Source organism: Diaphorobacter ruginosibacter (assembly GCF_014395975.1).
Classification (GTDB): domain Bacteria; phylum Pseudomonadota; class Gammaproteobacteria; order Burkholderiales; family Burkholderiaceae_C; genus Diaphorobacter_A; species Diaphorobacter_A ruginosibacter.
In genome coordinates this window covers 2044847-2160189 of the sequence record NZ_CP060714.1, presented here as the reverse complement: position 1 = coordinate 2160189, position 115343 = coordinate 2044847, and the positions used below count along the sequence as shown (strand labels likewise).

Annotated in this window: 91 protein-coding genes, 2 tRNA genes and 3 pseudogenes (2 of these 96 running past the window's edge); 37 read left to right on the top strand and 59 right to left on the bottom strand. The window is 63.7% G+C overall.

Going from position 1 to position 115343, the window contains the following annotated elements; translation table 11 throughout:
• The 4 genes in view from H9K76_RS09815 to H9K76_RS09800 are tightly spaced (each overlapping or abutting the next) and all read right to left on the bottom strand, a layout consistent with a single transcriptional unit that may run on beyond the window.
• Window positions 1-450: the 5' end (the start) of an iron chelate uptake ABC transporter family permease subunit gene (locus H9K76_RS09815; RefSeq protein WP_246475432.1), read on the bottom strand. The gene continues 510 nt to the left of window position 1, outside the view; only the first 450 of its 960 coding nucleotides appear in the window; its start codon is at window positions 448-450; its stop codon lies off the left edge, out of view.
• A complete protein-coding gene (locus H9K76_RS09810; RefSeq protein ID WP_187599937.1) occupies window positions 450-1391 on the bottom strand; it encodes an ABC transporter permease in 942 nt (313 codons plus the stop codon). The genes H9K76_RS09815 and H9K76_RS09810 overlap by 1 nt, the downstream gene beginning before the upstream one ends.
• A complete protein-coding gene (locus tag H9K76_RS09805; RefSeq protein ID WP_187599935.1) occupies window positions 1391-3160 on the bottom strand; it encodes an ABC transporter ATP-binding protein in 1770 nt (589 codons plus the stop codon). The genes H9K76_RS09810 and H9K76_RS09805 overlap by 1 nt, the downstream gene beginning before the upstream one ends.
• Window positions 3154-4953 (bottom strand): ABC transporter ATP-binding protein, encoded by a 1800-nt coding sequence (locus tag H9K76_RS09800; protein WP_187599933.1) that lies wholly within the window; start codon window positions 4951-4953, stop codon window positions 3154-3156. Before H9K76_RS09800 ends, H9K76_RS09805 begins: the two co-directional genes overlap by 7 nt.
• A gap of 230 nt (window positions 4954-5183) precedes the next feature.
• Between H9K76_RS09800 and H9K76_RS09795 the strand changes: the two genes are divergently transcribed.
• Entirely contained in the window at window positions 5184-5792 is a 609-nt protein-coding gene (locus H9K76_RS09795) for a TetR/AcrR family transcriptional regulator (protein ID WP_187599931.1), read from the top strand.
• A gap of 74 nt (window positions 5793-5866) precedes the next feature.
• Here the strand turns inward: H9K76_RS09795 and H9K76_RS09790 are convergent, their stop codons facing one another.
• Window positions 5867-6292: a GNAT family N-acetyltransferase gene (locus H9K76_RS09790; RefSeq protein WP_187599930.1), complete on the bottom strand. Its 426-nt coding sequence runs from the start codon at window positions 6290-6292 to the stop codon at window positions 5867-5869.
• A 180-nt stretch (window positions 6293-6472) separates the two neighbouring features.
• The gene (locus H9K76_RS09785) at window positions 6473-7168 is read right to left on the bottom strand and encodes an RNA polymerase sigma factor (protein ID WP_187599928.1); all 696 of its coding nucleotides are present in this window, start codon (window positions 7166-7168) and stop codon (window positions 6473-6475) included.
• Between the two features lie 189 nt (window positions 7169-7357).
• Here H9K76_RS09785 and H9K76_RS09780 point away from each other — a divergent pair, with 189 nt between their 5' ends.
• Window positions 7358-7927, top strand: a complete 570-nt coding sequence (locus tag H9K76_RS09780) for a ferritin-like domain-containing protein (RefSeq protein WP_187599926.1) — start codon at window positions 7358-7360, stop codon at window positions 7925-7927.
• The gene (locus H9K76_RS09775; RefSeq protein ID WP_187599925.1) at window positions 7924-8322 is read left to right on the top strand and encodes a c-type cytochrome; all 399 of its coding nucleotides are present in this window, start codon (window positions 7924-7926) and stop codon (window positions 8320-8322) included. The genes H9K76_RS09780 and H9K76_RS09775 overlap by 4 nt, the downstream gene beginning before the upstream one ends.
• A gap of 43 nt (window positions 8323-8365) precedes the next feature.
• Here the strand turns inward: H9K76_RS09775 and H9K76_RS09770 are convergent, their stop codons facing one another.
• The 7 genes from H9K76_RS09770 to H9K76_RS09740 all read right to left on the bottom strand — a co-directional run bounded on the left by H9K76_RS09770 (window position 8366) and on the right by H9K76_RS09740 (window position 19461).
• Complete coding sequence (locus H9K76_RS09770; RefSeq protein ID WP_187599923.1) at window positions 8366-9205, bottom strand: anti-sigma factor family protein; 840 nt, start codon at window positions 9203-9205, stop codon at window positions 8366-8368.
• An 11-nt stretch (window positions 9206-9216) separates the two neighbouring features.
• Window positions 9217-9744 carry an RNA polymerase sigma factor gene (locus H9K76_RS09765; RefSeq protein WP_187599922.1) on the bottom strand — a complete coding sequence of 176 codons (528 nt, stop codon included), beginning with the start codon at window positions 9742-9744 and terminating at the stop codon, window positions 9217-9219.
• Between the two features lie 20 nt (window positions 9745-9764).
• Window positions 9765-10160, bottom strand: a complete 396-nt coding sequence (locus H9K76_RS09760) for a COG4315 family predicted lipoprotein (protein ID WP_187599921.1) — start codon at window positions 10158-10160, stop codon at window positions 9765-9767.
• A 210-nt stretch (window positions 10161-10370) separates the two neighbouring features.
• Window positions 10371-12371 (bottom strand): autotransporter outer membrane beta-barrel domain-containing protein, encoded by a 2001-nt coding sequence (locus H9K76_RS09755; protein ID WP_187599919.1) that lies wholly within the window; start codon window positions 12369-12371, stop codon window positions 10371-10373.
• 793 nt (window positions 12372-13164) lie between these two features.
• Complete coding sequence (locus tag H9K76_RS09750; protein ID WP_187600564.1) at window positions 13165-14364, bottom strand: IPTL-CTERM sorting domain-containing protein; 1200 nt, start codon at window positions 14362-14364, stop codon at window positions 13165-13167.
• Window positions 14365-14510: 146 nt separating this feature from the next.
• Window positions 14511-16649 (bottom strand): IPTL-CTERM sorting domain-containing protein, encoded by a 2139-nt coding sequence (locus H9K76_RS09745; RefSeq protein ID WP_187599917.1) that lies wholly within the window; start codon window positions 16647-16649, stop codon window positions 14511-14513.
• A 520-nt stretch (window positions 16650-17169) separates the two neighbouring features.
• Window positions 17170-19461 carry a hypothetical protein gene (locus H9K76_RS09740; RefSeq protein WP_187599915.1) on the bottom strand — a complete coding sequence of 764 codons (2292 nt, stop codon included), beginning with the start codon at window positions 19459-19461 and terminating at the stop codon, window positions 17170-17172.
• Window positions 19462-20227: 766 nt separating this feature from the next.
• Between H9K76_RS09740 and H9K76_RS09735 the strand changes: the two genes are divergently transcribed.
• Complete coding sequence (locus H9K76_RS09735) at window positions 20228-21070, top strand: response regulator transcription factor (RefSeq protein WP_187599914.1); 843 nt, start codon at window positions 20228-20230, stop codon at window positions 21068-21070.
• A gap of 164 nt (window positions 21071-21234) precedes the next feature.
• The gene (locus H9K76_RS09730) at window positions 21235-22890 is read left to right on the top strand and encodes a sensor histidine kinase (RefSeq protein WP_187599913.1); all 1656 of its coding nucleotides are present in this window, start codon (window positions 21235-21237) and stop codon (window positions 22888-22890) included.
• 57 nt (window positions 22891-22947) lie between these two features.
• On the opposite strand, the gene H9K76_RS09725 is transcribed toward H9K76_RS09730, so the two are convergent.
• Complete coding sequence (locus tag H9K76_RS09725) at window positions 22948-24327, bottom strand: aldehyde dehydrogenase family protein (protein WP_187599911.1); 1380 nt, start codon at window positions 24325-24327, stop codon at window positions 22948-22950.
• A gap of 196 nt (window positions 24328-24523) precedes the next feature.
• On the bottom strand, window positions 24524-25300 hold the full coding sequence (locus H9K76_RS09720; protein ID WP_187599910.1) for an SDR family oxidoreductase: 777 nt from the start codon (window positions 25298-25300) through the stop codon (window positions 24524-24526).
• Window positions 25301-25924: 624 nt separating this feature from the next.
• Here H9K76_RS09720 and H9K76_RS23420 point away from each other — a divergent pair.
• Window positions 25925-26965, top strand: a pseudogene (locus H9K76_RS23420) (GGDEF domain-containing protein); the annotation flags it as partial.
• Window positions 26966-28108 (top strand): sensor histidine kinase, encoded by a 1143-nt coding sequence (locus H9K76_RS23415; protein WP_246475510.1) that lies wholly within the window; start codon window positions 26966-26968, stop codon window positions 28106-28108. It abuts the pseudogene before it with no gap.
• A 23-nt stretch (window positions 28109-28131) separates the two neighbouring features.
• Here H9K76_RS23415 and H9K76_RS09710 read toward each other — a convergent pair whose 3' ends face one another.
• Complete coding sequence (locus tag H9K76_RS09710) at window positions 28132-29532, bottom strand: hypothetical protein (protein ID WP_187599907.1); 1401 nt, start codon at window positions 29530-29532, stop codon at window positions 28132-28134.
• Between the two features lie 206 nt (window positions 29533-29738).
• Here H9K76_RS09710 and H9K76_RS09705 point away from each other — a divergent pair, with 206 nt between their 5' ends.
• Entirely contained in the window at window positions 29739-30845 is a 1107-nt protein-coding gene (locus tag H9K76_RS09705) for a Calx-beta domain-containing protein (protein ID WP_187599906.1), read from the top strand.
• Here the strand turns inward: H9K76_RS09705 and H9K76_RS09700 are convergent.
• Together H9K76_RS09700 and H9K76_RS09695 are read right to left on the bottom strand one after the other, a co-directional pair.
• Complete coding sequence (locus H9K76_RS09700) at window positions 30823-32112, bottom strand: MFS transporter (protein ID WP_187599904.1); 1290 nt, start codon at window positions 32110-32112, stop codon at window positions 30823-30825. The two genes, H9K76_RS09705 and H9K76_RS09700, sit on opposite strands and share 23 nt — an antisense overlap.
• A 39-nt stretch (window positions 32113-32151) precedes the next feature.
• Window positions 32152-32847 (bottom strand): annotated as a pseudogene (locus H9K76_RS09695) (GNAT family N-acetyltransferase); the annotation flags it as partial.
• A gap of 131 nt (window positions 32848-32978) precedes the next feature.
• Between H9K76_RS09695 and pdxR the strand changes: the two are divergent.
• Genes pdxR through H9K76_RS09680 form a run of 3 tightly spaced genes read left to right on the top strand, consistent with a single transcriptional unit; the run spans window position 32979 to window position 35368 of the window.
• Window positions 32979-34478 (top strand): MocR-like pyridoxine biosynthesis transcription factor PdxR, encoded by a 1500-nt coding sequence (gene pdxR, locus H9K76_RS09690; RefSeq protein WP_187600563.1) that lies wholly within the window; start codon window positions 32979-32981, stop codon window positions 34476-34478.
• Window positions 34479-34527: 49 nt separating this feature from the next.
• On the top strand, window positions 34528-34878 hold the full coding sequence (locus tag H9K76_RS09685) for a DUF6916 family protein (RefSeq protein ID WP_187599901.1): 351 nt from the start codon (window positions 34528-34530) through the stop codon (window positions 34876-34878).
• On the top strand, window positions 34868-35368 hold the full coding sequence (locus H9K76_RS09680; RefSeq protein ID WP_187599900.1) for a GNAT family N-acetyltransferase: 501 nt from the start codon (window positions 34868-34870) through the stop codon (window positions 35366-35368). Before H9K76_RS09685 ends, H9K76_RS09680 begins: the two co-directional genes overlap by 11 nt.
• Before the next feature lie 43 nt (window positions 35369-35411).
• Here H9K76_RS09680 and H9K76_RS09675 read toward each other — a convergent pair whose 3' ends face one another.
• Window positions 35412-35699, bottom strand: coding sequence for a DUF6916 family protein (locus H9K76_RS09675; RefSeq protein ID WP_187599898.1), 288 nt, complete (start codon window positions 35697-35699; stop codon window positions 35412-35414).
• 209 nt (window positions 35700-35908) lie between these two features.
• Between H9K76_RS09675 and H9K76_RS09670 the strand changes: the two are divergent.
• The 4 genes and pseudogenes from H9K76_RS09670 to H9K76_RS09655 all read left to right on the top strand — a co-directional run bounded on the left by H9K76_RS09670 (window position 35909) and on the right by H9K76_RS09655 (window position 42623).
• Window positions 35909-36429: pseudogene (locus H9K76_RS09670) on the top strand (phage tail protein).
• On the top strand, window positions 36429-36926 hold the full coding sequence (locus tag H9K76_RS09665) for a phage tail protein (RefSeq protein WP_187599897.1): 498 nt from the start codon (window positions 36429-36431) through the stop codon (window positions 36924-36926). The pseudogene H9K76_RS09670 and the gene H9K76_RS09665 overlap by 1 nt, the downstream one beginning before the upstream one ends.
• A 4-nt stretch (window positions 36927-36930) precedes the next feature.
• Complete coding sequence (locus H9K76_RS09660; RefSeq protein ID WP_187599895.1) at window positions 36931-37461, top strand: phage tail protein; 531 nt, start codon at window positions 36931-36933, stop codon at window positions 37459-37461.
• Between the two features lie 47 nt (window positions 37462-37508).
• Window positions 37509-42623 carry an IPTL-CTERM sorting domain-containing protein gene (locus H9K76_RS09655; protein WP_187599893.1) on the top strand — a complete coding sequence of 1705 codons (5115 nt, stop codon included), beginning with the start codon at window positions 37509-37511 and terminating at the stop codon, window positions 42621-42623.
• A 32-nt stretch (window positions 42624-42655) separates the two neighbouring features.
• On the opposite strand, the gene H9K76_RS09650 is transcribed toward H9K76_RS09655, so the two are convergent.
• Window positions 42656-43582: a pseudouridine synthase gene (locus H9K76_RS09650; protein WP_187599892.1), complete on the bottom strand. Its 927-nt coding sequence runs from the start codon at window positions 43580-43582 to the stop codon at window positions 42656-42658.
• Window positions 43583-43649: 67 nt separating this feature from the next.
• The gene (locus tag H9K76_RS09645) at window positions 43650-44000 is read right to left on the bottom strand and encodes a hypothetical protein (protein ID WP_187599890.1); all 351 of its coding nucleotides are present in this window, start codon (window positions 43998-44000) and stop codon (window positions 43650-43652) included.
• A 439-nt stretch (window positions 44001-44439) separates the two neighbouring features.
• Between H9K76_RS09645 and H9K76_RS09640 the strand changes: the two genes are divergently transcribed.
• Window positions 44440-46770: an AsmA family protein gene (locus H9K76_RS09640; protein WP_187599888.1), complete on the top strand. Its 2331-nt coding sequence runs from the start codon at window positions 44440-44442 to the stop codon at window positions 46768-46770.
• A gap of 94 nt (window positions 46771-46864) precedes the next feature.
• Here the strand turns inward: H9K76_RS09640 and H9K76_RS09635 are convergent, their stop codons facing one another.
• Together H9K76_RS09635 and H9K76_RS09630 are read right to left on the bottom strand one after the other, a co-directional pair.
• Window positions 46865-47587, bottom strand: coding sequence for a sensor histidine kinase (locus H9K76_RS09635; RefSeq protein WP_187599886.1), 723 nt, complete (start codon window positions 47585-47587; stop codon window positions 46865-46867).
• Window positions 47588-47793: 206 nt separating this feature from the next.
• Window positions 47794-48531, bottom strand: coding sequence for a LuxR C-terminal-related transcriptional regulator (locus H9K76_RS09630; protein ID WP_246475508.1), 738 nt, complete (start codon window positions 48529-48531; stop codon window positions 47794-47796).
• A 784-nt stretch (window positions 48532-49315) separates the two neighbouring features.
• Between H9K76_RS09630 and H9K76_RS09625 the strand changes: the two genes are divergently transcribed.
• The 4 genes from H9K76_RS09625 (at window position 49316) to H9K76_RS09610 (ending at window position 53660) form a co-directional block, all read left to right on the top strand.
• Entirely contained in the window at window positions 49316-49897 is a 582-nt protein-coding gene (locus tag H9K76_RS09625) for a hypothetical protein (protein WP_187599885.1), read from the top strand.
• A 73-nt stretch (window positions 49898-49970) separates the two neighbouring features.
• Entirely contained in the window at window positions 49971-50396 is a 426-nt protein-coding gene (locus tag H9K76_RS09620; RefSeq protein WP_187599883.1) for a hypothetical protein, read from the top strand.
• A 145-nt stretch (window positions 50397-50541) separates the two neighbouring features.
• Window positions 50542-52296, top strand: coding sequence for a DUF4384 domain-containing protein (locus tag H9K76_RS09615; protein WP_187599881.1), 1755 nt, complete (start codon window positions 50542-50544; stop codon window positions 52294-52296).
• Between the two features lie 89 nt (window positions 52297-52385).
• Window positions 52386-53660, top strand: a complete 1275-nt coding sequence (locus H9K76_RS09610) for an SEL1-like repeat protein (protein ID WP_246475430.1) — start codon at window positions 52386-52388, stop codon at window positions 53658-53660.
• Window positions 53661-53855: 195 nt separating this feature from the next.
• Here the strand turns inward: H9K76_RS09610 and H9K76_RS09605 are convergent, their stop codons facing one another.
• From H9K76_RS09605 to imuA, 3 genes are read right to left on the bottom strand one after another with little or no spacing between them, the layout of a single operon-like run.
• The gene (locus H9K76_RS09605) at window positions 53856-57125 is read right to left on the bottom strand and encodes an error-prone DNA polymerase (protein ID WP_187599879.1); all 3270 of its coding nucleotides are present in this window, start codon (window positions 57123-57125) and stop codon (window positions 53856-53858) included.
• 5 nt (window positions 57126-57130) lie between these two features.
• Complete coding sequence (locus H9K76_RS09600; RefSeq protein ID WP_246475429.1) at window positions 57131-58510, bottom strand: DNA polymerase Y subunit UmuC family protein; 1380 nt, start codon at window positions 58508-58510, stop codon at window positions 57131-57133.
• Window positions 58482-59357: a translesion DNA synthesis-associated protein ImuA gene (gene imuA / locus H9K76_RS09595; protein WP_187599875.1), complete on the bottom strand. Its 876-nt coding sequence runs from the start codon at window positions 59355-59357 to the stop codon at window positions 58482-58484. The genes H9K76_RS09600 and imuA overlap by 29 nt, the downstream gene beginning before the upstream one ends.
• A gap of 120 nt (window positions 59358-59477) precedes the next feature.
• Between imuA and H9K76_RS09590 the strand changes: the two genes are divergently transcribed.
• Window positions 59478-59984 carry a GNAT family N-acetyltransferase gene (locus H9K76_RS09590; RefSeq protein WP_187599873.1) on the top strand — a complete coding sequence of 169 codons (507 nt, stop codon included), beginning with the start codon at window positions 59478-59480 and terminating at the stop codon, window positions 59982-59984.
• A gap of 27 nt (window positions 59985-60011) precedes the next feature.
• Here H9K76_RS09590 and fabF read toward each other — a convergent pair whose 3' ends face one another.
• Window positions 60012-61283, bottom strand: coding sequence for a beta-ketoacyl-ACP synthase II (gene fabF, locus H9K76_RS09585; RefSeq protein ID WP_187599872.1), 1272 nt, complete (start codon window positions 61281-61283; stop codon window positions 60012-60014).
• Window positions 61284-61391: 108 nt separating this feature from the next.
• Here fabF and H9K76_RS09580 point away from each other — a divergent pair, with 108 nt between their 5' ends.
• Complete coding sequence (locus tag H9K76_RS09580; RefSeq protein ID WP_187599870.1) at window positions 61392-61982, top strand: TetR/AcrR family transcriptional regulator; 591 nt, start codon at window positions 61392-61394, stop codon at window positions 61980-61982.
• A 286-nt stretch (window positions 61983-62268) separates the two neighbouring features.
• On the opposite strand, the gene lpdA is transcribed toward H9K76_RS09580, so the two are convergent.
• Genes lpdA through aceE form a run of 3 tightly spaced genes read right to left on the bottom strand, consistent with a single transcriptional unit; the run spans window position 62269 to window position 68520 of the window.
• Window positions 62269-64101 carry a dihydrolipoyl dehydrogenase gene (gene lpdA / locus H9K76_RS09575; RefSeq protein ID WP_187599868.1) on the bottom strand — a complete coding sequence of 611 codons (1833 nt, stop codon included), beginning with the start codon at window positions 64099-64101 and terminating at the stop codon, window positions 62269-62271.
• Between the two features lie 18 nt (window positions 64102-64119).
• Window positions 64120-65802: a dihydrolipoyllysine-residue acetyltransferase gene (gene aceF / locus H9K76_RS09570; protein WP_187599866.1), complete on the bottom strand. Its 1683-nt coding sequence runs from the start codon at window positions 65800-65802 to the stop codon at window positions 64120-64122.
• 21 nt (window positions 65803-65823) lie between these two features.
• Window positions 65824-68520 carry a pyruvate dehydrogenase (acetyl-transferring), homodimeric type gene (gene aceE, locus H9K76_RS09565; RefSeq protein WP_187599864.1) on the bottom strand — a complete coding sequence of 899 codons (2697 nt, stop codon included), beginning with the start codon at window positions 68518-68520 and terminating at the stop codon, window positions 65824-65826.
• 178 nt (window positions 68521-68698) lie between these two features.
• On the opposite strand from aceE, the gene H9K76_RS09560 reads away from it, so the two are divergent.
• The 5 genes from H9K76_RS09560 (at window position 68699) to H9K76_RS09540 (ending at window position 75815) form a co-directional block, all read left to right on the top strand.
• Window positions 68699-71245: a PAS domain S-box protein gene (locus H9K76_RS09560; protein WP_187599862.1), complete on the top strand. Its 2547-nt coding sequence runs from the start codon at window positions 68699-68701 to the stop codon at window positions 71243-71245.
• Window positions 71242-71865 carry a response regulator transcription factor gene (locus tag H9K76_RS09555; RefSeq protein WP_166070231.1) on the top strand — a complete coding sequence of 208 codons (624 nt, stop codon included), beginning with the start codon at window positions 71242-71244 and terminating at the stop codon, window positions 71863-71865. Before H9K76_RS09560 ends, H9K76_RS09555 begins: the two co-directional genes overlap by 4 nt.
• Window positions 71866-71973: 108 nt before the next feature.
• On the top strand, window positions 71974-72834 hold the full coding sequence (gene folD / locus H9K76_RS09550; RefSeq protein WP_187599860.1) for a bifunctional methylenetetrahydrofolate dehydrogenase/methenyltetrahydrofolate cyclohydrolase FolD: 861 nt from the start codon (window positions 71974-71976) through the stop codon (window positions 72832-72834).
• Between the two features lie 146 nt (window positions 72835-72980).
• The gene (locus tag H9K76_RS09545; RefSeq protein WP_187599858.1) at window positions 72981-75029 is read left to right on the top strand and encodes a M3 family metallopeptidase; all 2049 of its coding nucleotides are present in this window, start codon (window positions 72981-72983) and stop codon (window positions 75027-75029) included.
• A 96-nt stretch (window positions 75030-75125) separates the two neighbouring features.
• Window positions 75126-75815, top strand: coding sequence for a glutaredoxin family protein (locus H9K76_RS09540; protein ID WP_187599856.1), 690 nt, complete (start codon window positions 75126-75128; stop codon window positions 75813-75815).
• Between the two features lie 15 nt (window positions 75816-75830).
• Here H9K76_RS09540 and rpiA read toward each other — a convergent pair whose 3' ends face one another.
• Window positions 75831-76520 carry a ribose-5-phosphate isomerase RpiA gene (gene rpiA / locus H9K76_RS09535; RefSeq protein ID WP_187599854.1) on the bottom strand — a complete coding sequence of 230 codons (690 nt, stop codon included), beginning with the start codon at window positions 76518-76520 and terminating at the stop codon, window positions 75831-75833.
• Window positions 76521-76555: 35 nt separating this feature from the next.
• Here rpiA and H9K76_RS09530 point away from each other — a divergent pair, with 35 nt between their 5' ends.
• Window positions 76556-77605, top strand: a complete 1050-nt coding sequence (locus H9K76_RS09530; protein WP_187599853.1) for a quinone-dependent dihydroorotate dehydrogenase — start codon at window positions 76556-76558, stop codon at window positions 77603-77605.
• A gap of 177 nt (window positions 77606-77782) precedes the next feature.
• Here the strand turns inward: H9K76_RS09530 and H9K76_RS09525 are convergent, their stop codons facing one another.
• The 5 genes from H9K76_RS09525 to H9K76_RS09505 form a co-directional block, all read right to left on the bottom strand.
• Window positions 77783-78097 carry a hypothetical protein gene (locus H9K76_RS09525; protein ID WP_343066334.1) on the bottom strand — a complete coding sequence of 105 codons (315 nt, stop codon included), beginning with the start codon at window positions 78095-78097 and terminating at the stop codon, window positions 77783-77785.
• 65 nt (window positions 78098-78162) lie between these two features.
• Window positions 78163-78558 (bottom strand): phage holin family protein, encoded by a 396-nt coding sequence (locus H9K76_RS09520; protein WP_187599851.1) that lies wholly within the window; start codon window positions 78556-78558, stop codon window positions 78163-78165.
• Between the two features lie 99 nt (window positions 78559-78657).
• Window positions 78658-78966, bottom strand: a complete 309-nt coding sequence (locus tag H9K76_RS09515) for an ElaB/YgaM/YqjD family protein (protein ID WP_187599849.1) — start codon at window positions 78964-78966, stop codon at window positions 78658-78660.
• Window positions 78967-79142: 176 nt separating this feature from the next.
• Window positions 79143-80243: an NAD(P)/FAD-dependent oxidoreductase gene (locus H9K76_RS09510; protein WP_187599848.1), complete on the bottom strand. Its 1101-nt coding sequence runs from the start codon at window positions 80241-80243 to the stop codon at window positions 79143-79145.
• An 84-nt stretch (window positions 80244-80327) separates the two neighbouring features.
• The gene (locus H9K76_RS09505; RefSeq protein ID WP_246475428.1) at window positions 80328-81293 is read right to left on the bottom strand and encodes a LysR substrate-binding domain-containing protein; all 966 of its coding nucleotides are present in this window, start codon (window positions 81291-81293) and stop codon (window positions 80328-80330) included.
• A gap of 201 nt (window positions 81294-81494) precedes the next feature.
• Between H9K76_RS09505 and H9K76_RS09500 the strand changes: the two genes are divergently transcribed.
• Window positions 81495-82388: a LysR substrate-binding domain-containing protein gene (locus H9K76_RS09500; RefSeq protein ID WP_187599846.1), complete on the top strand. Its 894-nt coding sequence runs from the start codon at window positions 81495-81497 to the stop codon at window positions 82386-82388.
• On the opposite strand, the gene H9K76_RS09495 is transcribed toward H9K76_RS09500, so the two are convergent.
• The 9 genes from H9K76_RS09495 to sigJ all read right to left on the bottom strand — a co-directional run bounded on the left by H9K76_RS09495 (window position 82383) and on the right by sigJ (window position 93358).
• Window positions 82383-83882, bottom strand: a complete 1500-nt coding sequence (locus H9K76_RS09495; protein WP_187599844.1) for an FGGY family carbohydrate kinase — start codon at window positions 83880-83882, stop codon at window positions 82383-82385. The two genes, H9K76_RS09500 and H9K76_RS09495, sit on opposite strands and share 6 nt — an antisense overlap.
• 17 nt (window positions 83883-83899) lie before the next feature.
• Window positions 83900-84580 (bottom strand): class II aldolase/adducin family protein, encoded by a 681-nt coding sequence (locus H9K76_RS09490; protein ID WP_187599842.1) that lies wholly within the window; start codon window positions 84578-84580, stop codon window positions 83900-83902.
• A gap of 47 nt (window positions 84581-84627) precedes the next feature.
• Window positions 84628-85677, bottom strand: a complete 1050-nt coding sequence (locus tag H9K76_RS09485; RefSeq protein ID WP_246475427.1) for a 2-hydroxyacid dehydrogenase — start codon at window positions 85675-85677, stop codon at window positions 84628-84630.
• Between the two features lie 111 nt (window positions 85678-85788).
• Entirely contained in the window at window positions 85789-86892 is a 1104-nt protein-coding gene (locus H9K76_RS09480) for an ABC transporter substrate-binding protein (protein WP_187599840.1), read from the bottom strand.
• 60 nt (window positions 86893-86952) lie between these two features.
• Entirely contained in the window at window positions 86953-87993 is a 1041-nt protein-coding gene (gene mgrA / locus H9K76_RS09475; RefSeq protein ID WP_187599838.1) for an L-glyceraldehyde 3-phosphate reductase, read from the bottom strand.
• Window positions 87994-88031: 38 nt separating this feature from the next.
• Window positions 88032-89135 (bottom strand): ABC transporter substrate-binding protein, encoded by a 1104-nt coding sequence (locus tag H9K76_RS09470; RefSeq protein WP_187599836.1) that lies wholly within the window; start codon window positions 89133-89135, stop codon window positions 88032-88034.
• A 49-nt stretch (window positions 89136-89184) separates the two neighbouring features.
• On the bottom strand, window positions 89185-90945 hold the full coding sequence (locus H9K76_RS09465; RefSeq protein ID WP_187599834.1) for an ABC transporter permease subunit: 1761 nt from the start codon (window positions 90943-90945) through the stop codon (window positions 89185-89187).
• Window positions 90942-92075 carry an ABC transporter ATP-binding protein gene (locus tag H9K76_RS09460; RefSeq protein ID WP_187599833.1) on the bottom strand — a complete coding sequence of 378 codons (1134 nt, stop codon included), beginning with the start codon at window positions 92073-92075 and terminating at the stop codon, window positions 90942-90944. Before H9K76_RS09460 ends, H9K76_RS09465 begins: the two co-directional genes overlap by 4 nt.
• Before the next feature lie 359 nt (window positions 92076-92434).
• Entirely contained in the window at window positions 92435-93358 is a 924-nt protein-coding gene (gene sigJ, locus H9K76_RS09455) for an RNA polymerase sigma factor SigJ (RefSeq protein ID WP_246475425.1), read from the bottom strand.
• Window positions 93359-93556: 198 nt separating this feature from the next.
• On the opposite strand from sigJ, the gene H9K76_RS09450 reads away from it, so the two are divergent.
• Complete coding sequence (locus H9K76_RS09450; RefSeq protein WP_246475424.1) at window positions 93557-94021, top strand: carboxymuconolactone decarboxylase family protein; 465 nt, start codon at window positions 93557-93559, stop codon at window positions 94019-94021.
• A gap of 122 nt (window positions 94022-94143) precedes the next feature.
• Window positions 94144-94587, top strand: a complete 444-nt coding sequence (locus H9K76_RS09445; protein WP_187599831.1) for an SRPBCC family protein — start codon at window positions 94144-94146, stop codon at window positions 94585-94587.
• A gap of 38 nt (window positions 94588-94625) precedes the next feature.
• Here H9K76_RS09445 and H9K76_RS09440 read toward each other — a convergent pair whose 3' ends face one another.
• Window positions 94626-95144: a hypothetical protein gene (locus H9K76_RS09440; protein WP_187599829.1), complete on the bottom strand. Its 519-nt coding sequence runs from the start codon at window positions 95142-95144 to the stop codon at window positions 94626-94628.
• Between the two features lie 180 nt (window positions 95145-95324).
• Here H9K76_RS09440 and bluB point away from each other — a divergent pair, with 180 nt between their 5' ends.
• Window positions 95325-96029 (top strand): 5,6-dimethylbenzimidazole synthase, encoded by a 705-nt coding sequence (gene bluB / locus H9K76_RS09435; protein WP_187600555.1) that lies wholly within the window; start codon window positions 95325-95327, stop codon window positions 96027-96029.
• A gap of 91 nt (window positions 96030-96120) precedes the next feature.
• Here bluB and H9K76_RS09430 read toward each other — a convergent pair.
• The 7 genes from H9K76_RS09430 to H9K76_RS09400 form a co-directional block, all read right to left on the bottom strand.
• A tRNA-Val gene (locus H9K76_RS09430) sits at window positions 96121-96195 on the bottom strand.
• Window positions 96196-96276: 81 nt separating this feature from the next.
• Window positions 96277-96918: a ligase-associated DNA damage response endonuclease PdeM gene (pdeM, locus tag H9K76_RS09425; protein ID WP_187599827.1), complete on the bottom strand. Its 642-nt coding sequence runs from the start codon at window positions 96916-96918 to the stop codon at window positions 96277-96279.
• Window positions 96919-96968: 50 nt separating this feature from the next.
• Window positions 96969-99482 (bottom strand): ligase-associated DNA damage response DEXH box helicase, encoded by a 2514-nt coding sequence (locus H9K76_RS09420; RefSeq protein ID WP_187599825.1) that lies wholly within the window; start codon window positions 99480-99482, stop codon window positions 96969-96971.
• Between the two features lie 86 nt (window positions 99483-99568).
• Window positions 99569-101254: an ATP-dependent DNA ligase gene (locus tag H9K76_RS09415; RefSeq protein WP_187599823.1), complete on the bottom strand. Its 1686-nt coding sequence runs from the start codon at window positions 101252-101254 to the stop codon at window positions 99569-99571.
• Window positions 101251-102291, bottom strand: a complete 1041-nt coding sequence (locus H9K76_RS09410; protein WP_187599821.1) for a ligase-associated DNA damage response exonuclease — start codon at window positions 102289-102291, stop codon at window positions 101251-101253. Before H9K76_RS09410 ends, H9K76_RS09415 begins: the two co-directional genes overlap by 4 nt.
• A gap of 91 nt (window positions 102292-102382) precedes the next feature.
• Window positions 102383-103402: an SDR family oxidoreductase gene (locus H9K76_RS09405; protein ID WP_187599820.1), complete on the bottom strand. Its 1020-nt coding sequence runs from the start codon at window positions 103400-103402 to the stop codon at window positions 102383-102385.
• A gap of 165 nt (window positions 103403-103567) precedes the next feature.
• Window positions 103568-103972, bottom strand: a complete 405-nt coding sequence (locus H9K76_RS09400) for a hypothetical protein (protein WP_187599818.1) — start codon at window positions 103970-103972, stop codon at window positions 103568-103570.
• A gap of 207 nt (window positions 103973-104179) precedes the next feature.
• Here H9K76_RS09400 and H9K76_RS09395 point away from each other — a divergent pair, with 207 nt between their 5' ends.
• Together H9K76_RS09395 and H9K76_RS09390 are read left to right on the top strand one after the other, a co-directional pair.
• Window positions 104180-104662, top strand: a complete 483-nt coding sequence (locus H9K76_RS09395; RefSeq protein ID WP_187599816.1) for a MarR family winged helix-turn-helix transcriptional regulator — start codon at window positions 104180-104182, stop codon at window positions 104660-104662.
• 39 nt (window positions 104663-104701) lie between these two features.
• Window positions 104702-105118: an organic hydroperoxide resistance protein gene (locus H9K76_RS09390; RefSeq protein WP_187599815.1), complete on the top strand. Its 417-nt coding sequence runs from the start codon at window positions 104702-104704 to the stop codon at window positions 105116-105118.
• A gap of 81 nt (window positions 105119-105199) precedes the next feature.
• Here the strand turns inward: H9K76_RS09390 and H9K76_RS09385 are convergent, their stop codons facing one another.
• The 5 genes from H9K76_RS09385 to fusA all read right to left on the bottom strand — a co-directional run bounded on the left by H9K76_RS09385 (window position 105200) and on the right by fusA (window position 111823).
• Window positions 105200-105808 carry an SMI1/KNR4 family protein gene (locus H9K76_RS09385; RefSeq protein ID WP_223196285.1) on the bottom strand — a complete coding sequence of 203 codons (609 nt, stop codon included), beginning with the start codon at window positions 105806-105808 and terminating at the stop codon, window positions 105200-105202.
• Between the two features lie 102 nt (window positions 105809-105910).
• Entirely contained in the window at window positions 105911-106681 is a 771-nt protein-coding gene (locus tag H9K76_RS09380) for a YwqG family protein (protein WP_187599811.1), read from the bottom strand.
• Window positions 106682-106768: 87 nt separating this feature from the next.
• Window positions 106769-109354, bottom strand: a complete 2586-nt coding sequence (locus tag H9K76_RS09375; RefSeq protein ID WP_425489686.1) for a TonB-dependent siderophore receptor — start codon at window positions 109352-109354, stop codon at window positions 106769-106771.
• A 179-nt stretch (window positions 109355-109533) separates the two neighbouring features.
• Window positions 109534-109608: transfer RNA gene (locus tag H9K76_RS09370), tRNA-Val, on the bottom strand.
• 112 nt (window positions 109609-109720) lie between these two features.
• Window positions 109721-111823 (bottom strand): elongation factor G, encoded by a 2103-nt coding sequence (gene fusA / locus H9K76_RS09365; protein ID WP_187599809.1) that lies wholly within the window; start codon window positions 111821-111823, stop codon window positions 109721-109723.
• A 282-nt stretch (window positions 111824-112105) separates the two neighbouring features.
• On the opposite strand from fusA, the gene H9K76_RS09360 reads away from it, so the two are divergent.
• Both H9K76_RS09360 and H9K76_RS09355 read left to right on the top strand, forming a co-directional pair.
• Window positions 112106-112456 (top strand): ArsR/SmtB family transcription factor, encoded by a 351-nt coding sequence (locus tag H9K76_RS09360; protein ID WP_187599807.1) that lies wholly within the window; start codon window positions 112106-112108, stop codon window positions 112454-112456.
• A gap of 203 nt (window positions 112457-112659) precedes the next feature.
• Complete coding sequence (locus H9K76_RS09355) at window positions 112660-113211, top strand: hypothetical protein (RefSeq protein WP_187599805.1); 552 nt, start codon at window positions 112660-112662, stop codon at window positions 113209-113211.
• 17 nt (window positions 113212-113228) lie between these two features.
• On the opposite strand, the gene H9K76_RS09350 is transcribed toward H9K76_RS09355, so the two are convergent.
• Window positions 113229-114674: a short-chain fatty acyl-CoA regulator family protein gene (locus tag H9K76_RS09350; protein WP_187599803.1), complete on the bottom strand. Its 1446-nt coding sequence runs from the start codon at window positions 114672-114674 to the stop codon at window positions 113229-113231.
• Window positions 114675-114890: 216 nt separating this feature from the next.
• On the opposite strand from H9K76_RS09350, the gene prpC reads away from it, so the two are divergent.
• Window positions 114891-115343, top strand: the start of a protein-coding gene (gene prpC, locus H9K76_RS09345; RefSeq protein WP_187599801.1) for a bifunctional 2-methylcitrate synthase/citrate synthase. 711 nt of this gene lie beyond the right edge of the window; only the first 453 of its 1164 coding nucleotides appear in the window; the start codon lies at window positions 114891-114893; its stop codon lies beyond the right edge, outside the window.

Genomic DNA, 115343 nt, shown 5'->3' with positions numbered 1-115343 from the left:
GGTGAACGTGCCCATCACCATCGTGAGCACCAGACCGACCAGCAGCATCAGGTAGATGTCGTTCCCGCCCCTGCGCATCAGCCACTGCTGCAGAACCCAGGAGTAGCCCAGCATGAGGGCCACGGACACCGCAAAGCCTCCGCCCGAGCCCAGCGATGCGAGCCCGTGCGTGCCGAGCAGCAGGAGAAGCAGCGCCTGCCACAGCAGGAAAACCGCCTCGTAGCCCATGACCGCGGGCGTCAATATGCGGTTGCCCACAAGCGTCTGGAACAGCATCGAGGACAACGCAACGCAGATGCCCCCGAGGCCCATGCCCGCAAGGCGTTGCAGGCGCTTGGGGATCACGTAGTCAAAGTCCATTCCCGCGCCCGCGAAGACAAACACCGCGGCAAGCAGGCCGATGGCCGATGCCAGCATCCACGGCCGGCGTGCAAGTGATAGCGCCGGCATCACCGCGCCCTCCGCAGGACCATGCCCAGGAAGGCCACCCCGCCCACCGCACCGGCCGTCAACCCGATCGGCACCTCGAAGGGATGGATCAGCAGCCGGCCGACGATGTCGCACGCCAGCAGCAGGGATGCTCCACCCAACGCCACCAGGGGCAGCGTCCGGTGGAGGTTGTCGCCCCGGCGCATGGCCACCCATTGCGGCACCACGAGCCCGACGAACGGGATCGCGCCCACGGCGATGACGGTGGCGGACACTGTCACCGCCACCAGCAGCAGCCCCACCGCTGCCGTCGCCCCATAGCCGAGCCCCAGGTTGGAAGCCACCTCCTCGCCCATGCCAAGCACCGTGAAGCGGTGCGCATACACATAGGCCAGCAGCACCACGGGCAAGATGATGTAGAGGATTTCGTAGCGGCCTTGAACAATGCGCGAGAAGTCGCCCAGCAGCCATCCCTGCATGCTCTGCAGGATGTTGTGCCGATAGGCGTAGAACTCGGCCAGGGCGCTCAGCACACTTCCATACATCAACCCGACCACCGGCACCAGCACCGTGTTGCGGAACTGGATGCGGCGGATGATGGCGACGTAGAGCAGGCTCGCCAGCAGGCAGAACACCAGCGCGAACAGCATCCGGCCCGCCGTGCCGGCCGCCGGCAGCGCGACGAGCGACACCAGGATGCCGAGCTTGGCCGCATCCAGGCCGCCCGTGGTACCGGGCTCCACGAACTTGTTGCGCACGATGTGCTGCAGGATCACTCCGCACACCGAGAGCCCCGCCCCGGTCATCACCAGGGCCGCGAGACGCGGCAGGCGGCTGGCCGTCAGTGTGAGCCAGGCGTCTCCCGAGAAGGTAGCGAGCTGCTGCCACGGCATCCGGCCCGCGCCCACGCACAGCGAGACGGCACACAGCAGTGCAAAACATCCCAACCAGCGCGCACGCATCAGAGCGAACCTCCTGCCGCAGTCGCGCCAGCAATGCGCCAGCCTCTGGCCGCGGCGCGCTGGTTGAGAAACTCCGCATAGCGTCCCTGCCCGGCAAGCAACTGCCCGGGCGATCCCTGTTCGAGCACGCGCCCCGCCTCCAGCACGACGATCTGGTCCGCCATGGCCACCGTCGAGAGCTGGTGCGCGATCACGATCACCGTGCGCCGTCCGCGCAGACGCACCAGGGTCTGTGCGATCACGGCCTGGTTGGCGGCGTCGAGCGATGCCGTCGCTTCATCCACCAGCAGGATCGGAGCATCCTTGATCAGTGCCCGCGCAATGGCAATGCGCTGCCGCTCCCCGCCCGACAGGCGGGCTCCGCCCTCGCCGACAGGTGTATCCAGTCCCTGCGGCAGCCGCCCGATGATCTCCGCCACGCCGGACTGCTGCACCGCCTGCATGAAGGCGTCATCGCTCGCATCGGGCCGTCCCATGCGAATGTTGTCGGCGATGCTTCCCGCGAACAGGAAATTGTCCTGGAAGATCTGGCTCACCTGTGCGGCCAGATCCTCCTCGCGCATGTCCCGCACATCCACGCCGCCCATCAGGACAGCGCCGGCACTCACATCGAAGAACCGGGCCATCAAACGCACCAGGGTCGTCTTGCCCGATCCCGACGCACCGATCAGCGCGGTCATGCTGCCGGGTTTGACGTGCAGGCTCACGCCGCAGAGGACTTCCGGCGCGTCCGCGTCATAGCGGAAATGCACATCGCGCAGTTCGACGCCGGCGTCCGCCGGCTGCTTCGCGGAATGCCCCTCGGGCAAGGGCTGCACCTCGAACAGCGCCCGCACCGCACGAAGCTGGCCGCCCGCGCCGCGCAGCACCTCCGCGTAGCCTGCCACCTCCAGCAAGGGCTCCACGAACCGGATCACGAGCAGCATGGACACCAGCACCGCGGAGAGATCCCCCGCGGCAACTCCCATGTCCAGCACGTCGCCAAGCCATGCCGCGGACACCATCAGCAGTGCCGCGAACACGCACTGCACGGCCCAGACGTTGAATACCGCGGACAACGACGAGAGCACGATCAGGCGCAGGCCGGAGCGCCCCTGCCGCTCCACGGCCTGCTCCACGAATCGGGTGCTGCCGCCCTCGCCGCCGAACGCCCGCAGCACCGACTGCGCCTGTGCAAACTCCACCAGGCGCTGGCTTGCCTCCGCGAAATCGCGCTGGAAGGCCGCATCGGTCCGCCGCGCGATCCAGGACGTGAGCACAAAGACGCTCGCCAGCACCGGCAAGGACAGCAGAGCGATCCATCCGAGCGATCCGCGCTGCGCAAACAACAGCGCGATCACCACCAGCGGAGTCACCACGCCGCAGATCACGGGAGTGAACACATGGGCTGGCAACTGGGCGATGCCCATCATCCCGTCTGTCACCACATGGCCGACACGCGCGGTGTTCTGTGGCGTGAACCATCCCACCGGCAAGCGCGCAACCCGCTCACCGAGACGATGGCGGCCACTCTGCAGAACGGCAACGCCCACACGCACCCCTGCCCGCTCGACATGGCGGCGCAAAAGCCACGATGCCGCCACGCCTGCCAGCAATGCGAGCACCCAGGCGATCGCCGCGTCCACCTGCCCCGCGAGCAGATGCGTGAGCACGGGAACCAGCAGGGCGATGACGCCCCCGCAAAGCAGCCCGTAGATGACCGCCAGGAAGCCATAGCGGCGAAGCAGGCGCATGTCGTCGCCCAGCAGAAGTGCAAACGTACTCAGCATGATGGCGATCCCTCCACGCCTGTGTCGCTCGCGACGAGCTCGTCATAGCGCCCCTGCCGCCACAGCCGGGCATAGAGACCGCCGCGTGCCAGCAAGCCGGCATGGCGGCCCTGCTCCACGATCTCCCCACCGTCAAGCACCAGGATGCGGTCGGCATGCATCACGCTGTCGAGCCGGTGCGCGATGACCAGCACGGTCCGGCCTCGGGCAAAGCGCGAGAGCGCGTCCTGGATCGCCGCCTCGCTCTCGGCATCCGCCGAGGCGGTCGCCTCGTCCAGCACCAGCACGGGCGCATCGAGCAGCACGGCGCGAGCGATGCTCACACGTTGCATTTCGCCTCCGGAGAACAGCGCATCCTCACCGACCACCGAGTCATAGCCACGCGGCAGCGCGAGGATCCGTTCGTGGATATGGGCCGCGCGCGCGGCGCGCTCCACCTCCTGCGGGCTCGCAGAGGGACGGCCGAGCGCGATGTTGTCGAACACCGAGGCACGGATCAGCCGCACGTCCTGCAGCACAAAGCCGACATGCCGGTACAGCTCCGCGCTGTCGATGTTGCGCAGATCCACGCCACCGAGCAGGACCCGTCCGCCCGTCGGATCGGAAAATCGCAGAAGCATGCGCGCCAGCGTCGACTTGCCCGCACCCGAAGGGCCCACCAGGGCGGTGACCGTACCGGGCTCCAACGCGAAGCTGATGCCCGACAGTGCACGATGCCCCGTACCGTATTCGAAGCTCACGTCCTCGAATCGAATGGCATGGCCATCGGGCCTTTGGCGCCTGTCCGGCACGGCCTGATCCAGCAGGGGTATCCCGAGCAGCGCACGCACCCGCTGCGCCGCTCCATGCGCCGCCTGCAGGTCATGCAGCAGTGTGTGCAGCAGCAGTACGGGTGCGCAGGCCCCAGGTGCCAAGAGGGCGAAGGGCAGCACATCGAGGGGCGTAATCCAGCCCCACGCGATGAACAGGCCGCCGCTCGCCAGCACCACGCCCAGCACGGTCACCGGCGCGATCATGGCATGTGCGTGGGCCATGGATGCCACGAGCGGCCGCGTGAACTCGGTGAATGCCTGCGCGAATCCGTCGACCGCCGCCGTGTAGCCGGCATGCACGCGGCGCGTGCCGCCAAACGTCTTGAGCACGGGAACGCCGGTGGTGAATTCGACGGCAGCGCTGTTGATGCGGCCCATCCGCGCCACGAAGTCCTGCATGTTCGCGCCGCTGGCGCGCATGGCATGGCGCAGGAAAAGAAAGAACCCGACGAACGGCACCGACGCAATGGCCGCCATGCGCCAGTCGGAGGCATACAGATAGAGCGCGCAGAACGCGATCGCCCCCACCGCCCTGCCAGCCGCGGTGCAGAAATGCGCGCTCAAGGCGTGCAAGGTGGCCATGTCGTCCTGCAGCGCCTGCTTGACCTCGCCCGAAGCGCGCGCACCGAACCAGCCCAGGGGAACCTGCGCCAGCCGGCGCGCGGCCTCGATCCGCAGATCGCGCGTGAGGCGGTTGTCGGCCATGTGCGCCAGCAGTTCTCCGGCAAGCATGAGCAGCACGCCCGCCAACAAACTGACCAGGGCGCCCCGGAAGATCGAGCCTGGGTGCATGGGAGTATCGGCATGCTCCCATGCCAGCCGCGCCACATGCGCAATGCCGGCGAGCGGAACCAGCGCGAGCATGGTTCCCGTTGCCGCCAGTATGGTGGCGAAGACCAGGCGGCCCTGGATGGGCCGAAGCACCAGGCTCAAGGCGCTGCGCTGTCCGGTAGCGGCCCCCGCCGCGTCTTGAGCAGTCATGTTGAAGATAGAAGCAGAACGTACGGATGAGAACGGTGTTTCCCTTCCGCTGCAGTGACCTGGGCGCAAATGGCATCCGGGTCACCGCGGGTTGCACGAACTTTTGCGTGAACCCCTGGGAATGAAAATACGAATTAGTTGCATCATACTAAACTAATTCATCCACACCAACGTTTCGAAGCAGACAGGCCTACTGTCTGCAGGACAATAGGCGTCCACACGGAGAGAACATGAACCAGAAAAAGCAGCCCTCGGCACGCGGGCGTCCGCGCACCATCACGCGTGAGCGCATCGCCGACGCAGGCATCGAGATCGGGATTCCGAACATCACATTCGTGGGCGTGGCGGCAGCGCTGGGAGTGAGCCACATGGCGCTCTACAAGCATGTGCCCAGCCTTGCCGAACTCAAGCATCTGGTTGCCGAGGAAATCTTCAGTCGCTGGGAGTTCACGCCGCCCATGGGCAAGGGACGCGCGAGGCTGGAGGAATACCTGGTCGAGTTCACCGCCTCGGTGCGCGAGTTCGTGCGGGTCCACCCGGGCGTGACGCCCTACGTGATTCGCCGACTGGTCGCCACGCCCGCCATGCTCGAGAAGATCGATGCGCACCAGGGCAAGGTGGCGCGCGCCTACGGTCTTTCAAAGGATGAGGCCCGCTGGCTGGTGGCGACCGTTGCGTTCCACGGATTTGCCGCTGCTGATTCGGTCTATGCCGCAGCCCGCCAGGAATTGGTCATGGAGTCGGACTTTGCCGCGGAAGTCGCTGAAATGGAGGCGGAATTCGACATGGGCATGAGAATGATGATCACGGGCGCGCTTTCCCGGCTCGCGCCTGCCTGAAGAGTCCAGGAGGACTCCACACGTTCTCATGCCCTCTGCAATGGCGGTCGAGGCTGCAGCATCAAAGGACGTGGTCAGGCTGGACGGCCCGCATACTCCCGCGTCAGCCGCAGCATGTCAACGAGCTGAATCCCTTCCTCGAAGATGGGCTCGGGGTAGTTTTTCACAAAGAAATCATGGTCGATGCGGGTCACCCTGAATCCCTGCCGTTGGTAGAACGCCAGTTGGTGGCCGAACGAGCCGGTGCCCACCTCCATCCGCTGCGCCCCCTCCTCGCGGAAGAAATCGACAACCCACTTCAGCAGGGCCGTGCCATGCCCGGACTTCTGGCGACCGGGCTCGACGGCAATGCTCATCAGCTCATATGCGTCCTCCCCGAGTGGCTGGACGACACAGGCCCCCACCAGCACACCGTCGCTGGACGCAACGAAGCACCGGGATTCGGAGAGATAGGAGCGAACTTTTTGCTCGGACGGATCTGCAATCAGCAACAGCTCCATGGGAGCGTCTGCAGCGGGAATTTCTTGTATCAACAGGGACATGTCAGCTCGCTTGCCCGGCGCCATGCCTGCCGCGAAATGGGCGGCTCGTGCCGGGGAATGCGGGTATTGTGGCTGCAACCGTTTCGAAAAGCGCGATGTGCTGGTCGGCGCCGACACACGGCCATCGCAGAGCACGCATCAGTGGGATGCCAGCCGTGCCTGTACCGCCGCCACGACGCGACTGCATCGCGCCCCACCGAACGCAAATGCGTCCGCCAGGGCCATGTCCATATCCAGAGAAAGCCCTTCGCGCAGCAGGCTCCGGGCACGAAAGAAGCGGGTGCGCACGGTGGCCTCCGGAATCTCCAGCATCTGAGACACCTCCTCCACGCTCATCTCCTCCACGGCGCGCAGCATGAAAACGCTGCGAAAGTCGTCGGGCAGCCTATCGATGCGAGCCTCCATGATCCGCCGCAGTTCCGAACGCATGGCGGCGCGATCGGGACCATGGTCCCTGTCGTCGTGCAGCCAGTTCTGATCACCCCCTTCGGTCGATGAGATGGCGGAATCCAGAGGCACAAGCCTCAGTGGGCGACGTCTCAGGTGTCCAAGCGCCTCGTTGACGACAATGCGCACCAGCCAGGTGGACAACCTCGCGTCCGCCCTGAAATCACCAAGCGCCTGCCAGGCACGCGGATAGGCCTGCTGCAGTGCATCCTCCGCGTCCGCATCGCTCTTGAGTATGGCGCGTGCAGTGCGGAATAGCAGACGATTGTGGCGTCGCATGATGGCCTCGAAAGCCACGGTATCTCCTGCCGACGCGCGAAAGGCCAGTTCCAGATCCGGCGCGTCGGCCGCCAACACGTCGTGGTGCAAGGATTGCCCGTTTTGCATGTCTGCCCCCTTTTCACCATTGGATGCTGTATCCCGCCTTGCCGTTCCCGCGGTCACAGAACGCCAGCCCCGGTGGACGGAAGGGCAGGAACGTAGCCGGGCACCGCCTCATCCAATGGGCAGGTACCAGCCATGGCCCGGAAGCCTCCGGCCCCTGAGTCCGGTGCTCATCACCCAAAGGAGCTTGCCATGTCATTCTTGCAGATCCCCCATCCACAGGAGGCCAGACGCCTCTTCCTCGGCCGTTCGGGACTCGTGCTCTCCGGTGCAGCGGTCGCCCTTCTGGCGGGCCGTGACGCACTCGCGGCAAAAAATGACGGCAGTGGCGCACAAGATACGCAGATTCTCAACACGGCCCTGGGTGCAGAGCTCGAGGCCATTGCGGCCTACCAGTTGGGGGCCGAGAGCAGGCTACTGCAGCGTCCGGCGCTGGACCTCGCCGTGACCTTTCAAGGCCATCACAAGGCCCATGCGGAACTATTGGCCAGGACCATCGAGAAGCTGGGCGGAAAACCGGTCTCTCCCAGGGCCACCTACAACTTCCCCGTGAATCAACTGAAATCGCAGGAGGACGTCCTGCGCTTCGCGGCGCAACTCGAGCAAGGCGCCGTCAGCGCCTATCTGGGAGCGGTGCCCCTGTTTGCCAACCGGGATTTGTCCAAAGCCGCCGCCAGCATCCTGGGCGACGAGGCCATGCATTGGGCTGTGCTGCGCCATGCGCTGGGTGAAGTGCCCGTGCCTGCCGCGTTCGTATCATGAGTACTGCACGATGGGCGCTGCTATGCATCCTGACGACTTCGGCAGCCGGACACGCAGCGCAGGATGTGCTCGCGGGCAAGCAGGTCTATGCCCGCTGCGCGGCCTGCCACGCCTTGGCTTATGACCGTGTCGGCCCCCGCCATTGTGGCGTGGTGGGCCGGCGCGCGGGAAGCGTGCCCGGCTATGCCTACTCGTCGGCGATGAAAAATTCAGGCCTTACCTGGGACGAGAAAACGCTGGAGCGGTTCCTGGCTCAACCCATGAAAGTCGTCCCGGGGACGACGATGACCTACGATGGCATACCGGACTCCGGGGAGCGCAGCGATCTCATTGCCTATCTCCGCCACGCGGCGGACACGCCGGAATGCCGCGGCCCCGCAGCACCTCCGCGCTGATACATGGTGGGTTGGTAACCGCAAGCAGCCCAGCCCGCCCCACTCATTGGAGTTGCCTGTAGATCGCCTCGGCCACCACATGCAGTTGCTCGCGCGGCAGGCTTGCGCTCAGCGCATAGCCTCGGTCGCCATTGATCCAGTAGAAGCCACGTGTGGCGCCGTCCTCGGTCCACTGGAAGGCGACGGGTGCCGTACCGGTTCTGGCGGTGTCCGTCATCAGGGACACGTACAGAGTCAGGCGCTCGGCGTGCGCGTCCTCGTACATGAACTGCGCCCGGGCTTGCCCCTGCTCGCCCGGCAGGAGGCGCCCCCCCATCAAGCGAAATCCCTGGGCATCAAGAGACGGCGCAGTGAGCTTCACTCCGAGGCGCTTGGACAACCATTGCACGAGATGCTCCTGCTGCTGCGCGGCCACCTCGACCGGGTGGCGCTGCTCGGGAGCAAAGACCGCATGGGCTGCGGCGGCATCCCGTACAAAGGTGGGCAGCGGCGCGGGCGCTCCTCCATTGCGGGTCATGGCCAGTCCTTGGCCCTGCGTTCTGTCGCCCAGGCCCGTTCCCAGGCCTAATCCCTGGCTTGCGCCCATGCCATACCCCATGCCCACCCCGACCGCCAGCATCAGCGCCGCAGCCACCGCATGCGGCCAGTGCCATTGCGTGCGGGGCCTGCGCACGGCACGGGCCAGGTTCAACGGTACGGGCGCGTCCAGCACGTCGGCATGCAATGCCTGCAGCATGGACTTCTGCTCCTGCAACGCGGCCACGCGTGCCGCCTCGAAGGGATGATCCGCCAGCCAGCCAGCGACCTCCGCGGCCTGTGCGGGCGCCAGCTCACCATCCATGAAGGCGTGGAGTGTCAATTCGTCGGGGCGCCCCGTATCCATGGATGTTTCCTTCATTTGACCACCTTGAGCGAAGCACCGCGCACCGCATCACCTTCCATCAGGCAGCGCAGTTGCTCGCGGGCACGAGCCAGGCGCGACATGACCGTGCCCACCGGAACGCCCAGCATTTCCGCGGCCTCCGCATAGCTGAACTGCTCCATGCCGACCAGCAGCAGCACCTCGCGGGCAGCGGGAGTGAGCAGCGCCAGCGCGCGCTCCAGATCGAGCCTGAGACCCATTTGGGGCGTGGGGTCGTGCCCCATGTCCAGTACGTCGTCCAGGTCGACGGTCTGTGCACGACCTGTCTGCCGCCATTGGTTGGCATACAGGTTGTGCATCAGTGTGAGCAGCCAGCTGCGCAACGCCTTGTGCTCGTCGGCATCCGTGCCCGCTGCCGGCGCTCGCCACAGCGACCACTTCTGGCAGGCACGCTCCAGCGTATCCTGCACCAGGTCATCAGCACGCGCGGCATCCCCCACCAGCGCCCGCGCATAGCGGCGCAGGCGCGGAATATGGGATATGACGGAATCAGCCTTCACCAGGGATCACTCAGCCGAACTCAGGGCTTGGCAGCATGCCACGCATTGTTGAGGAAACCGTCGCCTGTCTTGTCGCCCGGCTTGGCGTCCTTGACCCAGTAGTACAGCGGGCGGCCCTTGTAGGCCCATTGCGCGCTGCCGTCATCGCGCGTGATGACGCTCCAGTCGGCAGCGGCAACCGCACCCTTCTGCGCCGCAAGCGGCGGCCAGTTCGCGGCGCAGCCGCCATTGCAGACGCTCTTGCCCGAACCGGCAGCATCCTTGTCGAACACGTACAGCGTCATCTGGTTGGGTCCGACCAGCACACCATCCATGGTGGTGGCCGGAGCCTTGGCAGCGCCCGAAGGAGCGGACGACATTGCGCACGCGGCGAGCAAGGTCGAGGAAAGAAGAGCCAGGGAAGTCATGCGGAACATAGGTGCTTTCGTTGAGTTGACCTACGGTAAACAGCCACGGACCGCAATTTATTCCATGGGAAGCATTATTTTTTTCGGGATTCTTTTCCTGGCAGGCGCTGCTCGAAGCGATAAGCCCAGGCACAAGCTGGCCCCATGGCCGACACCTCTATTCTGCGCGATCCCCGCGTACCCGCAAGGCGCGCAGGGATCGGCACGTCACGTCCATGGTCAGGCCCGGGCCTGCTGGCGCCGGCGGCCGACGAATGCCGCGGCGGCCATCATCAGGCCCGCAAGCGCGCCCAGCCCTCCGGCGCCCAGCGCGGGAACCGGCACGGCGTTGCCCGAACCCGGAGTACCTCCGCCGTCGCCGGGGCCACCGCTGCCGCTCCTGGTCAAGTTGTTGGACATGGTCAGCGTCTGCAAACCTCCCACGGGCATGGCCGTACCCGAAGGACCGTAGGTGGCAGCACTCCACTGGTAGCCCGTCACCGCGGGCATCGGGGAGCCTTGCACGACGGAACACTGGCTGCCCGCCGCCACAGTGACCGGAGCCGAGTTGCCCACGTTGTTGGTCACGGTGATGTTGCCGCTGTACTGGTAGCTGGGCGTCGTGCAGTTCAGCGTGAAGGGAATGCTGCCGGTGAATGCCGGAGCGCCGCCGGAGGGTGTCACCGTCTGCTGGATGACGATCTGCCCCGGTGCCTCGGTGGCCTGCAGGTACCAGTTGCCGTTGCCCGCCTTCACCAGCTGGTACTGGAATCCGCCTTGCGTGATGGGCCCGCCATCGAGCACGAAGGTGCCTGCGCCGCTGGCACCGGCCGCATCCACGACGAGAATGCCGTCGCAGCCACTGGTTGCCGCTCCGGGCCCGCTCGCATTGGTGATCTTCAGCCGGGTCTCGCCCGTGATGGCTCCGGTGATGACCAGCTTGTCGCTGGCGCTGCCGCAGGCCCCCAGCACCGTGTCGAGCAGCACCGCGCCACCGCCGCTCCAGCTGCTGGCCCTGGCGATGTCGCTGGTGCTCTGGCCGCTGTCCGTCAGTTGCAAGGTGCCATTGGCCCCCAAGGTCACCTGGTTCAGGGTCTGGCTCGTGCCCCCCTGCATCAGGGTTCCGCCAGCCACCGTGAACGATTGGGCGTTGCTCAGGACATCGTTTGTCGGCAGCACCAGGGTTCCCGCGTTCACCTCGACCGGTCCGGTAAAGGCCTGCTGGTTGATGGGGTGGTCAATGGTTGGAGCGCAACCGCTTTCCGCAGGAAACGCTGGCAAGGCAGGCACCTGCGCCATCGTGGTTGTTCCTGACTCCTGCACCAGCCGGCCCACGCCCTTGAGTGGAACATCGAAACTGAGATTGCTGCCAGTATGGTTGAAGTGCAGCGCGCTGGTGGGGGTTGTCAACTGGATGTGGGAAGCCTGGATGCTGCCCGGAGCCGAGGGAGTGGCGGTTTCCGATCCGTAGTAGATCTGCCCTGTTCCATCCACATCGATGGGGCCGATGCCGTAGGTTTCGTATGTGAGCGGGATACCCCCGCTATCCCACCCCTGGAAGTTCCAGATTTGCGCAGCGCCAACCTTGACCGAAGCCTGATCGGCAGTCACCAACACTCCGTCATTGCCGATCTGAATTTTCCCGATGTGGTGGTCGTGAACATTACTTTGCAGGTTCAGTGATGGATCTTCACCCATGATGTAGTGGCCGCTCACCAGAAGATCTGCATCACCACCGCTCATCCTGACCAGCCCCACCCCCGAGCCGCCAATCTGCAATGGTGCAGGTGCGGGCGCGGCATTCAGACAAGCAGCGGACGTGGCCCCGTTGCTTACCGACACCTTGCCTGCACCCAATACGTCCAGCGTGCCTCGCCCGCTTCCAGACCCCACAACCAACCCATTGGAGAATTGCGCAATATTGCGCGCACCGGCAGCCGGGTCGTGCATGCTGACAACACCCACGCCGCCGTCTTTGCCAATGAAGCCACGCGTCAAGGCTGGGGTGGCAGAGACGGTTGGATTGGCGTCAGACCCATCGGCAGCTCCCAGCTTGCCGCCATGAAGAATGTCGACCTTCCCCGTTCCGCCGCCAACGCCCACGGCAAGTGTGGGAATGCCATCGACGATGTCTGATGCGCTTGCCGGGGGGTACGCATAGATCAGCCCGGCACCATCCAGGTTCAGCGTACCGTTGCCTCCGGCGCCTTGGCCAATCAGGCCACTGCGCTGTGATTGCACAAATCCAACCAGATTGGGATCGTTTCCGGAAATGGGATCGGAGGCAATCCCCGTACCTCTGACAGTCAGGACACCCGTACCTTCGGTTCCAACCCCAAGTCCCCCCATATTCACAAAGACCCGTGGATATGTCTGGGGGTTCAGCGGAGGAGTCATCAAATCAATGTCAGTCGTCCCGGTTCCTCCTGCATCACCGATACGGAACAATGGAGCCAGAGCGCCCGCAGGCGCGCTGAATGTGATATTCAAGAGACTCTCAGCAGGGTTAACTGCCATGCCAAGGCTGCCATTGGCACCGCTGCCCGAGCCCACCAGCAATTCATCAGCGAAATCCAGCCAGTTGGTGGCCCCCAACGCCTCCAACAGCGGAGGGGTACCCGCACCATTGATGTAGACCGAGCTACTGAACCCTGTTCCAGAATGGGCTGGGTTCCAATTACCTGAATCTCCAAAATTCGATGAATTGGCACCGGTCCATGTAATGGCAGCATGTCCACTGCCTGCAAGCACCATCCCCAATGCAATCGCCAATGTGTTCCTTCTGAAGGAAGCCCTTTCTTCACGCCGCAAGGAAGAATGCTTCGGTGAATACATGGAGGACAGACTCAACAGCATGGTTCTGCTTTCGTAGACGGAACAAATAGGAAACCCAACACATCGCAACCTGGCGCCTCGTCAAGGCAATCCCTTCGGGACTTTTCCGGCGGCGATACAAACCTCAGTCAAAGCACCCAGGTGCTGCCCGGTTGATCGGTCCTGACGTCAGGCCAACCGACCGAGCAGCCCTGCTCCATCAGATTCCGCTAGAGCGACGCAGACGCAGCGCAGCGAAACCGGCCAGCGCCACGGACAGCAGGATCAAGGCCCACTCGCCCAGCGTCGGAACGGGATTCGCGGTTCCGGCAACCGGCCCGGCGACGGTGTTGCTATCGCTTGCACTGTTGTTGGCGGAGTTGGGATCGACGGTTCCTGCGGGAGGTGTCACCGACGCCGTGTTCGCCAGCGTTCCTGTCGCCGTGGACGAAACCGTCGCGGTCAGCGTGTAGGTCACGCTGGCACCCGCAGGCAGTGTCACCGTATCGTTGATGTTGCCGGTGCCGCTCGCGGTACAGGAAGCACCCGAGGCTGCCGTGCAAGTCCATGCCGCGCCAGTGAGCGCTGCCGGCAGGGTGTCCGCGACTGTCGCTCCGGTGGCGGTGTCAGGGCCCGCGTTGCTGGCAACAATCGTATAGGTCACCTTGTCGCCCGGCTTGACGGTGGTTGCACCATCGGACTTCGTGATGGAGAGATCCGCCTGCGGAAGCGGGCAGAACTTGTCCAGCGCATCGTTGGGGGTGATGTCCGCAACGGAAATATCATCGATGTAGAAGTCGTTGCCACCGGTGACTGCAGACCTGTTGGTCAGTGCCAACCTGGCCGGAACACCTGCTCCAGATGCCTTGCAGTCGACGGGAACGGTGAACTCATAGGTGGACTCGAACCAATCTTGCGTGACCGTGCTCGGCAGGTCTCCCGATTCCACCAGCGTGGCATTGGTGGTGGGATTACGCACTTGCAGCGACCAGGAGATTGGGTTGGTGGACCCGGCTCCGCCGTTGCCATTGACCACATACCGCCAGGCAGTGATGCGATAGCTGTGCCCCGGCTGCACCTGGAAATCGCGCACATAGAACTCGTTCAAGGCTGGACCGGCGTTCAGCACCATCAAGGCACCGCCACCCGTGTGATCCGATGGCAGGTCGGCCCAATAAGCATCGCCGGTCGACGTAGTCACGTTCGTCGGCGGCATGATTGTGTAGTGCCCGTCGGGAACGGCACCGGTTGCTTTGTAGGTGAAATTGCCGCTAGGCACGTAGCTGTTGTTAACACGTCCTGTAGCGGTTCCGAAGTCTTCCGTAAAAACCTGCGCATGGGCGGATGCGCCATACGCCAAGAGAAGAAGCACTGCTGCATTGCAGGCAGCTGTTTTGAACAAAGATTGCCCTGGTTTCATTTTTGAATTCCTAATGTCAACTAGCAAGAAATATGCGACGCGCCCACACGTACCTGTTTTTTTGTTGCAAACCCGAAGCGATGTCTCGAACACCCTCGCGCCACATGGGTTCGCGAGGGTGTGAGCAGCCAGTCAGCCTCCTGGCGTCACTGAAGAGCGTTGCGGCGGCGGAGGCCCATCACGCCCAACAAGGCAGAGAGCAGTCCCAAGGCCCAGGCACCCAAGGTAGGCACCGGCTGCGCCACTGGTTGCAGCGCGGTTACCTGCACCGACTGGTTGACCTGCTCGGCAGCGGTGAAATAGGTGTCGCCGTTCTGTCCTGCAGCGATCGTGCAGGTGCCACTGCCCAGCACTTGTACCGACGTACCCGAGACGGTGCACACCCCCGGTGTCAGGCTGCTATAAGCAACTGGAAGGCCGGAGGATGCCGTTGCAACAGGAGCGATCGTGAAGGTTCCGCCGATCACGACAGACTGGGCCGCTTGGGTCTGCGCCGGGAAGTTGACGGTCTGACCGCTTTGTACGACGACGTCTTGCGTCTGCTGGGCCGCAGCGTTGAAGGCCACGGCGCCGACCGTGCCGCCTGGCTGGTTCGCCGCAATCGTGCAAACACCTCCGGTCAACGGCGTCACGGTGGTACCCGAAACCGTGCACACGCCGGGGGTCAGGCTGCTGTAGCTCACTGGCAAGCCGGAGCTCGCCGTGGCCAGCGGAGCGATGGAGAAGCCGCCGTCAGCCACATTCTTGGGCGTTGTCTGGGCGGGGAACACAATGCTTTGGTCCGGCGGTGCATCGATCTGCATGCTTTGTTGGACAGGTGTGGCGGCCTTCACCTGATAGGTGATGCCATTGATGACCTGCTGGCCCGCGGCAGCATTGGCTTCGATCGTGCATGTACCCGAGACCGCGGGGGTCACCAGTGTCACCGCACCGGAAGCTGGATCCACCGTACACACCGATGTGGTCAAGCCCGTGTATGTCACGGGAAGGCCGGCGGTGCTGGTGGTCGGCGGTGTCGGGCTCCAGGCCACGGAAGCACCATTGATCGCCGAGTACACCGCGGGCTCGGGTGCCACAAAGTTGATGACCTGTGTGGTGGGATCCAGTTCCTTCAGCCGGGCAATGCCGCGGCGCGCCATGCCGGCCACGCTGGTGAACTTGCCGCCCATGTACACCGTACCGTCGCTGTTGGGCAGCACGGCCCATACCCACGCATTGGAGCTGTAGGAGGTATCGAATTCGGTATCCACCGTACCGTCGGCGTTGAAACGCGCAATTCCCTGGCGCGTTGCGTCGGTTCCGATCACGGCACCGGAGCTCACGTCGCGCTGGCCCGTCTGTGTGAAGCTGCCACCGACGACGATCTTTTCTTCGCCGCCCACTGTCTGAAGGGCAACGGCCGCACCCCAGTCATTGATGAATGGATTGAAGCTGCTGTCCGGCGTGCCATTGGTGTTCAGGCGAACCACGCCGCGATGGACTTCTCCCGCAAAGTTGAGAGGCCCCCCGTTGGCAACGATCTTGCCGTCCGACTGGATCGCAAGCTGGTAGACAGGGAACAAGCCACCATACGAGCCATTGATGACACTGTTATCCCCCCCATTTGGAACGAAGGTAGTGTCAAGCGAGCCGTCGGCGTTCAATCGCGCAATACCGCGAATGACCGTACCCTGAATGCTAGTGAAGGAGCCAGAGATCACGACCTTGCCATCGGCCTGCAACTTCACGTCTTCGATGTTGCCGTTGGAGCCGGTTCCCACGTTGAAGCTGGTATCCAGCGTGCCATTGGCATTCAGGCGCGCAATGCGATTGATGGGCGTGCCGTCGATGGCCGTGAAATAGCCTCCGATGACGATCTTGCCGTCAGGTTGCACTGCGATGCCGCGCACATTGTGATTGGACTTCACCTTGCCTGCGGGTGCATTCTGGAAGGTGGAGTCCAAGGTACCGTCCGCGTTCAAGCGCGCAATGCCCCAGATGCTTGTAGCCGTGGTGCTGCCTGTGGGCCGAACCGAATGGAACTGGCCACCAATCAGAATCTTGCCGTCTGCCTGGATCGCAAGGGCCTTCACGAACTCGTCGGTAGCCACCTTGAACGTCGTGTCCAGCGAGTCATCCGCATTGAAGCGTGCAACGCCCTGGTAACCCGCCTGGCCTTCCACTGTGTTGAACAACCCGCCGATCACCACACGGTTGCTGCCATCCTTGACCATCACCATGGTTTCAAGGTTGCTTCCCCCGTTCTTGGCAAAGTCGTCGGGTACATAGACGGCTGCATTTGCCATTCCTACCCGCAGGCCCACGCCAACAATGCAGCGGGCAACGCCTTGAGAGCTCTTGACCTGCCATGCCGCTCACGCTTAGCACGATCGCCCGTGACTACCTTCACATCAGACAAATTTGCCATATCCAAACCTTAGAGTGCTGCTCCACGTGCTCTCGCTCACCGGCGTCGCACATGAAGCCAAGACGGGAATACTTCCAAGGGGATTTGTACATACGTTACAAACCTCCCTTCTTTGTCTTTTTTCTTCGTCGTTTGGATTTTTCCAATTGCCCCTAAAATTTCATCAAAAGTGTTTTCAACGCAACACTTAGTAAAAAACTATTGATACAGCCTTTTTATTTAACTATTTCCAATTTTAGATACGTGCAAACCCAAGAAATCCATCTCTTATTTCATGATCTAAGAAATCTAAAAAACAAATGAAAAGAGCCGACATGCAAATAAGCATCTGTCGGCTCCCCTGGGAGTCAGTCATCCCGGACACCTCGGCCTCCCTTCCGAGGTCTCCCTTCCCGCTCTTACTTCGAGCGCTGGCGGCGGCGCAGTGCCACGGCTCCCATGCCCGCGCTCAGCAGACCAAGCAGGCTCAGCCCCGCCATGTCCAGGACAGGAACCGGCGCTGCGGCGACAACAACCGCCCCTGTCAACACGATGTTGCGTGTCACCTGCTCTGCTGCGATGTACTCTGCATTGCCTGGCTGGTTCGCAGCGATCGTGCATGTACCCGCCTGCTTGGGAGTCACCGTACCGCCCGAAACCGTGCAGATCGTCGGGGTCAAGCTGGTGTAAGTCACGGGCAGACCGGAGTTCGCGGTGGCTGCGGGTGCGATGGCGAACGGACCATCGGCTACATCATGACCCTCCTGATCGAGGAAGGTAATCTCCTGATCCTTCAGCAACGTGATCTGCATGCTGCGCTGAACGGCAGGAGCTGCGTCGACGTTGTACGTGTCCGAGCCAATTACCCGCGTTCCTGCCGCCGCATTCGCCTCGATGGTGCAGGTGCCGGCAACAGCAGGACTCACCAGGGTCACGGCGCCCGTCGTGGCATTCACCGTGCACACCGAAGTCGTGAGGCTGGTGTATGTCACAGGCAGGCCCGCGGTGCTGAGCAAGGGTGGGACCGGGTTCCAGGTCACCGCAGGCCCATTGGTTGCCGAGTACACGCCGGGGTTGGGCTGGCGGAAGTTGATGACCTGCTTGGTGGGATCCACTGGAGGCGGTTCCTGGCATTTGGCGACCACTGTGAAGTCCGCAATGGCACCCAGTGCGCATAGGCCACTGGAGCAGTCATTGGTGAACTGGCCGCCATCGAGCACCAGGCCAATGGTGTTCTCTCCAACCTCGAAGCCTGGAATGGCTGCAGTGGTGTAGCTCGTGAAGCCACCATAGCCGTCCGGCAGGAGATGCTTGAATGGCTGATACATCGGCTTGCCTGCAGGCTGCACGAACACGCTGTCCCCAGTGTCGTCAAAGCCGAAGCGGCCCTTGAGCTTGATGCTGTCCAGATCAACAGTGTCACCCACCGTGATGGGCTGATTCATTGTGAAGACTGCACCGTAATATCCGAACTTGGTCATGCCGCTCGCGGCAGGATAAGGCACGCCAGGGAGGTCGCCCGTACCCGGGCTTGTGGTGCCGGGACTGATCCAGCGGGCAGCCGTCTGCTGACCGGCCGGGAGTGCATTTGGATTGAAGTAGCTGCGGTACTGGTAACTGTCGAACAGTGGCTGCTCGACCTGCTCAAGCACGCGGGGCGTGGGAGTGCTGGTGCGCCAGGTCCACTTCCAGTCACGCGCATTGGTGGTGAACGGGCCGATTTCAAACTCGTCACCCGGCAGCTTCCCGGCGGGACAGCTCAGCGCAGTGGTTGCCGGAGTGGGTGCCGGCGGCAACTCAGGCAGGCAGTCCGCGGTGATCTGGAAATCTGCGAGCAACCCGGTGGGATTGCCGGCACTGTTGGTGGGGGCCCGCCCCGTGTTCTCCACAGCAAAGCCGATGGTGTTGTCTCCGTAATAGAAACCCATTCCGGTGCTGGCGCCGTTCACATTGATAAGAGAAGGCGAACCATAACCACCAAAGGAAGCGGAGGTACGAATCCAGTTGGTGACCGATGCATCGGGCGTTGCGTCAGGCTTTACAAGCAACAACGTCCCGTCGTCAAATCCACCCGAACCAATCAACTTGATGCTCGACAGATCAACATTCGGAGCAATGGTGATTTTCTCGTTGTAGGTAAAGGAGACTCTTCGGGCCACCAGCGCGCCGTTGGCAACCACGCCATCGGTGATGACGGCGGGATAGGTCCCCGTGCCCGTGTTTCCTGCAGCCGAGTCGGGATACTCCGCGTCACCGAACGACAACCAATCGCCCTGTACAGGCTGTCCAGCGAGAGCGCCTGCACTGGCAGGATGCTTGGCCGTGGCCTTCTTGAACCAGCCGCGCCACGCGTAGTCGTCCACGATGGCTGCCGGTGCACCTGTCGGTGCGCTGACGTAGCGTGCGTCCGTGGACCACGTAGCCTTGGCCGTACTGATTCTCAGCGGTGTACTGCCTGGGCCACAAGTGAGTTGAGCAGCCTGCGCACCCTCGACTGCGCACAAAGCCAGCAGCGCAGCCGGCACCACCCTCAAAACACTTGGCAGGCGGTTCCGCCCGCGCGCCTCTCGCCCATCCATTGTCACTTTCATCCGAGACACATTTGCCATTTTCCAAACCTCAGGTTGCTGCTCCACATGCCGACTCGCGCCGATGCCAGCACACAGGCAAAGACAGAAATATTTCCAGCGAGATTTGTACAGATGTTGCAAATCTTCTTTATTTGCATTTTTTAAAAATCATTTGAATTAATGCAATCGACGAAGAAAATCAATAATTTGCACGGTGCGATAGGCCGTAAAACCACTCTTGCTGCCAATCATAGGTAGCGCTGGCGCGCTTTAATCCGAGCCAAACCAACTCCAGAGATAAAACAGAATAATTTTCACAAAGTGCACCCAATGGAGGAATAGTCGCCCGGAAAGCAACCAACTTTGATTAATTCATTTTTTCTTTGGTTTTATCCAGAATTCATTCCAGTTCCAACGGCAGATCAGTGATGCTCCACAAAGTGCCGGCATTCCTCTCGACAAGAATTTAAGGTGCGTCGACTCGGGTGCCCTTTTGTACAACATGGATAAACCGTTGCAATTTCGCAACAATTAATTTTTAAACCACAGATGAAGCGAAAAAACCAAAATCAAAACAATAAAAACAAAATAACATTTCAACTACCAACCAACATATCTAGATAAATAAAATTCATCATGATGCACCAGTACTTGTCGTTAGTATCGAAATGTTCTTGATAGCCTAGAGTCGACCCACAAAGAATCAACAACTTAGCGCGCCCCTCATGCCAGAGTCCTGGCGGACAGCCTCTCTTGCGGGCTTGTTCGCAGGTGTTGAGTCCCCCCTGTCAAGCTGCTGGGGGATGCCCGGCGTGGAAAGCAGGCAGCCTGTATGCGCTTCCTCAAAGCCTTCTTGGATATGTGACAATTCATCACCGCCGAGAGCGCGTTAGGGGCAAAAGAACATATGAACAACGGTGAAGTTCAGTCGCCACACATATTGATAGTGGATGACGATCCGGATCAGCTTCGTCTATTAGTGACGGCCCTGCGCAATACCTCATATCGGGTGAGCGTGGCACTGAATGGCGATCAGGGATATGCACGGGCCACCGTATTACTGCCCGATTTGATTCTGCTGGATGTCCGCATGCCCGGACGCAGTGGCATTACGATTGCCCGTTTGTTGAAGGCAAATCCCATTACCCAGCACATCCCCATTCTCTTTCTTTCCGCCATGACGGACAAAAACGAGCGACTGGAAGGGTTGAGAGCGGGTGGCGTAGATTACATCAGCAAGCCCTTTCATGTCGAGGAAATACTTGAGAGAGCACGTATTCACCTGGAGCTTTCCACAAGAAAGAATTCATCAGCCACAAAAACTGCAGATGAAGGCGACTCCCAGGATAATGATGCAGCCACAACAGGTCCATCTCCTGCCAACTCTACCTTGAAGCAAGTGGCGGTGGAATTCATATTGCACCATATCCATGACCCTTCATTGAAAAGCTCGGATGTCGCAGCGCATCTCGGAATATCGCTGCGCCGGCTGAATATGGTTTTCGAGGCCTTCAATGGCATCTCGGCATTCGAGTTCATCCGTCAGGAGCGCATGCACAGGGCCGCATTGATGCTGGGCCAGAGCACGTTGAGCATCGCCGATGTCGCGATGGAAGTCGGCTACTCCAACCCCGCCAACTTTTCCACCGAGTTCAAGAAGTTCTGGGAAAAGTCGCCGACGCAGCTACGCAGCGAGTACCAGGCAAACCCTGAAATCCTGAAGCAGCTGATTACCACCAGGTTCAAGTAAGCGTCTGCTACGCAAAGAGCGGGGCATGGGGTGATGAATATTTCTGACCTAACCCGCAAAGAGCTGTCGCCTGTTGCTTCCCTCTGCCATTTCGTGCATGCCAAAGGCATTCGCAGCGCTGCACATCTCTCCCCCTATCTCATCCATCCCGTGAGGCATCCGCAATGCATCTGAACCTGGCCACCGCCGCCGTCTTCAGCGCATTGGTCGAGTTCGCCCTTTTCATCGGCATGCTGGTCTTGTGGAGCAGGGAGAAAGTACGCTACCTCATTTACTGGAGTTTGGGATTCCTGGCATTCGGAATCGGCTCCCTGTTGATTGCCTTGCGGGGCAGGATTCCAGACGTTCTTACCATCCTCACGGCCAATATCAGTACCACGCTGAGTTCCGTCCTGTTCTATATCGGAATCTGCCTGTTCTTCAAGCGACGAAGATCGTGGCTGCCCTGGATGCTGGTAATGCTGTGCCTGGAAGCCGCAGGGCTGGCCTACTACACCTACCTCGCATATGACACCTCGGCGCGCGTGTATGTGTACAGCAGCGCGCAGATTCTGATCATGTGCATGACCTTTCAAACCCTGGTTGCAACAGCCCGGGAGCGGAACAAGGCGGTCAATCCGGAAGTTGTTGTCGTCACGCTGCTGTTCCTCGTATTCCATTGCGCACGAATCGCTGGCACCCCGTTTTTTCCCGTGCCGCAGGATTTTCTGGCGTCAGGCAACTTCCAGACCATGCTGGCCTTTGGCATCATGCTGATCCACATTGACTACGCGTTTGCATTCAGCAATATGCATGCGTCGTCCCTGAGCGCCAATCTATACGCAGCCCTTACCGATGCGAAGAACAAGGAACGCCAGAAAGTGGAAGTGCTGGGCTACATCAGCCACGACCTGCGCGCGCCACTGGCAACGATCAGCGGTTATTCCAAGCTCCTGCTCGCCGATGCACCGCTGGAACAGCGCAACCTGTTGCAGACCATCGAGCGCAGCGTCAAGTACCAGCTTGACCTGATCGACGAGCTGCTCGAGTACGCCAAGTCCGAGCTGCAGCCGCTGGCCATCAAACCCGCCATCACCGACCTGCACCGGCTGCTCGACGACATCTCGGACTACGCCATTGCTCTGTGTTCACAGCACGACAACCGCTTTCGCTGCTGCACTTCCACCCGCATGCCTCGTCATATCGGCCTCGATGGGAAGCGCCTCCAACAGGTCCTGCTGAACCTGCTTTCCAATGCCGCCAAGTTCACGCGCGGCGGCACCGTGACCTTGTCCGTCACGGCGCGACCCGACGGAAATACGTGCGCCCTGCACTTCGCCGTCAGCGATACGGGAATAGGCATCGATCTGAACCAGGACGTCGACATCTTCGGGGCGTTCCAGCAGATACAGGCCGCAAGCGGTAGCACCGGCCTGGGTCTGTTCATCGCGCAGCGCATTCTCTCGGCCATGGGAAGCAGCCTTGGCGTGGCCAGCACCCCCGGCCAGGGCACCACATTCTCGTTTGTGTTGTCTGTCGCGGTCATCGATACATCCAATGCCAGCTGGCCCCGCATAGCACCAACACGAGCAAGGGTCACCAGCCGCACGCCCCCATCCACCCTTCTCCGCGATGCAATCCCTTCAGCGTCGGCCCTGGACGAGCTCGCCAACCTGGCACTTCACGGCCGCCTCACCGATATCGAGGCCTGGATCGAGCTCCACGCCAACGAAGCGGCACTCGCGCCCTTTCTTGCACAGGTTCGAGATCTGCTGGACCAATTCGACTTCCCGGCAATCCACGCACTCGCCTTGCACCAAAGGAACCGCTCGGGCACCTGAATTGCTTCATGTGCAGCCCGAAAGCGACACTCCAATGCAAAGCAAAGTCCGCCAACATCAACCAGCAAAGACACTCAGGTTGCGTGCAATGTCCTTGCCTGAATAGGGCGGAAAAACATCCAGCGGCGTATCTGGGTTGCCGATCAGCAGCGACTTGGTATTGGAGAGCGCGTCGAACCCCGCCTTTCCGTAGTACTTTCCCATGCCGCTCATGCCCACGCCACCAAACGGCAGGCTGTCGATCCAGCAATGGAGATTGGTCTGGTTCACGCAACCGCCGCCAAAGGACACGCTTCCAAGGAAGCGGTCGATGTCTGCCTGGTTCTTGCTGAAGATATAGGCGGCCAACGGCTTGGGCTGGTGCTTGATGGCGTTGATGGCCTCACCCAGGTCGTCATAGGGCAATACCGGCAAAACCGGGCCGAAGACCTCCTGCTGCATCGCCGGATCGTCCCAGCTGCTCGGGTAGAGAACCGTTGGCTCCACATAGCACCCAGGCACGTCGAAGCGACCTCCGTGAACCACCTTCTCAGGCAGGATGTAGGACGCCACGCGTTCCGCGTCGTGCTCACTGATCATGCGGGCAAAGTCCGGACTCCGGCTGGGGTCCTCTCCGTACATGGCAGTGATCGAACGCTTCAGGCGCGCGATGAACTCGTCAGCAATCGAACGGTGCACGTAGACATAACCCGGGGCGATGCACCACTGTCCCGAGATCGCGTTATGTCCCCAGGCGATCCGATCGACCGCCACGTCAAGGTTGGCCGTGGCATCCACCACCGTGGGGTTCTGGCCGCCCAGCTCAAGGATGACGGGGGTGAGGTGCTCCGCCGCTGCGCGCATCACCACCTTGCCCACAGCCGCGCTGCCCGTGAAGAAGATGAAATCGAAGGGCAGTTCCAGCAACTCCGATATCTCCGCGCGGCCGCCGGTAACGACCGTCACGGCTTGGGGATCGAAGTATTCAGGAATCAATCTCTGGAACAGTGCCGCCACTGTCGGCGTCGTATTGGCGGGCTTGAGTATCACCGGGTTGCCCGCCGCCAGCGCGGCAATGGCGGGGTCCAGGAGCAGGAGCACCGGCGCGTTGAAGGGCCCGATGACCAGAGTCGGGCCATAGGGCTCCTTGAGGATGACGCCCCGATAGCCTTGCTCCTCGAGTCCTTTGGGAACCGGAGCGGGCTGCGGCTTCATCAACTCGACCAGATGCTCGCGGTAGTAGCGGATGACACCCAGCGGCACGGTGATCTCGAACAGTTGCTCGAAAGGCGGTTTGCGGAAGTCCTGGTAAAGGGCATCGCAGAACGCCTGCTGGTTCTCGACCAGCATTCGCTCCATTCGATCCAGCTGGTCCATGCGCCACGCCTGTCCCTTGGTGATGTCGCTGAAAAAGTGCGCCCGTTGCGCGTCGAGCAAGGACGTGAAGCGGTTGGACATGGCATCTCCTGTGTGTCGATGAAAACCGGAAGCAAGGTTGCGGTCAGCGCCGTTGTTCACCCAAGAGGCCACGGAAGCCAGTCAACGTGCCATTTCCGGGCCGCGCGACATGGAGCAAATGCCGGCGACCCGTTCCTGCCATGCCTATTGCGTCAGTGGAGTATGGGCGGCTCGACCGCTTGCCCTCCCTCTGCGCTCACTTGGTCGTGTATCCGCCGTTGATGAGGATGGTCTGGCCGGTAATCCACCAGCCATCGCTGACCAGATGGCGGAGGAACGGCACAACGTCTTCGATATCCGTCAGGCCGGTCTTGCTGAAGGGTGAAAGCGCGGCGGCCGTCTTGTGATATGCCACGGCATCGGCCCCTTCGGCCGGATAGAAGAATGAAGTATCCATCGGGCCTGGTCCCACCGCTGTAACGGAAATCCCGCGCGCACCGAACTCCTTCGCGGCGGCGCGCGTGAAATGCTCCACCGGCGCCTTCGTTCCCGCGTACGACGAATAGAAGGGAGTGAAGGCACCAAGCAGCGAGGTCACCAGCGTGCACACCTTGCCGTTGTCGTTGACATGCTTGCCTGCTTCCTTGAGGAAGAAGAAGGCCGCCTTGGAGTTCACGGCAGTCATTTCGTCGTATTCCGCCTCGCTGATGTCGACCATGGGCTTCTTGAGCACCTTGCCCACCGTGTTGATGGCGATGTCGGGGCGACCGGCGGCGGCTACTGCGTCCTCGAAGAGTTTTGCCACCGCACCCGCGGTGGTGAGGTCCGCCTGGATCACGTGCGCTTTCGCGCCGGCCTTTTCCACCGCTGCGGCAGTGGCCTCCGCGTCGGCCTTGCTGGCTTGGGTGTTGTAGTGGATGACGACGGCCTTGGCGCCATGCTCTGCCAGATCACGGGCGATCAGTCCACCCAGATTCTTTGCGCCACCGGCGATAAGAACCACCTTGCCTTCGATAGTGTGAGCTTTGGTCATTGGTGCATCTCCAAGAATGAAAATTAATATCCAAACAAATGGAATGCACATACTAATAAATTACTTCAATCAAACGTTTTTGATAAATTCATTGCAACTTTGCTAAATTGATAGATTGTCATTTTTTGCCAAACAATGGTCTCGGCCAACTACATAGGCGTTCAAAAATGCCTGAGCGCCTATCGAATGCCAGTAAGCTCCCAGACCAGTTGAGTCCCATTGAATGGTGTCCCTGCGTGGCAAGTGAGTCAGACACACGCCAACGCAACAGCCCTTTTGCCTTGAGACGCCAGATGAACTCAAAGGTTCTTTTTCCCATTCATCTCCATGTTATGTGCCACCTTCCTTGCCCCATCAGAATTTTGTGATTTCGATGGCAGCACGTAACTGACCCCATAACATGCGGCCTTCATCCATCCGATGAAGGCCGCCAAGACGGTGCTTGGATCACCGTCGGCGGTATGCAGCACCCTCGTCTCGGGGCCGGTCGCAAGGCACAGCCCAGACCCGTGACTACGACAATACAAAACCATGGTTACTCAAGAAAGCGGTGCAGAGCCCCTGTCGTCCATCGATGGCGAGGCGAATGCCAAGCCACCCCGGCAGGTCCGAAACGGGCAACAGATGCTGCCCGTCATTCGCAGGGTGACATGGGGCGTCGTCGCGGCTTGGCTGGTCCTGGCCGCCGTCGCAGGTTGGTGGATATCGCAACGCATAGCGGCCACCTGGATGGATCGCCTTGCAGCCAGCGCCCAATATGAAACCCAGACCACCGCCCGGGTGATGGACCGTCTGTTCATACAAATGAGCAGCGTGGCGAACATGGTGGCGCGCCAGGCCCAGGTGATCCAGTTGGCGACCCGCTACCGCGTGGATCGGCCCGGCGCGGACGCGCTCACGCGCGAGGAGCGTGCCGAGCAATTCACGCGAGATCCCCTGGTTCGCAAGGTGGGGGACTTCATGAACGGCCTCTCCAGCGATCTGCGCTACGCCCGCATCTACATGAACAATCTGTCGGACGACACGGTAACGGCCAGCAATTGGGCGGAGCCCGACAGCATCGTGGGGATGATCTATACCCGCAGGCACTACCTGACCAACGCATTGAAACATGGCAACGGCCATTCGTTCGGCATTGCGCGCCTGAACAAGAGCCCATCGTATTTTGTTGCCAGCCGCATCGACGACGCCGATGATGTTCCACAGGGCTCGGTCACCGTGAAGTTCGATGCGCCGGAAATCGCTCAGTTCCTGACCGGCAGGCACATTGCGCTGATCGTCAACCGCCAGGGGCGGGTAACGACCACCTCCTCGGACCCATTCATGCTGCGCAACGTAGCGGCACTTCTTCCCGAAGGCTATGTGCGTCCTTCGGATGATGGTGAAGACGCCGGCGAGCCCATGGACATACGTGCAATGGCCGGCCAAGGCCAGACCGATCAATGGCTCATCGACGGCACACCCTATCTGCTCAAGCGTCAGCCGCTGAACGGCACGCAGTATCAGTTGCTCACATTGGCTGCGCTCGACCCCCTGGTGCCCATGCGCAGTCGCCACGCCCTCACAACATTGGGGGTGGCCGTCTTCGGTGTGATCCTGATCCTGCTGTCCGGCAACGCCATCGGACAGATGCTGATGCGCCGGCAGGATGAACGTCACGCGGCCATGCGCACATCCGCATTGAATGCCAACCTGAGCGCGGCACTCACCGATGCGCAGACAAAGGAGCGCCAGAAGGTTGAAGTGCTGGGCTACATCAGCCATGACCTGCGTGCGCCGCTGGCAACGATCAGCGGCTACTCCAAGCTCCTGCTCGCCGATGCACCGCAGGAGCAGCACAACCTGCTGCAGACCATCGAGCGCAGCGTCAAGTACCAGCTCGACCTGATCGACGAGTTGCTGGAATACACCCAATCCGAGCTGCAGCCACTGGCCGTCCATCCCGAAACCACTGACCTGCATGGGCTTCTGGACGATGTCTCCGAATATGCCGTTGCGCTCTGCTCGCTGCGGGCAAATCGCTTCCACCGCCGCACCCCGGAACGACTGCCCCGCTACATTGACCTGGACGGAAAACGCCTGCAGCAAGTCCTGCTGAATCTTCTCTCCAATGCCGCCAAGTTCACACACGACGGCGCCGTGACGCTCTCGATCACCGCGAGACCCGAGGGAAATGCCTGTGTCCTGAACATCGTGGTCAGTGATACCGGCATAGGCATCGACTTGAATCGTGGTGTCGATATCTTCGGTGCCTTTCAGCAGATACAGGCTGCAAGCGGCAGCAACGGCCTGGGCCTATTCATCGCACAGCGCATTCTTTCGGCCATGGGCGGTTCGCTGAGCGTGGCCAGCATGGCCGGCCACGGTACGGAGTTTTCCTTCGAGCTTTCCGTACCCGTTCTCGACGCATCGGTAACGGACTGGCCGGTCGTCACGCCAAGGGAGCCCATGCCGCCCATGCAGGCGCGCGAACTCGCACTGCCTCCCGGTGCCATTCCACCGGCTCCTGCCCTCGACGAGCTTGCCCATCTGGCGCTGGACGGCCGGCTTACCGACATCGAAGCCTGGATCGCACGCCATGCCGATGACTCCGCTCATGCACTGTTTATCGTCATGGTGCGGAACCTGCTGGAACAATTCGACTTTTCGGCGATTCATGCGCTGGCGGTGGATAGCCTCAAGGAGTCCAGGATGCAAGCTTCATCGTGCGCCGCACGGGATCGAAAATCACGCCCTCAGGCCCGCTCTGGCATATTCGGGCGGGAATACAAGGGGCATATGACGTTTTCCATGCCGTACTACCCCTGAATGAGCCAATTCATTCGAAGCGTTCAATCGGCAGTCTTCAGCGACCATTGCGTGCTGAAGCTGACCGCATCACCGCCCGCCGTGCAGGTGATGCCTCGCGAGCCCTCCAGGCGAGAGGAGTCGCTGCCGTAGGAAGGAAGTGTTGCGCCTCCCGCAATCACCTCCTCCGGGCAAGAGTTCAAAAGCCCGTACAGGCTGAACCAGTAGCGCCCGGCAAAGGCCGTGCCGCCACGCACCGGGTCGTACACGACAAGAACCCCCTGCTCTCCACCGAGACCGATCACTTCGGTTTCTACACGGCCCGATCCGTAGCGGGTCTTGATGGTCAGGTTGCCCCTTGCCACGTACTTCTTCAAATCGCCAGCCAGATCCTCGAAAGGAACAAATTCCAGATTTGCAGCCTGGTAGCTGATCTCGGTGTCCTGCGTCGTGGCCGTGCCTGAAATGCTTCCCTTATAGCCCGTGAAATCATCCGTGATGGTGATGTTCGAGACCAGCAGCATCATGCCCCTCGCGCCCTTGATTTCTGCGGAGACGGCTACCGGGTTCGATTCGGGCTTCTGTCTGGGGGCTGTGTACCGAGCCTTCGCTTCATCGCCGGCGACGGTTCCCACCGCGGCATTGCCGCCGCGCGCGCCGTTGACAGACCACGCGACAGGTGTCTTCAGGGAAGGCGCTGGCGCGTTCTCGTCTTCGCAGTTGAAGGCCAGCGGAGCCAGCAGATCGTCATTGCCGAGCGCGGGGGCATAACAATAGGCCACGCGCAAGGGGACGGAGCCGCCCACCTTGACCGTGGCGCTCGGCGGCCGCAGCTGAAGCCCCTTGACGAGTGACCAGTCGCTGAAATGCGTCGTCGTCGCGGTCAAGGTCCGGGCCGTGGCATCCGGCGTGCCTCCTTGCCACATCCAGGTTCCATCGGTTTGCTGGAACGCCACACCCAACGCCTGGGCGTGGCTGCCCGCCGTTTCGGCATCGGTGTAGGCAAAGCGGAGCTGGACGGGTTTCGCAAACACAACGCCTTCCGGCAGCAGGCGGTAACCCGTCCCGACACGGCCCGGCGCCTGGTTGCCGATAGGCTGGATGCTCAGCGTCGTGAGAGCGCTCAATGCACCTTCCGGCACCGTGATGGTCAGCCTTCCATCCGCGCTGCTCAAGCTTCCGCCAGCCTGATTGAGGCTGGCGCTCACCGCGGCACCCTGCACCTCGCCGACGGGCGTGATGACAGGCTTGGGTGCATGGGGGTCCGGCTGCTGCGACGTAGCGGAGTTTCCTCCTCCGCAGGCAGTCAGCGTAAACAGCAAGGAGACCACGGAGGCCAGACAGGCCATGCGGGAGAGCAGCGTGCTTTTCATGGTGGGAATGAGCTGATGATTTCTGAATAGAGTGCCCGGAATAGCCCGGGCCATTTGTGGTGAGGTCGACAACAAAGGTCGATCGCGAGCGTCCCAACGGGCCGCTGATGAATTATTGGATTCGGGTCCCGCCGCGCACCATCCCCCGAGGGGTACCGCCACCGGCGTGCAACAGCACTCCGCCGTACCCCTTGGGGGATGGCGGGCCCCGCGGCGTTTTTCAAGAATGCCCGCACCGCTTGCTCTGCAGGCGGAGCTACCCTTCCTGGAAACGTCTCATGCCTCATTGGATTCACACCGCTTTCGCAGCCCTGTCGATTGCCACCTGCCTGCCCGTGCAGGCTGGCATCGCCTACCGCTTCACCTCACCTGCCTACACGCAGGTCAAGAACTTCACCCCGCCGTGCGGCCCGCTGGACGGCCATTGCCAGACCCTGCCCGAGGGCGAACGCGTGCGCGGCTACTTCGTCACCGCAGCGCCGCTGCCGGCCAACCTGTCGATCGGCACGAACAGCTACGGACTTGTCAGCGATTGGAAATTCAGCAATGGAACGATTGAACTCACGCCCTCCTCTCCCGGCGTGCGCGTGCTCAAATTCCAGTTGGCCACCAACGATGCCGGGGAGATCACTGATTCGCTGATCGAGATCTCGCGCTGGACCGATGGCGCGGCAAGCGGGCATGTGACCGGCGAGCGGGTCGAGTACATCCACGCCGTTGTCACGCAGAGCACCATCGATGCATCCGCCACCATGGGCAGGACCGTGCTCAACGGAGGCTGCACCATCATCATCTCCTCCACCGTCATGCCCGACACCTGCCTGGGCCACAATCCGCTGCCATCATCCTCGACCGCCACCTACCCGCCGGGAGGCGTCTGGGAGATCGATGCCCCACGGGTCAGCATCGGCAATGCTTCAGCCTCCGAGGCTGCGGGCAGTGTCACCTTCACCGTGTCGCTGAGCGACGCACCGGATGCCCCGGTCAGCGTCAACTGGCACACCCTGGACGACAGCGCCGCGGCGGGTTCCGACTACACGGCTGCGAGCGGAACGCTCACCTGGCCGCAAGGCAACAAGGATCCGCAGCAGATCACCATCACCTTGCGCGACGATGCCCTGCACGAGCCCGACAAGACCTTCAGCGTGCAACTGGACGGCTTCACCGGCATCGTGGGCGGCGCATCCACCACCGGCGTCGGCACCATCGTGGATGACGACACCACCCCGTCCGCGGGCAACGCGCGCCCCGTGCCCGCGCTCTCAGCCGCCGCCCTGGCCCTGCTCTCCGTCACGCTGAGTGCATGGGGGTTCAGCGGAGGAGCCAGAAAGCGGCCATCTGCCGGCGACAAGTCAGATCATCTCAGCGACGAACGGAGCCACTGACGGAACACACCTGCGCTTCGGAATGCCGGGCGCCGTGCCCGACCCGCCCGGGACCGAACACAGCCCCCAGCCACCCCAGCACCATCACCCCGGCGGTGAAAGCGAACAGCCGGCTGTACATGTCCGACGCACCCAGGCCGGAGTGCTCGGCATGGCCGGCTATCCAGCCGAATGCTGCATTGCTGGCTGCCACGCCAAGAAACACCATGCTGTTGAGTACCCCAAGCCACAGCCCCAGTTGCGCGGGCGGCACGACGGAACGCGCCTGCGACATCACCACGGGGTGGATCGAGCCGACGCAGAACAGAACGCACACCAGGAGCGCCCCCAGCCAGGCGTGTCCGGCCGGCGAGACCACCAGAATCATCGCCGCAACAAAACCCACGCCAAAGGCCGCGAGGACCAGCGCCTTGGCGCCAATCCTTCGCACCACGCCCGCAATCCCGAACGCCCAGCACATCGCCAGCACACTCGCTCCGGTCATCACATAGCCGCGCAGAACCACATCGAATCCGAACAGGTCCGCAAGGTACGGGCCACCCCACGACATGCGAAAGGTTCCGCCCGCGATCAGGGCAAAACACACGGGCAGCAGCGCCGCAAATGCCAGCTTGCTCTGGAATCGGTCCGTCGGCCCGGGCGGCATGGACGATAGGGGACTTGGACCAGCATCGCCCGCACCTGCCGGCTCCACCGCATCCCGCAGCGTGAGCGCGATGCCCACAGCGGCCATCGCCATCAACACACCCACGAGCAGCAGCGACGCGCGCCAACCCACGCTTGCAACACCCCACGCCAGGGGCAGGCCTGCAGCGATCGCGCCCAGATAGCCCAATGCACTCGCCCGCGTGACGATGCGCACCTGCTCCGGTCCATTGCCTGACTTGAGTACATGGTTCAACAGCCCCATGTACAGGGGCGCACAGCCGATGCCCAGCGCAACATGCGCCAGCATGGCCAGGGGAACGCTGTGGGTGAGCGGCAGAACCAGCGCCCCCACACTGCCCGTTGCAATGCACAGCAGCACCGGCCTGCGCACACCAAAGCGGTCGAACGCCACGCCCAGCGGCAATTGCACGAGGGCGAACGTGAAATAGAACGCACCCGCGAACCAGCCGAACATCTGGGGCGTGAAGCCGAACTCGTCGATCAGCTGCGTGGCGATCACGGCCACGTAGCTGCGATAGAACTGGCTCAGCACATAGGCACCGGTCAGCACCGGCAAGGCCCATCGGCCGGGGCCATCACGCTCGTCCTGATTCCGCATGCGATATCGCTGTCTCTCGGGCTGGCGGGCGCGTCAGCCGCGCAGGGCCTTGAGCGACTGCTTCTGACGGCCTTCCGCATCGAAGTTGTCCGCCGCCAGCCATGCGTTGAAGGCTGCCTTCACCTGCGGCCACTCCGAATCGATGATCGAAAACCATGCCGTGTCACGGCTGCGGCCCTTGTAGATCACCGCCTGGCGGAACACGCCCTCGAACGTGAAGCCCAGGCGGTCGGCCGTCTTGCGCGACGGCGCATTCAGCGCATCGCATTTCCACTCGTACCGGCGATAGCCCAGCTCGTCGAACGCATAGGCCATGAGCAGGTACTGCGCCTCGGTGGAAACCGGCGTCTGCTGCAAGAGCGGCGAGAACATCACATTGCCCACCTCGATCACACCATTGTTCGGGTCGATGCGCATCAACGACAGCGTACCTACTGCCCTGCCGGTCTTCAGATCGATCACGGCGTAGTGGCGCGGATCGGTGCTCTTGGCGATGGTTTCGGCATAGGCGCGGTAGTCGGCCTCGCTCTCGAAGGGGCCGGCAACCATGTAGGTCCATCCGCGCGGCGCCGTACTGTAGGCCTGGAACAGATCGGCACTATGTCGCGCCGGATCGATGGGTTCGAGCCGGCAGAAGCCGCCCGTGAGCGTCACGCCGGCGGGCTGCGGGCGCGCCGTCCAATGGGGCATGGCGTGGCCGATGGGTTGTCCGTGTTCGTTGGTGCGGGTAGACATGATGCTTGCCTTGCTTGAAAGAGATCGATGGGTCTGAATCTAGCCATTTCGTGGATTGCACAATAGCGCCACAACAGGCACATTTCATGGTGCCACGCTCTCGAAGCGTATTGACGACAGCCACCACTCCGATGCCGCCCGAAGATCTCCTGTCCGAACCGCTCGTTGCCCTGCTCGCCGAAACACCGCTCGTGCGCGAGCCGCAAGCCGACCCATTGCAGCGCCAACTGCACCGGCACATACGCAGCGCCGTGCTGAATGGCCGTTTGCCCGCGGGCACGCGCATACCGGGTTCCCGCAACCTGGCAGTCGCTCTGGGCATCTCGCGCAACAGCGTCACGGCGGCCTATGACCTGCTCGGCGCGGAAGGCTTCATCCATCGGAGCCGCCAGGGCAACACCGTTGCCACACTGGCCGCGCCACTCACCGGCCAGGCATCCGGCTCACCAGCACTGCCTGTCATCGCCGAGCGCAGTCACGTAGTACGTGACAACGGTCTCTCCGCCTCCGAATCACTCGCCTTCCGCCCGGGTGTGCCTGCGCTTTCGCGCTTTCCATTGAATGTCTGGAAACGCTGCATGGACAAGGCCATCGCGCGCGCAGGCACCGGCGCACTCGGCTACGGCAACCCCTTGGGCGAGCCCGTGCTGCGCGCCGCCATTGCACGCCACCTTGCCATTGCGCGAGGTGTGCGTTGCCATGCCGATCAGGTCGTCATCACTGAAGGCGCTCAGGAAGCCCTTACGCTGTGCGTGCGCCTGGTCACCAATCCGGGCGACATCGCCTGGGTGGAGGAGCCCGGCTATCGCGGCGCACAGACCGCCATGGCCTGCGGCGACCTGAACGTGCAAGCCATGCGCGTGGATCACGATGGCATTGTCGCGCCCGATACCTCCTGGCATCGCCTGGCGCCACGCCTCATCTACACCACGCCATCGCACCAATACCCATTGGGCTCGGTGCTCAGCGCCGCGCGGCGGCTGGACCTGATCACCCGCGCACAACAGCATGGTGCATGGATCATCGAAGACGACTACGACAGCGAGTTCCGTCACGCGGGCGAGCCGATCGGTGCCATGCAAGGACTGATAGAACATGCTCCCGTGCTGTATGCCGGGACATTCAGCAAGACGCTGTTTCCGGCTCTGCGCCTGGGCTTTCTGGTGCTGCCCCAGGCACTGCTTGAGCGCTCGCAGATCCTGCTGCGCGAGACGCTGCGCGGCGGCCACCGCTTCGAACAGCTGGCACTCGCCGAATTCATGGAAAGCGGCCAGTTCGGCAGGCACCTGGGCCGCATGAGGCGGCTGTACCGCTCGCGCCAGAACGCCCTGCGCCTGGCGCTGACCCGGCATCTGGAAGATAAGGTGCCGCACACCATCAGCGGCGGCAACAGCGGAATGCATCTGACGGTGCAGTTGCCGGCGGAATTCCCTGATCGGCACATTGCCGATGCCGCACGCTCTTTCGACATGGCTCCGGCAGCCCTCTCGCGCTTTGCCCTGAAACCGCAGCCCCAGGACAACGGGCTGGTGCTGGGCTATGGCAACACCTCGGAGGCACGCATGGAAGGCCTGGTTCAAACACTGGCTCGCCTCATGCTGCAATCTTTCCAAGGGCATCCACGCGGCTAGAATTTGCCCTTCGCGCTACCGTTGCCCCCTACCGCAGGAAACACGATTCATGTCCACCGCCGAAGCCACCCACCTGATCGATGATGCGCTTTGGTCGCGAACACTCACGCATCAGCTGGCCGCCGAAATGGCCGATAGCACCCTTGTCTTCTTCTATGCGGATGCGCAGGGCCACACGCAGAGTGTGGAGCTTCAGCTACTCACCCCCACTCCGGCCACAGAGACCCGTGGAATGTGCCAGTTCAGCGTACGCCTGCTGGGCCCGGCCGCCCTGCTGCTAGCCCAGCAGACCTACCGCGCGCGCCATGCCGCGCAGGGGGACTTCGCCTTGTTCATCGGCCCCATTGCACGCACGGCGCAAGGCATTGAATACGAGGCCTGCATCAGCCATGCGCTCTGACATCGCACCGCGACTTTGCGTTGGGAATCTGCTGCTGCGCGCTGCCATGCCCGAGGACGATGCCTTTCTTCGCACGCTCTACCGCAGCGTGCGGCAGGCGGAACTGGCCCAGACCCAATGGCCGGAGGAAGCCATTGCCGCCTTCTGCGATTCGCAGTTCACGTTGCAGGACCGGCACTATCGCGCCCACTACCCGCACGCGCGCTTCTTCGTGATCGAGGATTCCGGCGAACGCCTGGGGCGCATCTATGTCAGCGATGCGCCCGACATGCTGCGCTTGATGGAATTCTCACTCATCGCCCAGGCGCGCGGGCGGGGGCATGGCAAGACGCTGCTGGCGTGGCTCACTACTCTGGCGGATGCGAGCGGACGCACCGTCGGCCTGCACGTAGAGCCCGACAATCCGGCCCGGCTGCTGTATGAGCGCTTCGGCTTCATACCCTTGGAGCGTAGCGGCGTGTATCTGGAAATGCGGCGTCCACCGCAATAACAAGCGATCAGAGCATCACGCCGCTCTCATCGCCTTCATCGCTCTAGCCGCGATTGAAGACGGCCTCCACCAGACGGCCCTCACCATCATTGGGGCTCAGGAAGACGGCATGTGCTCCCAGCTCAGGATGGGTAAGTTGCCACACGGCTTGCGCAACGCCCCGATCACCCTCCACCTCAAACGTCGCGGTGAACGAGAGATTCGGATCCCGGCAGTGCGGAACATCGCTCAGCGCCAACAGACGCAGCCGGCGCGCTGCGCCCTCCGCCACAACGCTGAACTGCTGATCCAGAAGCGATTGGAAATCCCTTCTGGTCAACTGCGTTGACATAGCGGCCTTCTCCTCACCCGCACTCACGGCAAGCACCGCACCTGGTGCGACTGCTGCCGCCGGCAGCAGTCCCGCACATTTCATGAAGCTTCGGCGATGAGAGGAATGCATGATTCAAAAAGAGAAAAAACGCATGCACATTCTGCATCAAATCAACTAAACTGCAAACAATTTAAAACATTTCCTATCACGGGCTGCACGGGGGCAACATGGGCCAACCATACGTTGGAGAGATAAGAATCTTTGCGGGCAACTTCCCCCTGCGGGGTGGGAGTTCTGTCAAGGGCAGCTTCTGGCCATCTCCGAGAACGAGACGCTGTTTCAGTTGATCGGCACCACCTATGGAGGGGATGGTCAAACCACCTTCGGGCTTCCGGATCTGCAAGGCCGCATTCCGGTGCACAAAGGCACCGGACCAGGCGGACAGACCTACCAGCTAGGAGAAAAGGCCGGGGTGGAATCAGTCACCTTGAGCAGCACCCAGGTTCCTGTACACACCCACGCGCTGATGGCAGCCAGTACCCCGGGAACCATTGCATCGCCCCACAATGCGGTGTTCGCCACGCATCGCGATCACAAGGTCTTCGCGAACACCAACGCTCCCACGGGGAACTTTCCTTCCACCATGGTTGCCGCCACGGGAGGCGCGCAACCGCACGACAACCTTCCGCCGTACCTCTGCGTGAATTTCATCATCTCGCTGTTCGGCGTTTTTCCGAGTCAATCCTGATGGCTGAACCATTCCTTGGCGAAATCCGCATCGCGTCCTTCGAGTTCGCCCCGAAAGGCTGGGCGCTTTGCAACGGGCAGTTCCTGCCCATCAACCAGAACCAGGGACTGTTCTCGTTGCTGGGAACCAACTTCGGTGGTGACGGCAGGGTCACTTTCGCCCTGCCGGATCTGCGCGGGCGCATGCCGCTGTCTTTCGGCGGGCCCTATGTCATCGGCCAACAAGGTGGTAGCGAGAGCCACACGATCAGGCTCCAGGAATTGCCGGAGCACACCCATATGGTCACGGCCTCCGCGAACACGGGCAACCGCAGCTCCCCATCCGGCAATCTACCGGCGGCCTCGCACGGAGCTTACGCGCCTGGTCCGGATGCATCGCTTGCGCCGGCCAGCGTGACGAACGCGTTTGGCACAGCACAGCCGCACAACAACATGCCGCCGTATCTGGCCCTGAATTTCATCATCGCCCTTGTGGGCATCTTTCCTTCACCGAACTGAGATCATGGCCGATCCATTTGTTGGCGAAATCCGAATATTCGCGTTCAATTTCGCGCCCACTGGCTGGGCGTTCTGCCAGGGGCAATTGTTGCCCCTCTCGCAGAACACCGCATTGTTTTCGATTCTGGGAACGACCTATGGCGGTGACGGAAAGAGCACATTCGCACTCCCCGACCTGCAAGGCCATATGCCAATGCACCCCGGCCTGGGGCAAGGGCTGTCAGAGCGCTATCTGGGCGAAATGAGCGGCTCTGAGACAGTGACCCTGCTCACCAGCGAGATTCCGCCGCACACGCACAGCCTCCACCCCGCCAACGCGGCCGATGCCTCCGTGAACATGGCAAGCCCATCAGCCAGCGTCGCCATTGGCGTAGCGCCTACGCGCGCCTTCACATCACAGGCTGCCAACTTGATGCAGATGGCGCCAACCCAATTGGGTATGGCCGGAGGGAGCATGCCCCATAACAACATGCCCCCCTATCTGGCCTTGAACTTCTGCATTGCGTTGCAAGGCGTCTTTCCTCCACGAGGCTGATCCGAATCCGACGACGCCAAAGCCCCACGCCCCCACGACCCGACATCATGCTCCACCACACCCTTCTTGCCGCCACCCTGCTGACGGGCGCATCGCTGGCATCCGCGCAAAGCGAGCCGCTGGTGCAGCGTGACCTCACGGATCGCGACAGCCGATTCATCGACTTCTCCACCACCCCGGCCCAGCCGCTCTACGTGGTGAAGGCGAGCGGCGGCGATATCCGCTTCGATGCCTCGGGCGCGAAGATCGAGCGCGCGGCCAAGGCGGGCGGCGGCCTCACCAAGAGCATCGGCGTGCATGCGGGTCTCAGCTATGCCTTTGACGCTGGCGCGGCCGTCCCCCCCGTGGGGCAGCAGCCTGGAACCACCCGTTTCAGCTCCTTCGTCGGCCCCCAAAGCACCTGGAGCCTGGATCGCGGCACTTTTTCCGAACTGCGCTACCAGAACGTCTGGCCGGGGGTGGACACGGTGTTCAAGAGCGCCCGCGACGGCCTGAAATACCAGTTCGAGCTCGCCGCCGGTGCCGATGCAGGCACGGTGGCCCTGCGCATTGGCGGCGCCGATGCCATGAGCGTGGATGGGGATGGCGCGATCCACTGGAGTGTGAATGGCACCAGCTTTCGCGATGCCGCTCCCATCGCCTTTCAAATCAAGGGCCAGCAGCGCGTGAGTGTGACTGCCGAGTACGCGGTCACGCAGATCGATGCAAACACCTGGCGCGTTGGTTTCAAACTGGGCGCCTTCGACCGCGCCCTGCCCCTGGTCATCGACCCGGCATGGAATTACCCCACGGGTGCCTTCGCTGGCGGTTCGGGAGACGCCGTGAACGCCGTGGTGCGCGACTCGGCCAACAAGAAAACCTGGGTGTGCGGAACAACCCAGGGCAAAGACGCTTTTGTGGCCATGGTTCCCGATTCAGGCACAACAAGCGTGTACCAGTATGGCGGTGCCACCGGTATCGACACCTGCAACGCGCTGGCCCTGGACGCACAGGGCAACGTCTATATCGCGGGCTCAACCGAGTCCACCGATTTCATCACATTGGGGTCCTCCGTAGATACCCAGTGGCGCACGAGCAAGGGAACGACCGACAAGGATGCCTACGCCGCCAAGATCAATCCCGCGAATGGAGCACGGGTCTGGTCCGGCATGTTCGGCGGCACGGGCGACGATCAGGCCAATGCCATCGCCGTGGATTCTTCAGGCCAGCTGTACGTCACAGGCTTTGTACACGCGGCCTGCCCGTCCGCGCAGTCGTGCACTCCCGCGCTTCTGGGCACGTCGACCAACCCGCCCAGCAGTGCCGCCGGCAGCAAGAACGCCTTCATCGCCAGTGTGCGGGCGGATGGGCAAGGCTTCAACTTCCTGCGCACGCTCAACAGCGATGGTGATATCGCGATGGGAAATGCCATCTCGGTGACCAGCACCGGCATCGTCGTCGCGGGGGAGACCAACACCACATCGGGCGGTATTCCCAATGCGCCCACCGGCTTCAACCGAACGCCATCGGCTCGCCCCGTGGACGGCGACGCCAACGGCGACATGATGGACGGTTTCGTCGCACGCATTCTGCCGGACGGCTCCGGCTACGGTGGCTTCACCCTGCTGAGCGGCGCATCCAACCCCAACGCGGTGACTTCTGACCGCGCCCTGGGTGTCAAGCAGCTTGACAATGGCGATGTGCTGGTGGTCGGTGAAACCAATGCTGGAGGCTTTCCCAGTCCCATGGGCGCGGGCGCTCCGGCTGGCGACATGGATGGCTTCATCGTGCGCCTTTCCAACGACCTGAACACCGTGAAGTTCGCCCAATACCTGGGTGGCGCAGGCTACGACAGCCTCTCGGCCGTGCTTCCGGTGAACGACGGCAGCTACTACGTGCTCGGAAGCGCCAGCGGCAGGGTGACCAACCTGACAACTGCCTCTCCGTCCGGCTCACAAGGCGGTCTGGAACAGAACAACGGTATCGGCAGCCAGGATGCGCTGCTCGCGCGCTTCAAGACTGCTGACAACGCGCTGGACTACTGGGGCCTGTTCGGCTCCAGCAACCAGGACGCCTTCTCCGCGCTGTCGGCCGATATCGTCGACATCGGCTCCGTCTCGGCACCGCAGGGCCGCACCGTGCTCTATGCCGGCGGTTCGTCCAACAACAGCGCTTGGGCTCAGCAAACCGGAGAGGTGCGGCGCATCGACTCCTATGGTCCACCGAGCACGTTCGAGATCACCGAAGGCAATCAGCAAAGCGTGCAGATCTACAAGGATTTCGCGGACGTGAAGGTCCGGGCGCTGGATAAATTGGGGCAACCGATTCCACGGCTGGTCGTGAGCTTCAAGACCGGCCCGACCACCGCCACGGCCAACGTCAACACCCCGAGCAGAACGACCACCATCACCACCGATGCCGACGGCTACGCCGTACTCGGTGGGCTGACGGCCAATGGATATGCCGGTGGCCCTTACACGATCGCGGTCAGCGCGGGCTCCGCAACCAAGAACATTGAACTCACCAACCTGAAGGGTGATCAGCTCGACTTTGCTGCGGTGACCGGAACCAATCCGCTGCCCTACAACGCCCAGACCCTGATTGCGCCGCAAAACGGCGTGAATGCCGCTAATACGACCTATCAGCTGGATCCGGCCGACACCACGGCGAGCACCTATTGCACGCTCACAACCGGACAGGTCACAGCCAAACAGGCCGGAGGCTCGTGCACGGTGCTGGTGACCGACCCCGGCAACAGCAACTACAACCCCGCCGAGACGCGCATCGTCATCACGACCATCAAGGCCGCACAGCCTGGCTTTGCCGTCATCGCCACTCCGCCCAGCATCACGTTTGGTGCCACGAGCACACTGAGCACCACCAACGCGCTGTCTTCAGGACCGGAAACTTTCGCGGTGGATGCCGCAACGCAGGATGTCTGCACGATCAACGGACTCACCGTGAGCGCCTTGAAGGCCGGTAGCTGCAAGGTCATCGCCACGGAGGCTGGTGATGGCAACTACGCCAGCGCCACCGCCAGCAAGACGATTGAGATCACCAAGCTCGGGCTCCCGCCGCTCAGTCTGGACATCAGCTCGGCGGCCATGGTCTACGGCCAGACCGTGACGTTGTCGGCAGCGCCCAACGCTAGCGATGGTGTCGTGACCTACTCCGCAACGGGTGCCTGTACGGTTCAAGGCACGCAGTTGACCGCCACCGGCGTCGGCGATTGCGACGTGGTGGCCACACAGGCCGCCAATGACCGCTATGAGGCGACGAGCGGTACCCTGAAGGTCGTGATCGGCCAGGCAGAGCAAGCCCCCTTGGTGCTGGCCCCCTCGGCCACCAGTGTGCAACCGGGCCAGGGCGTGACCTTCACAACCCAGGGCGGTACGACCCAGTCCACCGTTGTCTACAGTCTGGCCCCCGGCTCGGACGCAGCCTGTGCGCTTGCAGGTAACGTGCTTTCAAGCATGCAGACCGTTTCTTGTACGGTCATCGCCACCATGCCAGGTAACGCCAACTACCAGGACGCGCAGGCAGCCCCGGTGACGGTGAACTTCAGCAACGCGCCACAAGCCCCCATCACCGTCAGCGTCGATCGCACCACGATCCAGCCGGTTTCCGAGACTGCAACGGTCACTGCATCGGGCGGCAGCGGCATCAAGGCCTTTGTCTATGCACTCATCTCCGGCGATTCCTTCTGCTCGCTTGATACTGGCAGTGGCCTGGTGACGCCCAAAGCCGTAGGAATCTGCGAGGTCAACGCCACCAATCCCGCTTCTCTCGGCTTCGATGCCGCGACCAGCGTGGACAGCGTCATCATCACGGTGGCGAACAAGGCGCAGGAAACGATCACGCTCACTGCCGACAAGACTTCGATCGCGCCCGGGGAAACAGCCAAGGTGACCGCAGGCGGCGGCAGCGGCGCGAAGAGTTTCAGCTATGCGGTTACCTCCGCCACAGGTATCTGCTCGGTCGATCCTCAATCGGGCGTGGTCACGGCCATCGCGGTCGGGGCCTGCTCCATCAAGGCCAGCAATCCGGCGTCCACCGGCTTTGACGAGGCGTCGAGCGCTCCCGTCACCATCAATGTGGCGAACAAGCCGCAGGATCCGATCAAGGTCAGTGCGGATCGCACGAGCATCGCACTCAACGGTACCGCCCAGGTGACGGCTACCGGCGGCAGTGGAGTGATTGCGTATACCTACACGCTGCTCTCCGGCGGCAATGCCTGCTCGCTCGATAGCGCGACCGGTGCGGTCCAGGGTATCGCCATCGGCTCCTGCACGATCAACGCCAAGAATGCGGCATCCGGTGGCTACGATGAAGCCACCAGCACCAACAGCGTAACCATCAGCGTCGGCAAGGCACCGCAGGAAATCACCTTCACGCTGCCCTCCGCCAGCGTCACGCTGATCGCCCCCGACATGGCGCTGAGCGCCACCACCGATGCGACCGGACTGACCGTGAATACCTTCGCCAGTAAGACAACCCGCGTCTGCGAGGTGGAGGGCTCCACGCTCAAGTTCTACACGGCGGGCACCTGCACGGTGACCGCCAGCCAGCCGGGCAATGGCGACTTCGCCGCCGCTGAAAAGGATGCGAGCGTGGAGGTGAAGCTGCCCGCGGGCACATCGGCCACGGTCACCGGCAGCATCAAGGAAGGCGCCGTGAGCGCGCAGATCTCCGGCGATGGCTGGACCTTCGGTCCGCAGAACGCATCGGGCTGGGAAGTGACCGGATTCTTCCCGCTGTCCGGCGAAACCCCGCCATCGAACCTGACGTTCCCCGCAGGCCTGTTCGGCTTCACCGCCATCAATGGTCCCAAGGGCACGCCCGTGACGATCACGCTGACCTATCCGATCACGTTCCCGAGTGGCGCGCAGTATTGGAAGTACGGCAAGACAGCCGACAATCCCGCCGCGCACTGGTATCAGCTCAAGGGTGCAGTGATCTCAGGCAACACCGTCACATTCAGTGTGACCGACGGCGGACTGGGCGACCACGACCTGCGGGCCAACTCGGTGATCAAGGATCCGGGCGGCGTGGCGATCAACAAGGATGCGCCATCCACGGGCGAAGTGACGGCGGTGCCGACGCTGAACGCCATCGGCCTGTGGATGCTTTCCCTGCTGGTGCTGGCCCTGGGTGGCGTGCGCACCCTGCGCCGCAGGGCTTGAAGAAACGCTCGAAGGCAGCCGGCTCAGAGCGCTCAGAGCAAAAGGCTCTCCAGGTCCCGCAACCGGCGCTGGCTCTCAAAGCGCCGTGTTGCGCCCGTGACCGGGTCGGTGAATTCGAGCCGCCTGGCCAGCAGTTGCAACGGATTGGACCAATCGCCTTCCGCAGGATCGTTCACGACCGGATAGAAGCCATCTCCCATCAGCGGCAGGCCCAGCGCGTTCATGTGCACGCGCAGCTGGTGGCGCTTGCCCGTCACCGGCTTGAGCCGGTAGCGCGCCAATCCTCCCTGCTGCTCGATGATTTCCATGTGCGTGTGGCTGTTGGGCTCGCCGGGCACTTCCTGCATGCGGAAGAATTGCTCCGGGCATTCCTGCATGCGGCTGACATGCTCGCGTGGAAACAGCAGATCGGAGCGGAACGGCGCCACGGCCTCATACTCCTTGAACACGGAGCGGTCGCGAAACAAGGCTTGATACGCACCACGCGTCTCGCGCTGCGTCGAGAACAGCACCAGCCCCGCTGTGTCGCGGTCGATGCGATGGATGGGAGACAGTTCGCGCAGCCCCGTCTCGCGCTTCATGCGCACGAGCAGCGTGTGCTGCAGGAAGCGTCCTGTAGGCACCACGGGCAGGAAGTGCGGCTTGTCGGCGACCAGCAGGTGCTCGTCCTGAAACAGGATCTGCGCGGCAAAGGGAATCTCGGCTTCCTGCTCGAGTTCACGGTAGTAGTAGAAACGTATGCCGGGCTCGAATGCGCGCTCGGGCGTAGCGGCCACGCCGAACTCGTCCACCACCTCGCCGAGATGGATGCGGCGCAGCCAGTCCTCCCGCGAGACAGCAGGAAGACGCTCGGCCAGGAAATCAACGAGGCTGCCGCCGCCGCTCGAAGGCAGCACCACGCAGCTGGGATTGATGCCGTCGCGCATGGGAAGCACGCGCGGATCATGGGAGTTGTGCATGGGCGGCGATTGTAGAGAGCCGGCACGCCGTCGATGGCGAACACGATCCCGGAGCGCGTTGACGGCCTCAGGTCGGGCCCATGTCTTTTTCGTCCGGAGGCGGGTCGTTCAAGGCTTCCCGCAATTCATTCAGGGTGCTGTCATTGACCGCATCGAAGTCGTCCATCACGAAGGTCTCGTGAGCGAAGCTCGCCACCTGTCCGGGCTTTGCCTTGTGATTGCTCTGCGCCAGCACCGCCAGCGCCTGCAACGCCGCCTTGCGGCTGGACCAGCGTTTGTTGGGCACGCTCACGGGGTCTCCATCGACATGGATGGAGCTGAAGAAATAGCGCTTGCCATCGCGAGCCAGGCACAGCGTTGCAAAGTAGGTGGCGTCGTCCAAGACGCCTTGCACTTTTTCACTGGTGAGAGCAAGCATGATGACTACCATTTTTCCTAGATTAATAGACATTATTAATCAAAGAAAGATGTCACAGTTGGGTAAAAATCCCCCTACTCGTGAAATCTTTGTCCTCCTGTCAGATCATCGCCACATCAAATCCGATCGCAAGCCGCATCAGGCAAATGCACGCAGATCAAGTTAAATAGCAACAAGGACTGCGCGCGGGTGATCCGGAACAAGCAATCAGGTGGTTACGGATTGGGAAAAAGCGAGGATGGCAGCGGCTAGCATTCGCTCAACCCCGAAACACTGATGTGAGTTAGAGCAATCGCTTCGCAACTGGTTCAGTGCGCATGAGTGATCGTGAGCCACTTGTACGGCGCTAGTAGCTGCGCCAGGTAAAGAAGAAACAGCCTGCGGCCTCGGATCCTGGACCCCGCCCCGGGATCCCTCGATAGCGGAACTTGATAGGAAGATGGACGAGACACCCCCCACCACCGGCACGCACACTCCTGCGCGGCGCTTCCAGCGCCTTGTCATGCAGCGCGGCTTCAGCCCATTGCGCTGGCTTCTGGGGTTGGTGCTCGCGTTGCTGTTGTTGCTGGCCATCTCCATCGTGGTGATCACGCACTGGGACTGGAACAGCGCCAGGCCCTGGGTGGCCGGCAAGGTGAGCGAGGCCACAGGCCGCAGCTTCAGCATCGATGGCGACCTGTCCGCACAATGGCATTGGCCCCTGCCGCTGGAACACGGATGGAAGCGCTGGGTTCCAGGCGTCACCGTGCAGGCGGAGAACATCCGTCTCGGCAACCCGCAGGGATTTGCGATCCAGGTGGAACCCCATCCCGGCAGTGCCTCGCAACCCTCGGTGCCGGACAAGCGCTCCGCGGCCACTCGCAGCACATCGGTGGCGCTTCCCGCCGACGCCGCCCACGAGCCCGTGCACAGGCCATCGGCGCCCGTTCATGCAGAGTCCGCCGAAAAGCCCGCCGAAGACGACGATGGCATGCAGGGCGATGCCGAACGCAGCGAACAGGCCGACGCGCAAGATGCCCGCCGGCTGATTGCGCAGGCCAGGAACGCGCCGGAGATGGATGCCCCCGCCCGCAGCCCGCAGACCATGGCCACGGTGGCGCGGGCGACCGCGACCTTGCGGCTGCTGCCGCTGCTCAATCGCACGATTGCGCTGGATACCGTCATGCTGACCGCGCCGGACATCGTGCTGGGACGCCATCGCGACGGAACCAACAACTGGACGTTCAAGGGATCGTCCGACGCCGGCCCCACGCCCTGGCACATGAGCCTGGGGCAGTTGATCGTGCAAGGCGGCTGGCTGGGCTATTCGGATGGCGTGAAGGACATGGCGCTTCGCGCACGCGTCAACACCTTCGCTGCCGACGACTCCGGCGACGATGATGACGGCAACCGTTACGGTGTGCATGTCATTCTGCAGGGCAGATATGGCAAGGCACGCGTCGAAGGGGAAGGTCTCGCGGGACCGATTCTCTCGCTGCGGCGCAAGACAGTGAGCTACCCGATCCGCTTCAAGGGCCGTGCCGGCAGCCTGCATGCCCAGGCCGAAGGCGTGCTGGCCAATCCGCGCGACCTCTCGGGCATGGACCTCCAGGTGTCGCTGCGCGGCGCCAGCATGGCCGATCTGTATGCGCTCACCGGACTGGTGCTTCCCAGTACGCCCGCCTTTGAAACCAGGGGCCGTCTGCTGGGCAGCCTCGCTCCCGGCAAGGCTGTCTGGGAATACCGCGATTTCGACGGCCAGGTGGGTGCAAGCGATCTGCATGGCAGTCTGACCTACACCTCTGCCGAACCCAGGCCGCGCCTGGAAGGCCGCATGCTGTCCAAGAAGCTGCGCCTGGCGGACCTCGGGCCGGTGGTAGGAAATTCGTCGGCCCAGGAAAAGGCCCTGCGCAACAAGGGCCGCGTGCTGCCCGACACGCCATTCGAGACCGGCCGCTGGGGCGCCATGGATCTGGACATCGCGTTCACGGCAGAACAGATCATCCGCCCGTCCAGGCTGCCCATCGAGAACCTGAGCACGCGCGCCGTGCTCAAGGATGCCGTGCTCACGCTGGCTCCACTGCGCTTTGGCGTCGCCAAGGGAAAGATCCAGGCCGACGTGACACTCGACAGCCGCGAGAAGCCGCTCAAGGCCACGCTGCGCGGAAGCGCCGACGGGCTGCAGCTCTCGGCGCTCTTCCCCGATGCCGAGCTGATGAAGAAGAGCCTGGGCCGCCTCGATGGTGCATTCTCGCTGGCGACCCGCGGAAACTCCGTAGCGACGATGCTGGGCAACAGTTCGGGAGAAACCAAGCTCTTCATCCGCGACGGCACCTTCAGCAAGCAATTGCTTGATCTTGCAGCCCTCAACCTGGGCAGCGTGATCGTCACCAAGCTGTTCGGCGAGAACAAGGAGGTCCGGCTGCGCTGCGCCGTTGCCGACTGGGCCATCCATGATGGCGTCGCCAACGCGCGGCTTGCGAAGATGAGCACGGAGGAGGCCATCGTCGAGGCCTCCGGCACCATCGACCTGAAGAACGAGAAGCTGGACATGCGCATCAAGCCCGAGTCGCTCAAATGGAAGTTCTTCTCGCTGCGTACACCGCTCTATGTGCGCGGCACCTTCGCCGATCCACAGGTGGGTGTGGAGAGCGGCCCGCTGCTGCTGCGCGCAGGGGTGGCGGTAGCTGCTGCGGTGGCCGCACCGGTAGCGCTTGCGCTGGTGCCCGTGACGGTGCCGGCCGCGCAGGACGATGCCAATTGCAAGGCACTCCTCGCACAGGTGAAATAGAAATAAAAAGAGAAATAGAAGCCGAAGCAGAAATCGCAGCCAGGCGGTTCCAAGAACGTACCTGGAGAGCGTGTGGCGATGGCGCTTGGCGATCTCAGGTACTGGCGATGACGGTGGGCGCAAACTGCATCGTGTCCACGATCACCACGATCTCGGTGCCCATGCCCTCTTCCGAGACAATGCTCATCCGCGCCCCGACCCGGCGAGCTCGCCGCCTCATGTTGGAGACGCCATGCCCCTTCACGCCCTCACCCGGCTGCTGGCGCATGCCCACGCCATTGTCCATCACGCGCAATAGCCATTCGGTACAGCCGCTTTCGCGGCGGGGCCGCAATTCGATCGTCAGGTGCGTGGCCCGGGAATGCTGGAGCACGTTGCTGACCGCCTCCTGCACCAGGCGACAGAGCTCGCGCGCGTGGGCGCGCCTGGGCAGCATTTCGCCATCATCCACGTCCATGATCCAGGTGAGGCAGATGCCGCGCTTGTCGAGCACCGGCTGGATGCGGTAGCGCAGGGCCGCCAGCTTTTCCGCGAGATCCCCCTTCTGGTCGCTCATCACCTCCACCAGCAGCCGCAGGTCGAGCATGCACTGCTCCAGCGTCCTGACCGCCGGATGAAGCCGGTTGGCCGGAGAGTCCAGCAGCAGCAGCGCGTTCACGATCTGCGAACCCACGAGGTCATGCAACTCGCCTGCAATGCGCTGGCGCTCCTTGCGCACGGCGGCTGCCGTCTGGGCATTGCGCCGCGGATGCCAATACAGCGTGCGAACCAGCATCACCACGAGTGAGGCCCCCACCGCCAGGTTCAGCAATTCCACGAAACATAGCGTCAGCGGCCATCCCGTTTCAGCAGGGAGATTGGAAAACAGCCAGAACAGTCCTCCTACAAACTGGACCAGCCAGGCGAGCAGGCTGCCAGCCAGCAAAAGAAGAGGCCCAAGTGGAGTCAAGCGTGGCATATGCCGTCCCGGGAACGGAAATGGCCCCGCCGGGGGAGAGCCAGTTCCGGCCTGCTGCCAGCCTCTCAGAACAACCTGCGCAGCGACGCGAACTGCACAGCCTGCGCTCGCGTGCGTACATGCAGTTTTCGGTAGATGTTCTTGATGTGCGAATTGACCGTCATGGTGCTGATCTCGAGCCGCACTGCGATCTCGGCGCTGGTGTAGCCGTTGGCAACCATTCGCAGCACCTCCTTCTCGCGCTCCGACAGCAGCCTCGACTCGCTCGTGACATGCTCTTCGACATGGCTGGGGGAAGCCTTGCGGGCGTCGAACTTCTGAATGAGCCGCCGTGCAAGATGAGGGGTGATATAGGCCCCGCCATTGGCCACCTGCAGCACGGCCTGCGGATAGCTGCCGAACCAGGAGTGCTTCACGAGATAACCGGTAGCTCCCACCTCGAAGGCCCGCAGCACCTGTTCATCGCTCTCCATCACCGAGAACATGATGGCCTCCGCCGAAGGACGCTGGAACTTCATGAACTCGATTAGCGTATAGCCTTGGCCATCGTTGAGGTTCACGTCCACCAGCATCACGTCGAATTCATGTTGCTTGATGAGCCGGCGACCGTCCTTGACGCCGGCCGCCTGCCCCACCAGCAAGGTACGCGAGTCGGCCATCAACTCCTGGGCGACCACGCGCTGCATATGTGCGTCATCATCGATCAGGATCACCCTGACGGGTTTGTCATCCTGACCCACAAGAAAGGTCGGCCACAGCGGCGCCGGCCCCGTGTTGACGTGGCCCATTGCCACGCCAGCCATGGCGACGGACTCCTCCGCCTCCATACTCGAATGCAAATACGACATGCTCTCCTCCGTCCCGTTGTTGATCCGCTTGCGTTGGCCCGCATGCACACGCACGGAAACCCTCAAAAATATTTTTTTCCTATCGTTGTAATTATTGCGATTGCAATGTGGGGTATGAACATTAAAACAATCGGGCATATTTATCTACTGAATTGTTGACATTTATCTTTTGAATAATAAAGTTACAAAAAGAAACCACCAATTAAAGGGAGCCAAATGTCATCCTCCCTTTGGCAAGGCGCGAATGTGAATCTCGTCAAATGGCCCATCCATGCAAAGTAGCTGCATTCGTTCAGGTGGTGCATGGTTTTTTGATGCATCTGGCCAAGTTAAGACACATTCCAAACGAATCTTCCGAGCTTTATTTCAGTCGATTGCCCTTCTTACAAAACAACACTAACTCCTTTGGTTTTATTGAAACTTGTTCACAAATGAACCAAATGTGTTGTGCCATAAGGCGCCCGGTATGGCGACACGTGTCCGGCAACGAGTTCAGGCTACCCACTTCTGGCGATTTTCTGCAGGCGGCATCACGCACAAACTGAAGCCAGACAAATGCACGGGGGATCGGGAACCCATGGCAAGGATCGATAGGCGGACGGCGCACCATGGGCCCTACGCAGACCGAATCGGCGACACGAGTTTCTGACAGGTGTATCTGTCGGTTCCGCCGCAGCATCCGGCTCAGTTTTCATGGACGGAGATGCGGTTTTCTTGACACGTTACAGGAGAGACAGTCATGAAAGTCATTGCATTTTTTGCGCTCACCGCCATTGCAACCGCATCGTTTGCTGCCGGCCCGGTGAATCCAGGAGCCATCAATATTTCAGGCAGCAGCACGCAGACCACCGCTGCCACCGGCACGCTGATCAAGAACACGGCTGGCACGAACAACACCGCTCTGCAGAATATTTCCACCAACGCGGCCGACGTGAGCGTCTCCGGAACCTCCATTCAGTCCACCAGCCTGACATACGGTTCCGTGACCAATGAAGCCCAGGGCGACTTCGCCATGGCCCGTCAGAACCTGGCCAGCAACAACGGCGATGTGGATATCAAGAAATATTCCAGCCAGACCGTCGTGGGCAACGGCGCCACAATCAGCAACCTGGCCAGCGGCAATGGTGCCTATGCCGTGCAAAACATCGCCAGCAACTATGGCGACGTGACCATCAGCGGCTACTCCACCCAGTACGCCAGCCTGACCGGTGGCGCAGCAGCCCTCAACCATGCCAATGGCTCGATGTCGCGCGCAGTGCAGAACATCTCCTCCAACGACGCTTGCGCGGAAGATCCCTGCCCAGGCGGCCGCTGCCACTGATGGCATGCGTGGCATCGGGTCGCCCCTGCGGCCTGATGCCTTTTCCACGTTCAACTCGTGAGGAGGCCGCATCATGAAACACCGCCGCAGCGGTCATTTGCTGATGGCCACGGTCATCTGCCTGGGCGTGCCGGTCTGCGCCCTCGCGCAGGCTCCCGGTGAAGACCCGATCGTTCTGAACAAGCAGATCAACATTCAGATGCTGCCGCTGAACCAGGCCAGGACGACCAACCAGATCGACTACACGAACGGCCTGCCCGCATGGCAGCAGGCCAAGCTCTCACGCTACACGGCCAAGGCGTTTTCCGCCGACACGACGGGCATTTCCACGGAAAAGGACGTCGTCAACACCGTGAAGACACAAGGTGGAAAAACGGTCTGCGCGCAGTCCGTTGGCAGCAACACCGCAGCCGCGGCAGGCGCAGCCAAGGGCTCGGTCACGCAGAACGGGGACCAGGTCGTCGTCCTGCGCGGCGATCTGGTCAACGTCTGCTTCTGAACCCGCGCCGCACATCCGCCACAGGAACACGGGGCGTCCGGAAATTTCGTCGCAGCGAAACCCGGAGCCCTGCTCTTCCCTCACCCAAGCGAACAAGCGAATCGACAAGCGACCGATCGACGAACAACGACATGGGAGTCATGACATGAGACCCGGAACTTCGAACCATTGCGGGCAGTCTTCTGCAAGCAGGCATTCAAGGCGCTGGTCATGGCTTGCCGTTGCCAGCGCCCTGTTGCTCGGCGCGTGTACAACGCCCCTGGACCCACGCAGGGATGCCGGATACCAGGAGACGGCCTATACCGCCGATCGCCCGGTGACCCGGCCCGTGCGCTCCATTTCCAGCTTCTCCGATTCGCTCATGTGCATGGACGAGATGCTGCGGGCCGCCCAGTTGCCCACCACGCTCATCACGAGCAAGCAGTTCACCGATTACTCCACGCGCGTGCCGGTGGGCATCAAGGAGATGATCATCACGGCGCTGTCGCAGATGTCGCGCCGCTCCAATGCCTTCCGCTACGTGGACTACGAGGTGGACATCGTGCGCCAGGACACGGTGCAGAACCTCACCACCATCCTGCTCAACAACAACCTGATGCAGCTGCAGCGCCCTGCGCTGTATGTCTCGGGCGCCGTGGCCTTCGTCGACCAGAACGTGCTCACGAACCGCAACGATGCCGGTCTCTCGGGCCCGCGCATCGACCTGGGGGTGAGCCGCAACAGCAGCGCCACGGTCATCGGCCTCGAAATGCATCTGGGCGATTTCCGCACGCGCACGCTCATCCCCGGCCTGGATTCGGCCAACGAGGTGGTGATCGGCGGCGGCAGCCAGGGCCTGGATCTCGCGGGCCGCATCGGTACCTATGGCGTCACCTTCAACGTGGGCCGCGACTATGCGCTCGGGGCGGGCGGCGCCATGCGCACCCTGGTCGACCTGGCCGCCATCGAACTCGTGGGCAAATGGGCCCGCGTTCCCTACTGGCAATGCCTGACGCTGGACCAGACCCATCCCGATTTCCAGCGCCAGATGCGCGAATGGTTCATGGACAGCGGTGGCGTGGCGCAGGCCCGCCTCATCCAGAGCTCGCTGGTCGCGCAGGGCTACCTGCCTCCGGGCTCCGAGGTGCTGGACATGAGCTCCCCCGATCTGCGCGATGCACTCGGACGCTTCCAGGCGGACAACGGCATCCTGCCGACCGGCACCATGGACTTCAAGACCTACGAGCGCGCGCTCAGCCACTTCGTCACGCTCGACAACTCGGGCCGGCTGCAGCAGGTGGGCTGGAGCACGTCCGGCCCGGGCGGCACCGCTGCCGTGGCCAAGGGGGCCCCAGGCTACCTGCCTGTCAAGGGCAAGGCGTTCGAGCTCAACGCACAGACTGCGCCCGAGCGCGTGATCGACCTGAAGATCAAGAACCCGATGCTGCCCGGCTCCAGCCCGACCTTCGAGGTCGGGGAGCAGGTGTTCGCCGCGGCCACCGTCTCGCGCGCCTCGCATGTCTATTGCTTCTTCAACGATGCGGTGGGCAACGTGATGCGGCTCACACCCAACAACGTCAACCCGAACTCGCTGCAATCGGCCAACCAGGTGCTGCGGCTGCCCGACTGGCTGGTGCCCAATCCGGCCTTCATCATGGATGCAAGCCAGCCCGGCACCGAACGCCTTGCCTGCCTTGCCACCGACAAGGATGTAATGGACAGGCTGCCGGCGCCGCTGCAGGGCACGGGTGTGGTCAACATTCCGGGCTACCGCTCCATCGAGGATGTGGAGAACGCCTTCAGCCATGCACTGGGTGACGAACCGGTCTCCAAGGCCGAAGTCCAATGGAAGGTGATCCCGAAGAAGGCACCTCCTGTGCAATCGCAACCGACCGCCGCCAAGGCCGCCCCCAACGCCTGAGCCTGGCGGGACGCATGCGCCGGACATCCACCCCGCAGGATGATCCGGCCATGGCAACCGGCACCCGAGGCCACCAGAGGAGGAGCACCATGCACAAGCATTCCGTCGCCCATGCCTTGCAGCACGGGTCCATGGCGCTTTGCCTGTCCACGCTTGCATGGATTGCATGCCCGGCGGGTGCGGTGCAGGCTGCTGCACGCGCAGTGGCACCCGCGCCCATACAGTCGCCCCATGTCTCCGAAGCCCCGGTACAGCCCGCAGGCATGGCCCAGCCATCGGCGATCCAGCCCGCGGGCTCCAGCGTTCGCCCGCAGCCCATCAAGCCCGCGGGAACCCCCGGCACCGCAGCACCCAAGCTGATGGAGCCCGACGAGAACGATACCGATGCCGAGCGCATTCGCAAGCTCCAGAGCGTGGCCTCGGGCAATCCCAAGCGGGGAAGCGCCGCCGAACGTACTGCCGGACGCACGGCCTGGCTGCTGGGCCTGCTGTACCTGCACGGCGAACATGCACCCGTCGATCGCACACTGGCCCGGCGCTGGTTCGAGCGCGCCAAGACGCTCAATGAACCCCTGGGCAATGCCGGACTGGCATGGTGCGAGATCGACGGCTGCAATGGGCCGCCTGCACCGGCCGCGGCGCGACCCTATCTATCCCCGCTGCAGAAAGCCGACTCCGGGCTTGCTCTGTACCTCGAGTGGCGCATCCTGGAGCGCCTCGCACCGGTCCAGGGCAGCAATACGGGCCAGCCCTTGCACAGCGATCCCGATGTGCAGCGCATGCAGTTGCTCAGGCAGGCCGCGCAGGCGGGCAACGCCTCGGCCTTCAATGAGCTGGGCCTCGCGAATGTGACCGCCTCGCGCTATGACCTGGCCCTGCAGCAGTTCAACACGGCCGCAGCGCGCTCGCCGGCGGCGGCCTCCAATGCACGGCTGCTGCGCCTGCGCATGGATCAGGGGGAAAGTGCCCGTGGCGGTAGCGGCAGTGGTGGTGGCGGCAACGGCATCACTGCCACGGGCAACAAGAGCCCCGAGGAATGGTTTGCGCAGGCCCGCAGGTACCACCGGGGCGACGGTGTTCCCTCGAACTACGCCGAGGCCATCCGCCTCTACCAGCTGGCGGCGGCGGCGGGCAACCCGTCGGCACGGCGCATGCTGGAACTGATCTACTCCCGCCCGGCCCCCGGCGGCTCGGTGAACATCGCCTGGATGCGACAACTCGCCAGCATGGATGTCACCGCCGAAGGCGCCATCCTGAATTTCTCGTCGCCCCCCACCCCGCAGCTCTTCGTGCGCGACGTCACGCCGCTGTATGAATTCATTCCAAACGAATGGCGCAAGGACAGGAGCCTGGGGCAACGTTAAGGAACCTCTGCAAAACTCCCTGCCATCGTCTGAACGCGGCCTCGGGCGATCCGCAGCGTTGTCTTTTTCGTCAATAGCTACTGCTATTGCCTTCAAAAGACGCCTTGCGGCTCATCCCGATCCGCGTCCAGCCGATTGGCGAGGGTTTTGCAGAGGCTCCTTAACCCATCCACGCGGACGTGCAGGCTCCGCGGGTCAATGGAAATCCCGGCTGCCGTTCAGCACGGCCGCAAGCCGCCCGAGCAACGGCGTGAGGTTCTTCACACGCTCCGCGATGAGGTGGCGCGTGGCATGCTGCGGCGCGCTCTCGTTGGGCTGGCTGCATTGCCAGATGCCCTCCACCACCATCAGCCGTGAGCGCAGCAGCGGCTCGCGCCACTTCTCCAGCATGGTCGGCCATACGACCACGTTGACCGTGCCGGTCTCGTCCTCCAGCGAGACGAACATCGTGCCCTTGGCCGTACCCGGGCGCTGGCGCACGGTGACGATGCCTGCGGCACGCACCCGCCTTCCGTTGCCGGTTTCCAGCAACTGCAGCGCGGTACGGACCTTCCAGCGCTCGAGCCGCTCGCGCAGCAAGACCAGGGGATGCTGCCGCAGCGTGAGGCCCGTGGCCGCATAGTCGAACAGGATCGCCTCGCCGTCTCGCGCCTCTAGCAACGCAAGCCGCTCCTCATGCGTGGGCGCATCGCGCAACAACGGCGGAGCGCGCAGCTGTGCGGCGGCCTCCCACATCTGCTGTCGGCGATGGCCGGCCAGGCTGGACAGTGCATCCGCCGCCGCCAGCGCCTGCAGATCATGGCGATCAAGCTGCGCACGCAGCGCCAGGTCCTGCACGCTGCCAAAGGGCGCCTGTTCACGCGCAGCCAGCAGCCGCCTGGCCGCCTCGATCTCCAGGTGCGCCACGAAATTCAACCCGAGCCGCACGGCCGGCTGCGGATGCTCCACGCCGGCAATCGGCTCGAGGGGCCCTTCCAGCGCGCTCGGCTCATCGCTGCGCGTGACATCCACCGGCAACACCCGCACGCCATGGCGCCGCGCATCCTGCACCAGCTGCGACGGCGTATAGAAGCCCATCGGCTGCGAGTTGAGCAGCGCGGCCAGGAAGCATGCGGGCTCATGCCGCTTGAGCCAGGCGCTGGCGTAGGCCAGCATCGCAAAGCTGTAGGCGTGGCTTTCGGGAAAACCGTAGTCGCCGAAGCCCAGCATCTGCTGGAATATCTGCTCTGCGAACTCGCGACGGTAGTCGTTGGCGACCATGCCGTTGACGACCCGCTCCTTGAAGTGGTGCACGCCGCCAGTGCGCTTCCAGGCGGCCATGGATCGGCGCAGCGCATCGGCCTCGGCCGCGGAGAAACTCGCTGCATCCATGGCGATCTGCATGACCTGTTCCTGGAAGATCGGAATGCCCAGCGTGCGCTTCAGCGCATTCATGAGCTCGGGCTTTTCCAGCACCAGAGGGAGACCTTTGCGCTCGCGCTCGCGCGCCTTCAGGTAGGGATGCACCATGCCGCCCTGGATCGGCCCGGGCCGCACGATGGCCACCTCCACCACCAGGTCATAGAACTTGCGCGGCAGAAGACGCGGCAGCATGCTCATCTGCGCGCGGCTTTCGATCTGGAAGGTGCCGATGGTGTCGGCCGCGCAGATCATCTCGTAGGTCGCCTCGTCCTCGGCCGGAATATCGCTCAGCAGCGTCCACGGCATCTCGCGGAGGCTGCTGCGCATGTCCAGGCAGCGCCGCAGCGCGGTCAACATGCCCAGCGCGAGCACATCGACCTTGAGCAGGTTCAGGGCATCGAGATCATCCTTGTCCCACTGGATGATGAAGCGCTTGTCCATGCTGGCAGGCTCGACGGGCACCAGCCGCGTGAGCTTGTCCTGCGTGAGCACAAAGCCGCCGACATGCTGGCTCAGGTGACGCGGAAAGCGGCACAGCTCCCTGGTAAGCCGGAACCACCAATGCGCGGTATGCGCGCTGATGCTTGCCCCCACGTCATGCGCCAGGCCCAGCAGGCGATCTTCCGCCGCCGCATCGTCGAACCAGTGGTGGTCCTTCGCAAAGGCATCGACCAGCTCGGGCGCCACGCCAAGCGCCTTGCCGACATCGCGCAAGGCGCTGCGCAGCCGATAGGAGATGACCACCGCCGTGATCGCAGCCCGTTCGTGGCCGTACTTTTGGTAGATGTACTGGATGACCTCCTCGCGGCGCTCGTGCTCGAAATCGACATCGATATCGGGTGGCTCCCTGCGCTCCTTGCTGATGAAGCGTTCGAACAGCAGATTCCCCGCCTCGGGTCCGACCGCGGTGATGCCGAGGAAGTAGCAGACCAGGGAATTGGCGGCCGACCCGCGTCCCTGGCACAGGATGCCCCGGCTGCGTGCCCACCTGACGATGTCATGCACCGTGAGGAAATACATCTCGTAGCCCAGGTCGGCAATCAGGTCGAGCTCGTTGTGAACCTGGTTCTGGATATCCAGTGGAATGCCTTGCGGGTATTTGCCCCTGGCGCCCTCCCAGGTCAGCCACTCCAGCGTCTGCTGGGCCGTCTTGCCCGGCAATACGGTCTCCAGCGGATAGTTGTAGCGGATCTGCTCCAGCTTGAAGCAGCACCGGCCGGCCAGCTCCAGGGTCGCGGCCAGCAATCGCGGGGGATAGATGGCGGCCAGCTGCGCCCGCGTCCGCAGGCGCCGTTCGGCATTGGGCTCCAGCGCATGGCCGCACTCCGCCACGCTGCGCTTGAGTCCCACGGCGGTGATCACATCGAGCAGCGGCTTGCGGGCGCTCTCGTGCATCAGCACACCGCCCGCCGCCACGAGCGGCAGGCCGAGTGCCTCGCCCGCCTCTTCCAGCATGCGCAGCCAGAGGCTGTCGCCCGAGCCCCTGTGCAGCTCCACCGCCAGGGAAAAATCGCTGCCGAGCATGGCCCTCGCATCCTCCAGCGCCCGTACCAGATGCGCGACATTCCCGTCGTCTGCCAGGAACATCCGGCGTTCGGGAGCAATCAGCAGTTCGCATCCATGCAGCAGTCGCCAGGGCGAATCCGAACTGAGCTTGTACGAGCCCTTGAGCGCCGCGGCACGTGCGGTGGTGATGAACTCGCACAGGTCACCCCAGCCTTGCAGGTCGTGTGCAATCGCCACGATGCAGAGATCGTGGAAATGGAACTCGCTGCCATAGAGCAGGCGCAGCCTGATCTCGCGTCCGGCCTCGCCGGTTTCCTCCTGCTCCTTCTTGCGCTGCGCGACCAGATGCCGCAGCGCAAGCCAGGCCCGCACCACGCCTGCCACCGAACATTCATCCGTGATGGCAAGCGCCGCGTAGCCCAGTTGCTCGGCCCGCTCCACCAGTTCGGCCGGTTGGGACGCCCCGCGCTGAAAGCTGAAATTGCTCAGGCAATGCAGCTCCGCATAGCCCGGCAGCGCCAGTTGCCGTTGATTGCCGGAGGCCTGCTCAGTGCCCATGACACTCACCCATAGAAGCCATGCAGGTACCAATCGAGCGTGCCGCAGTCGCGAAAAATCCAGACCCAGCCCGCCACCGCGTGATGCGCAACGAAGTAATCGCGCTTGGAACGTCCGGGCGCGGGGTGAGGCCCCATGGCATCCTGCGCTGGCGCGGCGTCAGCGGCCTCCCACCAGCCGCTCTCGAAACGTTCGGGACCTGCCTTGAGATGCAATGGCTGCCCATGCAGGCAGGGCCTGGGCCCCTGCATCCCCAGCAACTGCGGTGCGGGCAGAAGCCACGCGGGCCACAGCGCCGCACGGGAATCGGCGTCGGCATGCGCCTGCCTCAGGCCGCCCGTGTGCAGCGCGTGGCTGGCAGACTGCCAGACCTGCATGTGCTCTGGCCGATGGTCTGGCTGCCCTTTTGGCACGCGCAAGCAATCCGCGCCCAGGCGCGCACTCACGCGCTCCACGAACTGGCTCCACGATTCTCCGTCCCGGGCATCGGGCGAACGGGGCAGCAGGCTGTCATTCTGCGGCTTGACCGGTTGCACCTCCACCGTCTTCAGCGCGATGCGGTTCACAGGTGCCGCCAGCCTTTCATGCGCCATATGCTCGCCCAGCAGCCTGCTCAGGTGCGACAGTTCCTGCAGCGGCTCCGCCGTGCGCAGCGACATCTCGCCCCATGGCGGCACATCGATTCCATCGAGCCGGCGCAGGTCATGCCGCCAGCGCACCTGCAGTCGCAGCACGCCCAGATGCCGGGCGCGCAGCCAGCCTTGCAGCATGGCCAGCAGATGCCCGGCCGCATGCAGCAGTTCGGCGGACGATGCCGCGATGTAGGGCAGTTCCAGATCCACGTCGAAGTGCTCGGGCAGCGCGATCCATGAAAGCGGACAAGCGCGCTCCCCCCACAGCTGATCGAGTGCCAGCAGGCTCTGCGCCCCCAGCCGGCGAGCCACTCCCGAGCGCGGCAGCGCGCGCACATCACCCAGGTTGCGGCACCCCAGGTTGTTCAGGGTGACCAGATGGGGCCTGAGCGCCGTCAGCGTGCTGATCGGCAACCCCTCCGGAACCTGCCTGGGCCGTGCCTCTCCCTGCTGCTTGAGCCGCAGCAGCGCAAGCGCCTGCAGGGCCGTCGGGCCTTCTGCCCAGCAACTGCGCGGCTCAACGATTTCCTCCTGCCCGCATGCAGGTGCGGACGGCGCATGATCCAGCAGCAGGCGCCGCAGCGCCGCCCGCCCGCCCCACAGGCGCTCGGCGCTGTGCACGTCGAGCAGCAATGCCTCGTCCAGCACCGCCACCTGGGGCGTGAACTGCAGCGCCCACCAGCAATGCGCCTCGATCGCCGCGGCCGGCAGGATGGCCAGTTGTTCATCGGCGAGCGGCAAACGCCATGCCATCCAATGCATGGGACACCTCCCGGGACGGGTTGCGGAACGGATCGCGAAGTGCACCGAGCAGCGCTTGCGCGTCGGCCTGTGCCCGCTGCTTGCGCCATGCCTGCGCCGTCAGCTCGCACAACAGCCGCTCATGCAGCAAAGGCAGCGTCACCGGCATCGCCTGTGAAGGACCGCGCCGCTTGACCACATGCACCTGCAGGCTCTTGCCATGCACCTTCAGCCACAGGCGCAGCGGTGCAGGCGACGATTGCACCCTGGCCTCCTGCGGCCGGAACACCCAGAGCAATTGCCTCTGCTGCGCCGCCAGCAACTGCAGGCGGCGCAGCGCCTGGGACTGCGCATGCGGCAGCCAGGCCAGCACGGCAGCGACATCGCGGCAGCGCAGGGCCTGCTCGCTCACCCAGACACCTGCGGCGTCAGGCATGCCCCTGCGCGAAGCAGGTCCCGTCGCATCCGGATGGACACAGCACAGGCGCTGCGCCGGAACGCCGGACATCTCGGCAAAGGGCGTGAATATCTGCAGCGGCGGCGCCACCAGCACCACACGCTGAAGAGGCTGGACGGACAGCAGCCGCGACAGCGCCCCCGCAACCAGGCTCCACTCGGGATGCAGCAGCCCAGGCAGCAGAATCTCCGACATTCCGCCCACCGGCCAGCCGCCTCCGGGCAACTCGGCATCCAGGCCCTCATTCCCCGACGGCATGACCTTGAGCGCTTCCTCGTCGTTGGCCGATTGCCACTCCCGCCCGCTCCACACCCCCAGGCGCGACAGGCTGGCAGGTTCGATTCCTGCAAGCCTGTGCGCTCCGGCGGCAGCGGCAAAAGGGGAAGAACTGGCGGCAATCATCTGGCGATGCAGGTTGAATTAATACTGTATAAATATACAGTAATTTATAAAACGCATGCAGGAAATGCCACAGGCACGGCATGGCGATCAGCCGGCCGCCGCTTCTATACACTTGGCTGGATGACCCTGATGATTCGTCCTGAAGTTCCGGCAGACCACGCGGCCATCTGCGCCGTGACCGAGGCTGCCTTTCTCGAAGCCCCCCACACGAGCCACACCGAACAGTTCATCGTTGCCGCCCTGCGTGAGGCGGGCGCCCTCGCGATATCCCTTGTCGCCGAAGCAGACGGAGCGGTGGCCGGACATGTCGCCGTTTCGCCCGTCACCATCGCCGATGGCACGCAAGGCTGGTTCGGCCTGGGCCCGGTGTCCGTCACCCCTCGGCTGCAGGGACAGGGCATCGGTTCACAACTCGTGCACCGGGCACTCGACATGCTCAAGGAACAAGGCGCATCCGGCTGCGTGGTTCTGGGGGATCCCTCGTACTACCAGCGGTTCGGTTTCAGGAATGAGCCGGGCCTGGTGCTGCCAGGCATCCCTCCCGAGTACTTCATGGCGATCTCGCTGGGCGGCCCGCTGCCAGGCGGCGTGGTGGCCTATCACCCGGCATTCGAGGCGACGTGTTGAATGGTTTGCGGGGGAGAAGCCTGAGCCTTAGTTCTCCATCCGTTTCAATATCAGCGAGGCATTCACCCCGCCAAACCCGAACCCGTTGAGCATGGCATGCTCCATCGACTGAGCCCGTGGCGACCCGGCGATCAGATCCAGCCCCTCGGCCAGTGGATCGGGGTTCTCCAGATTGAGCACAGGAGGCGCGATCTGGTCCCGCAAGGCCAGCACCGTGAAGATCGCTGCGGCGCCGCCGGCTGCGCCCAGCATATGGCCCAAAGCGGACTTGGTGGCGGTGATGGATGGCCCCTGCCCCGCACCGAATACCTGCCGGATGGCGGCCAACTCGCCCCGGTCGCCCACGGGAGTGGACGTCGCGTGGGCATTCAGGTGCTGGATATCGCCGGGCTGCAGCCTGGCCTGGCGCAATGCCATGCGCATGGAGCGTGCTGCACCGGAGCCATCGTCCGGCCCCGAAGTCACGTGATAGGCATCCGCTGAAGTGCCATAGCCCACGACCTCCGCGAGCGGCCTGGCGCCGCGCGCCAGTGCATGGTCGAGAGACTCCAGCACCAGCAGCCCCGCGCCTTCGGCCATGACAAAACCGCTGCGGGCAAGATCGAAGGGGCGGGACATCCTCGCTGGATCATCGCCCCCATGGCTCGCCAACGCCTTTGCCGCCGTAAAGCTGCCCAGCGCCACGCGGTCGATCGTGGCCTCGCTGCCGCCGCACAGCGCCATGTCGGCCTCGTCGTTGCGGATCATGCGCGCCGCATCGCCAATGGCCTGGATGCTGGCCGCGCAGGCCGTGACAGGTGCACCCAGCGGGCCCTTGAGCCCGTGCCTGATCGACACCTGCCCCGCGGCCAGGTTCGCAAGGAATGCGGGCACCGTGAACGGGGACAGGCGCTGCGGCCCCTTGCCGTCCGTGGTTCGCACGGCCTCTGCAATGGTGTTGAAGCCACCCACGCCGGAGCCGATGATGGTTGCCGCCCGCTCCAGCCGCTCGGCATCCGGGTTGCCCCACTGCGCATGGGCAAGCGCCTGGTCTGCCGCGCCCAGGGCAAACGCAATGAAGCGGTCCATGCGGCGCAGTTCCTTGGCAGAGATGACGGCTTCCGCGTTCCAACCCGCCTGCGGGTCTTCATCCAGGCCCGGAACCCGCCCGGCCACATCCACGCCGATGCCTCCACCCACCGACGCGTCCAGGCGGCGTATGCCGGACTGGCCTGAAAGCAAACGTTGCCATGCCAGTTCCACATTGCATCCCAGGGGAGATACCAACCCTAGGCCGGTGATGACGACCCGTCGATCCATGCTGTACCTTTCTTGCACCCGCCCTCAGCGCACCATGTGTGCTGAGCTTGGTTTATTGATGATGATCATCATCATAATGGAGTTTTGATGATGAGTATCATCTAACGCATGAAAGTAAGTAAAACCCAAGCAGCCGAAAACCGCGAAGGGATCGTGGAGGCAGCCGCGCGCCTGTACCGGGAAAAGGGACTGGATGGCGTGGGCGTGGCGGAGATCACCCGCGATGCAGGGCTGACCCATGGCGGCCTGTACCGGCACTTCGAGTCCAAGGACGCCCTCGCCCGCGAGGCCTGCCTGCGTGCCTTCGAGTGGACCATCACGCCATTGGAGGGACTGGAGCCGCCGTCTTCGGACACGGCCCCCGCTGCGAAACTGCACACGCTGGTGCACAGCTATCTCTCTGCCAGCCACCGCGATCATCCCGGGGAAGGCTGCCCCGCTGCAGCGCTCGCGGCAGATGCCGCCCGGGCAGGACCCGAGATGTCGGAAGTCTTCGCCCAGGGGGTCGAGCGCAACATCCAGCGCTTCATGCGCATTCTCGAGGGCGATGACGCAGCCACGCGCGCCCGCACGATCGCGACGCTCAGCAGCATGGTGGGCGCATTGGTGCTTGCACGCGCCACCGCCGCCGGCAACCCCGCGCTGTCCGAGGAAATACTCGCCACCCTGCGCCAGCAACTGGCGCCTGATGAAAGCTGAGCGCGAAGCCTACCAGACGACAGCCTGCGCAGCGCGCGCCCGCCATGAACTGGTCACCCCAATGCTGAGATGGCCCCTCAGACGCGACGCAAAGGCGAAGACAGTACACGCGTACGGCAAGCCTTTGCAACAAAGTATGAGGGGCCATATCAGCACCTCCAAACGAAGACTCTCAACCCAAGCAGCACGGTTCCATTCGTCACGCAACACCATAAGACCCGGTATTCCGCGAGGAACAAAAAAAGCAGCCGAAGCTGCTTTTCTCGGAGCAAGGGAGGAACCCTGCTTACTTCTTCTGCGGCGGCACATCCGTGCACGAGCCGTGAGCCACCTCGGCAGCCATGCCGATGGATTCGCCCAGCGTCGGGTGCGGATGGATCGTCTTGCCGATGTCCACGGTGTCCGCGCCCATCTCGATGGCCAGTGCGATCTCGCCGATCATGTCGCCCGCATGCGTGCCGACGATGCCGCCACCCAGGATGCGGCCGTGGCCATGGGCTTCGGGGGAATCGTCGAACAGCAGCTTGGTGAAGCCCTCGTCGCGGCCGTTGGCAATCGCCCGGCCCGATGCCGCCCAGGGGAACAGGCCCTTCTTGACCTTGATGCCCTGTGCCTTGGCCTGGTCTTCGGTGAGACCCACCCATGCCACTTCCGGATCGGTGTAGGCCACGCTCGGGATCACGCGGGCGTTGAAGGCGGCGGATGCCAGTTCCTTGTTGCCCTGCAGTTCACCCGCGATGACTTCGGCGGCCACGTGCGCTTCGTGCACGGCCTTGTGCGCCAGCATCGGCTGGCCCACGATGTCGCCGATCGCGAAGATGTGCGGCACGTTGGTACGCATCTGGATATCGACATCGATGAAGCCGCGGTCCGTCACCGAAACGCCAGCCTTCTCCGCGCCGATCTTCTTGCCGTTGGGCGTGCGGCCCACGGCCTGCAGCACCAGGTCGTAGGTCTGCGGCTCGGGAACCGTGACGCCGTCCTTGGCGGGCTCGAACGTGACCTTGATGCCTTGCGGTGTTGCCTCGGCCGCCACGGTCTTGGTGTTGACCATGATGTTGTCGAAGCGCGGCGCGTTCATCTTCTGCCAGACCTTCACGAGGTCGCGATCAGCGCCCTGCATCAGGCCGTCCATCATCTCGACGACGTCCAGGCGTGCGCCCAGCGTGGAGTACACCGTGCCCATTTCCAGGCCGATGATGCCGCCACCGAGGATCAGCATGCGCTTGGGCACGGCCTTCAGGTCGAGTGCGCCGGTCGAATCGACCACGCGCTCGTCCTTGGGCATGAACGGCAGGTGCACGGCCTGCGAGCCCGCGGCGATGATGGCGCGCTTGAACTGCACGACCTTCTTCACGCCGGCCCTCTCCTGGCCGTCACCCGTGGTTTCCTCCACCTCGATGTGGTTGGCTCCCACGAAATTGCCGTAGCCTCGAACGATCGTCACCTTGCGCATCTTGGCCATCTGGCCCAGGCCGCCGGTGAGCTTGCCGATGACCTTCTCCTTGTGGCCGCGCAGCTGGTCCACGTTGACCTTGGGTGCACCGCCGTAGTCGATGCCCAGGGCCGCCAGGTGGCTGACCTCGTCCATCACCGCCGCCACATGCAGCAGCGCCTTCGAGGGAATGCAGCCCACGTTCAGGCACACGCCGCCCAGCGTCTTGTAGCGCTCGACCAGCACGACCTTGAGGCCCAGGTCGGCGGCACGGAATGCCGCGGAATAGCCGCCGGGGCCGCCGCCGAGCACGACCACGTCGCAGTCGAGATCGGCCGCGCCGCCGAAGCTGCTGGCAACGGGTGCGGGTGCGGATGCCGCAGGCGCCGAAGCGGGCGCTGGTGCGGCGGCAGCAGGTGCCGGAGCGGAAGCCGCAGCCGCGCCTTCGGCAGCCTCGAGCGTCAGCACGACCGAGCCCTGGTTGACCTTGTCGCCCACGTTGACCTTGAGCTCCTTGACCACACCGGCATGGCTCGAGGGAATCTCCATCGAGGCCTTGTCGGACTCGACGGTGATCAGCGACTGCTCGACCGCCACGGTGTCGCCGGGCTTGACCAGCAGTTCGATCACGCCGACGTCCTTGAAGTCGCCGATGTCGGGAACCTTGATATCAATGATTGCCATGGATACAGCTCCCTTCGATCACAGGATGATGCGGCGGTAGTCCGCCAGCACCGCGCCCAGGTAGGCGTTGAAGCGTGCGGCGGCAGCGCCGTCGATCACGCGGTGGTCGTATGACAGCGACAGCGGCAGCGTGAGGCGCGGCACGAACTGCTTGCCGTCCCAGACCGGCTTCATCTGGCCCTTGGACAGACCCAGGATCGCGACTTCCGGCGCATTGATGATCGGCGTGAAGTGCGTGCCCCCGATGCCGCCGAGCGACGAGATCGAGAAGCAGCCGCCCTGCATGTCGGCCGCGCCGAGCTTGCCGTCGCGCGCCTTCTTGGCGAGCTCGCCCATTTCCTGGCTGATCTGCATGATGCCCTTCTTGTCGGCATCCTTGAGCACCGGAACCACCAGGCCGTTCGGCGTATCGGCCGCGAAGCCGATGTTGTAGTACTGCTTGTAGACCAGTGTGTCGCCGTCAAGGCTGGTGTTGAACTCGGGGAACTTCTTGAGTGCCGCGACCACCGCCTTGATCACGAAGGCGAGCATGGTCACCTTCACGCCGCTCTTCTCGTTCTCCTTGTTGGTGGAGACGCGGAAGGCTTCGAGCTCGGTGATGTCGGCCTCGTCGTTGTTGGTGACGTGAGGAATCATCACCCAGTTGCGCGACAGGTTCGCACCCGAGATCTTCTTGATGCGCGAGAGATCCTTGCGCTCGATCGCGCCGAACTTCGAGAAATCGACCTTGGGCCATGGCAGCAGGTCGAGGCCCACGCCGGAGCCCCCCTTGGGTGCCACGGCGGCTTGCGCCTTGGTCTGCACGGCACCGCTCATCACCTGCTTGGTGAAGGCCTGCACGTCGTCCGACGTGATGCGGCCCTTGTTGCCGGTGCCCTTGACCTCTTCCAGCGGCACGCCGAGTTCGCGGGCGAACTTGCGCACGGACGGCGAAGCGTAAGGCAGGCTGCCCGAGGGCGGCACGGTGGGGTTGTGCGCGGGCACGGCGGCTGCCGCCGGAGCGGCCGCGGCAGCGGGTGCGGAGGCAGGCGCAGCCACGGGAGCGGCCGCCGGTGCCGCAGCAGGAGCCGAAGCAGCGGGTGCCGGTGCCGCGGAGGCAGCAGGAGCGGCAGCGCCCTGCGCGCTCATCTGGCCGACCACGTCACCCACGTTCACCTTGTCGCCGACCTTCAGCGTCAGCGCTGTGATGGTGCCCGCTGCGGGCGATGGAATCTCCATCGATGCCTTGTCGGACTCCACGGTGAACAGCGACTGCTCGGCGGCGACGGTGTCGCCCACCTTCACGAGCAGCTCGATCACGGCCACGTCCTTGAAGTCGCCGATGTCGGGAATCTTGATGTCCATGGTCGTTGCGGCGGCGGCGGGTGCAGCGGGTGTGGCGGCGGCCACGGGAGCCGGTGCCGGAGCTGCGGCCTGCGCAGGCGCCGGTGCGGCTGCTGCCGGAGCCGGAGCTGCGGCCTCGCCGGCCGTCTCCAGCATCAGGACGACCGAGCCTTCCTTGACCTTGTCGCCCACGTTGACCTTGAGCTCCTTGACCACGCCGGCGTGGCTCGAAGGAATCTCCATCGAGGCCTTGTCGGACTCGACGGTGATCAGCGATTGCTCGACAGCGACGGTGTCGCCCGGCTTCACGAGCACTTCGATCACGCCCACTTCCGCGAAATCGCCGATGTCCGGGACCTTAATTTCTGTCAATGCCATGTTGGTGTCTCCCTTCAGCAATTACGCGTACAGCGGGTTGATCTTGTCAGTCTTGATGCCGTACTTGGCAATCGCATCGGCAAGCTTCTGCGCGGGCAGCTTGCCCTCTTCCACCAGTCCGGTCAGCGCGGCCAGCACGATGTAGTGGCGGTCCACTTCGAAGTGCTCGCGCAGCTTGGCGCGGAAGTCCGAGCGGCCGAAACCGTCGGTGCCGAGCACCTTGTAGACGCGGCCCTTGGGAATGAAAGGACGGATCTGATCGGTGTAGGCCTTCATGTAGTCGGTCGACGCGACGATCGGGCCCGTGCTGCCGGACAGTTCCTGGGTCACGAACGGCACCTTCGGTGTCTCCAGCGGGTGCAGCATGTTCCAGCGTTCTGCGTCCTGACCGTCGCGGGTCAGTTCGTTGAAACTTGGGCAGCTCCAGACATCGGCGGCAACGCCCCAGTCCTTGGCCAGCAGCTCCTGTGCGAAGAACGATTCACGCAGGATGGTGCCCGAGCCCAGCAGCTGCGCACGCAGTTCGCCCGCGCCGCCGGCCTTGCAGAGGTACATGCCCTTGAGGATCTTTTCCTCGGTGCCGGGGGTGAGGCCCGGCATCGCATAGTTCTCGTTGAGCAGCGACAGGTAATAGAACACGTTTTCCTGGTTCTGCACCATGCGGCGCAGGCCCTCGTGCATGATCACCGCGACTTCGTGGGCGAAGGTCGGGTCGTAGCTCACGCAGTTCGGGATGGTGTTGGCCAGGATGTGGCTGTGGCCGTCCTCGTGCTGCAGGCCTTCGCCGTTCAGCGTGGTGCGGCCCGAGGTACCGCCCAGCAGGAAGCCGCGCGCCTGGAGGTCGCCGGCCGCCCATGCCAGGTCGCCGATGCGCTGGAATCCGAACATCGAGTAGTAGATGTAGAACGGAATCATGATGCGGTTGCTGTGGCTGTAGCTGGTTGCCGCAGCGATCCAGCTGGACATGCCGCCCGCCTCGTTGATGCCTTCCTGCAGGATCTGGCCCTTCACGTCCTCCTTGTAGTACATGACCTGGTCCTTGTCGACAGGGGTGTACTGCTGGCCGTGGGGGTTGTAGATACCGATCTGGCGGAACAGGCCTTCCATGCCGAAGGTACGGGCCTCATCCACGAGGATGGGCACGACGCGCGGGCCGATTTCCTTGTCGCGCAGCAGCTGCGTGAGGAAACGCACATAGGCCTGCGTGGTCGAGATCTCGCGGCCTTCCGGAGTGGGCTCCAGCACGGCCTTGAAGGTGTCGAGCGGCGGCACGGCGAACTGCTCGTCCGCCTTCTCGCGGCGGTGCGGCAGGTAGCCGCCCAGGGCCTTGCGACGCTCGTGCAGGTACTTCATTTCCGGCGTGTCGTCGGCCGGCTTGTAGAACGGCAGGTCGGCGATCTGGCTGTCCGGAATGGGGATGTTGAAGCGGTCGCGGAAGGCCTTGATGTCTTCGTCGCCGAGCTTCTTGGTCTGGTGAACGGTGTTCTTGCCTTCACCGATCTTGCCCATGCCGAAGCCCTTGACGGTCTTGACCAGCAGGACCGTCGGCTGGCCCTTGTGCTTGTTGGCGGCGTCGAAGGCGGCGTAGACCTTCTGCGAATCGTGGCCGCCGCGGCGCAGCTCCCAGATCTCGTCGTCGCTCATGTGCTCCACGAGCTTGAGCGTGCGGGGGTCGCGGCCGAAGAAATGCTTGCGCACGTAGGCACCGTCGTTGGCCTTGAAGGCCTGATAGTCGCCGTCGTTGCACTCCATCATGATCTTGCGCAGGGCACCATCCTTGTCGCGGGCCAGCAGGTCGTCCCAGCCCTTGCCCCAGATGAGCTTGATCACGTTCCAGCCGGCACCGCGGAATTCGCTTTCCAGTTCCTGGATGATCTTGCCGTTGCCGCGCACCGGGCCGTCCAGGCGCTGCAGGTTGCAGTTGATCACGAAGATCAGGTTGTCGAGGTTTTCACGCGCGGCCAGGCCGATCGCGCCCAGCGACTCGACCTCGTCCATTTCACCGTCGCCGCAGAACACCCATACCTTGCGGTTCTCGGTGTTGGCAATGCCGCGTGCGTGCAGGTACTTGAGGAAGCGCGCCTGGTAGATCGCCATCAGCGGGCCCAGGCCCATCGAGACGGTCGGGAACTGCCAGAAGTTGGGCATGAGCTTGGGGTGCGGATAGCTCGACAGGCCCTTGCCGTCCACTTCCTGGCGGAAGTTCAGCAGTTGCTCTTCGGAGATGCGGCCTTCGAGGTAGGCGCGGGCATAGATGCCGGGCGAAACGTGGCCCTGGATGAACAGGCAGTCGCCGCCGTGGTTCTCGTTCTCGGCGTGCCAGAAATGGTTGAAGCCCGCGCCGAACATGTTGGCGAGCGAGGCGAAGGAGCCGATGTGGCCGCCCAGGTCACCGCCTTCCGGCGGGTGGACGCGGTTGGCCTTGACCACCATCGCCATGGCGTTCCAGCGCATGTAGGCGCGCAGGCGCCCTTCGATGATCAGATTGCCGGGGCACTTGGCCTCCTGGTCGGTCTCGATGGTGTTGACGTAGCCAGTGTTGGCGGAGAACGGCATGTCGATGCTGCTTTCGCGAGCGTGCTCCAGCAGTTCCTCGATCAGCTGGTGCGCATAGGCGGCACCTTCGCGGTCGATGACGGCTGATAGCGCGTCCATCCACTCTCGGGTTTCCTGAGGGTCGATCTCTTTGCCGGCCTTGTCCTGGTTTGCATCTGTCATGTCATGCCTCCTGTAGCGGGAAATTTACGCAATAGAACCGTTGATTTGCGTGGAGTTTCTCATAAATTTAGGAAAATTTCGAATGGTGCTACGACTTTTTATAATATGAAATTTTATTGCAATCGCACATTTTTTCTCGCTATGAAATCCCTCTCGAAGTGCCTTTAAACTTGAGGGCATGCAAGCACAGCAAAATGCGGTTTTACCCTCAGCCGAGACACTGAAAACCCCAGTGCGTTGGTGGCGTACTTGGTGGCGCAGCCTTTCGCCCCATCGGCAGGATCGCTTTGCCGTGCTTGCGCCGCTTGCTGCGGTTTTGATGTTTCTGGCGGCCATCGTTGCTGCTTTCTGGTATCTGCGCACCGAGGAAGTCGAGCGCGAGAAGGAGGCGCTCAAGCGAGATGTGGAATATGCGCAACAGCGTGTGCGGTTGCGGCTTCTTGAACGCCAGGAACAGATCATGCGCATCGCGCGCGATCTTTCCAATCAGGATCTTGACCGAGCCGAGTTCGACCGCCGCGCCGAGGCGCTGATCAGCCAGTATCCGGAACTGCAGGCCGTCACCTGGATCGACGAGCGCATGCGCATTCGTGCAAGCCATGCCGCGCCCACCGTCTCCAGCAGCCAGTTGCGGGTGATCGGCGAGTCGATCCGATCCGGCGAAACGGCCGATACCTACCTGCTTGCGCGCGACATGCAGCAGCCGGTGTACTCCCAGCCGCTGAGCGTCAAGGACGAAGCCCCGCCCCTGCTGCAGTTGCAGGTGCCGCTGTCCGCCCAGGGCAAGTTCGCGGGTGTGGTACTCAGCGAATACTCCATCGACAGCCTGCTGCGCTACGGAACGCCCACCGAGGTCCTGGCCCGCTACGGTGTCACCCTGCTCGACAGCAACGGCAACGTGCTGGCGGGAACGCCGCTTCAGCCCCGGCGCACCGCCTTCATCGCCAAGGACAATCGAGCCAACGAATACGAAGTGCCCGTCTCTCCGGTCGGCAACGGCCTGATGCTGCGCGCCCAGGCCTATCGCACCTCGCTGGGGGTGGTCGGCAGCGGCCTGTTCTGGCTGGTCGGCGCGCTCTCGGCGATGACTGCCTGGCTGCTGATCGCCACATGGCGCCACACCCGCCGCCGCCTGCAGGCGCAACAGGCCCTGGTGTCGGAAACCAATTTCCGCCGCGCCATGGAGAACTCCATCCTGACCGGCATGCGCGCGGTCGACATGCAGGGCCGCATCACCTATGTGAATGCCGCGTTCTGCCAGATGACGGGCTGGAGCGAGTCCGAGCTGGTCGGGCAGACGCCGCCCTACTCCTACTGGCCCGACTCCGACCACGAGAGCTTTCAGGCCAAGACCAATGACGAGCTGTCGGGCAAGGGCATTCCAGGCGGCTTCCAGGCCCGCGTGAAACGCAAGAGCGGCTCACTTTTCGACGCACGGCTGTATGTGTCGCCGCTGGTCGACGCCAAGGGCAAGCAGACCGGATGGATGACGTCGATGACCGACATCACCGAACCCAACCGCATCCGCGAACAGCTGACCGCATCCCACGAACGCTTCACCGTCGTGCTGGAATCGCTCGATGCATCGGTGTCCGTGGCGCCGCTGGGCAGTGCCGAACTGCTGTTCGCCAATCGCCTCTACCGCCAGTGGTTCGGCTCGCAGACCGACGGCCACCTGGAGCTGGTCGCACAGGCCGGCGTGCTGCCCGCCAGGGAACACAGCAGCGTGGACGACGAGGACGGCCTCATGGGCCTGCCCACCGACCCGCTGACCAGTGCCCGCTCGGAAAACGCTGAAATCTTCCGTCCTGAACTCGGCAAATGGCTCGAGGTGCGCTCGCGCTATCTCAACTGGGTGGACGGGCGCCTCGCGCAGATGGTGATCGCCACCGACATCACGCCGCGCCGCCTTGCCGAGGAACAGGCTGCCCGCCAGGCCGAGCGCGCGCAATCGGTCAGTCGCCTGATCACCATGGGCGAGATGGCATCGAGCGTGGCGCATGAGCTGAACCAGCCCCTGGCGGCCATCAGCAACTATTGCAGCGGCATGGTCTCGCGCATCGAGAGCAAGCAGATCAGCGAGGAAATGCTGATCTCCGTGCTGCAGAAGACCGCGCACCAGGCGCAGCGGGCCGGCCAGATCATTCAGCGCATCCGCCAGTTCGTCAAGAAGAGCGAGCCCAACCAGTCGCTCGCCAACGTACATGACATCGTCAACGAGGCCGTGGAGCTGGCCGACATCGAGCTGCGCCGCAACAACGTGCGCCTGACCCATTACGTGGCCGCCCGCCTGCCCAAGGTGATGGCCGACACCATCCTGATCGAGCAGGTGCTGATCAACCTGATGAAGAACGGAGCGGAGTCCATCAACCAGGCCCAGCGCCCCACCGCGCGCAGAAGCGTGGAGCTGCGCGTGGTGCCGCGCCACATCGACGGCCAGGGCGTGGTCGAGTTCTCCGTCCAGGACACCGGCAAGGGACTCGCGCCCGAAGTGCTGGCCCATCTGTTCGAGGCCTTCTTCTCCACCAAGCAGGAAGGCATGGGCATCGGGCTGAACCTGTGCCGCAGCATTGTCGAGTCCCATCACGGGAGAATGCATGCCGAGAACATCTACAATGGAACTGAAGTGACCGGGTGCCGGTTCTCTTTCTGGCTGCCGCTGAAGACCGCGGCGAATGCCACTACTGAATCTGTAGCAACGCCCAAGCCAAGGACTATCGAATGAGTTTGATCCCGAAAAAAGGCACGATCTATGTCGTCGATGACGACGAAGCGGTACGTGATTCTCTGCAATGGTTGCTGGAAGGCAAGGACTACCGCGTGCGTTGCTTTGATTCGGCCGAATCATTCCTGGCGCGCTACGACCCTCGCGAAGTGGCCTGCCTGATCGTCGACATCCGCATGGGCGGCATGACCGGCCTGGAGTTGCAGGATCGCCTGATCGAGCGCAATTCCCCGCTCCCCATCGTGTTCATCACCGGCCACGGCGACGTGCCCATGGCCGTGAACACCATGAAGAAGGGTGCGCTCGACTTCATCCAGAAGCCCTTCAACGAGGACGAACTGGTACCGCTGGTCGAACGCATGCTCGACCATGCCCGCGAGGCCTTCACCGGCCACCAGCAGGCCGCCAGCCGCGATGCACTGCTCTCCAAGCTCACCGGCCGCGAATCGCAGGTGCTCGAGCGCATCGTCGCGGGCCGCCTGAACAAGCAGATCGCGGACGACCTCGGCATCAGCATCAAGACCGTGGAGGCCCACCGGGCCAACATCATGGAAAAACTGAACGCCAACACCGTGGCCGACCTGCTCAAGATCGCACTCGGCCCCACCGCCAAGGCCTGATCCCGCATTTCGCCAAGAGCTGCCTGCGTCCCCCACAGCGCGGCAGCTTTTTCATTTGTACGAGCGCACATCGCGCATTTTCGATTTCCTTCGTTTCCCTCTCGCACCATGACAGCCCAAATCATCGACGGCAAGGCCCTCTCCGCCCAACTCCGCACCGAAGTCGCCGCCCGCGCCGCCGCGCTGAAGGCGAAATCCGGCATCACCCCGGGTCTGGCCGTGATCCTGGTCGGCGACAACCAGGCCTCGCAGGTCTATGTGCGCAACAAGGTCAAGGCGTGCGAGGAAGCGGGCTTTCATTCCGTGCTGGAGAAGTACGACGCCGCCATGACCGAGGCCGAGCTGCTGGCCCGTGTCGAGGCACTGAACAACGACCCCACCATCCACGGCATCCTCGTGCAGCTGCCGCTGCCCAAGCACATCGACGACCACAAGGTCATCGAAACCATCTCGCCCGCCAAGGACGTCGACGGCTTCCACGTGGCCAGCGCCGGCGCGCTGATGGTCGGCGAGGTCGGCTTCAAGGCCTGCACGCCCTACGGCTGCATGAGGATGCTCGAATCCATCGGCATGAAGGACCTGCGGGGCAAGCACGCCGTCGTGATCGGCCGCTCCAACATCGTCGGCAAGCCCATGGCCATGATGCTGCTGGCCGCGAATGCCACCGTCACCATCACGCACAGCGGCACGGCCGACCTGGGTGCGATGACACGCCAGGCCGACGTGGTGGTCGCCGCCGTCGGCAAGCGCAACGTGCTGACCCGCGACATGGTCAAGCCCGGCGCGGTGGTGATCGACGTAGGCATGAACCGTGATGACGACGGCAAGCTCTGCGGCGACGTCGATTACGAAGGCGTGCGGCAGGTGGCGGGCTGGATTACCCCCGTTCCCGGCGGTGTCGGCCCCATGACGATTACCATGCTTCTGGTCAACACGATGGAGTCCGCCGAAAGAGCGGCAAACGCCTGAGGGCGCATTCGCGTCCTCGGCGGCTGCGGGAGCCTCCCGCATGTCCGCATGCTGGCATCCCCACACGCATTCGTTGATCGAGACCCCGCCAACAACAGATCGCCAAAGCGCTTGATTTCACGGACTTTGGCAGCAAGTACTCCAGCATGAGCAGCAATCCACTTCTTGACAGCTACGACCTGCCTCCTTTCGACCGCATCCAGCCTGCGGACGTGGGGCCGGCCATCGACACCCTGATCGCACGCGCAGGCGAGGCGCTGGAAACCGTCACCCAGCCCGCCTTTCCCTCGCGCTGGAACGACATCTCGTCGGTGCTGGACGTGGCGACCGAAAAGCTGGGAACCGCCTGGGCCGCCGTGAACCATCTCAACAGCGTGGCGGACACGCCCGAACTGCGCGCCGCCTACAACGAGGCCCTGCCCAAGGTCACCGAGTTCTGGACCCGGCTGGGCGCGGACGAGCGCCTGTACGCGAAGTACAAGGCCATCGACACCGCCACGCTCAACAAGGAGCAGCGCGCCGCCTGGGATCACGCGATGCGCGGCTTCGTGCTCTCAGGCGCCGAGCTGCAGGGCGCGGACAAGGAGCGCTTTGCCAAGATCCAGGAGCGCATGGCCGAGCTCAGCCAGAAGTTCAGCGAGAACGCGCTCGATGCCACCGATGCCTTCGCCTACTACGCATCGGCCGATGAGCTCGACGGCGTGCCGGAGGACATCCTGCAGGCCGCGCGTGCAGCCGCCGAAGCCGATGGCCAACCGGGATACAAGCTCACGCTCAAGCTGCCCTGCTACCTGCCTGTGATGCAGTTCGCCAAAAGCAGCGCGCTGCGCGAAACGCTCTACCGCGCCTATGTCACCCGCGCCTCTGACCAGGCCGAAGGCGATGCCAGGAAGTTCGACAACTCCGCCAACATGCAGGAGATTCTGGCGCTGCGCAAGGAAGAGGCACAGCTGCTGGGCTACGCGAACTTCGGCGAGGTCTCGCTCGTGCCCAAGATGGCGAACAGCCCGGCGCAGGTCGTCGACTTCCTGCGCGACCTGGCCCAGCGCGCCAAGCCTTACGGCGCGAAGGACGTGGCAGACCTGCGCACCTTTGCCGCGGACGAACTCGGCATCGCCGACCCGCAGCCCTGGGACTGGCCCTTCATCTCCGAGAAGCTGAAGGAAGCACGCTATGCCTTCAGCGAGCAGGAAGTGAAGCAGTATTTCCCGGCACCCAAGGTGCTTGCCGGCCTGTTCAAGATCGTCGAGACCTTGTTCGAGGTCTCCATCCGCAAGGACTCCGCCCCCGTATGGAACTCGGCCGTGGAGTTCTACCGCATCGAGCGCCAGAGCCCGCAGGGCCCCGTGCTCGTCGGGCAGTTCTACCTCGACACACCGGCCCGCAAGGGCAAGCGCGGCGGAGCCTGGATGGACGACGTGCGCACCCGCTGGATGCGCCCCGACACACATACGCTGCAGACACCTGTCGCGCACCTGGTGTGCAACTTCGCGGCCGGCGTCGAAGGCAAGCCTGCGCTGCTCACGCACGACGACGTGATCACCCTCTTCCACGAAACCGGCCACGGCCTGCATCACATGCTCACGCAGGTGAACGAGCGCGACGTGGCTGGCATTTCCGGCGTGGAATGGGATGCTGTCGAACTGCCCAGCCAGTTCATGGAGAACTTCTGCTGGGAGTGGGATGTGCTCAAGCACATGACCGCCCATGTCGACACCGGCGAGCCGCTGCCGCGCGCGCTCTACGACAAGATGATCGCCGCGAAGAACTTCCAGTCCGGCATGCAGACGCTGCGCCAGATCGAGTTCGCACTGTTCGACATGCTGCTGCACACGGAACACGACCCGAAGGAAGCCATCATGCCCGTGCTGCAGAAGGTGCGCGCGGAAGTGGCCGTGCTGCCCTCGACCGCCTACAACCGCATGGCGCACACCTTCAGCCACATCTTCGCTGGCGGCTACGCGGCAGGCTACTACAGCTACAAGTGGGCCGAGGTGCTGTCTGCCGATGCGTACGCAGCCTTCGAGGAAAGCGTGCTGCCTGATGGCTCGCCGAACCCGGAAACAGGCCGCAAATATCGCGAAGCCATCCTGGAAGCTGGCGGGGCACGCCCGGCCATGGAGTCGTTCAAGGCTTTCCGCGGTCGCGAGCCGCAACTGGATGCGCTGCTGCGCCACCAGGGCATGGCCAACTGAATCGGCAGGACGGGAATCCGAAGCGTCCCGGCAGCCCTGCCGGGATCGGTCAGAATCGGCAGATCGACATTCAAAGCACAAAGAGGGGAAATTGCAATGAGCCGTCTGGGAAACCTGTTCCTGATCACCTTGACTTCACTGGGCGCCGCGTCTTCGCTGCTGCCCGCTGCCTCGCACGCACAGCAGATCTACCGCAGCGTGGGGCCCGACGGGAAGGTCACCTTTTCCGACCAGCCCCCCGCCTCGGGCAATGCCACGATGAAATCGAAAAGCGGCATGGACGCGCCCGGCACATCGGAGTCGGGCCTTCCCTACGGCCTGCAGCAGGTGGTCAACAAATATCCCGTCACGCTGTATTCGGCCAAGGAGTGCGACCCCTGCATCGCCGCGCGCAACCTGCTGGTATCGCGCGGCATTCCGTTCACGGAAAAGACCGTGGACAACAATGAATCCATCGAGTCGCTGAAAAACCTCTCGGGGGCCGCCAGCCTGCCGTTCGGCACCATCGGCAGCCAGCGCCTCAATGGCTTCTCCGATGTGGAGTGGACCCAGTATCTCGATGCTGCGGGCTATCCCAGGAAGTCGCAGCTGCCATCCAGCTATCGCCGCCCACCCGCCTCACCGCTGGCCACCGCCAAGGCGGCTCCAGCTCCGGAGCAGACCGAGCAGACAACAGAGAGACTGGCTCCGAGAACCCGCCAGGCGCCCGCCCCTGCGGCCCCTGCTGCCGACACCGTGGCACCGGCAGGCCCGACACCGACCAATCCGGCCGGCATCGTCTTCTGACATCGCACTGCCTGTTCAGAACTCCAGAGTACGCACGCCCTGGGCGGTGCCCAGCAGGCACAGGCTGGCCTTCTGGTGTGCAAACACGCCTACCGTGATCACGCCGGGCCATTGATTCACGCTGCTTTCGAATGCGAGCGGATCGCGGATCGCAAGGCCGCGCACGTCGAGGATGTGCTGGCCGTTGTCGGTCACGAGCGGCAGGCCGTCCTTCTGGCGAAGGGTGGCCTGGCCTCCCATGGCCTCGAAGCGGCGCTGGATCTGGGCGGCCGCCATCGGAATGACCTCCACCGGCAGCGGGAACTGGCCAAGCACATCGACCAGCTTGGACTCATCGGCAATGCAGACGAAGCGCCGTGCCAGCGCGGCAACGATCTTCTCGCGTGTGAGCGCGGCGCCGCCGCCCTTGACCATGAAGCCCTTGCCGTCGATCTCATCGGCACCGTCGATGTAGACGGACAGCGACTCCACCTCATTGGCATCGAACACCGTGATGCCGAGCGCACGCAGGCGCTCGGTGCTTGCCACCGAGCTCGAAACCGCGCCGCGGATGCTGTCCTTCATGGTCGCCAGGGCATCGATGAACTTGTTGACGGTGGACCCTGTTCCCACGCCCACGATCTCGCCCGGCACCACATATTGCAGCGCGGCCTGGCCTACCAAAGTCTTGAGTTGATCCTGAGAAAGTGAATTGCTTGTCGTCATGGGCGAAAATCGTGGTTGAACCTCGAATTATCCCCATGTCTCTCCTACCCTACGCTTTCGCTCGCCCAATTCTCTTCAACATGGACCCGGAAAAGGCCCATGAGCTCACCATGGACCTGCTCGCCCGCGGCCAGCGCACGCCGCTGCAATGGGCCTGGTGCCACCAGACGGTGAACGACCCGGTCCGGCTCGCCGGTCTCAATTTCCCCAATCGGGTGGGCATGGCCGCGGGCCTGGACAAGAACGCCCGTGTGATCGACGGCCTGGCGGCCATGGGATTCGGCTTTGTCGAGGTCGGCACGGTCACGCCCAAGGCCCAGCCCGGCAATCCCAAGCCGCGCATGTTTCGCCTGCCGGCGGCCCATGCCCTGATCAATCGCCTGGGTTTCAACAACGAAGGCCTCGATGCCTTCATCCGCAACGTCAAGCTCTCGCAGACACGCGCACAGGGCAAGCCGATGCTGCTGGGCCTGAACATCGGCAAGAATGCCGCCACGCCCATCGAGGACGCGACCAGCGACTACCTGATCTGCCTGGAGGGCGTGTACCCCCATGCCGACTACGTGACGGTCAACATCAGCTCGCCCAACACCAAGAACCTGCGCGCGCTGCAAAGCGACGAGGCGCTCGACGCACTGCTCTCTGCCGTTGCCGAGCATCGCGAAACGCTCGCGCGCGCCCACGGCCGCCGCGTGCCGATCTTCGTGAAGATCGCCCCGGATCTCGACGAGGCACAGGTTCGCCTGATTGCGGCAACGCTGCAGCGCCATGGAATGGACGGCGTGATCGCCACCAACACCACCATCGGCCGCGATGCCGTCAAGGGCCTGCCGCATGCCGACGAAACCGGCGGCCTGAGCGGCGCGCCCGTGCTCGAGGCGAGCAACCGCGTCATCCAGCAACTGCGCGCAGACCTCGGCAGCAGCTACCCGATCATCGGCGTCGGCGGCATCCTGAGCGCGGCGGACGCGGTCAGCAAGATCCGCGCGGGCGCCGACGTGGTGCAGATCTATACCGGCCTGATCTACAAGGGCCCGGAGCTCGTCGGCCAGGCTGCCCAGGCGATCAAGGGCATGCAGCGCTGAAGACCAGTTGACGCACACATGAAAAATGGCCTCCACGCTTCCCTGCTTCGCATGGTCCGCTGCCCCCCCGAGGGGGCGCTTTTCATCTTGGGGCGGCCCGGCGATGAAAAACGCCCACCCTGCATGGCAAAGGTGGGCGATATCGCACTGGGAGCGCGCTGAGAGCGCTGCGATCCCTCAGCGGCGCATGCGCATCACGATCGGCAGAACCACTCCCGCCAGGCGGATCAGCTTGCCTGGACCCGCAGCCAGGGCCAGGCCCAAGGCCGCGGCCACGGCCACCGGATGCAGCTTCGCAAAGGTGATCAGGCGCACCGGCAATGGCGCACCAGCATCCACATGCGGGCTGGTGCTGTCCTTGAGCGCCCGCGCCTGTTGCAGCGCCAGACGGCGCGCATGCAGACGTTCGCGCTGGGCATCGATGCGCTTGAGCACTTCGCGCTGCGCCGGCGTGGCCAGGGCCGCATCCATTTCCTGGGTGACAGCCGACACAGCAGATTTCGCTGCGGCAGTCGGGTGAGTGCGATGGGAGGGAGAATGGGTGGAGGATGGACTCGTCACAGCTGATCCTTCACATATTTCCAGTCACGAGCCAGAACGCGCTTGGTCAGCGCAAACGCACTGCTCGCACGCTTGGCGATCACCACGAGAGCCGCCAGCACCACGATCCAGAGAAGCCCCCAGACGGCCGCAAGAATCCAGCCCACCGTGGCGCGATCAGGCGTGTCCCAGTAGCTGACCAGCACCGCCAGTGACAACATGATCAGCGCAATGACGGTCAATCCGCCCGCGATAATGGCCAGGATGGCCAGTGTCAGCATGCGTCGCTTCTGGTCTGCCCATTCCATGCCGGCCAGCTCCAGCCGGTCTTCCACCGCGATGGCGCCCTCGATCACATTGGCGCGCCATCGTGCGACCAGGCCTTCCAGTCCAAGCAAAGCTATGAGGTTCATGCGCCGACTCGCCTTTCCAGGAGGATGATGCTGCGGCAGGCGGAGCGGCGCATGGCCCGCCCCGTTGCCGAATCAATGCGGAGGATGCGGTTGCCCCGATCAGCGACGTGCAAGCAGGAAACCCACCAGGGCACCCACGGCCAATGCGGCGCTGGCAACGCGCCATGGCTCGTCGTGTGCATAGGTATTGGCGACGCGTGCGGCCTCCTTGGCCTGGTAGGCAGCTTCCTGCGCAGCGCGAACGGCCGAGTCCTTCACGGTGTAGAGGCTGTCGTCGAGACGCTTGCGCAGCTGGCGGATCTCGGGAACGCTGTCCAGATCCTTGCTGGACAGCAGTCCGCGCAGATCGCCCACCAGTTTTTCCAGATCGTCTTGTGCACTCGAAATCTTGTCAGCTGCAGAGCTCATATGAAAACCTCGTCCTGTAAATTGAATTTCACCCAACGATAAGTGGAAGCGATCACCACTCGTGTAGGCCTACGCCACATCTTAGACGTTTGGATGCCATTTCCACAAATTCCAATGCGTCTCGCGGGGCGGCACGTTGTCTGGCTCAAACGCGGGGCTGACAATGCCCGTCATCATTAGGCCGCCAGCGCGGCAACGTGCTCCCCGATCGCCAGCGAACTGGTGAGCCCGGGCGATTCGATGCCGAACAGATTCACGAGACCCGGCACGCCATGCACCTGCGGTCCCTGGATGACGAAGTCCGCCGCCGCCTCGCCTGGGCCCGAGATCTTGGGCCGTATGCCGGCGTAGCCCGCCGTCAGCGCGCCATCGGCAAGATCGGGCCAGTACTTGCGCACCTCGTCATAGAAGCCGGCGCAGCGCGTCTCGTCGACGACCAATTGATCGGGGCCATCGACCCATTCCACGTCCGGACCGAACTTGGCCTGTCCGCCCAGGTCGAGCGTGAGATGCACGCCAAGCCCTGCGGCTTCGGGCACCGGATAGATCAGATGCGTGAACGGCGCCCGCCCGCCCAGCGTGAAGTAGTTGCCCTTGGCATAGTGGGCCTGCGGTACGTGACGCGCAGCCAGCCCATCAAAGCGCCTTGCAAGGTCGGGGGCATGCAGGCCGGCCGCATTGATCACGGTCCGGGCCAGCAGTTCGGTACCATCGGCCGCCCGCACGAGGATGCCCTCCGCGCCGCAGACCGCATCGGCGACGGGCGACTGCAGCGCAAGCGCGCCGCCGTGGTTCTCTACGTCGCCCAGCAGTGACAGCATCAGTCCATGGCTGTCGACGATGCCGGTGCTTGGCGACAGCAGCGCCGCCACGCAGTGCAGCGAAGGCTCGAGCGCCCTTGCCTGCTCCGCGCTCAAGACTTCGAGATCATTCACCCCATTGGCCGCCGCATGGCGGGCAATGCCTTGCAGTGCATCGCGCTGCGCTTCGGATGTGGCGACGATGAGCTTGCCGCAGCGCCTGTGGGCGATGCCGCGCTCCTCGCAATACGCATAGAGCTTCTGCTTGCCGCGCACGCACAGCTGCGCCTTCAGTGAACCCTCCGGGTAGTAGATGCCGGCGTGAATCACCTCGCTGTTGCGCGAGGACGTCTCGGTGCCGATGGCACCCGCGGCCTCCAGGATCAGCACCTCCCGCCCACGCAATGCCATGGCACGCGCCACCGCCAGGCCGACGACCCCGGCCCCCATCACCACGCAATCGACCTTGTCCACCACGGTTGCCTTTCAAGGAAAGAGAGGCATTATTCCCCACAAAACGACGGCCGCGAACGAGCGGAAACACCGCCTGCCGCTGCATCGTCAGAAAAGCGTTCGCATGTTCCTCTCGTCCCTCGCGTCCCGCATTCCCTGCTCCTCCGGCCCGAGATCGCCGCTCGCATCGGCCACCAGCAGCTGCACCAGTTCCTGTGCGAACGAGGGCAACGCAGCCAGGCTGCGCACGCAGATCTGCATCTCTCGCACCGACCACGCATCCGACAGCGGAACGATCGCGATATCCATGGCGCGCGCGTGCCTGCCTGCCGCGGATTCGGGAAGCACTCCCACCCCCACGCCGGAGGCGATCATGCGGCACGCGGTCTCGAAGTTCCCCACCTGGATGCGCAGCTTGATGGCTCGGTGCAACTCGTCGCTTGCCTGCCGCAGAAAAGCATGGATGGCACTGGATTCATGCAGGCCGACATAGTCGAGCTCGAGCGTGTCGGCGAATGCCACCTGCGCCGCACCGTCAAGTGCATGGCCCCTCGGCACGACCAGCACCAGCCTGTCGCGGTGGTAGGGCAGTGTCTCCAGGCTTTCCGTGCGGACCAGACCGGCGACGATGCCGATGTCCGTCTGCCCTTCCGTCACCGCCCGCACGATGTCGTGCGACAACCGCTCGCGCAGATCGATGTTCACGTCGGGGTGGCGCTGCAGGAACAGCCGCAAAACGGGCGGCAGAAACTCCCCGAGCGACGTGGTGTTGGCAAACACGCGTACATGGCCCTTGATCCCGCTGGCGTACTCCTGCATGTCCCCTCGCAGATGCTCGATCTGGGACAGCACCATGCGTGCATGCGAGACGAAGGCCTGCCCCGGCGGGGTCAGTGTCACCCCCTGGCTGGTGCGGTACAGCAGCTTGGTGCCGATGCTCTCCTCGAGATTCTTCACGCGCGTGCTCGCTGCGGGCAGTGAAATGAACGACAGCTCCGCGCCTCGCGTCATGCTGTTGGCTTCCGCGATATGCACCATCAGCCGCAGGTCTACTAAATCGAAATGCATGGACATGGCGGGATTTTAGGGAGCGGCATGGCGCCAAAGGTAAGTAGTTCCCTGCCCGCGCGGAGGCATGGCTCCGCGATGCTGCCCGGGTTTTCACCCAGTCGCCAAGGAAAGTTGCCAACAGGGCCTCGCCGATGCCGGGCCCTGCGGAGCCCCTGCGGACTAAGATAGGCGGCTGCCCGTTTCGCTGACAGTGAGGTGCCTCCCATGCTGATTCGAAGTCTGCGCTCCTTTCTCGCCCTGCATCGCTATGGCACGGTGGTCGCCGCCGCCGAGAACGTGCACCTGTCGCAGGCGGCGGTGAGCGTGCAGCTCAAGAACATCGAGGAAGAACTCGGGGTCAAGCTCTTCGAGCGCACCAAGCGCTCCATCGAATTCACGCCCGCCGGTCACCAGCTCGTGGGGCTTGCCGAGCAGATCGTCACCATCTACGAGGAAATGAAGACCATCGGCAGCGGCCAGGCCGCCGCGGGCACCTTCTCGCTCGGGGTGATCAACAGCGCGCTGTCAGGCATGCTGCCGAGGTTTCTGCGGCAGATCACGGAGCAGAACCCGTGCCTCGAGATCAAGATCGTCGCCGGGTTGTGCCGCGAGCTGCTCGCACAGGTGGACCGCGGCACCCTGGATGCCGCCATCGTGATCGAGCCGCCCCAGGACTTTCCCACCGCGCTGTCGGTGCACCATCTCTACAGCGAACCCTATGCGCTGATCACCGCCCGCAACCAGCCATGCGACGGCGTGATGAGCACGCTGCGCTCGGACACTCCATACATCGCTTTCGAACCCAGCTCGTGGACCGGCCAGATGATCGAGGCCTATCGCGTCAGGAACGGCGTGCTGTCGCGCCCGTCAATGGAACTCAACTCGCTGAGCGCCATCTCCAGCGTGGTGGCGCAGGGCTTCGGCATATCGATCGTGCCGCTGATTCCGGGTGCTGCCTGGCATCTCGACCCCCATCTGCGCGTGGTGCGGCTGCCGGATTTCCTGCGTCCCATTTCGCTGGTCGCCCGCAAGACGCACCACCGGCACTCGATCACGGCGGCCCTGCTGTCCTCGTTCGACCGCGATTTCATGGACGAGCCCGCGCCCCAGGCCTCATAGGCGCTGAGCCATCCGCTGCAGTTCGGCCAGCTCCGTCCACAGCGGCTGCATCACCTCGAGCATGCGGCTGTAGATGCTGAACTTGCGCTGCGCGTAGTCCGCGTGCGGCCCCTCCATCGATGCCGTGAGGTGCCCCGCCCCCTTGAGCCAACGCGCACCCACGGCACGCGGCGTCTCCCTGCACAGCACGGAGGCCGCGAGCAGGCCCAGGCCCAGCAGCCCCGCGTGCGCCGATTGCGGGCGCCACACGGGGCGCTGGAACACCGTGGCAAGCAAAGGAGCGAAATCCGCTTCCTGCGCAAGCCCCCCGCCGAATGCAAGGCGCCCATCGAACGCCCCCATGGCATCGTGGCACAGGCGGGCATTGAAGGCCAGCGCCTCCCTGCCCGCCCAGCTCATCTCCTCGCGGCTCGATTGCGAGCTCATCCCGAGCATCGCGGCACGCGCCGCCGGGTTGGTGACGGGCGCACGCTCGCCCCCCGGTTCGAAGAACGGCTGCAGCACGATGCCGCTCGGTGCCATGGCCACGGCCTGTTCGGGCGCTCCGGTGAGTGCATGCAGGTGCCTGAATGACGTCGTTCCGTTGAGCCCCGGGAAGATGCAGAACACCGCCCCCTCGCGCACCGAAGCCTGCACCATGCTGCCCGCGGGCCGGATCGCTGGAACGGCGCTCGCGGACGCAAAGTGCCCGATATGCACGGCGCTGGTGCCGAAGATCGAGGCGCGCTGCACGTCGTCGAGCACCCCGGCGCCGAGCCCGATCGCCGTGGTCTGCACGTCGCTCGGCCCGAGCAGCACCGGCAGCCCCTGGGGCAGCCCGGTCTGCGCCGCCATGCCAGCCTGCAGCGGCCGTGAGGTTCCCGCGAGCCGCTCGAGCACGGGCAGGCGCTCCATCAGGCCCGCAAGCCCCAGATGCTCTTCGATCTGCGGGCTCAATTGCTGCGTGCGCCAGTTGCCCCATGCCAGGATCGCCGTCGATGGCTCGCTGACGAACTCCCCCGTCAGGCCGTGGAAGAGCCATTCCTTCGCACGGAGCACATGGCCGGTGCGCGCCCACTGATCGGGCTCGCTGCGCTGCAGCCACAGCGCCTGGAGCGAGGGCGACGCCGCCGTGGGCCGCGACCCCGTGATGCCCGCCACCTTCGTGAGCGCAGGACGCAGCGCGGCATCGGTCGCGAGCAATGCGGCGCGGCCGTCCAGCCATGTGATGGCCGGGCGAAAGACGCGCCCTTGCCGGTCAAGCGGCCACAGCCCCTCGCCCTGCCCCGTGAGAATCAGGCCGAGCGCCCGGCCCTGCGCACTCAGTACGCAGTCGTGCAGCACGCGCAGCGCATCCTCCAGGCTGGCAGCCATGTCCTGCTCGACCTGTATGCCGCATCGGCGCAGCGCGGAATTGGGCCGCTCGCTCAGGCTCACGAGTTCGCCCTGCAGGTTCAGCGCCGCCGCCTTGACCGATGTGGTTCCCGAATCGAGACAAAAAATCAGTTCCTGCACGGCGTCTCCCTGGGCGACTACAAGGCCTGGCGGATTTTCTCTTGGGAAGTCGTCGGCTGCTGGCCGTAGGTCTTGAACTTCTCCAGCACGCGCAGCATTTCCTCATCGGACAGCGTTGGCGGGTTGCCGTGCGGCAGGCAGGCGAGATAGAGCGAGGCCATCTCCTCCACGGTGACCGACAGCGCCATGGCACGCGCAAGGTTCACGCCCGCAGCGATCGTGCCGTGGTGTGCGAGCAGGCACGCGCGGCGGCCCTTCATGGCCTTGAGGATCGCGTGACCCAGCTCCTCCGTTCCAAAGGTCTCGTATTTGGCGCAGGGGATGCTGTTGCCTCCCGCGGCGGCGACCACGTAGTGGATCGCTGGAATGTCGTGGCCCAGGATGCTGACCGCCGTCGCATGGGTCGAGTGCGTGTGCACCACGGCGTTCAGCTCGGTGCGCTCGGCCAGGATGTCGCGATGAAAGCGCCATTCGCTCGATGGCAGCACGTCACCGCTGAATGTGCCGTCCCAGTTCATGAACACGATGTGCTCCGGCTGCATGCCCACGTACGGCAGTCCCGTGGGCGAGACATAGAAGCCGTTGTCGCCCCGCACGCTCACATTGCCCGAGGTACCCTTGTTGATGCCCAGCTGCGACATGCTCTGCAGCGCCTTGACGATGCTGGTGCGAATGGCAAGGTCGTTGTTTTCACTCATGATGGTGCTCCGGTGTTGTGTGTTGTTGTGTCCTGTTCGGCGCGATCTCACCTGGCCCCGTGCAGGGGTGCCGTGCGCGCCAGAATGCGCGCGATGTCGTCCGCCAGCATGTTCGCCGCCTTGGTGATGCTGTAGATCGACGCGCCCGCGATATGGGGCGACAGCGTCACGTTGGGCAAACGCAGCAATGGGGAGTCCGGCTTCGGCGGTTCCGGGTCGAACGTGTCAAGCGCCGCGCCCGCCAGCTGGCCGCTGGTCAGGCCCGCGTACAGCCCGTCATAGTCGAGTACCTGTCCGCGCGTGGTATTGACGATGTAGGCCCCCTTCTTCATGCGGGCGATCTCGCGCGGGCCGATCATCTTCTGCGTCTCGGGCGTGACCTTGGGATGCAGCGTGATCACGTCGGCACTGGCGATCAGGTCGTCGAGCGGTACCTTGCGAATGCCGAGCGCCTGTTCCTCTGCCGTCAATTCCCGGTAGGGATCGGCCACGAGGATGCGGCATCCGAAGGGTACGAGCAGGCGTGCCACGCGCGAGCCAATATCACCGAAGCCGACGATGCCCACGGTGAGCTCGCACAGCTCGCGGCCCGCATGATCGTGGTGATAGAAGTCGCGGCGGAAGCTGCCGTCCCTGACCGAGAGGTGGCCGCGCACGATGTTGCGCGTCTCCGCGAGCAGCGAACCCACGGTGAACTCAGCCACCGCCGATGCATTGCGGCCCGGCGTGTTGATCACCGTGATGCCGCGCTCGCGCGCCGCCTTGACTTCCACGTTCACCGGCCCGCCGCGCGAGACAGCGATCACTCTCAGGGACGGCGCGCGCTCCATCGTTGCCGCCACGACCGGCGCCAGGTGCACGACCAACACCTCGCGATCCGCGCAGAAGTCGAAATAGTCCTCAGGGCGGCCAAGAAACTCCGCGACCGGCAGCGCCGGATCCTTCTTGGTCGTGACCAGCCTGAGCGGCCAGTCCAGGTACAGGCTGCGGATGTCCATGGCCGTTTCCGGCAGGCGTTGCCGCAGCGCTTTCTCGAAAAAGGACGGCTGCATGAAGCCGTCGCCAATGATGCCTACGCGCAGTGCTTGGTCTGACACAGTGTTGTCTCCGATTCAGGGTTGGACGGCGGCGCTCGCCGCGAACCGCTCCGGCTGCGTTCTGCGCGCACGGATGCGGATGGCAGGCTGCGCACAGGGCGCATGGGCGCGCTACTTCGCCAGCAATGCGTTCAGGCGCTCCTGCAGGTATTCCTCGTTGGTGCGGCCGTCCTTGGCCGGAGCACCCCAGTAGTCGGCGCTCCAGCGCACCGAGACGTTCATGTTCTCGGGATTGTTCGACCAGTTCCTGCGCTTCTTCGGATCACCTGCCTCGTAGACCAGGGGCGAAGGCACCGGCACCGGATAGGCCTCCGCCAGCCGTGCCGCGTTGTTGGCATCGAGGCGCCACGACAGCAGCTTGAGCGCGGCCTCGGGGTTCGGGCTGTTCTTCGGAATCGAGAAGAAGTCGTAGTAGGTGAAGCCCTGATTCCAGGTGAGGTTCATGCCGGAGTCGGGCTCGTTCAGGTTGAGGTCGCTGATGCGCCCCACATACGCCATGCACATGTCCGCCTCGCCATCCAGCAGCAGTTGCGGTGCCTGGGCAGAGGTCTGCCACCACTTGGCGACGTGCGGCTTGATCTCGGCAATCTTCCGGAGCGCCCGATCCGCATCGATCGGATAAAGCTTGTCCATGGGCACGCCGTCCGCCATCAGCGCGGCCTCGTACACGAAGCGCGACCAGCCCGGCAGGCAGCGCTTGCCCGGGAATTTCTTCACGTCCCAGAAGTCCGCCCAGTTCTTCGGCTTCTCCTTGGGATAACTGTGGTCGTTCCAGGCCATCACCACCCCGATCACCTGCAAGGCAATGCCCTTGGGGCGTACGCTGTCGGCGGGCATCGCCGCGACCGTCTTCTGGGCCGATGGGGACAGCTTCTTGTAGTCGATGTCCGCAAGGCAGCAGTCGGCGAGCTGCTTCGTCTCCTGGTCGAAGACGAAGACCAGGTCCCATTCCGTCTTGCCGGCCGCGATCTGCGCCTTGATGCGCGGGCCGCTGCGCGCCTCCTGCACGGTCTTCACAGGAATGCCCGTGGCCTTGGTGAACGGGTCGTACATCAGCTTGCGCAGGGCATCGCCATAGGCCCCGCCTGGGTCCTGCATGATGACCTCCTTGTTCGGCTGCGCCTGCGCCCCCGCAACCCATGCGGCGGCAAGCAACAGGGCCGCAAGCGGTGCGCGCCTTGTGAAGGTTGTCTTTTCTGGTGTTGTCTGTCTCATGTCCGTCGTCCCCTTGTGATTGATGGTGGATCGATGCGCGATGAACAATGCGCCGTGCGTTCAGCGGTAGTCCGTGGATGGCTTTTCCCAGAGGTTGATGCCCCCCTCCACCGCATGGCGGTCGATCTCGCGCAGCTCGGCCTCCGTCAACGGTGGCGCACTCAGTGCAGCGACGTTGTCGACGATCTGCTCGGGCCGGCTCGCGCCGATGATCACGGAGCTCATGCGCGCATCCCGCAGTGCCCAGGCAAGCGCCAGTTGCGCAAGGCTCTGACCGCGCGCTCCGGCGATCTCGTTGAGCGCCCGCACGCGCGCGATGTTGTCCTCCGACAGATGCGCCTCGCGCAGCGAGCCGCCTCCCGCGCGATGGACGCGGGCGTCCTGCGGGACCCCATGGAGGTACTTGTCTGTCAGCAGTCCCTGTGCGAGGGGCGTGAAGGCGATCACGCCCGTGCCGAGTTCGGCGGCCGTCGCGAGAAGGTCCTTCTCGATCCATCGGTTGAGCATGTTGTAGGCCGGCTGGTGGATGGTCAGCGGGACCTTCCACTCAGCAAGCAGTGCCGCCATTTCGCGGGTCTTCTGGGCGGAATAGGACGACACGCCCACATACAGCGCCTTGCCCTGGCGCACGGCCTGGGCAAGCGCCGAGGCGGTCTCCTCAAGCGGCGTGTGGGGGTCGAAGCGATGCGAATAGAAGATGTCCACGTAGTCGAGCCCCATGCGCGCCAGGCTCTGGTCGAGGCTTGCAAGCACATGCTTGCGCGAGCCGCCTCCCGTGCCATAGGGTCCCGGCCACATGTCCCAGCCGGCCTTGCTGGAGATGACGAGCTCGTCGCGATGCGGCTTGAAATCCTCGCGCATCAGCCGCCCGAAATTGATTTCCGCGCTGCCGTAGGGCGGCCCGTAGTTGTTCGCCAGATCGAAATGGTTGATGCCGTGGTCGAAGGCGGTGCGCAGCATCTGGCGCTGGGTGGCGATCGGCGTGGCGTCGCCGAAGTTGTGCCACAGGCCGAAGGAGATCGCGGGCAGCACCAGGCCGCTCGCGCCCACCTTGCGGTACGGCATGCTCTGGTAGCGCTGGGAATCGGCAATGTAGGTCATCGCAAGAGAGTCCTCGGGTTGTCGGTAGCGTCAGCGGCTCATTTGGCGAGCACGGTGTTCAGGCGCTCCTGCGCCCACTCTTCGTTCGTGCGTCCGTCGGGAGACGGCGCACCCCACCAGTCGGCATTCCACTTCACGGCCACCTTCTCGTTGTCCGGATTCGTCGACCAGCTTGCGCGGATCTTCGGGTCGCCCACCTCGTAGACCAACGGCGACGGCAGCGGCACGCCGTAGAAGTTCGCGAAGCGGGCCGCGTTCTGCGGCACGAGGCGATACGACAGGAGCTTCAGCGTCGCCTCGGGGTTGGGCGAGTTCTTGGGAATCGACAGGTAGTTGTAGTAAGTGAACCCCTGGTTCCAGGTCATCGCCAGATGCGCGTCGGGCTCGTTCAGGATCAGGTCGTTGATGCGCGCGGCGTAGGCCATGCACATGGTGGCCTCACCGTCCAGCAGCAGCTGAGGCGGCTGCGCCGTGGTCAGCCACCATTTCGTCACGTGCGGCTTGATCTCCGCGATTTTCTTGAGCGCACGCTCGACGTCGATCGGGTACAGCTTGTCGCGAGGCACTCCGTCGGCCATCAGTGCCGCCTCGAAGAGGAAGCGCGGAAAGGTCGGCAGGCAGCGCTTGCCGGGATAGTCCTTGACGTTCCAGAAGTCAGCCCAGTTCTTCGGCTGCTGCCCCGGGTTCGGAAACTTCTTCGTGCTGTAGGCCATCGCCACGCCGATCACCTCCAGCGCAATGCCCGTCGGCGTAACGGCTTCCCTGGGCATGCTCGCGATGGTCTTCTGCGCCTCGGGCGTGAGCTTGCGATAGTCGATCCTGGCCAGGCAGCAATCGGCCAGTTGGCGCGTTTCCTGCTCATAGATGTAGGCCATGTCCCATTCAGTATGGCCCGACTCCACCTGCTTCTTGATGCGCGGGCCGCTGCGCCCCTCCATCACGGTCTTCACCCGGATACCGGTTTCCTTCGCGAAAGGCTCATAGAGCAGCTTGCGCAACGCATCGCCATACGCACCGCCCGGGTCCTGCTGGATCACCTCCCTGTTCTGCGCCAGGGCGCCCGAGCCCGCGCACAGCAGCACTGCGGCCATGCCGAGATGCGTGGCGTACAGACGAAGGAACTTTCCTCGGGTGTTCTGCATGGTGTGTCTCCTCTCTTGCATGAATGGATGGATGCGTGCACGAACCTTGTCATGCGCGGCTGCGCGCAAGCGACTTGCGAGCCAGGGTGACGCCCACGATCACCAGGATCACCTCCAGCGTGGACACCACGGCAAGAACCGGATTGAGCTGGTAGTTGATGTCGGCCCACAGCCGCAGCGGCAGCATCGGCATGGTCGATCCGGCAAGGAACATGGACAGAACCAGTTCGTCGAAGGAATGCAGGAAGGCAAAGAACGCGGCCGCCGCAAGGCCGGGGGCGATACCCGGCAGCGTCACATGGAAGAACACGCGCAGCGGGGATGCTCCGTGCACAGATGCGGCCAGTTCCAGGCGCCGGTCCACCGACTGCAGCCCGGCCGCGACCAGCATCACCACCAGCGGGATCGCGCCGATCGCATGCGCCATGGCCACGCCCGGCACCGTGCCGATCATTCCGAGCCGCAGGACGAATCCATAGAGCGACAGGCCGAGCACCACGGGCGGAACGATCAGCGGACTCACCAGTGCCGTCATCACAAGCGACTTGCCCTTGAAATCCGAGCGCACGATGGCCATCGCAGCCATCGCCCCCACCACCACCGCGATGACGGCCGCCACCGCCGCCACGGACACCGAGGTGGTGAAGGCTTCCATCCACTTGCTGTCGTTCACGAACGTGGTGTACCAGCGGAACGAATAGCCCGGCGGCGGAAACGTGAGATAGCTGGCACGGCTGAAGGAGATGATGATCACCACCACCAGCGGAGCAATCAGTACCGTCACCACCAGGGCTCCGGCCACGGTGACAAAGGCGGTGCCCACCCATTGCGGAAGCGCTCCCAGCAAGCGCAGCAGCGGCCATCCGACATGGTCGGCGAAGGCCTGCAGCGTGGCGCGACCCGCCTTCGGCTCCGCCCCCTGGGCGAAGGCTTGCGCAGGAGCGCGGCTGCCGCCCCAGATGAATTCCAATCCCAGAAAGCGCATGGCGATACCCACGACGATCAGCGTGATCACCAGCAGCACGACAGCCAGTGCCTGCAGGAAACCCTCGCTGCCGAGGAAGTCCGCCTGCTGCGTGATGTGCATGGCAAACATCTGGTCGCCGGGTCCCCCAAGCAAAGTCGGCGTGATGAAGAACCCCAGCGCCGAGACGAACACGAGCAGGCAGCCCGCGCCCAGGGATGGCAGCGTCTGCGGAAAGAACACGCGCCAGAACACCGCCATGGAACCGGCACCGGCGCCTCGTGCCGCGCGCAGCACCGCGCCGTCGACGCGCGAGAAGCCGCTGTAGATGGTCAACACCATCAGGGGCATCAGCACCGCTGCCATGCCAAGCAGCACCGTCCCGCGGTTGAACAGCAGGTCAAGCGGTTCCTCGGTCAGGCCCATCATCCTGAGCAGCTTGTTGATCGGGCCGTTGCGGCCCAGCAGCACCATCCAGGCATAGGTGCGGATCAGCACCGCCACGAAATACGGCAGGATGATGGCCGCGGTCAGCATCGCCCGCGCCGTGCCCGAGCAGCGATGGATCAGCAGTGCTGTCGGATAGCCGAACACTGCGCACAGAGCCATCACGGCCACCGCGATACCCAGCGTGCGGACCAGCGAATCCCAGTACAGCGGCACGGCGAAGACTCGCCCGTAGTTGGCAAGCAGCCCATTGCCCGTGAAGCTGAGCCGGACCAGATCGAGCAGCGGAAAGAGGTACAGCGTCCCGAGGAAGATCACTGCGGGCAGCAGGAGCCACAGCACGCTCGCACCGCGCCGCGATATGCCTGCCACGGGGGGAATGGTGGCCGTGCTGCTCATGCGATCACCCAGCCATCCGCCGCGTCCCACTGCACGCCGACCTCTGCACCCACGGGCGGTATCTTGAACTGCTCGCAGTCCATGATGCGCACCTGCAGCACGCGGCCATTGGCCAGGCGAACGTCGACACGCAGGATTTCGCCCAGGAACACGGCGTCGACCACCGTGGCGCGCATCGTGCCCGGTGCGTCCACGGCCACAAGCTGCAGGCGCTCGGGCCTGAGCATCACCATCGCAGGACCGACCGCGATGCTGCGCTCGCCGGTGTGGACCGGGAAGCCATATCCGCCCTCCAGTTCCACGGTGGCGATGCCGCCCTGCACCTGCAGCACGTTCACTTCCAGCAGGTTGGACTCTCCCACGAATCCCGCCACGAACCGGTTCGCGGGCTCGCGGTACAGCTGCGAAGGAGTACCCAGTTGCACAATGCGTCCGCCGTCGAGCACCGCGATGCGGTCGGACAGCGCAAGTGCCTCGGACTGGTCATGGGTCACGAAGATCACGGTCATTCCGAGCGAACGATGCAGTTCGCGTATCTCGACCAGCGTGGATTCCCGCAACCGCCTGTCCAGCGCGCTGAGCGGCTCGTCCATCAGCACCACCTTGGGTCGGGTGACGATCGCGCGCCCGATGGCGACGCGCTGCTGCTGGCCGCCGCTCAGCTGCGACGGCAGCTTGTGCTCGTGTTCGCCAAGGCGCAGTATCTGCAGCACTTCCCTGACCCTCGACTCCGCATCCCTGCGACCAATGCCCGCCATGCGCAGCGCAAAGGCAATGTTCTGCGCGACCGTCATATGCGGGAAGAGCGCATAGTTCTGGAACACCATGCCGAAGCCGCGCTTGTGGGTGGGCACGTCCTGGATGGGCTTGCCGTCGACGCTGATCTCGCCGCCGTCCACCGGCTGGAAACCCGCAATCATTCCGAGCAGCGTGGTCTTGCCGCTGCCGCTCGGCCCCAGCAGTGTCAGGAACTCCCCGGGCTCGATCGAGAGGCTCAGGCGGTCGAGCACCACGTTCTTGCCGAACTGGCGGGTCACGGCCTGCACGTCGATGCGGCTGCCGATGCGAGCAGCCGTCCGGCTGGACGTCAACGCGGCTGCGCCGAAACCTCCTTGCGCTGCAATGGGCATGAATGTCTCCATCTCGTTGTCATGCGCCGCGTGCTCTCGGCACGCGATCGTGGTTGTCTCCACATGCCACTCATTCGTTCCAATATTTGGCATGTGGTTTCATCATAAGCATCGGGATTAACGAAGGAAACCAAATTAATTTGGTTCTCAGAATCGGAAAAATCGATGTGACTGCAAGGCGGGACAAAGACTGCCGTCACCGGGGCGTGATCCGCCGGAATCGGCAAGGGGGAGCGCGAAGCGATCCCGGGATCACCTCGCCCCGGACGGGCGCAGACATCCGCCCTTCGTCGCCCAACACGGCCAGGACAGGATGGGAGCAACGAGGAACGACCCGCCGGCGCAGCGCCTGCGGGTATTCAATGGACCGTATCGGCCCAGGCCGTCAGCTTCTCAGGGTTGAGCACGCGCATCACCGACAGGATGCGTTCGCCGTCCGTGTCGAATGACGACACGGCAAAAATGCGGCCGTTGATTCTCGCGATCGCGCCGGCTCTGCCATTGACCTGTCCGACGCTGATCGAAAAGCCCGGGGGCAGCTTGCCCTGGACTCCCGTCTCCAGGCGCGCGATGCGCTGGGCACCTTCGACCGGTCGCCGCGCAGCCCATGCCTTGCCCCCGCCGTCGCTCACAAAAACGGCCTCCGGGCTGAGCAGCTCGGCAATGCGATCGGCATGGCGCTCCTGAACGGCCTGCACGTACTGCTCCACGAGCCGCCGATGCGCAGCCTCGGGCACATCGAAGCGCGGCTTGTCACGGCCCACGCGCTCGCGGGCACGGTGCACCAGCTGGCGGCAGGCCGCCTCGCTCTTCCCGAGCGCCGCCGCGACGTCGGCATAGCCGCAGTCGAAGACATCGTGCATCAGAAAGCCCACGCGCTCCTCGGCCGAGAGCCTCTGCAGGACCAGCAACAGCGCCATCGAAAGATCCGAGGCCAGTTCCGTCGCGTGATCGGATGGCGGCTCCACCGCCACCAGCGGCTCGGGCAGCCAAGGGCCGATGTAGGCCTCACGCTCGACCTGGAGTGCACGCAGGCGGTCCACGCACAGACGCGAGAGCACGGTCACGAGCCAGGCCTCGATCGATCGCACATCGGCAGGCTGCCTCGCATGCCAGCGCAGGAAGGCTTCCTGCACGGCATCCTCCGCTTCCTGCCTTGAACCCAGCATGCGGTACGCCAGCCCGAACAGGCGGGGACGCAGCGCTTCCAGTGCATGGTCGTTTTCCATCGGAGCATTCACCTTTTTTTCCTTGTTGTTGCCGTGATCCTGCGTTGTCGTCATTGCATTGCAGCCACGACAACCAGACGGCCGGGCATGCACCGTTGTGACAGCTGTCCATGATTTTTTTCCGAAAAAGTTTTCTGCCCGCAGTCACAAATCCGGCACCTCATCCGTCTTGATGGTTGTACCGGCCTGGAACCTCCGGCACTGAAACGTGCCGCGGCCAGGCGTTCTGCAACGACCCGAAAGGACCAATCCATGAGTATGCAACCGCGCCTGAACTTCTACTCCGAAGCGCCCGAACAGATGAAGGCACTGATGGGGCTGAAAAAAGCCATCGACGAATGCGGCCTGGAAAAGGGGCTCATCCACCTCGTCAACCTGCGCACGTCCCAGATCAATGGCTGTTCGTACTGCGTCGACATGCACAGCCGCGAGGCCCGCGAGGATGGCGACACCGAGCAGCGCGTCTTCCTGGTCTCGGCCTGGAAGGAGTCCCCTCTGTTCACGGAGCGTGAGCGTGCGGCATTCGCCTGGGCCGAGCGCGTGACGCTCGTCGCCGACGGCGGTGTGCCCGATGCACTCTACGAACACGCACTGAAGCATTTCAGCAAAGGCGAGCTCACCCGGCTCACCATCGCGATCGGGCTGATGAACACCTTCAACCGGCTCTGCGTGTCATTCCACTCGATCCACGCCGTGCGGGGCGCCGCCTCGGCCTGATCAGGGAAGGATGCGAAAGCGTCCCCGACGCTTTCCGTGGAGAACAAAGCGAAACACCCGGGCGCCTCTCTTTCGGGACAATCGGATCCTTTCCACTCTCTCGAACATGCAAGGAGAAAGCCATGCCCAGCACCATTCGCCTGCACCGTGTCCTCACGGCCAAGCCAGAGAAGATCTTTCGCGCATTCATCGAGCCGGACGCGATCGCAAGCTGGCTGCCGCCCTACGGTTTCACCTGCACCGTGCACGAGCTGGAGGCCAAGGTCGGCGGCAAGCACAGGATGTCGTTCCGGAACTTCACGACAGGCCATGGCCATTCGTTCGGCGGCACCTATCTTGAACTCGTTCCGGGAAAGCGCCTTGTCTATACCGACAGCTTCGATGATCCTGGCCTGCCGGGTGAAATGAAAGTCACGGTAGAGCTCAAGGCTGTATCCGTCGGCACGGAGTTGAATATCGAGCAGCAAGGCGTGCCCGACATCATTCCCACCGAGGCATGTTATCTGGGCTGGCAGGAGTCATTGCGCAAGCTCGCCAAGCTGGTGGAACCCGAGATCCACCAGTAAAGCGGGCAGCAGCACTGGCTGGACCTGGACAGGAGAAACTACCCCTTCCTCAGCCGGTCCTGCCGCTCGATGTCTTCCCAGATCTCATTGGCCCGACGCCATGCGGCCTGCGCGGCGGGCTCCGCGGCCTCCCAATCAAGCCGGCTGGTGCCACGTTCGGCATCCCATCGCTCACGCCATTCGGTGTTCAAGGCATTCCAGTCGGCCTTGCCTTCGGCGCGGCTGGCATAGCCCAGCCGATAGGCGGGTGCGTAGTCCTCGTAGCCAAAGCCACCAGAGTAATAAGGCTCCGCCTGGAAATGCTCCTTCCAGTACGCGTCCTCGGCGGAGGGATCGATGGCCTCGGCAATCTTGTTGCCGGTGAAACCGCCAACGGCGGCACCCACAACCGCACCGACGGCGGCGGTGACCGGGCCTCCGAGCATTCCCGCTGCGGCTCCCGCAGCTGCGCCACCCGCTACCCCGATGCCGGTGCCCACGCGGGTGGCGGTGGTGTCCTCCACGACCTTCCGGTTCTCAGCGGTCGTGGTGCTGGTTGTGTCTTGAGGTCTGGTCATGCAACGCTCCTTCCAGTTCGCCAACGGATGACGGGGTGCCAGGGTTCAGGGGTGAAGGCGAGCCTTCATGTTGCGACGCAGAACGCGCAAGGGCTGTAGGAACCGCCCTTGCACACCTGTAGACGATGTGCCTGCATGAGCATGAGCGCGGACGACGCCTTTCCGAGGGACAATGCCACCATGTCCGAGCAGCATCCCCTCCCCCCCACTGGATCCGAAGCAGCCTCTCCGGCCCCCCTCGCCCACGGCTTCAGCGATGCCGAGCGCGCTGCCGTCTATCGCGCGATCCACGAGCGGCGCGACATGCGCCATTTCGCCGGCGGCACCGTGCCGCCGGAGGTGCTCGAGCGCCTCCTGACAGCGGCCCATCACGCTCCCAGCGTGGGTTTCATGCAGCCCTGGCGCTTCATACGCGTCAGAAAGACCGAACTGCGCCATGACATCCACGCACTCATAGAGCAGGAACGCATGCGCACCGCTGAAGCCCTTGGCGAGCGCAAGGACGAGTTCATGAAGCTCAAGGTGCAGGGAGTCCTTGATGCAGCCGAGGTGCTGGTCATTGCCATGCCTCCAGGACGCGAAGCCCATGTGTTCGGCCGCCGCACGCTGCCCGAAATGGATATCGCCAGTGCTGCCTGCGCGGTTCAGAATCTCTGGTTGGCCGCACGCGCAGAAGGCCTCGGCCTGGGCTGGGTCTCCATCTTCGATCCCAAGGCGCTGGCGGAGCTCCTGAAGATGCCTCAGGGAGCCCATCCCCTGGGGGTTCTCTGCCTCGGGCCCGTGGACCATTTCTATGACGAGCCCATGCTGCAGCAGGAAAGATGGGCGCGCCGCCGCCCCTTGCAGGACATGCTGATGGATGACGCCTGGACAGCCGACAACTGACGCCAACCGCTGCGCACCCACAGGCAAGCCAGGAACCCTGCCTGGCAACAAAAAACCCTCTTGAATCAAGGACTCAAGAGGGTTCCGAATCTGGTGGGTGATACATGGATCGAACATGTGACCCCTGCCGTGTGAAGGCAGTGCTCTACCGCTGAGCTAATCACCCAAAGCACTGCATCAGTGCCAAGACATCGATTCTAACGCATAAATTCATCACCTTACCCCAGAAAAGCAAAATTCCTGTTCATCACCGCACCTGCAGTACGAGTGGATCGCCGTCTGCAAGAAACACCCACACCCGGCTTTGTGCGGTGTGACAGGAAACACCCGCTGTAAAGGCCGAGAAGGCTGGCATCGCAAGATGCAGCCCTTCATGCACGAGCGCAGGCAATCCACGGCGCCACTGCCGATCGCGGAATACCGGGTGAATGTGCCCGTGGATGTTGAGCGAAAAACATGGCGCGCCATCACGCTTGTGGCGCGGCTCATGGCTGAGCAGGACGCCATCTTCCATCCACTCGCCCAACACCGAATCCAGATTCCATTGCGCGGCGGAAAGCGTCCTGTCGTGATTGCCACGCGTGAGGATCACGCGTGTCGCCGGATGCGTGTCGCGCAGCGCCTGCCATCGCTCCCGTGTCTGCGGCCCCACGAACGCACCGTGCACGAAATCACCGAGGATGACCAGCGCGGCCGGTGCAAACCGCTCCAGCAGGCCGTCCAGCCGACCCAGGTCATCCATCTGCACGCTCTGTGGAACCGCAACGCCGAATGCGCGGAAGATATCGCTCTTGCCGAGATGCAGGTCCGCAATCAGCAACATGCCCTGCCGCGGCCAGTACAGCGCACGTTCCGGCAACGCGATGAACCGCTCGCCGGCCACGTCCACCGTGATGGATCCTCGAGGGCAAGGATGCACAGGAGCTCTACCGAAGCTCATCACCGCCTGCTCCGATAGCCCACGCCGCCGGCATCGCGCTCGTTCTGCAACGCAAGACGCCGGACCCGCTCCGACCAGCTTTCGTTGGTCAGCTGGCCGCGAAAGCTCTCTGCCCACAACCCAAACGAGAAGGGAGTATGCCGCTCGGCATGCGCCATCACCCGCGTCAGTTTGGACAGCCTGGACAGGGTTTCGCGGAGTGTGGGCAGATGGAGTTCCTGGTCAAGCGCTTCCCTTCGTGCCTCGCACAACAGGATGTGCTGTGGGTCATATTGGTTCAGCACGTCGAACAACAGCCCGGCGGACACCTGCAGCTGTCTTTGCGATGCACGCGATCCGGGAGCGCGCGCTGCGACCAGCCCCGCGATCTGCGCGATCTCCTTGAAGCGCTTGCGCGCGAGTTCGCCGAAGTTGACCGCAGCCTGCAGGTCCGCCGCCAGCTGCCGCTCCGCAAGCAATGCCGGCCAGTCCAGGGTATCCGCATCGAGGGGATTTTGCGGCTGCAACATCAGCCCGATCTCGTTGCAGGTCCAGAAAAAGGTGTTGTTCTGCATCTGTGCGAGTCGCGTGGCCAGCAGCAGCGCCAACCCCTCGTGGACCACGCGGCCGGCGAACGGATAGATGAAGAGGCTGCGAGGAGGACGCGCCCCGACCACCTCGATCAGCAGCTCGCCTTCCAGCGGAACGTGCGAGCGTTCACGCTGCAGGGCAAGCGTGGGCAGCAGGTGGCGCAATTCCGGAGACAACGCACGCACCGCCTCCTCACTCGACGCTGCTGCTGCATGCGCCAGAAGGGCTTGCATGCGCTCGCCAACGCGCACCGACATCGGCATCAGCGATCCCGCCCAGGCCGGGGTGTATCTCCCTACGGACGCGGAACGCCGCACCCACGCCGTGCCGTCCTGCATGCGCACGAGTTGCAGGCTCTTTCCTGCGAAATTGAAGGTATCTCCCGGTACCAGGCGAGCGATGAAGGCCTCGTCGATCACACCAAGGCGCATGCCCCTCAGGTATTGCACCGGCACGGCCCCGTGGGAGACGATGGTGCCGATACCCATGCGATGACGCCGGGCCACGCCCGGATTCGCGGGGACATACCGGCCCGCCCCATCGTCACGCAAGCGCTCATACTGCGGGTAGGCCGCAAGCGATGCGCTGCCCCGAACAAGGAAAGCGATCGCATCCTGCCACTGCGCCGTGCTCATGGACTCGAACGCTGCGCTCGAGCGCACCTCGCGCAGCAGCGCCTCTGGATCGAAGCCACCGGCCAGCGCCATCGACATGATGTGCTGGCTCAGGACGTCGAAGCACAGCGCCAGCGGCTGGCGGCTTTCATAGATGCGCTGCCTGGCCAGCTCGCGCGTGGCTGCGAACTCGCACAGGTCCAGGATCTGCGTGGCCACGCCGTCCATGCGCACAGCGGCACCGGGCCTGTGCCTTGCCCGGCCCGCACGCTGGACGGTGCGCGCCACGGAGCGGGCGCCGCCAACCTGCAGGACCCGATCCACCGCCGGGAAGTCCACCCCCAGATCGAGGCTGCTGGTGGCCACCACGCAGCGGAGCCGCCCGCTGCGAAGCCCCTCCTCCACCTGTTGGCGCACATGCTGGTCCAGCGATCCGTGGTGGATGGCAAGCGTATCCACGTGCTCCGGCCAGATCGAGCGCAGCGCGGTGAACCACAGCTCCGCCTGCGAGCGCGTGTTGGTGAACAGAATGCTGCTGCCGGTGGACTGCACCAGCTTCGCTACTTCAGGCAGGTTGTCGAGCCCCAGATGCCCCGCCCACGGCAGCCTCGATCCGGGGGGAGGAAGTATCGAGTGCAGATGAAAGGGCTTGGGCCGCAGGTCCTGGATGACCTGCATGCGGGCGCGGGGACGCTGGCGCACAAGCACGCGCAGCGCCTCATCCAGGTTTCCGATGGTGGCTGAAAGGCCCCACACCTGCACCCGTGGCGCAAGCGCTCGCAACCTTGCCAGGTTGAGCTGCAAAAGCACGCCCCGCTTGTTCGGCAGCAACTCGTGCCATTCGTCCACCACCACACTCTGCAGCGAGGCGAACTGGGCCAGGCTGCGCTCATGACTGAGCAGCAGCGCCAGCGACTCCGGTGTGATGATGAGCAGCTGCGCCGCACCGCTCTCGGAGAGGCGCCGGTCGCGCGACGACGCGTCACCCGTGCGCAGGGCCACGCTCCAGGCAGGCAGCAGATCCCGGATCGGAGCGGTAATGCGTTCGCGCGTATCGCTGGCCAGTGCGCGCAGCGGCGTGACCCAGAGAATGCGGAAACCTTCGCGAAGCCGCGCCTCCTCCTTCACATTTCCTGCCCCTTCAGCTCGGGCCAGCGCGGCCATCACCGGACCGCCAAGTGCGGCCAGCGTCTTGCCGCTGCCGGTGGGTGCCGAGATGATGCCGCTGTCGCCCCGCGCATGGGCATCCCAGGCCTCTCGCTGAAAACGTGCTGCCGAGATACCCTGGGACGCCAGCCAGGCCCGCCACGCGCTGCGGGCACGGGCCATCGCTCGGCCACTCACCGGGGACGGCACGGGCGATGGCATCAAGGGAAGAAAAGTTGGAGCGGGTGTCACCATGCTGTGGCCTTCGATCACCCGTCCCGGCTCAGTGCGAGCAGGGCGGAGAGCCGGTCGGCCTGCTCCGGAGTCTTGTCCTCACGCCACCGCAGGATGCGGGGAAAGCGCACGGCCACCCCGGATTTGTGCCGCGACGAACGATTCACCGCCTCGAAGCCGATTTCGAACACCTGCTGGGGCTGCACCGAGCGCACGGGTCCGAAGCGCTCGAGCGTATGCGCCCGGATCCACTTGTCGAGCCGAAGGATCTCTGCATCGGACAGTCCGGAATAGGCCTTGGCCACAGGCACCAATGCGCCCTCCTCCGTCCACACCGCAAAGGTGTAGTCGGTATGCAGCGTGGAGCGCCGCCCGCTGCCACTCTGCGCATAGATCAGCACGGCGTCGATGGAAAACGGATCGAGCTTCCATTTCCACCAGTTGCCGCGCCGGCGGCCTTCCTGGTACGGAGACCCGAGCGACTTGAGCATCAGGCCTTCCGCATGGTGTTCAGCGGCCGTCTCGCGCAGCGCGGCCAGACGAGGCCATGCATCGAAAGCGAGCACCGGCGAGATATCCAGGAGGGAGCCAGGCCGTTGCAACAGGGGGGCCAGCAAGCGCTCGAGTTCCGCGCGGCGCTCGGAAAGCGGCCGGCCGCGCCAGTCCTCCCCCCGGGATTCGAGCACGTCGTAGAACAGGATGCGCACCGGTGTCTCCCGCATGAGACGTGCGGAGGGCTGGCGTTTCTGGATGCGCTTCTGCAGGGCCACGAATGCACGCGGAAGCCCGGCCGTTTCATCCCATGCCAGCAACTCGCCATCAAGCACCACGCCGGGAGGCAATAGCGCCGCCTGGACCTCGAGTTCAGGGAAGCGCCCATCGAGTCGCTCCTCGCCGCGCGACCAGAGGTAAGGCACATGCCCCGCGCGTCGAACGAGTTGCACTCGAATGCCATCCCACTTCCACTCGGCCTGCCAGGCCGCCGGATCGCCAAGCTCGGCGGGCTCCGAGGCCAGCGGTGACGCCAGATAGAACGGATAAGGCTTGTCCATCGACTGCGCGGACACCTCCAGATCCATCAAGGCTTCGTAGGATCCTGGAGACGGAATCCACTCACCGACCATGCGATGCGCCATGTCGGCGGCGGCTATGCCGGCAAGGCGCGCCAGGCTGATCTGCAGGGTGCGCCGAGACACACCGACACGCAGTGCCCCGGTCAGCAACTTGTTGAAGACAAAGCGCGAGGCATCGTCAAGCCGCAGCCATGCCGACTGGATCGCGCGCCGTCGGGTATCTGCTGGCTGGCCGGACAGCGGAATCAGAAACCGTTCTATCCATGCATCCAGGGAGCTCTCGCTATCGGGAACGAACCATGTCTCGCCCGGCGGAGTCATGGCCGCCTCCGCCATGCCCAGCGTACCTGCACCGCGAGCAGCGGAGACCAGCAGCGCCAGCGTTTCGGCCAGATCGCCCACCTGCCGATAGCTGTCTTCGACCAGCCAGAGCGGCATCGCAGCCAGCTCGGCCACCCATTCCCGCAGTTCGGTGGTGGTGGCCACCCGATGGCGGCCCGCGTTGACCTTGGCACCGCTCAGTACGTGGATGGCCCAGCTGGCCTCGGCATGGCCCGCATCCGCGAAATAGTCAACCAGCGCCGTTTCGCGCGCACGGTTGCCGGCAGCCTGGTCCAATGCCTGGTAGAGCGCGGCGAAGCGATTCATGGGATGGCTCCAGGATCCCTCGCGTCCTCAGGCGCGTCCGGCGCGTCTTCCTCATCCCCGTACTCGGTGCGCAGCCGCTCTGCCACGAGTCCAAGTTCGCTCTCCAGGTACGGAATGAGGGCGTCGGTGTTTCCATGGGTCGCCAATACCCGCCGCGCCCCGGAATCACGGATGGTGGTGATCAACGCGCCCCAATCCGCATGATCCGAAATGACGAAGCCGCGCTGCAGATTGCGCCGCCGCCGGTTGCCTCGCAGTTGCATCCAGCCCGACGCAAGCCCCTGCTCGAACGAGCGAAAGCGCCGTGTCCATGCGGAGTTCTGCGCCGAAGGTGGCGCCAGTATCAGCCGCCCCGCATAGTCGGTCGACGCGGGCAGATCGGCCACCAGCTCGGTGGATGCCATGTCGATGCCCGCACTGCGGTAGACCTCGACCCCGCGCGCCATCGCACCATGCAGCAGCACCGTGCCGTTGACGCGCCCGTTCAGTTCCGCCAGGATGCGTTGCGCCTTCCCGAGGCTGTAGGCGTAGACCAGCGCCGCCTTGCCCTGGGCCTCGCACTGCTCGCGCCATTGAAGGATGCGGGTCACTTCGTCCCGCGTGTCGGGCCACGCATAGACCGGAAATGCAAACGTGGCCTCGCAGATGAAGACGTCACAGCGCACCACCTCGAAAGGCGCGCAGGTGGGATCGGGCTGGCGCTTGAAGTCTCCGGTGAAAACCCAGACCTCGTCATCACGCTCGACGCGCACCTGTGCCGAGCCCAACACGTGTCCTGCCGGGTGCAGCGATACCTTCACGCCGCCAAACCGGCGCACTTCGCCGTAATCGAGCACGCGAAAATCCTGCGCCCCCAAGCGCCACCGCAGGATGTCCTCGCCAGCGCGCGTGCACCAGTACTCGCCCATGCCGGCATGCGCATGGTCGCTGTGGCCATGCGTGACGAAGGTGCGGTGCACGGGCCTCCAAGCATCGATGAAGAAGTCTCCGGCTTCGCAATACAGGCCACGGTCGGTGAGCACGATCAGGTCTGCCATGGGGGTCGAGGTCGGGATGTCGAGGCCAAAGTGGGGTTGGGATGCGGGCCAGGGAACGGCTTGACGCCTCGCCGCGTGCACGGCCCGCGGCCTACTGCTCCCCCGCCGTTCCGGTGATCGGAAGCACAATTCCGGTGATGTAGCTAGAACACGCGGGTGCCGCCAGGAAAACATAGGCCGGCGCGATCTCCTCGGGCTGTGCGGGGCGCTTCATGTCCGTATCGGCTCCGAACTGGCCAATCTCGTCGCCCGTGGTCTTGTCGGCGGGGTTCAACGGCGTCCACACCGGCCCCGGTGCCACCGCATTCACGCGAATGCCGCGCTCGGCAAGGTTGCCTGCCAACGCCTTGGTGAAGGCATGGATCGCTCCCTTGGTTGCCGAGTAGTCGAGCAGATGGCGGCTGCCGCGCAGGCCCGTGACCGAGCCCGTGTTGATGATGCAGTCCCCCTCGTTCAGGTACGGAAGCGTGGCCTTGGCCATGTGGAAGTAGCCGAAGATGTTGGTCTTGAACGTCTCCTCGAGCCGCTCCTCCGTGATGTCCGCAATGTCGCTGGCGTGCTCCTGGAACGCCGCGTTGTTCACCAGCACATTGACCGACCCGAACTTCTCCAGCACCTTGGAGACAAGATCTTCACAGAAAGACGTGTCCTGCACATCGCCCGACACGGCCAGGCATTGGGCCCCTTCGGCCTCCACCAGGCGGCAGGTCTGCGCAGCGTCTTCGTCCTCATTGAGATAGGCGATGGCCACATGGGCCCCCTCGCGCGCAAAGAGTACGGCCACCGCACGTCCTATGCCGGAGTCGCCGCCGGTGATGAGGGCGACCTTGCCCTCCAGCTTTCCACTCCCTGCATAGTCCTCGGCAAGCGTACGCGGCTGGAGTTCCATCTCAGCCTGCCGCCCGGGCTTCCCAAGCTTCTGTCCCGGCATCGGCGGCGATGGCTCCTCGTGCTCCGGTCCCGGAGCGGAGGGTTGCCGGCCCGGTTCAGCATCGTTCTTTGTGGACGCTTCCATCCGATCCTTCCTGCGCTGCTGCAATTGAATGTCCGTCTGCCGCTGCACGGCCTTGTCGGCCAGTTCGCGATGCTCCTTGATGATTGATGTCGACATGGTGGAATCCTGCTTTTTTCAAACCATGCTCAAAGCTTAGGTTCGCCCTGCTGTCCCACTTGTAGGAATCGGACAGCTACCGGTATCGCCACATGGCCCGTACTAATGCATGGAACAGCGCCGGTGCACGCGTAGGCGCTCGTCCATGCCTCCATCCTCACGGCCTCAGAGATCCTCGATGGCCAGCGAGTAGTAGCGTCGCGCAATCTCATATCCAGCCTCATCCAGGACAGCCTTGAGCCGCGCGGCAGCCGCGTCGCCAGGGGTGGCGACAAGCAGGCCATACTGTCCCTGGCCTGCGCGCTCGATGAATTCCCTTGCCGTTGCACCATCGGTTCCCGCGGAAGGCAGCGGCTCGTCGGTGTGTTGGACGGTCGGGCCGATCTGCGCAAGCACGTCGGCTGGCGGCACAAAGTAGACATCGTCACCGGTGAAACCATTGGCGAACAGTTTTTCCGCGCTGCCGCGGGCCTGTTGCTCCGTGGCGTACATCACCATGGTGTGGCCGGAAGGATAGAACGCGCCACCAATCAGCGCACGCATGCTCGAATCCACATTCAGGGTTTTCATGATGAGCTCCTCTGCTGTTGGACATTCATCACTCTAGGCCCGGAAGCCGGCACACACTGTAGGAACATGCGCCCAATACTCCGGCGTCAACATCACATGATTTGGCAAGACACCCGACAGCCGAAGGGGTCACCCATGGCCTTTCTGCTGGAGGTGTTTCTCATCAAATACATTGCGCACAATTTAATTGTTGGCAATAATTCATCCATGATCTCCACTACCCGTCGCCAGCGTGACTCCTCCCTGCACCTGGACAACCAGCTGTGCTTTGCCCTGTATTCGGCATCGCTGGCCACGACCAAGCTCTACAAACCGCTGCTGGATCCCTTGGGTCTGACCTATCCGCAGTACCTGGTGATGCTGGTGCTATGGGAACAGGACGACCGCATGGTCTCGGAACTGGGCGAACGCCTGTACCTCGACTCCGGAACCCTCACTCCGCTGCTCAAGCGCATGGAGGCAGCGGGCTGGCTTCACCGCCTGCGAGATGCAGCCGACGAGCGCCGCGTCAGAGTGCATCTCACCCTGGCAGGTCGCGCGCTGCGCGAGCAGGCGCGAGGAATTCCGGCCTGCCTGTCGCAGCAGGTAGGAGGCACGCTCGCCGAGCTCGAAGCGCTCACCCGGCAACTTCAACAACTGCGAGGCCAGATGATGGCTCCGCAGCCCACCCCCGCTTCATCCGAACGATGAAGTATCTTCCCAACTGGCTTGACTGAAGGAGTCATCACCATGGCATCACTGGACAAGGTTCTCTACACCGCCCATACACACACCACGGGCGGCCGCGACGGTGCGGCGCGCAGCAGCGACGGACGCCTCGATATCGCGCTGTCCTCACCCGGCGGCGCAGGCCAGGGCACGAACCCTGAACAACTGTTTGCGGCGGGCTATTCCGCATGCTTCATGGGCGCCATGAAAGCCGTGGCGGCCCGCCAGAAGATCACGCTGCCGCAGGATGCCTCCATCGACGCGGAGGTCGATCTCGGCCCGGTGGGTGAAGCCTATGGCATTGCCGTGCGCATGAGCATCCACCTGCCCGGCATGGACAAGGCCGCCGCGCAGCAGCTCGTCAATACCGCACACCTGGTCTGCCCCTACTCCAACGCCACGCGCGGCAACATCGACGTGCAGCTCACCGTGGCCTGACACCGTCCTTGCCCTGCCCTCACCGCCGCTCCATGGAGCGGCGGGATGGACATGGAGGAAGTGGAGAGCGCCAACACGCTCTCAGTACATCCACTTGCGGACCAAGGCTTTCCCGAACTTCTCGACGAGGAGAGCCTCCCCCTTCTCCTCCTCGTCATGCACCTCGGCAAGCATCTTGAGCATCAATGCATCAAGATAGTCTGGAACATGGGCTGAAAACAAGGTCAGTGCCGGATCGGCATCGTGGTCGAAATACCAGACCGCCTTGGTCTCCCGGTGAAAGCAGAACATATTCCCATTGCCGAGATAGTCGCTGAACGCCACCATCTGTTCGGCCAGCGCCTGTTCTTCCTCGGACAGCTCCCGCTCCGCCAAACCGGGATAGGCATCGATCAACGGCTGAATCGGCTCGCTGCCTTCGGGACTCACGGAGCACAGGGTTTCGGACAGACCCAGGGCCCCGAATTCCCTGTGATAGCGGGCAAGGCCCTCGGGCAATTCGCAACCAATTCTGGCCTCGCACTCCGCGATGGAAGCCTCTGGCGCCGGAGCGATGCGAGGCGCGCTCGGATGACCCTCCCACGAGTCGGCATACGCGGCAATCACCAGGCGATACCAGTTGCTGCGCGCCGACGCATCAGGAAGATCGGGCCAACACAGCGGCGGCAGGTCTTCGTTTTCAACACCCATCATGCACTCCTTGATCCATTGAATATGTCAGCATCACGCCCGTGATCCGAAGCCCGGCCATGGCGCCAGGCCATCGGGAAAGATTCTGCGCACGGCGCCTCATCAACCCGCGTCGCATTGCAGCGCGCCGAAGTCACGTGCTGCCAGCCTGTCCTGCTCGATGAATACCATGAGCTTGTCCCCGTCGTGCCAGCACCATTCGAACGCATCGTGCGAGTGCAAGGTGAGCAGCGAAACCCATTGCGGGCCGGGCGTGGGGTCATAGCCCAGGCTGTAGTACGAAGGGTATCCCAGCAGATAGTCGGTGGGCAGCAGCGCATCGGAGGATGGCTTGCCGTACATGGCACCCGGATCCTCAAGCAGGCCATCCAGCACCTCGGAGTCCAACGGCCAGTCCTTTCGCAGGTCGCTGTGGCGCGGCAGGTCCCACTCGCCAGTCAACAGGATGCGCCGCCCCGGCACGGCCTTGCCGCGCGGCGGGGGCGTGGCGACAAGCATGGCGGGATCCTCGAAAAAAGCGGCCTTCACATACCCTTCGTCGCCCCAGAAGATCTCCTCCTCGCCATCCGAGTCGGGGGCATATTCGGCATAGAAAAGTACCAGGAGGCCCGCCTCCGGCAGCGACTCCGGCCGGTTGGCGATCTCTGAAAAATCGATCTGGGCCAGGAAGCGGTAGACGCCAACCTCGTGCTGCGGCCAGGCAAAGCCGGGCGGCAGCAAAGGAATGCCGCCAAACCGGCTTTGCGCATCCCGGGGAAGCTGATCGGTCACCTGGATGCGAACGCAGGGCTTGAGCATCCCGCGCAGGAACTCCGCGTGGGATGCCAGGACGGGATGGGTGGTCACCAGTTGTTCGAAATCGTCGAGCTTCACGCGCTCCTCCATGATGGGTCAGGTTTTCAGCAGGGCATCGGTTGCAATGAGCCCTGCCATGTGTCCCGCATCGTATCCCGGCCCAGCTCAGAATGCGCCGCGCAGCGTCAGCAAGGCGCTGCGCGGCTCGCCATACCAGTTGCCGCCATTGGCTGCCCCCACCGTCTTGTAGTAGGTCTTGTCAAAGACATTGTTGAGGTTCAACGAGGCCGTCCAGTTGCGGTTGATGCGGTACTGCACGCTGGCGTTCCAGACGGCATATCCCGCCTGAGTGAACTTGAAGGGCACGTTGGCGCCATCAAACTTGCCCGAGGCTGGGTTGTAGCTTCTGGCCGTGCCGCTGACATAGGTCGTGCTCTGGAGCGTGACGCCGCCGCCCAGCGTCCAGGGCGACAGCTCGCCCGGCAGTTGGTAGGTGCTCCACAGCTTGAACAGATGCTTGGGCGTGACCGAGCTGTAGACCAGTTGCGCCGGGTCGGTCTTGTTGCGGTTGTGGTTATAGGTATAGCCCGCGAACATCTGCCAGCCACGGGCCATCTGGCCGGAGATCTCCATGTCCACGCCCTGGCTGACGATCTTGCCCTGCGCGATGTAGCAGCAGGTCAGGCCCAGGTTGCCCACGTCGGTTTCCGGATAGCTCGGGTCACGCACCGCCTCGCCGGTGCGCTCGATGCGGTACAGCGCGACGGCCGTGTTCAGCCGCCCCTCCGCCAGCTCGCCCTTCACACCCAGCTCGAAGCTGCGGCCCTTGACCGGGTCCAGCGCCTTCCCTGGCGTCGGGCCCGAAAGCTTGTTGGCCTGCGACTTGTAGATCTCGGTCACGCTGCCGTAGGCCGTCCACTGCGTGCCCAGGTCATACACCAGTCCGGCATAGGGCGTGAAAATACCGCTTTCGCTGTAGTACTCGCGACCGCTCGAGCGGATGCCGCCGGTCGCGTCGTAGTTGATGTACGGCGTATCGTAGGAGTAGCTTGCGTAGCGCCCCCCGACGATCGCGGTGAGCTGATCCGTGAGGCTCAGATTGACGCGGCCATACAGCCCTTTTTGGGTGGCGCCATAACCGGGATAGCTTCGCGTCTTGCGCTCGCTGACCGCCGGAGGAATCCTGCCGGGATCGAAGTCGTAGACATTGGTGAGCCACGCCGGCGTATCCATCTCGGAGTAGAAGGTGTCCTGGTCGTCGCGCACCTTGGTCCAGTCCGCGCCCACCAGCAACTGGTGCCTGCGTCCGAACAGCGAGAACGGCCCGCCGGCATTCACGTCGAGGCTTTTCTTCTCCGAACGGAAATCATTGGAAAACCCTGTCCATGCAGCCCCCAGGCCCGTCGCCGGATCGACCGCGCCGCTCAGGTTCGCGAGCCGCGCGTCGCTGTCCACCTTCTGGTAGTTCACCTGCGCCTTGAGCTTCCAGTCTCCCCCCAGTTGCTGGTCCACCTGTGCAAACAGCTCCTTTGCGCTCTTGTCGTAGTGGCTCCAGCCCGCCATCAGCGCGGTTCGGCGCGACAGTCCCAGGTCGTCCCCGTTGGGCGCACGCGGAAGACCCTCGCGCCAGGGCGTCGATTGGAGCTTGTCGTAGCTTGCGCCCAGGGTCACGCGGGTGGAGTTGGTCACGTCGGCCTCCAGGATGCCGTACAGCAGGCTGTTGCTCGAATCCGCGCCTCGGTAGAAAAAGTCCTTGTCACCGTGGGCCAGCACCGTGCGTCCGCGCAAGGTCCCCTCGGCGTTCAGGGGGCCGGCGACGTCGAGTTCCACCTGCTTGCGGTTCCAGCTGCCCACGGCCGCCGAGCCCAGGATCTGCTTCTGTGCCGTGGGGCGCTTGCGCACCAGGTTGATCGCCCCGCCGGGCTCCCCGGTGCCACTGAACAGGCCGTTGGCGCCGCGCACCACCTGCACGCTGTCGTACATGGCCAGGTTGGGGTCGAACAGCTGCTGGCTGAATGCATCCACGCTCGCACCGTCGATCTGCACATTGGTGATCTCGAAGCCGCGCGACAGGAAGCTGGTGGCGGAGCCGCCGAGCCCTCCGGCCCCGCCATAGGTCACCGTCACGCCAGTGGTCTGCTGCATCACCTCGCCCACCGTGACGAGCGCCTGGTCCTCGATGCGCTGGCGCGTCACCACCGAGATCGACTGCGGTGTCTCCCGGATATCCTGTCCCTTGCCCAGGGACACGCGCGATGCGGCATAGGAGCCGGAGCCTTCGGTGGCCTCACCCTGATGGACCTGTGCCGTCACGAGCACCTCTCCCAGCGCGCGGGCCGAGCTCCCCTGGCGTCGCACGGTGACCGCAGAGCCTACCGGAATGGCTTCCAGGCCGCTGCCGGCCAGCGCCTTGCGCAGCGCCTCATTCAAGGTGGATGCTCCCTGCAACGCCGGCGCCGTACGTCCTTCCACCAGGGTGGCGTCGACCGATACAGCCACGCCCCAGGTGCGGGCCAGCGCATTCAACGTCTGACCCAACGGCTGGGCAGGCAGATTCAGGGTGTGCGATGTGGCCATGCCTGCCTCGCTTGCACCCGCCTGGGCATGGGCCTCGGGCAGTGCCGCCACGCCTGCCCAGGCCAGGCAGGCGACGGCGCTTGCAAGAGCCATGGCATGCATGCGGTTGCGTCGCGGCTGCGCGGCCGGATCGGGCATGTCATGCGAAGAAGAATGAGCGCGATTTCTTTTCATCCAGATGCATCCTGTGAAGTGCTTGTCAGAGTGTTTTCACAGTGAAGACGAATGAAATCGGCTTTGCCGGACAAATCTTTGCGGGGGATTCCTCCAGCTCCGCCGACCGGCGCCATGGGCCGAGGATGACCCACAAAGCAAAAACCCTCTTGAGCCTGAACTCAAGAGGGTTTCGAATCTGGTGGGTGATACATGGATCGAACATGTGACCCCTGCCGTGTGAAGGCAGTGCTCTACCGCTGAGCTAATCACCCGGATGATGCAAAAGACATCGCTGCTGCATCAAGCCTTGAATTGTAGCATAGGGTTTTCGCCCCAAATCGAATTCAGAATAAATTTCACATGAACGGCCAACGGTTCAACGGATCAGCGCGAGCTTCTCGCCTCGATGCCAGCGACCACATGCGCAGGCGCCTCGGCATAACGCTTGAACTCCATCGTGTAGGTGGCACGCCCCTGCGTCATCGAGCGCAGGTGCGTGGCATAGCCGAACATCTCCGACAGCGGTACCTCGGCCTTGATGGCCTTGCCGCCGCCGCTGATGTCGTCCATGCCCTGCACCATGCCGCGACGGGATGACAGGTCACCCATCACGGTGCCGGCATAGTCCTCGGGCGTTTCGACCTCGACGGCCATCATCGGCTCGAGAATGACAGGACTCGCACGCTTCATGCCCTCCTTGAAACCGAAGATGGCCGCCATCTTGAAGGCCTGCTCCGAGGAGTCCACATCGTGGTATGAGCCGAAGGTGAGGCGCACTCGCACATCAACCACCGGATACCCCGCGAGCACACCGGTGTTCAGTGCCTCCACCACGCCCTTCTCGACCGCCGGGATGTACTCGCGTGGCACCACGCCACCCTTGATCTCGTCGACGAACTCGAAGCCCTTGCCCGACTCGAGCGGCTCGACGGTGAACACCACGTGGCCGTACTGGCCCTTGCCTCCCGACTGGCGCACGAACTTGCCGTCAACGTCTTCCACCTTCCTGCGGACCGTTTCGCGGTATGCCACCTGCGGCTTGCCCACGTTGGCCTCCACGTTGAATTCGCGCTTCATGCGGTCAACGATGATCTCCAGGTGCAGCTCGCCCATGCCGGCGATGATCGTCTGGCCGGACTCCTCGTCGGTGCGCACGCGGAACGACGGGTCCTCCGCAGCCAGGCGCGAAAGGGCAAGCCCCATCTTTTCCTGATCGGCCTTGGTCTTAGGCTCCACGGCCTGCGCGATCACGGGCTCGGGGAAGTTCATCTTCTCGAGAATGATGGGTGCGGAGGGGTCGCACAGTGTCTCGCCGGTCGTCACATCCTTGAGCCCCACGCAGGCGGCGATGTCGCCCGCGCGGATCTCGTCGATCTCCAGGCGCTCGTTGGCATGCATCTGCACGATGCGGCCGATGCGCTCCTTCTTTCCGCGGATCGGGTTGTAGACCACGTCGCCCTTGGAGAGCACACCCGAATACACACGGACGAAGGTGAGTTGGCCCACAAACGGATCCGTCATGAGCTTGAAGGCCAGCGCCGAGAACTTCTCGCCGTCGTCCGCGTGGCGCACCACGTCATTGCCGTCTTCATCGTGGCCCGGAACGGGCGGCACGTCGAGTGGCGAAGGCATGAGTTCGACCACGGCGTCCAGCAGTCGCTGCACGCCCTTGTTCTTGAACGCCGAGCCACAGAGCATGGGCTGGATCTCGGTGGCGATGGTGCGCGCGCGCAGGCCCGCGATGATGTCGGCCTCGTCGAGGTCACCGTTCTCGAGGTATTTGTCGGTGAGCTCCTCGCTCGCTTCCGCGGCCGATTCGACCATCTTCAGGCGCCATTCCTCGGCCGTCGCCTTGAGCTCCGCGGGAATCTCCCGGTATTCGAACTTCATGCCCTGCGAGGCTTCGTCCCAGATGATGGCTTTCATCTTGATGAGATCGACCACACCGCTGAACTCGGCCTCCGCGCCGATGGGAATGACGATGGGCACGGGGTGGGCGCCAAGGCGGTCCACCATCATCTGCCGCACGCGGAAAAAGTCCGCACCCACGCGGTCCATCTTGTTGACGAACGCAAGGCGCGGCACCTTGTACTTGTTGGCCTGGCGCCAGACGGTTTCCGACTGCGGCTGCACGCCACCGACGGAGTCATAGACCATGACCGCGCCGTCGAGCACGCGCATGGAGCGCTCGACCTCGATGGTGAAGTCCACGTGACCGGGGGTGTCGATGATGTTGATGCGGTGCGCCTCGAACTGCCGGCTCATGCCGGACCAGAACGCCGTCGTCGCGGCCGAGGTGATGGTGATGCCGCGCTCCTGCTCCTGCTCCATCCAGTCCATGGTGGCAGCGCCGTCATGCACCTCGCCGAGCTTGTGGCTCACCCCGGTGTAGAACAGGATGCGCTCGGTCGTTGTGGTCTTTCCGGCATCGATGTGCGCGGAGATGCCGATGTTGCGATAGCGTTCTATGGGGGTATGACGAGACATGATGACGTCCTTGGAAAACGGCCCGGCTGCGAGGTTGAAGAATATAGAAAAAGCAGAGGCACCGCACCTGCGGCACCGGCAGCAGAACCGGAAGCCCACCATATTAAATGTACGAATACAATCGTACTGTCAGCATGGATATTGGCGGACAAGCACAATCCCCCTGTACTGCTGCTGGACTGCAGGACTTCAATACCACTGCGGTACATTCCGCGGCTTTGTCCCAAGCAACCATCGCAGTGCCTCGCATCGACGCGAGGCCCCGTTGAACCGAGTGGAGCCATGATTCCAAACCATCCCGAGCGGGACCAGATCCGGCTTGAGAACGTCCTCACCGCCCTTGGCAACCCGTTGCGCCTGTCCATCGTGCGCGTGCTGGCAACGAGCGGAGAGCGCAACTGCAGTTCGCTGCTGCGCGAGCAGCAGACCAAGTCGACGATGACCCACCATTGGCGCGTGCTGCGCACAAGTGGCGTGATCTGGCAGCGCCCAGCAGGCCGCGAGAACCTGCTTTCGCTGCGCCGCGAGGACCTGGACGCGCGCTTTCCCGGCCTGCTCGACGCATTGCTGTCCGCCACGCGGAGCGATGCCCTCACGCGCGCAACGACACAGTGGGATGAAGAAGCGGACTGACGATCCGACAGGCTGCGTGCCTGGCATCGCACAGCATGTTTTCGTGACGCCGCGATGGCATCCGGTTGCGGTTGCAAGTATTCGACAGTGGAACGTTCGCTTACCAGCCCTCTGCGTCGCACTCCCTCAGAATCGATAAATTCACACGCTCGCGCAAAGCCTGCGGGCAGCTGTTGTTCCAACACATGAAAAAAGGACTATCGATGCCCTCGCAAGCCCCTGCCCGTCTCCTGGCTCCCGCCCTTCTCGCCACGCTGTTCGGCCTGCTTTTGCCAGTGTCCCAGGCAGGCGCGGCGCAGACCTGCTCCACGGCGATCAAGGACAGCACGGTCACCGGGGACGTGTCCGTGGAGGGTATGTGCACCATCGAGGGAAGCCGTGTGAGCGGCGCCGTTCTCCTGAGGCCCGGAGCCAGCCTGACGATCCGGGACAGCTCCGTGCTCGGCCCCGTGCAAGGCGACAGGGTGAAGACCCTTGACGTGACGGACAGCAGGCTCGACAAGGGCCTGGTGATCACGGGTGGCGCCGAGAGCATCAGGCTCAACGGAAGTTCCGTGGTCGGGGCCCCGGCGGTGCTGTCCGCAGCCAGGATCGTCACGCTCGACACCGTGACCATCCGTGAGTCTCTGACGCTCAAGGACGGATCGGGCACGCTGGACATCAAGGACTCCAGCATCAGCAACGGCCTCAGCTGCAATCGGGGCGTGAAGTACCGTGCCGTTGGCAGCCTGGTCTCCGGCAAGGTGAACTGCTGACCTGACGGCCGCGCCGGTCAGTCCGGCGCCGCCATGTAGGGCACGAAGCCGCTTTCGTTTTCATTGACGCGCAGCGGCTTGCCCACGAAAGGGAACGCGCGCTGCGGACAGGCGCTGCGCTCGCAGACCTTGCACCCCATGCCGATGGGCGTGGCAGCATCGAGATTGCGCAGGTCCATCCCCTTGGAATAGACGAGCCTGCCTGCATGCTGCAGGTCGCAGCCCAGCCCGATCGAGAAGGTCTTGCCGGGCTTGCCGAACCCCCGGCCTTCATGCGTGACGGCGCGCGCAATCCAGAGATACACCCGTCCGTCGGGCATGCTTGCCAGTTGCGGAAGAATGCGCTGGGGCTGCGTGAAGGCCTCGTAGACGTTCCATAGCGGACAGGTTCCGCCAGTCCGGGAAAAGTGGAAATGCGTGGCGGACTGGCGTTTGGAAATATTGCCGGCCCGGTCGACACGAATGAAGAAGAACGGCAGGCCGGGCGCATCCGCGCGCTGCAGCGTCGAGAGCCGGTGGCAGACGGTCTCGAAGCCCACCCGGAACTGCTGCGCAAGCAGGTCGATGTCGTACTGCAGACCCTCCGCCGCCAGCAGGAACGGGCCGTAGGGCAGCACCACGGCACCGGCGAAGTAGTTGGCAAGCCCGATGCGCGCCAACCGCCGCGTTCCCTCGTCAGTCCACGGCGAAGCTGCCAGCAGCGTATTCATGGCTTCGTCCTGCTCCAGCATGGCCAGCTGCGTGGCCAGTTGAAACGACTGCTGCGCCGGCCTCAGCGAAGAGGCGAGCTGCAGGGTGCGGGTCGCCGCGTCGTAGCGGCGATGGGCCGCTCCGCCCGCTCCCGCATCGCCCGGAAGATGCCGCACCACATGCACACCGTGCAGTTCGCGCAGGCGCGCCACCAGCCATTCGCTCAACTCGCCGCCGCACTGCCGCGCCTGCATGGCGAGCGCCTCCGCACTGCGGTCCAGCGCGTCGAAATAGTTGCGATGCGCAAAGAAGAAATCCCGCACGGCCTCGAACGGCATGGGCTGCACCGATGCGAAATCTCCGGCCAGGCTGCGGCCGTCGCCGATGTGGACCGCCATGGCCTCGAGCCGCTCCGCATCCTGCCTATGGCGCGCATGGAATGCGAGCAATGCGCGCGCCACATGCGGGAGCTTTGATGCGACCTCGCGCAGCTCGGGCAGCGGAACGGTCTCGGTCATCTGCGTATTGGCGGCGACAGCGTCGCGCAGCTGCGCCAGCATGCGCGCCTCTTCGTCCTCCGAAAACTGCTGGATGTCGACCCCCAGCACCTTGTGAATCCTGAGCAGCACCGACACCGTGAGCGGGCGCTGATCCTGCTCGATCTGGTTCAGATAGCTTGGCGACAGGCCCAGCGCCTGGGCGAGCGCCACCTGGCTCATCCCGCGCTCGGCGCGCAGCGTGCGCAGGCGCACTCCCATGAAGGTCTTGGACATGCTTTTCCGGTCTCTATCGATTGTTCTGAGAATTTGCAAAATTCGCAAATTACAGGCTTGTGCTTCGCAAGAATTCGCCTTTTTAGGCCTGGAGCACGATTCGCAAACTGCGTAAATTGCGAAGTATCGCAAGCCCCCAACGGCTTGTCCATACCGCCGCGAGCCGCCGCCAACGGACCTGCAGGCACGCACTCTCAACGCAAGGAGACCCACCACATGAACGCAGTCATCGACGCCCCCGCATCCACTTTCAAACCCAAGAAGTCCGTGGCCCTCTCGGGCGTCACCGCAGGCAACACGGCGCTGTGCACCGTGGGCAAGACCGGCAACGATCTGCACTATCGCGGCTTTGACATCCTGGATATCGCCGAGGTCTGCGAGTTCGAGGAGATCGCACACCTGCTGGTGCATGGCAAGCTGCCGACACGCGCCGAACTGGCAGCCTACAAGGCCAGGCTCAAGGCCCTGCGCGGTCTGCCCGCGAGCGTCAAGCAGGCGCTCGAGCAATTGCCCGCGGGCAGCCATCCCATGGATGTGATGCGCACCGGCGTATCCGTCCTGGGCTGCACGCTGCCGGAGAAGGACGACCACAACCTCGCCGGCAGCCGCGACATCGCGGATCGCCTGATGGCATCGCTCGGCTCGATGCTGCTGTACTGGTATCACTTC

Excerpts from the sequence above, each read along its gene's own strand:
- H9K76_RS09810 (WP_187599937.1), bottom strand. The coding sequence starts at position 1,391 with ATGCGTGCGCGCTGGTTGGGATGTTTTGCACTGCTGTGTGCCGTCTCG.
- H9K76_RS09805 (WP_187599935.1), bottom strand. The coding sequence starts at position 3,160 with ATGCTGAGTACGTTTGCACTTCTGCTGGGCGACGACATGCGCCTGCTT.
- H9K76_RS09800 (WP_187599933.1), bottom strand. The coding sequence starts at position 4,953 with ATGACTGCTCAAGACGCGGCGGGGGCCGCTACCGGACAGCGCAGCGCC.
- H9K76_RS09795 (WP_187599931.1), top strand. The coding sequence starts at position 5,184 with ATGAACCAGAAAAAGCAGCCCTCGGCACGCGGGCGTCCGCGCACCATC.
- H9K76_RS09790 (WP_187599930.1), bottom strand. The coding sequence starts at position 6,292 with ATGGAGCTGTTGCTGATTGCAGATCCGTCCGAGCAAAAAGTTCGCTCC.
- H9K76_RS09785 (WP_187599928.1), bottom strand. The coding sequence starts at position 7,168 with ATGCAAAACGGGCAATCCTTGCACCACGACGTGTTGGCGGCCGACGCG.
- H9K76_RS09780 (WP_187599926.1), top strand. The coding sequence starts at position 7,358 with ATGTCATTCTTGCAGATCCCCCATCCACAGGAGGCCAGACGCCTCTTC.
- H9K76_RS09775 (WP_187599925.1), top strand. The coding sequence starts at position 7,924 with ATGAGTACTGCACGATGGGCGCTGCTATGCATCCTGACGACTTCGGCA.
- H9K76_RS09770 (WP_187599923.1), bottom strand. The coding sequence starts at position 9,205 with ATGGATACGGGGCGCCCCGACGAATTGACACTCCACGCCTTCATGGAT.
- H9K76_RS09760 (WP_187599921.1), bottom strand. The coding sequence starts at position 10,160 with ATGTTCCGCATGACTTCCCTGGCTCTTCTTTCCTCGACCTTGCTCGCC.
- H9K76_RS09750 (WP_187600564.1), bottom strand. The coding sequence starts at position 14,364 with ATGAAACCAGGGCAATCTTTGTTCAAAACAGCTGCCTGCAATGCAGCA.
- H9K76_RS09745 (WP_187599917.1), bottom strand. The coding sequence starts at position 16,649 with ATGGCAAATGCAGCCGTCTATGTACCCGACGACTTTGCCAAGAACGGG.
- H9K76_RS09735 (WP_187599914.1), top strand. The coding sequence starts at position 20,228 with ATGAACAACGGTGAAGTTCAGTCGCCACACATATTGATAGTGGATGAC.
- H9K76_RS09730 (WP_187599913.1), top strand. The coding sequence starts at position 21,235 with ATGCATCTGAACCTGGCCACCGCCGCCGTCTTCAGCGCATTGGTCGAG.
- H9K76_RS09725 (WP_187599911.1), bottom strand. The coding sequence starts at position 24,327 with ATGTCCAACCGCTTCACGTCCTTGCTCGACGCGCAACGGGCGCACTTT.
- H9K76_RS09720 (WP_187599910.1), bottom strand. The coding sequence starts at position 25,300 with ATGACCAAAGCTCACACTATCGAAGGCAAGGTGGTTCTTATCGCCGGT.
- H9K76_RS23415 (WP_246475510.1), top strand. The coding sequence starts at position 26,966 with ATGCGCACATCCGCATTGAATGCCAACCTGAGCGCGGCACTCACCGAT.
- H9K76_RS09705 (WP_187599906.1), top strand. The coding sequence starts at position 29,739 with ATGCCTCATTGGATTCACACCGCTTTCGCAGCCCTGTCGATTGCCACC.
- H9K76_RS09700 (WP_187599904.1), bottom strand. The coding sequence starts at position 32,112 with ATGCGGAATCAGGACGAGCGTGATGGCCCCGGCCGATGGGCCTTGCCG.
- pdxR (WP_187600563.1), top strand. The coding sequence starts at position 32,979 with ATGCCGCCCGAAGATCTCCTGTCCGAACCGCTCGTTGCCCTGCTCGCC.
- H9K76_RS09685 (WP_187599901.1), top strand. The coding sequence starts at position 34,528 with ATGTCCACCGCCGAAGCCACCCACCTGATCGATGATGCGCTTTGGTCG.
- H9K76_RS09680 (WP_187599900.1), top strand. The coding sequence starts at position 34,868 with ATGCGCTCTGACATCGCACCGCGACTTTGCGTTGGGAATCTGCTGCTG.
- H9K76_RS09675 (WP_187599898.1), bottom strand. The coding sequence starts at position 35,699 with ATGTCAACGCAGTTGACCAGAAGGGATTTCCAATCGCTTCTGGATCAG.
- H9K76_RS09665 (WP_187599897.1), top strand. The coding sequence starts at position 36,429 with ATGGCTGAACCATTCCTTGGCGAAATCCGCATCGCGTCCTTCGAGTTC.
- H9K76_RS09660 (WP_187599895.1), top strand. The coding sequence starts at position 36,931 with ATGGCCGATCCATTTGTTGGCGAAATCCGAATATTCGCGTTCAATTTC.
- H9K76_RS09655 (WP_187599893.1), top strand. The coding sequence starts at position 37,509 with ATGCTCCACCACACCCTTCTTGCCGCCACCCTGCTGACGGGCGCATCG.
- H9K76_RS09650 (WP_187599892.1), bottom strand. The coding sequence starts at position 43,582 with ATGCACAACTCCCATGATCCGCGCGTGCTTCCCATGCGCGACGGCATC.
- H9K76_RS09645 (WP_187599890.1), bottom strand. The coding sequence starts at position 44,000 with ATGCTTGCTCTCACCAGTGAAAAAGTGCAAGGCGTCTTGGACGACGCC.
- H9K76_RS09640 (WP_187599888.1), top strand. The coding sequence starts at position 44,440 with ATGGACGAGACACCCCCCACCACCGGCACGCACACTCCTGCGCGGCGC.
- H9K76_RS09630 (WP_246475508.1), bottom strand. The coding sequence starts at position 48,531 with ATGGCTGGCGTGGCAATGGGCCACGTCAACACGGGGCCGGCGCCGCTG.
- H9K76_RS09625 (WP_187599885.1), top strand. The coding sequence starts at position 49,316 with ATGAAAGTCATTGCATTTTTTGCGCTCACCGCCATTGCAACCGCATCG.
- H9K76_RS09620 (WP_187599883.1), top strand. The coding sequence starts at position 49,971 with ATGAAACACCGCCGCAGCGGTCATTTGCTGATGGCCACGGTCATCTGC.
- H9K76_RS09615 (WP_187599881.1), top strand. The coding sequence starts at position 50,542 with ATGAGACCCGGAACTTCGAACCATTGCGGGCAGTCTTCTGCAAGCAGG.
- H9K76_RS09610 (WP_246475430.1), top strand. The coding sequence starts at position 52,386 with ATGCACAAGCATTCCGTCGCCCATGCCTTGCAGCACGGGTCCATGGCG.
- H9K76_RS09605 (WP_187599879.1), bottom strand. The coding sequence starts at position 57,125 with ATGGGCACTGAGCAGGCCTCCGGCAATCAACGGCAACTGGCGCTGCCG.
- H9K76_RS09600 (WP_246475429.1), bottom strand. The coding sequence starts at position 58,510 with ATGGCATGGCGTTTGCCGCTCGCCGATGAACAACTGGCCATCCTGCCG.
- imuA (WP_187599875.1), bottom strand. The coding sequence starts at position 59,357 with ATGATTGCCGCCAGTTCTTCCCCTTTTGCCGCTGCCGCCGGAGCGCAC.
- H9K76_RS09590 (WP_187599873.1), top strand. The coding sequence starts at position 59,478 with ATGACCCTGATGATTCGTCCTGAAGTTCCGGCAGACCACGCGGCCATC.
- fabF (WP_187599872.1), bottom strand. The coding sequence starts at position 61,283 with ATGGATCGACGGGTCGTCATCACCGGCCTAGGGTTGGTATCTCCCCTG.
- H9K76_RS09580 (WP_187599870.1), top strand. The coding sequence starts at position 61,392 with ATGAAAGTAAGTAAAACCCAAGCAGCCGAAAACCGCGAAGGGATCGTG.
- lpdA (WP_187599868.1), bottom strand. The coding sequence starts at position 64,101 with ATGGCAATCATTGATATCAAGGTTCCCGACATCGGCGACTTCAAGGAC.
- aceF (WP_187599866.1), bottom strand. The coding sequence starts at position 65,802 with ATGGCATTGACAGAAATTAAGGTCCCGGACATCGGCGATTTCGCGGAA.
- aceE (WP_187599864.1), bottom strand. The coding sequence starts at position 68,520 with ATGACAGATGCAAACCAGGACAAGGCCGGCAAAGAGATCGACCCTCAG.
- H9K76_RS09560 (WP_187599862.1), top strand. The coding sequence starts at position 68,699 with ATGCAAGCACAGCAAAATGCGGTTTTACCCTCAGCCGAGACACTGAAA.
- H9K76_RS09555 (WP_166070231.1), top strand. The coding sequence starts at position 71,242 with ATGAGTTTGATCCCGAAAAAAGGCACGATCTATGTCGTCGATGACGAC.
- folD (WP_187599860.1), top strand. The coding sequence starts at position 71,974 with ATGACAGCCCAAATCATCGACGGCAAGGCCCTCTCCGCCCAACTCCGC.
- H9K76_RS09545 (WP_187599858.1), top strand. The coding sequence starts at position 72,981 with ATGAGCAGCAATCCACTTCTTGACAGCTACGACCTGCCTCCTTTCGAC.
- H9K76_RS09540 (WP_187599856.1), top strand. The coding sequence starts at position 75,126 with ATGAGCCGTCTGGGAAACCTGTTCCTGATCACCTTGACTTCACTGGGC.
- rpiA (WP_187599854.1), bottom strand. The coding sequence starts at position 76,520 with ATGACGACAAGCAATTCACTTTCTCAGGATCAACTCAAGACTTTGGTA.
- H9K76_RS09530 (WP_187599853.1), top strand. The coding sequence starts at position 76,556 with ATGTCTCTCCTACCCTACGCTTTCGCTCGCCCAATTCTCTTCAACATG.
- H9K76_RS09520 (WP_187599851.1), bottom strand. The coding sequence starts at position 78,558 with ATGAACCTCATAGCTTTGCTTGGACTGGAAGGCCTGGTCGCACGATGG.
- H9K76_RS09515 (WP_187599849.1), bottom strand. The coding sequence starts at position 78,966 with ATGAGCTCTGCAGCTGACAAGATTTCGAGTGCACAAGACGATCTGGAA.
- H9K76_RS09505 (WP_246475428.1), bottom strand. The coding sequence starts at position 81,293 with ATGTCCATGCATTTCGATTTAGTAGACCTGCGGCTGATGGTGCATATC.
- H9K76_RS09500 (WP_187599846.1), top strand. The coding sequence starts at position 81,495 with ATGCTGATTCGAAGTCTGCGCTCCTTTCTCGCCCTGCATCGCTATGGC.
- H9K76_RS09490 (WP_187599842.1), bottom strand. The coding sequence starts at position 84,580 with ATGAGTGAAAACAACGACCTTGCCATTCGCACCAGCATCGTCAAGGCG.
- H9K76_RS09480 (WP_187599840.1), bottom strand. The coding sequence starts at position 86,892 with ATGAGACAGACAACACCAGAAAAGACAACCTTCACAAGGCGCGCACCG.
- mgrA (WP_187599838.1), bottom strand. The coding sequence starts at position 87,993 with ATGACCTACATTGCCGATTCCCAGCGCTACCAGAGCATGCCGTACCGC.
- H9K76_RS09470 (WP_187599836.1), bottom strand. The coding sequence starts at position 89,135 with ATGCAGAACACCCGAGGAAAGTTCCTTCGTCTGTACGCCACGCATCTC.
- H9K76_RS09465 (WP_187599834.1), bottom strand. The coding sequence starts at position 90,945 with ATGAGCAGCACGGCCACCATTCCCCCCGTGGCAGGCATATCGCGGCGC.
- H9K76_RS09460 (WP_187599833.1), bottom strand. The coding sequence starts at position 92,075 with ATGCCCATTGCAGCGCAAGGAGGTTTCGGCGCAGCCGCGTTGACGTCC.
- sigJ (WP_246475425.1), bottom strand. The coding sequence starts at position 93,358 with ATGACGACAACGCAGGATCACGGCAACAACAAGGAAAAAAAGGTGAAT.
- H9K76_RS09450 (WP_246475424.1), top strand. The coding sequence starts at position 93,557 with ATGAGTATGCAACCGCGCCTGAACTTCTACTCCGAAGCGCCCGAACAG.
- H9K76_RS09445 (WP_187599831.1), top strand. The coding sequence starts at position 94,144 with ATGCCCAGCACCATTCGCCTGCACCGTGTCCTCACGGCCAAGCCAGAG.
- H9K76_RS09440 (WP_187599829.1), bottom strand. The coding sequence starts at position 95,144 with ATGACCAGACCTCAAGACACAACCAGCACCACGACCGCTGAGAACCGG.
- bluB (WP_187600555.1), top strand. The coding sequence starts at position 95,325 with ATGTCCGAGCAGCATCCCCTCCCCCCCACTGGATCCGAAGCAGCCTCT.
- H9K76_RS09420 (WP_187599825.1), bottom strand. The coding sequence starts at position 99,482 with ATGGCCCGTGCCCGCAGCGCGTGGCGGGCCTGGCTGGCGTCCCAGGGT.
- H9K76_RS09415 (WP_187599823.1), bottom strand. The coding sequence starts at position 101,254 with ATGAATCGCTTCGCCGCGCTCTACCAGGCATTGGACCAGGCTGCCGGC.
- H9K76_RS09410 (WP_187599821.1), bottom strand. The coding sequence starts at position 102,291 with ATGGCAGACCTGATCGTGCTCACCGACCGTGGCCTGTATTGCGAAGCC.
- H9K76_RS09405 (WP_187599820.1), bottom strand. The coding sequence starts at position 103,402 with ATGTCGACATCAATCATCAAGGAGCATCGCGAACTGGCCGACAAGGCC.
- H9K76_RS09400 (WP_187599818.1), bottom strand. The coding sequence starts at position 103,972 with ATGAAAACCCTGAATGTGGATTCGAGCATGCGTGCGCTGATTGGTGGC.
- H9K76_RS09395 (WP_187599816.1), top strand. The coding sequence starts at position 104,180 with ATGATCTCCACTACCCGTCGCCAGCGTGACTCCTCCCTGCACCTGGAC.
- H9K76_RS09390 (WP_187599815.1), top strand. The coding sequence starts at position 104,702 with ATGGCATCACTGGACAAGGTTCTCTACACCGCCCATACACACACCACG.
- H9K76_RS09385 (WP_223196285.1), bottom strand. The coding sequence starts at position 105,808 with ATGGGTGTTGAAAACGAAGACCTGCCGCCGCTGTGTTGGCCCGATCTT.
- H9K76_RS09375 (WP_425489686.1), bottom strand. The coding sequence starts at position 109,354 with ATGAAAAGAAATCGCGCTCATTCTTCTTCGCATGACATGCCCGATCCG.
- fusA (WP_187599809.1), bottom strand. The coding sequence starts at position 111,823 with ATGTCTCGTCATACCCCCATAGAACGCTATCGCAACATCGGCATCTCC.
- H9K76_RS09360 (WP_187599807.1), top strand. The coding sequence starts at position 112,106 with ATGATTCCAAACCATCCCGAGCGGGACCAGATCCGGCTTGAGAACGTC.
- H9K76_RS09355 (WP_187599805.1), top strand. The coding sequence starts at position 112,660 with ATGCCCTCGCAAGCCCCTGCCCGTCTCCTGGCTCCCGCCCTTCTCGCC.
- H9K76_RS09350 (WP_187599803.1), bottom strand. The coding sequence starts at position 114,674 with ATGTCCAAGACCTTCATGGGAGTGCGCCTGCGCACGCTGCGCGCCGAG.